Below are 112911 nucleotides of genomic sequence, written 5' to 3'. Positions count from 1 at the left end.
TGTTTCCGCCGGGGCGTCGCGCGGCCCCGAACAACTCGGTACCCCGCGCTCCGCCCCGGCGCCGGTCATGGCAGGCGCCAGTCCACCGGGGCGCCGCCCTGGCGGGCCAGGAGGTCGTTGGCCCGGCTGAAGGGGCGCGAGCCGAAGAAACCGCGGTCGGCGGACATGGGGGAGGGATGGGCGGACTCGATGGACGGGAGGTCGCCGAGGAGGGGGCGGAGGTTGCGGGCGTCGCGGCCCCAGAGGACGGAGACCAAGGGGCGTCCGCGCGCGGCCAGCGCCCGTATCGCCTGCTCGGTGACCTCCTCCCAGCCCTTGCCGCGGTGGGCCGCCGGCTTGCGCGGGGCCGTGGTGAGCGCCCTGTTCAGCAGCAGTACGCCCTGCTGCGTCCACGGAGTGAGGTCGCCGTTGGACGGCTGGGGCAGACCCAGGTCCGTGTTCAGTTCGCGGTAGATGTTGATCAGGCTGCCCGGCAGCGGCCGTACCTCCGGCGCGACCGAGAAGGACAGCCCCACCGCGTGCCCCGGCGTCGGATAGGGGTCCTGGCCGACGATGAGGACGCGGACCTCGTCGAAGGGCTGCTGGAAGGCCCGTAGGACGTTCGGTCCGGCCGGGAGGTAGGTGCGCCCGGCCGCGATCTCCGCGCGCAGGAAGTCGCCCATCTCGGCGATCCGTCCGGCCACGGGTTCCAGTGCCTTCGCCCAGCCCGGTTCGACGATTTCATGCAAGGGTCGTGGTGCCACGGCGTCACCCTACTGCCGTAGCGACAGAGAAGATCAACCGGCGGTCGGAGGGCGACCAGGGTTGACCGTCCGGTGGACGAACAGTGCGCGTTCCAGGGCGCTTTGGTGATCGGTACGGGTGCCATCCGGGCAACGTGATCCCCCTTTCTTTGTGGCCCACCCCCTCTTCACGGCGGCCCTTTCTCGCTGCGATCTCCCTGAAGGAAGGCGCTCAGCCCACCACCGCCGCGCGCACGCACAGCACGTCCGGCAGATGCGAGGCCAACTGGCGCCAGGTGTCTCCGTCGTCGGCCGACGCGTACACCTCGCCGTTGCGGTTGCCGAAGTACACCCCCGCCGGGTTGGCGTCGTCCGTGCACATCGCGTCGCGCAGCACCGTGCCGTAGTGGTCCTCGCGCGGCAGGCCCTGCGACAGCGGCTCCCAGGTGCCGCCCGCGTCCGCCGTGCGGAAGACACGGCAGCGCCGGTCGGCGGGGACCCGGTCCGAGTCCGCGGTGATCGGGAAGACGTACGCCGTGTCCCCGCGGCGCGGATGGGCGACCGCGGTGAATCCGAACGTCGAGGGCAGACCCGCGCCGATGTCCGACCAGTGCGCGCCCGCGTCGTCGCTGCGGTACACCCCCCAGTGGTTCTGCAGATACAGCCGGTCCGGCTTCTCGGCGTCCCGCGCGACCTTGTGCACGCACTGGCCGAACTCCGGGTTCGGGTCCGGCAGGAACACCGCCGAGACCCCGGAGTTCGAGGGTGTCCAGCTCTCGCCGCCGTCCCGCGTGCGGAACACCCCGGCGGCGGAGACGGCGACGGTCACCGCCCGCGCGTCCCGCCGGTCGGTGAGGACGGTGTGCAGGCCCTCCCCGCCGCCACCCGGCACCCACTGGTCGCGCGTCGGGTGCTCCCACAGCGGCCGTACCAGCTCGAAGGTCTCGCCGCGGTCCTCCGAGCGGTACAGCGCCGCCGGTTCCGTGCCCGCGAACACCACGTCCGGCTCGGCGGCCGACGGATGCAGCTGCCACACCCGCTCCAGGGAGGCGCCGGTGTCCTTGGGGAACCTGACGGCCGGGCGCGCGGGCTCGGTCCATGTGCGGCCGAGGTCGTCGGAGTGGAACACGGACGGCCCCCAGTGCGCGCTGTCGCCGCCGACCAGAAGGCGGGGCGTGTCCGCGCGGGTGTCGATGGCGACCGCGTACACGGCCTGCGCGTTGAAGTACGGACTCTCGTCGAACTCCCAGGCGCCGCCGCGCCGCCGTCCGATGAACAACCCCTTGCGCGTGCCCACGGTGAGCAGGACGTCGGCCATGCCGACCACCTCCGGACGTCTTCGTCTCAGTCGGTTGTCTCGGTCACCGGCCAGTCTGCACCCCGGCACTGACAGTTACCCTCCGAGGACGTTTCACCGCAGGTCAGAGGGGGTGTCGGGGACCCGGGGGAGAGCGGTGCGGGCGCCGGGTGAGGCGGCGGCCGGGCGAGGTGACCCACATCGCATGAGCAGCGGTGGGGCCGGGCCCGTATGGGAGAGCGGTTCGGCATGTCCCGCGTCCATGAGGAGGGTGTCCGCGATGGCGGCATTCCGTGGTCCGAAGGTGTGGCTGTGGCGATGGCGGCGCAATCCGCTGCGGCGGCGCAGCGACCGGCTCGAGGGGTGGGTCGTCCTCACCGTGTGGGCCCTCACCGTGTTCGGCGGGGTGGTCGCGGGACTGCTGTCGGCGGACTCCGTCGAGGCCGGTCTCGCCCGGCAGCGCGCCGAGTGGCGTCCGGTCACCGCGACCCTCACCCAGGACGCGCCGCAGCCGGCCGACGCGAACGGGGCCGACCGGGTGTGGTCCAAGGTCCGCTGGTCGGCGCCGGACGGCTCCGCGCGCGACGGGCAGGCCCGGGTCGAGCCCGCCAGCGCCGAGGGCACCTCGGTCACCGTCTGGACGGACACCGAGGGCCGCCTCGTGACCCAGCCCGCCTCGGCGTCCCAGGCCCGGCTGCGCGCCACCCTCGTCGGCATCCTGGCGGGAGTGTGCGTGGCGGCCGTGCCGTACGTGGGCGGCAGGGTCGTACGCGGACGGCTGGAGCGGCGGCGGCTGGACGAGTGGGACGAGGCCTGGGAGCGCGTCGGCCCGCTGTGGGAGCGCAAGGCCTGGTGAACGCGCCACTCGTACGGGCGAACGCCTCCTCGCGCGGGTGGTAGCCCACTTCCGTGCGGCGAGCACCCTCCCCGCGCCGACGGCCGTGGCGACGCCCGCGCGGATGGCCGACGGCCGGACGAGGTCTGCGACGGCCGACGGCCGGACGAGGCCCGTGGGGGAAGGCGCCGTCCGGCCGTCAGGGAAGGGACCCACCGGTCAGATGATGAGCGGTCTCACCTGTAGGTGATGTCCGAGGCGGAGTACAGGCAGTTGGTGCTGTCGGGGCCCGTACCGGCCGAGTCGTTGTTGTTGTACTTCTGGCACGGGACGACCTTGCGACCGCTGTCGTTGAGGATCGTGATCCTGCGCAGGGTCGCGACGTCGTTGCGGTTGACGTTGATGCCGACGAGCCGTGCGGTCGAACCCGTCCCGGTGACCTCGATGTTGTTGAGGTTGACCTTGCGTGTGTACTGAGTGGAGCAGTCGCCGCACGAGCGGTAGAGCGTCTTGAACTCGCTGACGGCGAAGTTGGAGATGTTCAGGGTGCCCGGCCCGTTGTGCTGGAAGACCTTGTCGGCCGCCTTCTTGGCGCCGCCGCCGGTCACCGTGTAGGTGGAGCCGCCGCGGAAGGTCGCCGCGTCCTCGCCGACGTCCTCCCACCACACGTTCTGCAGCGTGCAGTTGCCCTCGCAGTGGATGCCGTCGGCGCCGGGCGCGCCGATGATGACGTTCTTCAGTGTCGCGCCGGCCGCGAGCTCGAAGATCGGGTCCTGGCCCTCTTCCTGACCGTCGCCGGCCAGGTCGCCGCTGCCGTAGTAGCGCACCATGCCGCCGTCCCTGGTGCCGGTCACCTTGATGGTCGAGGTCACCGGCTTGCTGCTGGTCGGTGTCGGCCAGGTGGCGGCGCTAGCGGTCGAGGCCCCGCTAGTCATGATCATGCCAAACGAGAGGCTGAACGCGGCGAGCGTGCCGGTCAGCGCGCGCGTGCGGGCACGCGGACGTGTTGCAGAAGTCATGTCCCGATTCCTTCTGTTGTCCGAGCGGATGGGGGGTCTCAGAGCTTTCCGGCGCCGGCGCCCGAGGTGACCGAGGCGACGACGGACGAGGCGGGCTCGGCGCTGTAGCCGTACGGCGGGGCGGTGAAGCTGCCCGTCCGGGAGATCTCGGTGGCGGCCCCACCGAGGTCGTTGCCGCGCAGATTGGCGTAGCCGTCCACGTCACTGCTGCGGTTCGTGGTGACCGCGACTCCTGTGTTGCGGAAGACGTTGTTCTCCACGAGCATCTGGGCGCCCATGCGCGAGTGGCAGGCGGTCTCGGCGCCGTCCACGTAGTTGTTGTAGAAGTGCCCGGTGCCGAAGCGCAGGCTGGGGATGCGTGAGTAGACGTTGCTGAAGTGGTTGTGGTGGTACGTCACCCTCAGGTGCCCGGTGTCCTCGGAGGCGTTGTTGTCGCTGTGGCCGACGAGCGAGCCCTTGAAGTGCTCCTTGAAGGTGTTCCAGGACACCGTCACATGGTCCGAGCCGTGGTTGATGTCCAGCAGACCGTCGTAGTAGTCCTTGTCGTGCGTGCGGTCCGCCGAGAAGGAGTTGTGGTCGATCCACACCTTTGTGGACTCCTGGACCGTGATTCCGTCGGCGGGCGCGAGCGGCTTGCTGATGTTCAGATTGCGGACGACGACGTTGGTCTCTTCCTTGATCCGCAGGCCGCCGCCGGTGAACCCCGAGGACGAACCCACGCCCAGCACCGTCGTGTTGGAGCCGATGTCCACCTGACCGCTCAGTGAGATCAGGCCGCTGACGCGGATCACCTTGGCCGAGTCACCCGTGACGGCGCTCTTGAAGGCGGCGAGCGTGGAGACGGTGACCGCGGAGGCGCCGCCGCCCCCGGTCGTCCCGGCGCCGAAACCGATGGGGGAGGTCTCGGCGGCCGTCGCCGACTGGGGCAGGACGAGGACGGCGGTGGAGACGAGAGCGGCCGCCGCGGCCACCAGGGCTGATCTTTGCGCATGTGTACGTGGGGGGACGGTACGCATGGGGTGCGTCCCTTCAGGGAGAACGTGTGGGCCATGTGTGTGAACGGTGTTCATGAATCTGATCGCTGCGCGCGGACGGAGATGCCGAGGTGGGGTACTCGGCACTTTGGAAGGTGCGTGTTTCCGGGCCGATGGGGCTCGGGTGTGTATTGCCGTGCGGGTGCGGCGAAGGGGCGGTTCACACTGCTGAACGGAACGTAGGGAGCAAGCGCTTTCTAGTCAAGGCTTTGCGCAGAAGACATTCGGTCGCCCCAGGTGGGCGCCCCTCCCGGTCTCTCCGCCCGCTCCGGCGGGCTGTGCGGGGCGCTCCCGGCGCGTGGCGCGAGCGAATTCTTTCGACGCGTGGGAGCGCTTCCAGGGCGGCCATGTCCATGCCACGATGCTCGCCGGACGCTTCGCTTCCGAGAGGGGTGAGTCGATGGCGACTCCACGTATGCGTACGTTCATCAGCGGACTTGTCCTGGCGTTACTGGCCGTCGGCCCGACCGTGCTGTCCCCCGGCCCGGCGACCGCCGACGCCTCCCGGATCGGCTCCGCGGGCCCGCTGCCCGGCTCCTTCAGCTGGTCCTCCACCGGCCCGCTGATCTCCCCGAAGCCGGACGCCACCCACCGGATCGTCTCGCTCAAGGATCCGTCGGTGTTCCGGTACGACAACCGGTGGCACGTCTACGCCACGACCGCCGACACCTCCGGCGCGTGGAGCCTGGCCCACACCAGCTTCTCCGACTGGTCCCAGGCCGCGGCCGCGCCGCAGACGTTCCTCGACGTCAACCCGAACATCGGCAACCGGTACGCCGCCGCCCCTCAGGTGTTCCACTTCGCGCCGCAGAAGCTCTGGTACATGGTCTACCAGACCGGTCCGCCGTCGTACTCCACGACCACCGAACCCGGCGATCCGCGCAGTTGGAGCGCGCCGCGCACCTTCATGGCCACCGAGCCGCCCGTCGTCACCCAGAACAAGGGCAGCGGCGGCTGGCTCGACTTCTGGACGGTCTGCGACAGCACCGACTGCTACCTGTTCTTCTCCGACGACAACGGCCACCAGTACCGCTCCCGCACCACGCTCGGCGAGTTCCCGAACGGCTTCCGGGAGACCGCGATCGTGCTCTCCGAACCGAACCGTTTCGACCTCTTCGAGGCGAGCAACGTCTACCGGATCGGCGACAGCGGCAAGTACCTCCTGCTCGTCGAGGCGCTCGCCACCAAGTCGGACTGGCGGCGCTACTTCCGGGCCTGGACGGCCGACCGCCTCGGCGGTGCCTGGACCCCGCTCGCGGACACCGAGGCCAATGCGTTCATCCGCTCGAACAACGTGACCTTCCCGGCGGGAACACCGGCCTGGACCAAGGACTTCAGCCACGGCGACCTGATCCGTGACGGCGTCGACCAGACCCAGACGATCGACCCCTGCCGGCTGCGGTACCTGTACCAGGGCATGGACCCGGCCTCGAGCGGCGACTACTCCCAGCTGCCCTGGCGCCTGGGCCTGCTCACCCAGACCAACTCCGCCTGCTGAAGGGACAAGGACGTGCCCCGAACCCCCCACGACATGGCGCGGAGACCGCTGCGCGCGGTTCTCGTCACGCTGATCGGAGCCCTGGTGCCGTTACTCGCGGCCACGCTCCTCACCGCACCCACGGCCTCGGCCGCACCCCTGCCGAAGCCGTCGTCACTCGCCGAGGCGGCTCCGGACGCGAAGGCCGAGGCGGCGCCCCGCGCCGCGCTCACCGAGATCACCAACTTCGGTGAGAACCCCAGCAACCTCCAGATGTACCTGTACGTGCCGGAGAGCGTCACCACGAAGCCGGCCATCGTCGTGGCCGTGCACTACTGCACCGGCTCCGGCCCCGCCATGTACAACGGCACCGAGTACGCCCAGCTCGCCGACCGCTACGGCTTCATCGTCGTGTACCCGTCCGTCACCCGCAGCAGCAAGTGCTTCGACGTCTCCTCGCCCCAGGCGCTGCGCCGGGGCGGCGGCAGCGACCCCGTGGGCATCAAGTCGATGGTCGACTGGACGGTCCGCACCTACTCCGCCGACACCAGCCGTGTCTTCGCCACCGGTATCTCCTCCGGCGCGATGATGACCAACGTCCTGCTCGGCGACTACCCGGACGTGTTCGCGGCGGGCGCCGCCTTCTCGGGCGTCCCCTTCGCCTGCTTCGCCACCACCAACGGCTCCGAGTGGAACAGCGACTGCGCGAACGGCACCATCACGCGCACCCCGCAGGCCTGGGGCGACCTCGTCCGCGGCTCGTACCCCGGCTACACCGGCCCCCGGCCCCGGATGCAGGTCTGGCACGGCACCGAGGACGACGTGCTGCGCTACCCCAACTTCGGCGAGGAGATCAAGCAGTGGACCAATGTGCACGGCGTCAGCCAGACGCCGGCCGCCACCGACACGCCCCAGTCCGGCTGGACCCGCACCCGCTACGGCGGCACCGGTGACCGCGCCTCCGTCGAGGCCGTCAGCCTCCAGGGCGTCGGACACAACCTGTACGCCTGGGGCATGGGCGAGCGCGTGCTGACCTTCTTCGGCCTCAACGGCTCAGGGCCCGCGCCCCAGCCCCCGGCGGGCCCCTGCAAGGTGACCGTCACCACCAGCGCCTGGAACACCGGCCTGACCGCCTCCGTGACCATCACCAACACCGGGACGACGGCGGTCAACGGCTGGAAGCTGGGCTTCACCCTGCCCTCCGGCCAGGCCATCACCAACGGCTGGGGCGCCACATACAGCCCGGCGAGCGGTGCCGTGACCGCGACCAACGCCACGTACAACGCGGCGATCGCACCGGGCGCGAGTGTGAGCATCGGCTACCAGGCGAACCACACCGGCAACATCGCCGCACCCACCGCGTACAGCCTCAACGGCACGGCCTGCACGACTGCTTGACGGGTCGGGTCCTTCGGGACCGGCCTCTCCGGGCGCGTGCCTCGGTGCGCGCCCGGACACCTTTCGTGTTCCACTCTCCCGGCAGAAAGGCACCCCGCACGTGCAGCAGCCGAGAAGCGCCCGGTCCTCCAGCAGCCTCCAGCCATCGGGAAGGGCGCCGCTCGCCGGGCTGATCGCCACCTGCGTCCTCGTCCTGGCCCTCATCGTCACGTCCTCCGCCGTGGTGGCCCTGGTCAGGAGCCCGGAGCGGACCTCAGGAGCCGGGGCCGAGGCCGCGGCCGCCCGGCGCCACTGGGTGAACACCTGGTCGGCGATGCCGCAGCTCACGGAGCCGGGCAACATGCCACCCGCGCCGTTCACCGGTGACCGGGCGGTCCTCGTCGACACCACCCTGCGGCAGACCGTGCACGTCACCACCGGCGGGCCCCGCCTCCGGCTGCGCTTTTCCAACGCCTTCGGCGGCGCCCCACTGCCGCTGACCTCGGTGACCGTGGCCCTCCCGCGCCATGGCCAGGCAGGCGTCGGCGCGATCCAGCCCGGCACCTCCCGGACGGTGACCTTCAGCGGCCGGGAGGCCACAACGGTGCCGGTCGGCGCCCAAGTGGTCTCGGACCCACTGGAGTTCGACCTGGAACCGGGCAGCAACCTGACCGTGACGGCGTACCTCGCCACGGGCCAGCAGACCCTCGCCCTCACCTCCCACCCGGGCTCCCGCACCACCTCGTACCTCCAGAGCGGCGACCACACCCGGGACGAGGAGCTGCCCGGGGCGACCCCGGTCAACCACTGGTATCTGCTGAGCGACGTGGAGGTGCTGTCCCCGGCCCGTACGACCGCGGTCGCCGTCCTCGGCGACTCCCTGACCGACGGCCGGGGCTCGACGACCAACGGCAACAACCGCTGGCCCGACCAGCTCTTCGACCGTCTTCAGGCGAGCCCCGCCGGCCGGAACATCGCGGTGGTCAACCAGGCGGCCGGCGGCAACCGGGTCCTCAACGACGGACTCGGCCCGAACGCGCTCGCCCGCCTGGACCGCGACATCCTCGCCCACAGTGCCGTCGAGAAGCTCATCGTCTTCGAGGGCGTCAACGACCTCGGCACCGCAGAGGCGACCCCCGCCGCCCAGCGGCGCGTCACCGACGACCTGATCGCCGCGTACGAGCAGATCGTCGTCCGGGCACACGCCCAGGGCATCCGCGTCTACGGCGCGACCCTGCTGCCCTTCGACGGCAACACCTCGTACGACGACCCCGACGGGCACCGTGAGGCGGCCCGGCAGGCGGTCAACACCTGGATCCGCACGAGCGGCCGCTTCGACGCGGTCATCGACTTCGACCGCGCCGTCCGCGACCCGCAGAACCCGAGCCGCCTCCGCGCCGACCTCCACGACGGCGACTGGCTGCACCTCAACCCCGAGGGCTACCGCCTCCTGGCCGAAGCCGTACCGCCGAGCCTGCTGCGCTGACCTCGGCGCGGCTCACACCGACCGGTGGTACTGCTTCGGCACCCACACCTCGCCCCCGAGTTCGCGGGCCGTCCGGCGGGCCCAGGACGGGTCGCGCAGCAGCTCCCGGCCCAGCAGGACCGCGTCGGCCTCGCCGCCGGCAAGGATCTTCTCGGCCTGCTCGGGCTCGGTGATCTGACCGACCGCGGCGACGGCCATCGGCGTCTCGTTCCTGACCCGGGCGGCGAAGGGCACCTGGTAGCCGGGACCGGTCGGGATGCGGACGGCGGGGGCGTTGCCGCCGGTGGAGACGTCGAGGAGGTCCACACCGTGCGCGTGCAGTTCGGCGGCGAAACGGACCGTGTCGTCGGCCGTCCAGCCGTTCTCCGCCAGCCAGTCGGTGGCCGAGATCCGGAAGAACAGCGGCTTGTCGTCCGGCCACACCTCCCGTACGGCGTCCACGACTTCGAGGGCGAACCGGACCCGGTTCTCGTACGGGCCGCCGTACTCGTCCGTACGGTGATTGGAGTACGGGGAGAGGAACTCGTTGATCAGATAGCCGTGGGCGCCATGGATCTCGACGACCTCGAAGCCCGCGGCGAGGGCACGCCGGGCCGCGTCCGCGAACTGCTCGGCGACCGCGCTCATCTGTTCGACCGTCAACTCCGTCGGTACGGGATGCCCTTCGTCGAAGGGCAGCGCGCTGGGCGCGACCGGCTGCCAGCCGTACGCCTCCGGGCCGATCGGTGCCCCGCCCTGCCACGGCAGGCCGGTCGACGCCTTGCGGCCGGCGTGCGCGAGCTGGACCGCGGGCACCGAGCCCTGGTCCTTGAGGAACCGGGTGATCCGGCGGAAGGCCTCGACCTGGGTGTCGTTCCAGATGCCGAGGTCGTACGGCGTGATCCGGCCCTCGGGGGCGACGGCGGTCGCCTCGACGATGATCAGCCCCGTGCCGCCGGTGGCGCGAGCCGCGTAGTGCGCGAAGTGCCAGTCGTCGGGTGCGCCTGTCCCGGGGCCCTCGTGCGCGGCCGAGTACTGGCACATCGGGGGCATCCACACCCGGTTCGGGATGGTCAGTTCACGCAGGGTGTAGGGCTCGAAGAGCGCGCTCACGGCGGACTCCATTCGTCACGGGATCGGTCACTGCTGCTCGTACGATAGGCATCGTAGTACGGTGAATGTCAAACTACGATAGGTCTCGTACAATGGGATGCCGGTGCCGGCACATTCCCGTGACGACCGTGACGAATGGAGTCCGCCGTGACATCGCCCGCCGCAGGCAGCCGTGACCTCGCCCATCCGGAGCGCGCGGAGATCCGGCTGGAGGCCGTGCTGCACGCGCTCTCCGACCCCGTGCGGCTGCGCGTCGTGCGAGAGCTCGCCGACGCCGCCGACGAGCTCTCCTGTTCGTACTTCGACCTGCCGGTCACCAAGTCCACGACCACCCACCACTTCCGGGTGCTGCGCGAGAGCGGCGTGATCCGGCAGGTCTACCGGGGCACGGCCAAGATGAACGACCTGCGCCGGGACGACCTGGACGACCTCTTCCCGGGCCTTCTCGACGCTCTCCTCGACGCCGCCGCGCGCCAGGCCGTCCGGCTCGGCGACGGCTGAGTCGCACATCGACGCGGCACGGCCCTACGCAGGCGCCCCCTGGGCGGCGGTCATGAGTGACTCCCAGTCCGGCAGTTTCACCACGCCCCTGCCCAGCGACGCGCCCAGCTCCGCCTCCGCCCGTTCGATGGACTGCCAGCCCGACCACTGCACCGGGCTGACGCCCTGCGCCCTCAGCTCCGCCAGTGGGTCGTCCGGCACCTCACGGCGTACCAGCTCCGGCGCGTCCTCCAGCAAGGAAGTCACCGTCTCCTTCGCGCACGGCCTGTTCGTGCCGATCACACCCGTCGGGCCCCGCTTGATCCAGCCGGACACGTACTCGCCCGTGGCTGCCGCGCCGTCCCGCAGGACGCGGCCGGCCAGATGCGGGACGGTGCCGTGGGCCGAGTCGAAGGGGAGGTCGTCCAGGGGGACCCCGCGGTAGCCGACCGAGCGGAGGACCAACTGGGCCTCGATCTCCTCGTAGCGGCCGGTGCCGGTGACTCCGCCGTGGCCGTCCGGTGTCGTGCGCTCCAGGCGGACCCCGCACACGCGGTCGCCGTCGGCGAGGATTTCGACGGGGCGGAGGTAGAAACGCAGGCGGATGCGGTGGCGGCCCTCGGTGGGCGGTGCGGTGGCCCAGCCGCGCAGGACCTCCACGTTGCGGCGCTGGGGCGCGGGCAGGGCCGAGGGGTCGACGTAGGCCGGGTCGAGTTCCAGCTCCGCCGGGTTGACGGTGACCCGGGTGTCCGGGAGGGTGCCCAGTTCACGCAGCTCCTTGGTGGTGAAGCGGCCCTGGGACGGGCCCCGGCGGCCCACCATGTGGACCTGGGCGACCTCGCTGGCGGCGAGCGAGGTGAGCGCGCCCTGCGGCATGTCGGTGGGGCTCAGCTCGGCCGGGCCCCGTGCGAGCATCCGGGTCACATCCACCGCGACGTTCCCGACGCCGATCACCACGGCCGCCCGCGCGCCGAGCACGAAACCCTCCGCGACGGCGTCCGGATGCGCGCTGTACCAGGACACGAACTCGGTCGCGGACCAGCTGCCGAGCAGCTCCTCACCCGGGATGCCGAGCTTGCGGTCCGTCGCGGCGCCCACGCAGTACACGACCGCGTGGTAGAGCTCGCGGAGCCGGGCCACCGGCACGCCCTCCGGCCCCACCCGCACCCTGCCGAGGAAGCGCACCCGGTCGTGCTCCAGGACCGTGCGCAGGTTGTTCTGCAGCGACTTGATCTTCTCGTGGTCCGGCGCCACGCCGTACCGCACCAGGCCGTACGGGCAGGGCAGCCGGTCCAGGACGTCGACGCGTACAGAGGGGTCCTGCTGGACGAGGCTCTGGGCGGTGTAGCACCCGCTCGGCCCCGAGCCGACGACGGCGACACGCAGCACCACGGCGGAACTCCTTACCCGAGTCACCCGAGGAGATCGCTGATGCCTCCAGCATCGCACCACCACCGCTGCGCTGACAGGGTGCCGTGGGCGGCGGTGGATGCGTGCCCGGTGATGCCGAATGTGATCGCCAGGTTACGTTACGTGTGCGCTGGAAGCGTTATTTCCGAGGCGCGCGGGGTCGCGTCGGCGACCGGGAACGCGGATCCTGCGTCTGGTGGCCCAGAGGGAGGGCTGCGACCCGGCGCTCGCGGTGATGTGCGTCACACTCGTCGCTCGACGCGCCTACCGCATGTCGCGCATCCGGTCGATCTCGGCGGTCTGCTGGGCGATCACGTCGTCCGCCATCTCCTCGATCTGGATGTTGTTGCCCTGCCCCTTCACCTCCGTGGCCATCGTGATCGCCCCGTCGTGATGCGTGATCATCAGCTTGAGGAAGAGCTTGTCGAACGCCTTGCCCTTCAACTCGCCCAGCCGCTTCAGCTGTTCCTCGGTCGCCATGCCGGGCATCGCCTCGTGCTTGTGCGAAGTGCCCTTCTTGTCGGCGTCGTTGTTCTTCAGCCAACTCTCCATGGAGGCGATCTCCGGCTTCTGCGCGGCCGTGATGCGCTCGGCGAGCCGTTTCACCCGGTCCGATCCGGCGTGTTCCGGGGCGAGTTCGGTCATCTCCAGGGCCTGGGTGTGATGCTCGATCATCATGCGGGCGTACGAGAAGTCCGCGGAGTTCGGCGAGTCGTCCTCGGCGCGTTGCTTTTCGGCCTCCTCCGGCGAGAGCGTTCTCGCCGCCTCGCCGGGCTTCCCGGGGGCAATCACCGAGGGCCCGGTCGCCGTGGCCGAGTCGCCGTCCGCGTCGGAGTCCGACCCGGAGTCGCAGCCCGCGAGCACGAGTACGGCGGCCGTGAGCATGGCCCCGACCAGCGGTGCGCGAAACGTACGGCGAACGGGCACAGTGACCTCCTGGGGCACGACGACGGGCGTCCACCTTGTGGGTGTTGACGACCGTTCCTAGCATGCTTTCCGGCCTGCATGATCAAAAGGTTCGTTACAAACACATTGCCCACCTATTGATCTGTGCATGATGAAGACGATACTGCGGAGAACCGTGAACCGTTCAAGTGCGAACGGCTACAAGGGAGGACGCAGTGATCCTGTTAGACAGCCTTCGAACGCGGCGCAGACGCATGGGAGCCGGCGCGGTGGCCGCCGGACTCCTGGCCGCGCTGCTCACGGCCGGTCCCGCGGCCGCGACCCCCGACCCTGGGGACGCGCCCGCAGGACGGGAGAAGGTCTCCAAGAGTGACGCCGCCGCGGCGCGGGCCGCGATCGCGGCCGGTGAGATCCCGGGCCAGGACGAGATCGTGCACTCCGCCAACATCGAGCACCTCGTCAACATCCCGAAGGACACCCTGGCGGGCACCAACTCGGACCTCGCCTTCCAGGGCAGGTACGCCTTCGCGGGCAACTACGACGGCTTCCGCATCTTCGACATCAGCAACCCCAGAGCCCCGAAGACGGTCGCCCAGGTGCTGTGCCCGGGCGGACAGAACGACATCTCCGTCTCCGGCGACCTGCTCTTCCTCTCCACCGACTCCTCGCGCAGCGACAACTCGTGCAACAGCACGACGCAGCCCGCGACCGAGAAGTCGTCGTGGGAGGGCATGAAGATCTTCGACATCAGCGACAAGAAGAACCCGAAGTACGTCGCCGCCGTCGAGACCGCCTGCGGCTCGCACACCCACACGCTGGTGCCCGAGCGCAGGAACGTCTACGTCTACGTCGCCTCGTACTCGCCCAACGCCGCGTTCCCCGACTGCCAGCCGCCCCACGACGGCATCTCCGTCATCAAGGTGCCGCGCAGGGCCCCCGAAGAGGCGGCCGTGGTGAACTTCCCGGTGCTGTTCCCCGGTGAGGGCCCCGACGGCGGCGGCAACCCGGGCTCGCCGACCAACCCGGGCGTCAGCAAGACCACCGGCTGCCACGACATCACGGTGCTGCCGTCGAAGGACCTGGCCGCCGGTGCCTGCATGGGCGACGGCATCCTGTTCTCCATCAAGGACCCGGAGAACCCGGAGGTCATCGACCGCATCCAGGACAACGTGAACTTCGCGTTCTGGCACTCGGCGACCTTCAACGAGAAGGCGAACAAGGTCGTCTTCACCGACGAACTGGGCGGTGGCGTCGGCGCCACCTGCAACGAGGCGATCGGCCCGAACCGCGGCGCCGACGGCGTCTACGACATCGTCGGCAAGGGCGACCAGCGCAAGCTCGTCTTCAAGAGCTACTTCAAGATCGCGCGCCACCAGGCGGACACCGAGAACTGCGTCGCCCACAACGGCTCGCTGATCCCGGTCAAGGGCAAGGACATCATGGTCCAGGCCTGGTACCAGGGCGGCGTCTCCGTCTGGGACTTCACCGACTCCACCAAGCCCAAGGAGATCGCCTACTTCGAGCGCGGCCCGCTGAGCACCGGCTCGCTGCAGGTCGGCGGCTCCTGGTCGGCGTACTACTACAACGGCTACATCTACTCGAACGACATCGTGAAGGGCTTGGACGTCCTGAAGCTCGACGACCGGCGCACGGACCCGGCCAAGTGGGTCCACCTGCGCGAACTCAACGTGCAGACACAGCCGGACTACTTCGGCTTCCACTGGTAGCACTCCCGGCACGACCTGTGCCTGGCAACGATGTCGCGCGGCGGTCGTTCCCCGGACCGGCCGCCGCGCCTCCTTCATTGACCGAGGGGCCGCGCGGGGACATCCTGTAACTCCCGCGTTGACTGGCCGCCAGTCAACTAAACTCAGCGCTTCCGGGTGGCGACCCTGTGTGGTCCAGCCCGGAGCCGCTGTCCGTTTCGGGCCAAACGGGGGATGGCCCGGAACGGACCCCGGCGGATGCCAGGGCCTGTCGTTCGGATCACGCCGGCTCCGGGCCGGTGCGCCATGTGCGTGCCACTCCCCACGACCCGGGCGTGATCCGAACGACAGGCCCCAGGCCCGGACGCGGGCCGTCAGCCGATCAGATCCAGCACCGGCCGCAGCCCGTCGGGGCGTCGGTCCACGGGCAGATGGTCCACGAAGTGCACCCCACAGCCCAGAGCCGCCGCACCGCCGTCGGCGCGCCGGTCGTCACCGACCATCAGCGTGTCCCGCGCGTCGACTCCGAGCGCCTCACAGGCAAGGGCGAACAACCGCCGGTCCGGCTTCTGGAGGCTGTGCTCGTACGACAGCACATACGCGCCCACATACGGGTCGAGGTCGTGGACGCGGAACACCGGCCGCAGATCCCAGCCGATGTTGCTCACCACACCGACGGCCACCCCGCGTTCCCGCAGGCCGGCGAGCACCTCGGCCGCGTCGGGGTACGGGCTCCAGGCTCGCGGGGCCATGTGGCGGTCGTACAGCGCGTCGTGGAGGGCCGGGTCGGGGAGACGCACCTGACGGGAGAGGCCCGTGTACGCGGCCCGGTGCCGCTCGGCGCTGTGGTCCCGGACCGCCCACAGGTCGCCCAGCTCACCCGCCGGCGCCTCGGCCGGGAGTGCCCCGCCCGCCTGTGCGCCCGCCCGCTCCAGCGCTTCGGCCGCCAGCGTCAACTTCGGCTCCGACAGGGCGACACCGGCCTCGGTGAGCACCGCGCGCAGCCAGGACTCCGTCGGCTCGATACGGAAGAGCGTCCCGGAGAAGTCGAACAGCACGGCTTTGATCGTCATGCCGCGATCCTTCGGCCGACGCCCCTCGCCGGTCAAGTACGCCCTGAGTCACGCCCAGTACGCCCCGGGGCGCGCTCAGTACCGGCCTGGGCCGCGCTCAGTACGGCCTGGGCCGCGCTCAGTACCGGCCTGGGCCGCGCTCAGTACGGCCTGGGGCACGTTCAGTACGCGCCGGGGCGCGCTCAGTACGCCCTGGGGAGCGTGGGGAGCGTGAAGTCCGCTCCGAGCCGCGTGGAGTCCGCTGCGAGCCACGTGAAGTCCTCTCCGAGCCACGTGAAGTCCTCTCCGAGCCAAGTGAAGTCCGTTCCGAGCCACGTGAAGTCCTCTCCGTGGCAGGGCGGATCCGCGCGGGGCCGTTCCATCGCTCGTACGCCAGCACCGCCAGCGCGACCGTCAGCATCCCCAGCAGCCAGCCGCCCACCACGTCCGAGGTCCAGTGCACACCGAGCCAGATCCGGGTCAGACCGACCCCGAGGACCGAGACCACGGACACCGCGAGCGCGGCACGCATGACGGTCCGGCCGGCGCCGTACACATGCAGGAGCCAGAGCAGCAGGCCGCACACCACCGTCGCCGTCATGGCGTGGCCCGAGGGAAACGCCGCGTAATGGGCGGAGTCGACGGGGTCGGGCCACGAAGGCCGCTCCCGGCCCACCGCGGCCTTCAGGCCCTGCTGCACGGCCGTACCCACCGCGCAGGTGACGACCAGCCAGGCGGCGAGCAGCCAGGCCGCGTGGCGCCACACCAGCCAGATCGCGGCGGCCGCAGCCAGCAGTCGCATCGTCACCGGGTCCCAGACCCAGTCCGTCAGGATGCGGAACGCGTGCGTGGTCCCCGGGTCGTCGAGCGCCCATCTGTGCGTGGTGTCCGCGATGCCCTCGTCCAGCGACATGAGCGGCCCCCAGGAGAGCGCGACCAGGACGAGGAGGACGACGGAGGGCACCGCGAACGCCACGGCGGCGCGGGCGCTGCGGTCGGCCGACGGGCGGTGGGGCGGCGAGTCGACGGTGGGGGAGTGCATACAGGGATCCTCGCCGACCCCCGGGGTCCCAGGCCAACGCCGGGGCGTGAGATCACTGTCACGCGCCGCGACCGGAGCACAGGCCGCCCCTCGACCGTTGTACTTGGCCTGCCCTTTGCCCGCCCTTGGTCTCCCCGTTGCCCGGCGGGCCCGGCGCGAGTCCCTACCCGAGCGCCCGCAGCCCCGGCATGAACGTCACCAGCACCGGGACCACCGGCACCAGGGCCGCGCACGCGGTCAGCCGCAGTCGCCGTACCGCCGGGAGCCGCTCCGGGGGCGTGAGCAGGCGGTTCACGCGCTGAGGCACATGTGCCTCCGGGGTCGGGCAGGGCCCGAACACGCCCCGGTCCTCGTTCAGCCCGACGAGCGCGAGGGCGATGGTGAGACGGCCGTAGCGGCGGGAGGCCGTGTCGTCGGCGGCGAGTTCGACAAGGCGGTGCATCTCGTCGCGGAACGCCGCGAACACCGGCACCCGGGGGAAGCCTCCCGCCAGCGCCGCCGAGCAGTGCAGCAGCCAGTGGTGGCGGGCCCGGGCATGCCCCTGCTCATGGGCCAGCACCGCGTCCACCTGCCGCCCCTTCAGCCGCCGCAACGCGGCCGTGGTGATGACCAACCGGGGTGCCGACCCCGAGAGCCACCAGGCGTCCGGCTGCTCGCCCTCGAGGACGACGAGACGCCCGGGGTCCGGCTCCTCGCCGGGCAACAGCGGCGCGCGCGACAGCACTTCGGCCTCGCGAAGCCGATGCCGCCGCCGGGCCCGTACGACCTCACGGACCAGCATCGTCCCGGTCCACAGGCCACCGCACGCGAGCGTCACGGCGGTGGCCGCCGCCCACGAGTCGCCCGTACCCCACGCGTACGCCTCCACCACGGGGCGCGGCGCCGACGCGAACACCTGCCCGCGCACGGCCGTCCAGGCGTCGGCCGCGCTCAGCGTCATCGACAGCGCGCAGCACAGCAGAACCGCCGCCACGACGCACTGCCACACCCACAGGGCGACCACCGGTTCACGGTCCGGCCAGTCGGCCCGGGCCAGCAGCCTCGGGGCGACGACGGCGAGCAGAGCGCCGAGCAGCAACAGTGCCGCGGGGACCATCATGGGCCGAAGCCTATGAGCGGGGCGGGGCGCGGCGACATGGGCCGGGGCGGCAAGTGACGCAGACCACGGTTCTGTAAAACCCGCTGTCGGACCGGCGATTCGGGCCGCTCAGACCGTCAGCAGCATTGCCAGCATCCCGATGCCCATGGACAGCCGGCACGCCTGTGACAACTCCGGCCGGTCGCCCCAGCCGAGGGGCCGTGAGCCCGCCGCGACGGTTCGTGGTGCGGACGCGACGGTTCGTGGTACGGACGCGAGGTTTCGCGGTTCGGACGCGATGATTGGCGGGCTCACGGCAACGGCGGCCGGGACGGGTATCAGCCGTGCGCCGGACCACAGCACATAGCCCGCGAAGTACAGCAGAAGGGTGCCGGTGACGAGCGGCAGGCCCGCGCCGCCGTGTCCGCCGCCGGGGGAGGCGGCCATCACCGCGGCCATGTAGACCATCGCGACCGCCCCCACCAGGTGGTGCAGATGGTGTCGGCCGGTCGTCCGGGCCGACCACAGCGCGTGCAAGGCGGCCGTCCCGAACACGGCCGTGTACGCCAGCCAGGCCCAGCGCGGCGGCGCGACGACGGCCGCGGGCACGGCCATCGCGGCCATGCCGAAGCCCATGAGTGCCTCGCCGCCCGCGGCCCGGCGCTGCTCCTCGACGGCGCTGCGCATCCGCAGCAGGCAGTAGGTCCCGGTCAGGCCGCACAACGCGACCAGCAGCCAGCCGGGCGAAGCAGGTCCGTGCACCGCGCACCTCCCCGCTCGACGGTGTCGGACAGTCGGTCAGGGCATGCCCGTACGAAGTGGGGCGCATACGAGCGCAAGGGTGTACTCGGGGAGCGTGCGGGGCGCAATCTATTTCACGGATAAAACACCTGCTAAGGTTATTCCATGAAGAGCCTCAGATCCCCGCGTGTCCGTCGGCTCCCGCTCTCCGGGGTGCTCCGCGCCGGACGGCCCTCGGAGATCTGGTTCAAGCCCGCGCTGAGCGTGATCGCGGCGACGGCCCCGCCGAACCTGGCGCTGCTCGCGCTCGACCGCCTCGACCTGGCGATGTACGCGATGGCGGGGTCGCTCTGCGCGCTCTACGCCCACAACCGCCCCTACGCCGCCCGTGCCCGTGCCCTGGCCGGGGTGGTCCTCGGCATGGTCGGCGGCCTCGCGGTGGCGCTCGTCGTCGCGTCGCTCACCGCCGACGCGGTGGTCCTGGTCACCGTGGGCGCGCTGCTGGCCGCCGTGCAGAAGGTGCTCTGCGACGCGACCAGGATCGGGCCGCCCGCCCATGTCATCTTCACCTTCGTCACCTCGGCGGCCCTGTTCGCGCCGCAGACCCTCGGTCAGGTGCCCGGCCATCTCGCCCTGGCCGCCGCCACGGGCGCCTGGGCATGGCTGGTGTGCATGGCCCCCGGCCTCGTACGCCCGTACGGGCCCGAGCGCCGCGCCACCGCCCAGGCCCTGAACGCGGCGGCGCTCCACGTCGAAGCGGTCGCCAGGGTGGCCGTCGGGGCGGCCCGGGGCGGGACCTCGCAGGCCGAGGGACCGAGGACCAGGGGCGCTGCCGCAGCCGCCGTGCACAACGCTTGGCAGATCCTCCGCTCCACCGGACGGCGAACCGAACCCCGGCGCGCCCTCGCACAGCTCCTCACCCGAGCCGAGGTCGCGCTCGCCGCGCCCGGCGACACCGACGCCGGACAACTGCGCTCCTGGGCGCGGGAGTTGCTCAGCGGTCGACCCGTACCGAATGTGGAAGGACACGGCGAGCCGACCGAACTCCCCACGACCTCAACCGCGTTGTGGCGCACCCTCGGCCCCCTCGCCCTGCGCACCGGCCTCGGTTGCGCCCTCGCCGGATACGCCTCCCTCGCGCTCGGCGTCGGCAGGCCCTACTGGGCGCTGGTCACCGCCGCCTCGCTGTACCAGGCGAACGTCACCCTCACCTGGAGCCGGGGCGTGCAGCGCGTCGCTGGCAACCTCGTCGGCGTACTGCTCTTCGCCGTCATCGTCCCGCTCGCCCACCTCCACGCGGCGGCGCTCGTCCTGTGCTGCCTTGCCCTCAATTTCGGCGCCGAGGCGCTGATCAGCCGCAACTACTGGCTCGGCACGATCTGCGTGACCCCGCTGGCGCTGCTCGTCACCGAGTTCGCGCACCTGGAGAACCCCGGCGAGCTGATCACCGACCGGCTCGCGGACACCGTCGTGGGCGCCCTCGTCGGCCTCGCCGCGGCGATCGCCGTCACCAACCGGCGCGCCGGCGAACGCGTCGAGCAGGCCCTCACCGCTGTGGAGCGCGCCCGGGAGCACACGGCCCGCACCGCCACCGACACACGGTCCGCCCCCGGGGCGCTGGACTCCGCCCGGCGCGCCCTCGCCGCCGCGCTGGTCGAACTGCGCGTCACCACCGAGGCCGCCGCCGGCGAATGGTGGCAACGCGACCTGCCGACGGACCGGGTGACGCATGCCGAGGCGGCCGCACACCGTACGCTCGCGGCGACGGTACGACGGCACGGCTGGGATGTTGCGGAGGGTGCACGGGCATGACGGCAGGCAGCGGGCGGACGGCTACGGGGAACGGCGCGGTTCTCGGGGACACGGTCTCCAAGGTGGTGCGTCAGTGGCAGTCGGTGCATCCCGGTCTCGACACCGCGCCGATGGAGATCATCGGCCGCGTCAACCGCTGCGCCGCCCTCCTCCAGCAGGCCGAGGACGCCCCGCTGCGCCGCGCCGGGCTCACCCGCCCCGAGTTCGACGTCCTCGGCACCCTGCGCCGCACGGGCCATGAGCTGACCCCCAGCGAGATCGCCCGGGAGACCTTCGCCTCCGGGGCCGCCGTCACCAAACGCCTGAAGGTCCTGACCGAGCGGGGCCTGGTCGAACGGCGCGGCGACACCCGTGACCGCCGCGTCGCCCACGTCCGCCTCACCGACACCGGACGCGACCTGGTCGACGCCGTACTCCCGGAGCAACTGGCGTACGAGACGGCCGTACTGTCGGGAGTCGACGCCGACAGACAACGGGAACTCGCGCGTCTGCTGGGGGAGTTGCTGCTCCAACTGGAGGGCAGACTCGGCCTGCCGCGCGCTTAGGGCCCTAGCCGCTCCCTCGCAGCGGGCCGGAGTTCAGCCCTCCTGGCCCGCCGAGTACACCCCGAACACCGCGCCTTGGGGGTCCCGTAGCACCGCGATGCGGGGCCCCTCCGGCACCGTCGTCGGCTCCATGAGGATCGCGCCGCCCGCCTCGGCCGCGACGCGGGCCGTGTCGTCGACGTCCTCGACGGCGAAGTACGGCAGCCAGTGCGCGGGCACCTCCGGCGGGAACTTCTCGTCCATCGTGACCATGCCGCCGAACTCGGCACCGCCGATGCCCCACCGCGTGTACCGCTCGGAGGCGTTGACGCTCCAGCCGAACACCTCGGGGTAGAAGAGCTTGGCGCGCTCGGGCGCGCGGGTCAGCAGTTCCACCCAGCCGAGCGCGCCCGGCGCGTTGAGCAGCCCTGCCCCGGCGAAACCACGGTCCTGCCAGAGCTGGAACGGCGCGCCGTCGGGATCCGAGGCAGCCGCGAAGCGCCCCATGTCCGGGACGTCCCCGGCCTCCATCACCACCGAGCCGCCCGCCGCCCCGACCTTCGCCACGGCAGCGTCCACGTCCGCCACGGCGAACGTCACGTACCAGGCGACCGGCGCCGTCTCCTCGCCCAGCGGCACGAGGCCGGCGACCGGGGCGTCCCCGAGATGCGCGATCGTGTAGCCGCCCATCTCCTCACGCTGATCCATCTGGGGACGCCACCCGAACAGCTCGGTGTAGAACCGCTCGGTCCCCGGCAGATCACGGGTCCCGAGCTCGGTCCAGCAGGGCCCGCCGGTCACCGGCTTCTCGAACCTCATGGCGTTCCTCCCGGAAGGAAAACCTCCTCCAGCACGCTATGCCCGCGCCCCGACCCCGGCCACCGGACGCGGGGGCGGGCTCAGAGCCCCGGCCGGTACCGCAGCGGATGGTCCGCCGGGATCTCCACCAGCACGATCTCCGTGCCGTCCGGGTCGGCGATCCACATCTCGATCAGCCCCCACGGCTCCTTCACCGGCGCCCGCCGCACCTCCACCCCCACGGCCGACAGCTCCTTGTACGCCGCCGTCACGTCCACCACCTGGAGCCACAGCTTCAGCGCGGGCGAAGGCGGGGTCTCCGAGCGGCCCGCGACCTCCAGGAAGCCGCCGCCGAGGAAATAGACGACGCCGCGATGGTCACCCGTACCGAACTCGCGGTAGACGGGAAGGCCCAGCTGCTCACCGTAGAAGCCGTGGGAGCGCTCGGGATCGGTGGGGCGGAGAAGGATGCGGCTGCTCAGCACATGGACCATGCACCGAAGCCTAGGGCCTGTCCGGCGGATCACGCCTGGGCCGCGGGGTCTGCCACGCACATCTGCCGCGTTGTCGTCGGTCGCCGCTTCCCGAAGCCCCGGCATGATCCGCCGGACAGGCCTTAGGGAGCCGGGCGTTACGCTCGTGCGTGCCCGAGTCGCGCAGAGATCCGTCAGGAGCGTTCATGGACACCACCGCCACCGGCCTGACCTTCCGTGATGCCACCGGCGACGACGTGGACACCCTCGTCGCGCTGATCGAGTCGGCGTACCGGGGGGACGCGAGCCGGGCGGGCTGGACCACGGAGGCGGACATCCTGCACGGGCAGCGCACCGACCCCGAGGGCGTGATCGCGGTGATCAAGTCGCCCGACAGCCGTCTGGTGACCGTCGAGCGGGACGGCACGGTCGTCGCCTGCTGCCAGCTCGAACACCGCGGGGACCACGCCTACTTCGGGATGTTCGCGGTGAGTCCCGCGCTCCAGGGCGGCGGCCTCGGCAAGGTGATCATCGCGGAGGCGGAGCGGCAGGCCCGCAGGACCTGGGGTGTCACGGAGATGCACATGACGGTGATCTCCGTACGGAACGACCTCATCGCCTGGTACGAGCGGCGCGGCTACCGCCGTACGGGACGGATGACCCCGTTCCCGTACGGCGACGAGCGCTTCGGCGTTCCGCAGCGCGACGACCTGCAGTTCGAGCTGCTGGTCAAGGGACTCGTCTGAGCCCCTGCAAGGGTCCTACGCCGTGAAGCGGCCCGTCCGTTTGATGTCCGGGTAGTCGGTCGTCGCGCCGTCCAGTTGCAGCGCGCGCACCAGCCGCAGATGGTCCTGGGTGTTCACCACCCAGCCGATGATTCTCAGGTTCTCCTTGCGGGCGCGCTCGACGACCTCCAGGGTGAGGCGCCGGATGTTCAGTACGAGGGTGGTGGCGCCCACGGCGACGGCGCGGTCCACGACGTCGGTGCCGTAGCGGCTGGCGACCAGCGCGGTGCGCACGCCCGGGACGAGGTGGGCGATCTCGGCGACCGCCTCGTCGTGGAACGACAACACCTCGACCCGGCCCACCAGATCGCGCCGGTGCATGACCTCGGCGAGCGCACGCGCCGCCGCCACATCCTTGATCTCGGCCTGGAGCGGTGCCCGTACCGCGTCCAGGACCTCCTCGAAGGTGGGGATCCGCTCACCCCGGCCCGCGTCCAGGGCGCGCAGCTCCGCGAGGGTCTTCTCGGCGATCGGGCCCGCGCCGTCCGTCGTACGGTCCACGTCCGCGTCGTGCATGACGACGAGCGCGCCGTCCTTGCTCAGATGCAGATCGAGTTCGATGACGTCGAGGCCCGCCCTGTCGGCGGCGACGAAGGAGCGGAGGGTGTTCTCGGGTTCGACACCCATGACTCCGCGGTGACCGATGGTGAGGAAGTTCAAGGTGGACTCGCTTCCGTCGACGGCGGCTCGGCCCGCGTGACCGGGAAGGGGGCGGCACGCGGCAAGGCCGCAGCGTAGTCCCCCGGACCGTCGATGCATCCGCACGTGCACGGGGCCTTCGGGCGGTGTCACCCGGTATCCCGCCGGAGAACAGGACCGTTTCGCCACCTTTCGGTCTGCGCCGGGTCATCCATGAGTGGGCGAGTCCGGTGCGGGTTGACCCCGCCGGCCGTGACCGGTTGCCGGAGCGTGATCTTGGCCGGTCTTGCGGTACCGCGCTCGGCCTACATACGGTGTCCTTACGAAAAGTTCTCCCGTGGAGGATGGGTCATGACGGAAATTCTTGTGCAGGTGGGTGCGGAGGAGCAGGTTCCTCCTGGAGGCAGGGTGGTGGATCACCCGGCCTGGCCCGTGCTCAAGGATGCCGTGGAGCGGATCCGGCCATGGCAGTCCAAGGACGGTTCGATCGACTTCGACGCCGAGCGCGCCCCGGACCAGTCGGACGTCGAACTGGCCGTGCAGTGCGTCATCGACGCCGTCCAGAACCTTTCCCCGCTGCTGCCGCACGACGCCGCGTACCACCAGGCGCTCGGCAAGGACCTGCGGCGCTGGGCCGACGACGGTTTCAAGGTGCCCGACTTCCTCGACTCGCTGCTGGCCTTCCAGCCCGCCGCGAACCGCGCGGACGGCCTGACGCACCTGGTCGTCTTCCCGATGTACACGCAGAACGGCAACCCCGACCGCAACCTCGAAGCGGTGGTGCTGCGCATGGTCTGGCCCGACTGGCTGGCCGAGCTGGAGCGCACCCGCTACGACAACCCGCTGTTCTGCGGCATCACCTTCGAGGACTTCACGTCCGGGTACGACACCAACTCGGCCGTCCTCTTCCCGGAGACCATCGCCGTAAGAGAGGCCCCCGCGCGCTTCTCCTGGGGCGGCATCTTCTGCGACCGCGAGGCCGCCCGCTTCCGCCGGGTCACCGCGGCGGCCGTCGACATCCTCGGCCTCGAACTGCCCGAGGACATCAGCGAGATGGTCGCCGACCAGAAGCGCTGCGAGGAGGCCTTCGTCCTGTGGGACATGGTCCACGACCGCACCCACAGCCATGGCGACCTGCCCTTCGACCCCTTCATGATCAAGCAGCGCCAGCCGTTCTGGATGTACGGCCTCGAAGAGCTGCGCTGCGACCTCACCGCCTTCAAGGAGGCCGTGAAGCTGGAGGCCGACGGCGTCCCGCAGGCCCGTGACGTGCAGTACGCCGTGCTCTTCGACCGCATGTTCCGCTTCCCGGTGACCGGCGAGCGCGTCCGCAACTACGACGGCCTCGGCGGCCAGCTCCTCTTCGCCTATCTGCACAAGCACGACGTCGTCCGCTGGACCGACAACAAGCTGTACATCGACTGGCAGCGCGCGCCGCAGGTCACCAACGAGCTGTGCGCCGACATCGAGAAGCTCTACCGGGACGGCATCGACCGCCCGAAGCTCGTCCACTGGTTCGCCGGATACGAGCTGGTCTCCACGTATCTCGCCCCGCACCCGGGCTCCCGCTGGGCCAAGGGCCCGGACGCCCTGGACCTGACCCAGCAGCCGCGCAAACTCGTCGACGACGTGCTTCCGGACGAGTTTCCGCTCAGCATGTTCTATGAGGCGCTCGCCAAGAAGCTGAAGAACGTGATCGCCTCCACCAAGGGCATCACCGCGGCGAACGCCGAGCGAGCCGCCGCGTGACCACCCGTACGGCAGACGCTGCTCAGGAGGCGAGGATGATGGTGGGGAACGGGACCGGGGTACTGAGCGGTGCGGTTGTCGCGGTGGCCGGCGCGGGTGGACCCGCGGGTCGGGCGACACTGCTGCGGCTCGCCGACGCGGGCGCGATCGTCGTCGGCTCCGACAACGACCCGGAGCGCCTGGCCGAGGCCGTGGACGCGGCCCGCTACGCCCACGGCGGCGCCACCGTCGTCGGCGACACGGTCGATCTGCTCGACCTGCAGTCGACCCACGACTGGGCCACCCGTGTCGAGAAGGACTTCGGCCGGGTCGACGGCCTGATCCACCTCGTCGGCGGCTGGCGCGGCAGCGAGACCTTCACCAAGACCAGCCTCGACGACTGGGACTTTCTGGAGCTGCTGCTCATCCGCACCGTCCAGCACACCTCCCTCGCCTTCCACGAGGCACTCCAGCGCAGCGAACGCGGCCGGTACCTCCTGATCAGCGCGGCCGGCGCCAGCAGACCGACCGCCGGCAACGCCTCCTACGCCGCCGCCAAGGCCGCCGCCGAGGCCTGGACGCTGGCCCTCGCGGACTTCTTCCGCAAGGCCGGGGGCGCCCACGGGCCCACCTCCGCGGCTGCGATCCTGGTGGTGAAGGCACTGGTGCACGACGCGATGCGCGCCGAGCGTCCCAACGCGAAGTTCGCGGGCTTCACCGACGTGGGCGAGCTGGCCGAGGCCATCGTCGGCGTCTGGGAGCGGCCCGCCGCCGAAGTGAACGGAAACCGTCTGTGGCTGACCGAGCAGCCGTGAACCCACCGAAGACCGACGCCCGCCGTCATCACGACCCGGAGGTCCGAGGCTTCGCCAGTGACAACTACGCGGGGGCCCACCCCGAGGTGCTCGCCGCCCTGGCCCTGGCCAACGGCGGGCACCAGGTCGCGTACGGCGAGGACGACTACACCGAGAACCTCCAGCGGATCGTGCGCAGCCACTTCGGCGCCACGGCGGAGGCGTTCCCCGTCTTCAACGGCACCGGCGCGAACGTCGTCGCGCTCCAGGCGGTCACCGACCGCTGGGGCGCGGTGATCTGTGCCGAGAGCGCGCACATCCACGTCGACGAGGGCGGCGCGCCCGAACGCATGGGCGGGCTGAAGCTCCTCACCGTCCCCACGCCCGACGGCAAGCTCACCCCCGAGCTGATCGACAGGCAGGCGTACGGCTGGGAGGACGAGCACCGCGCGATGCCGCAGGTCGTCTCGATCACCCAGAGCACGGAACTGGGCACCCTCTACACGCCCGACGAGATTCGCGCGATCTGCGACCACGCCCACGCCCACGGCATGAAGGTCCACCTGGACGGCTCCCGGATAGCCAACGCGGCCGCCGCCCTGAACGTGCCGATGCGTACGTTCACCAACGCGGTCGGCGTCGACATCCTCTCGCTCGGCGGGACGAAGAACGGCGCCCTGTTCGGCGAGGCCGTCGTCGTCATCAACCAGGACGCCGTCAGCCATATGAAGCATCTGCGCAAGCTGTCCATGCAGCTCGCCTCCAAGATGCGTTTCGTGTCCGTGCAGTTGGAGGCCCTGCTCGCCAAGGACCTGTGGCTGCGCAACGCCCGCCACGCCAATGAGATGGCCCAGCGTCTCGCCGAGGGCGTCCGTGCCGTGCACGGCGTGGAGATCCTCTACCCGGTGCAGGCCAACGGCGTCTTCGCCCGGCTTCCGCACGATGTGAGCGAGCGTCTGCAGAAGCGGTTCCGGTTCTACTTCTGGGACGAGTCGGCCGGTGTCGTGCGCTGGATGTGCGCGTTCGACACGACCGAGGACGACGTGGACGCGTTTCTCGCGGCCCTCAAGGAGGAGATGGCCCGCTGATCCAGGCCAGGTCGTGCATAGATATGCGATCAGCGGAAAAGTTATTGACTCCTGGGTGATCGTTTTCCTATGCTCTGCGGACATGGAGCCGATCCAGCAAGACCCCGACCTGTCCGCATACCTGGCCGCCGACGAGGCCATCGACCACGACCACCCCCTGGTGCGGAAGACGGCTGCCCGTCTCGCCATGGGGGTGGTCGACTCGTATGACTATGCGCGAGCGGCGTTCGAATACGTCCGCGACACCGTTCCGCACTCACAGGACGCCGACGACCCGCGCGTCACCTGGCGCGCCTCCGACGTCCTGGAGCAGCGCACCGGCATCTGCTACGCCAAGGCCCACGCCCTGGCCGCACTGCTGCGCGCCGAGGACATCCCGACGGCGCTCTGCTATCAGCGGCTGACGTACGACGGCGGTGCGGGGCACTGCGTACACGGCCTGGTCGCCGTACGCTTCAACGGCGCCTGGCACCGCCAGGACCCGCGCGGCAACAAACCGGGCGTGGACGCGCACTTCTCACTGGACGGGGAGCGCCTGGCCTTCGTGCCGGACGCCGCGGCGGGGGAGCGGGACTACCCGACGCTGTACGCGACACCGCACCCCGCCGTGTTGGACGCGCTCAGGGCCGCCCCTGACCGGCCGCACCTCTGGAGGACGCTCCCCGCCGCCCTCTGAGGGCGCGTCAGCGGGCCTCGGCCTCGCGGACCTGCTCCGGCGTCGGGGCCGTGCCGCCCAGGTGTGCGGGCATCCACCAGGTGTCGTCCGGCCCCTTGGGGCGGACCGGGTAGGCGCGCTGCGCGGCTTCGAGCAGCTCCTGCACCCGCTCACGCAGCTGCCGGGTGATGGCGCCGGCGTACTTGTCCTTGGAGGCCTCGAGGGCCTCGCCGACCCGGATCGTGATCGGGATGTGGCTGCGCTTGAAGTTGCGCGGGTGGCCCTTGGTCCACAGCCGCTGCGTGCCCCACACGGCCATCGGGATCAGCGGGACGCCCGCCTCCTGGGCCAGCCGGGCGGCGCCCGACTTGAAGCTCTTCAGGGTGAACGACTGCGAGATCGTGGCCTCGGGGAAGACCCCGATGATCTCGCCGGAGCGCAGCGAGTCCAGCGCGTGAGCGTAGGCCGCCTCACCCTGCTTGCGGTCCACCGGGATGTGCCGCATGTTCCGCATCAGCGGGCCGGAGATCTTGTGCCGGAACACCGACTCCTTGGCCATGAACCGCACCAGACGCTTCTGCGGGAGCGCCGCCAGGCCGTCGAAGATGAAGTCCAGATAGCTGATGTGGTTGCTCACCAGGACCGCACCGCCCGAGCGCGGGATGTTCTCCGAACCCTTGCAGTCGATCTTCAGGTCCCAGGCCTTGAACAACGTCTGGGCGAGACCGATGGCGGGACGGTAGGCGAGCTCAGCCATGGACGGGGTGGACCCTTCTCTCTGCTCTGCCTGGGAAGGGATTCCCGGCGGGAAGTTACGCAGCCGTAGGTTTACGGCATCTCGCAGATCGTGCCCCAAGAACGCACGAGTAGCCAGTCCTCGCGCCCGCGAACGGCGAGATTCTTGTCACGTCGCCTCCCCGAGCCGCCATCCGTGTTCGCCCCACCGGTCCTTACCTCGCCCTTACTTCACCCTCACCTCGTCCTTACTGGACGCGTACGGCGACACGGCGCGCGAGCAGATAGACCTCGCACCCGAGGCAGTACCCGAACACCGCGTTCAGGAAGGCTGCCGCGAGCGCCGCCCCGGTCGCCGCCAACCCCAGCCACTCGGGGCCGAGCGTGTAACCGATCAAACCGGTTACCGCGAAGACCAGCCCCACGGCCTGGGCGAAGCGCGGCGGCTGGGGAGCCTCGAACTCCGCCGGCGCCCCGATCCGCGGTCGGACCGCCGTGCGGAACACCCAGCCGTACGGTGAACGCCCCACCCCGCCCGCCGCGCCCAGCGCGAACGCCAGCGTCTGCCAGGCCAACAGCCAGGCGCTGCCGGTGATCAGCACGAGTGCCAGCACCACGGTCGTCACAGCCGCCCCGAAGCGCGGCCCCCTCACATCGATGTCCATGACGCAAGCATTCCGCAGGCCAATCTTTTCGGGGAGCCGGGAATCTTTGCAGTCTCGTGAACGCTGCACCACGCTGTGACCGGACTTGTGGTGTGTGCTGTGGTGCTCGCGGCGGCGAGCGCCTACGGAGTGCTGCATCAGCGGCGGAGCGGGAGAGTCAGGGTGCGCGGGCGGGACGGCGAGAAACGGCTCGGCGCGGCGGAGTTGGGAGAGGGGCTCGGTGAACGGGCCACGCTCGTCCAGTTCTCCAGCGCCTTCTGCGCGCCTTGCCGGGCGACCAGGAGGGTCCTCGCAGAGGTGGCCGGAGTGGTCCCCGGGGTCGCCCATGTGGAGATCGACGCCGAGGAGCATCTCGACCTCGTCCGCCGGCTCGACATCCTCAAGACGCCGACCGTGCTCGTGCTCGACGCGGACGGCCGGATCGTACGGCGGGCCACGGGGCAGCCCCGCAAGGCGGACGTCATCGCCGCGCTCGGCGAGGCCGTGTGAACACTCCGTGCGGCCGAGCGGAGCCGAACGACGGTTCAGGGGGTGACTTGTGACGCATCTTCCGGATTCCGGAACACGCTTGACTGTACGCCTCACCTATCGTCAACCTGACCGTATGCCCCAGGAACTCCTTCTCTTCGAGCGCGTCCATGTGGACCTGGTCCGCACGGCGAGTTCGCGCTGTCCGGGCTCTTGAGCAGCCACGGACCTCGTCGACTCCAGCAGAAGGACAACTCCATGACGACCATCTCCGGCCTCGGTTCGCCCCGGCTCGCCTCCCCCGAACTCCTGCGCTCCGTCTTCCGGCAGCACGCGGCCGGTGTGGCGGTGATCACGGCGCGGGGCGCCACCGGTCCTGTCGGTTTCACCGCCACCTCGCTCACCTCGGTCTCCGCCGAGCCCCCGATGCTGTCGTTCGGCATCGGCACCGGCGCCTCGAGCTGGCCGGTGATCTCCGAGGCCGACCACGTCGGCGTGCACATACTCGGCGAGCATCAGCAGGAGCTGGCCGCCACCTTCGCCCGCAGCGGCGCCGACCGCTTCGGCGCGCCCACCGGATGGCGCAGTGGGCCCGAGGGAGTTCCCGTCCTCGATGACGTGCTCGCGTGGCTGGTCTGCCGGGTCGTGGCGCGCGTCCCCGCGGGCGACCACCGCATCGTCCTTGCCGAGGTCGTCCTCGGCGATCCGTCGGGTCCCGGGCGTCCACTGCTGTATCACCAGGGGCGGTTCAGCGGTCTGCGCGACTGAAACCGACGATTGGTTACACAGGGTTGCCTACCTCACAGTTCAAAGCGCTTGCTTAGCGGGCACGAAGTGCGGGAGCGTAGACGTCGTACTGGCGAGTAATATTCGTTCGGAGCGCAGGTCGCCCCGATCGGGATCGGCCGCTTCAGGCGCCTATGCTGCCTGCAAGAAGGCAGCCCGGAAATGACGATGCAGTAGGAGAGCCGGCGTGAGCTTGAGGATCGTTGTCACTGTGAAGTACGTGCCCGACGCCACCGGCGACCGGCACTTCGCCGATGACCTGACCGTCGACCGTGACGACGTGGACGGTCTGCTCTCCGAGTTGGACGAGTACGCGGTCGAGCAGGCGCTGCAGATCGCCGACGAGGCCGACGATGCCGAGATCACCGTGCTGACCGTGGGTCCCGAGGACGCCAAGGACGCGCTGCGCAAGGCGCTGTCGATGGGCGCCGACAAGGCGATCCACGTGGAGGACGACGACCTGCACGGCACGGACGCGATCGGTACGTCGCTGGTGCTGGCCAAGGCGATCGAGAAGGCCGGCTACGACCTGGTGATCTCCGGCATGGCGTCCACCGACGGTACCGGCGGTATCGTCCCGGCGCTGGTCGCCGAGCGTCTGGGTGTCCCCCAGGTGACCCTGCTGTCCGAGGTCTCCGTCGAGGACGGCGTGGTCAAGGGCCGTCGGGACGGTGACGCGGCGTCGGAGCGGCTGGAGGCGTCCCTGCCGGCGGTCGTGTCGGTCACCGACCAGTCGGGCGAGGCGCGTTACCCCTCCTTCAAGGGCATCATGGCGGCGAAGAAGAAGCCGGTGGCATCCTGGGACCTGTCCGACCTCGACATCGAGGCCGAGGAAGTCGGTCTGGAGGGCGCCTGGACGGCCGTCGACTCCGCGGCCGAGCGCCCGGCGCGTACCGCCGGGACGATCGTCAAGGACGAGGGCGAGGGCGGCAAGCAGCTCGCCGAGTTCCTCGCGAGCCAGAAGTTCATCTAAGGGTCGGCGGGCCCCGGGCATCGCGCCTGCCGGGCCCCGACCCCTTCACCGCCCCTCAGGCTTCTCAGACTTCGCAATCCGCAGGAGAGCATTCCCATGGCTGAAGTTCTCGTCTACGTCGACCACGTGGACGGTGCCGTCCGCAAGCCCACCCTGGAGCTGCTGACCCTGGCCCGCCGCATCGGCGAGCCCGTCGCCGTCGCGCTCGGCAACGGCGCCGCCGACACCGCCGCCGCGCTCGCCGAGCACGGCGCGACCCGCGTCCTGACCCACGACGCCGCCGAGTACGCCGACTACCTCGTCGTCCCCAAGGTCGACGCCCTCCAGGCCGCCGTCGAGGCCGTCTCCCCGGCCGCCGTCCTCGTCCCCTCCTCCGCCGAGGGCAAGGAGATCGCCGCCCGCCTCGCCCTGCGCATCGGCTCCGGCATCATCACCGACGCCGTCGACCTCGAAGCCGGCGACTCCGGCCCCGTGGCCACCCAGTCGGTGTTCGCCGCCTCCTTCACCACCAAGACCCGTGTCTCCAAGGGCACCCCGGTCATCACGGTCAAGCCCAACTCCGCCGCCGTCGAGGCCGCCCCGGCCGCCGGCGCGGTCGAGGCGCTGGAGGTGACCTTCGGGGCGCTGGCCACCGGCACCAAGGTCACCGCCCGCACCCCGCGCGAGTCCACCGGACGCCCGGAGCTGACCGAGGCCGCGATCGTCGTCTCCGGCGGCCGCGGCGTCAACGGCACCGAGAACTTCGCGATCATCGAGGCACTCGCCGACTCCCTCGGCGCGGCCGTCGGCGCCTCGCGCGCCGCGGTGGACGCCGGCTGGTACCCGCACACCAACCAGGTCGGCCAGACCGGCAAGTCCGTCTCCCCGCAGCTGTACATCGCCAACGGCATCTCCGGCGCCATCCAGCACCGCGCCGGCATGCAGACCTCCAAGACCATCGTCGCCGTCAACAAGGACGCCGAAGCCCCCATCTTCGACCTCGTCGACTACGGCGTCGTCGGCGACCTCTTCGACGTCGTCCCCCAGCTCACCGAAGAGATCAACACCCGCAAGGGCTGACCCTCCACCGAGCGCCCGAGGCCCCCACGACCGCACGAACGGTCGTGGGGGCCTCGGCTCATCCCAGGGTCAGCGAGGCCTGTACCGGCAGATGGTCGCTCGGATACATCCCGTCCAGCGAGAACGTGTTCATCGCCGCCCAATGGGCCTTCACCCCGGGCGTGGTGAGGATCCAGTCGATGCGTCTGCCGTCCGGCTTCAGCGGCTTGTAGCCGTGGTACGTCCCGTACGCCGGGCTGCGCGAGCCCGCCTCGTCCCACGCGTCCACCAGACCGGCGTCCAGCATCAGGTCGTAGACCGGGTTGTCGTGGGCGGCCGCGTTGAAGTCGCCGGTGACGATCACCGGTAGCGCCCGGTCGAACCCGGCGATCGTCTCGCCGATGAGCTCCGCGGCGCGCTCACGGGCGTACTGGCTGACGCTGTCCAGATGGGTGTTGAGGACATAGAACTCCCGCTCCCCGTCGGCGAGATCGGCGAACCGCACCCAGGTCACCATGCGCAGCCAGTCCGCGCCCCAGGTGTTGGAGGCGATCGTGTACGGGGTGTCGGACAGCCAGAAGTGGTCGTACTCGATCGGGGCCAGCCGCCGGGTGTCGTAGAAGATCGCCATGAACTCGTCCTTGCTGCCGCCCCCGCGACCGGTGCCGATCCAGTCGTAGTGCCCGCCGAGATCCTGCTCGATCATGCGCAGCTGCTGGTAGAGCCCCTCCTGGGTGCCGATGATGTGCGGTCGCTGCCGACGCAGCAGTTCCCGCATCACCGGGCGGCGTACCGCCCAGGTCGGTGTGCTGTCGACGGTGGTCGCGAAGCGCAGATTGAACGTCATGACGCTCAGGGCCCCCGTGTACTCACCGGCGGCGGCCGGTAGTGACGACCCCGCCGTGGTCAGCAGTGGCCCGGCGATGGCGGCGGCAGCGGCGCTCTTGAGCCCCTGCCGTCGCGACAGTCTCGCGGCGTTCGGCACGCGGTCTCCTCCCCTTGGGAGTCAGGATGAAGGGTGCGTAGTGAATACGGAAGAAGGAGGTGAGTCAGCAGTGACCTGGGGGGAAGCATGGGGAATCCCACTTCGAGACGGTGTTGACCGCCGGGAAGATCGACGCTTAGCTTCGGTATACGGATTATTGATTCCGTAGTACGGAAAAAGCGTGAAGTATTGTTCGGGAAGCGGAGGGTGTGGAATGGGGCAGGGTCGTCAGGAGAACGTGGTGACGAGTCTCGCGGGCGCCGTGAGCGAGGAGATCAGCGCGTCCCTCGTCCCCGTCGACGCCGAGCTGGAGCGCCGCTACCCGGGAGACCCCGGCACCCGCCAGCCCGTCCACACCGTCTACGTCCCCGGTGACGACTTCACCGCCGACACCCTGCGCACCTGGGGCGACCGTGCGCTCACCGCCCTCGACGAGCACGCCCCCGACGCCGCCTCCTTCGCCGCCGTCCTCGGTCTGAGCGACGGTCTCGCCGAGCCGGTGTACTCCCGCGTCCGCGCGAAGCTGGAGCGCGAGCCCATCGAGGACCTGCGCGTCGACTTCGAGGACGGATACGGCCCGCGCCCCGACGCCGAGGAGGACGAGACGGCCGCCCGCGCGGCCCGGCTGATCGCGGAGGCGTACGCGAAGGGCACGGCCGCCCCGTACATGGGCATCCGCATGAAGTGCATGGAGGCGCCGGTCCGGGACCGGGGCATCCGTACGCTCGACATCTTCCTGACCGGCCTGATGGAGGCGGGCGGACTGCCCGACGGGCTGGTCCTTACCCTGCCCAAGGTGACGTACGCCGAGCAGGTCACGGCGATGGTCCGGTTGCTGGAGGCCTTCGAGAAGGCGTGGGGCCTCACGCCGGGCCGGATCGGCTTCGAGATCCAGATCGAGACCAGCCAGTCCATCCTCGCCGCCGACGGCACCGCCACCGTCGCCCGCATGATCGACGCCGCCGAGGGCCGCGCCACCGGACTGCACTACGGCACCTTCGACTACAGCGCCTGCCTCGGCGTCTCCGCCGCCTACCAGGCCAGCGACCACCCGGCCGCCGACCACGCCAAGGCGATCATGCAGGTCGCGGCGGCGGGCACGGGCGTACGCGTCTCGGACGGCTCGACCAACGTTCTCCCCGTCGGTACGACGGAGAAGGTCCACGACGCCTGGCGACTGCACTACGGCCTGACGCGACGGGCGCTGGCCCGCGCCTACTACCAGGGCTGGGACATGCACCCCGGCCACATCCCCACCCGCTACGCCGCCGTCTTCGCCTTCTACCGCGAGGGCTACGAACAGGCCGCCGCCCGCCTCGCCCGCTACGCCAGCCGCGCCGGTGGCGACGTCATGGACGAGCCCGCCACCGCCAAGGCCCTCAGCGGCTACCTTCTGCGTGGCCTCGACTGCGGCGCCCTCGACATCGACGAGGTGACCAGGGCGACGACCGGCCTGACCCGCACCGAACTGGAAGGCTTCGCGGCGCCCCGCAGGGCGGATCTGACGATCTCCGGGCAGTGAGGGGAGCGGGGTAAGTAGCGGTCCTGTGACAGCAGTTGTCGCCGGTCCGGCGCGTCCCGCCGGGCATCGTAGGCTGTACGCCCACCCATCGGTGTGTCACAGGAACGGGGCGTAGGTGTCTTCGGGGGCGAACGAACAGGCGGACGGTGTCGGGCGGTTGCTCGCCGGGCGGTACCGGGTCGTGGAGCAGCTCGGACGCGGCGGGATGGGGGTCGTCTGGCGGGCCGTGGACGAGGTGCTCCACCGAGAGGTCGCCGTCAAGGAACTGCGCACCTACACGGACGCGGCCGGGCCCGAACTGGCCGACCTGGGGCTGCGGATGCAGCGTGAGGCCAGGGCCGCCGCCCGCGTCCGGCACCCCGGGGTCGTCGCCGTGCACGACGTGGCCGAGATCGACGGCCGCCCGCTGATCGTCATGGAGCTGGTCGACGGCCCGTCCCTCGACGACGTCCTGCGCGACCGCGGCCTGCTCGACCCGCGCGAGGCCGCCGCCATCGGCGCCAAGGTCATGGAAGCCCTTGCCGCCGCCCACCGGGTCGGCGTACTCCACCGCGACGTCAAGCCCGGCAACATCCTCCTCGACAGCTCCGGCCGCGTCGTCCTCACCGACTTCGGTATCGCCACGATGGAGAACCCCGGCGACGGCTCGGCCACCCATCTGACCCGCAGCGGTGAACTCGTCGGGTCCCTCGACTACTTGGCCCCCGAGCGCGCTCAGGGCCACGACCCCGGCCCCGCCTCCGACGTCTGGGCCCTCGGCGCCACCCTGTACGCGGCCGTCGAGGGAGCGTCCCCGTTCCGGCGCACGTCGACCTGGTCGACGCTGACCGCGATCGTGGCCGAGCCGTTGCCGGAGCCGCAGCGGTCGGGCCCGCTGGGACCCGTACTGCGGCAGCTGTTGGACAAGAGGCCGGAGGGCCGCCCCGACGCCGTCCGGGCACGCGAGCTGCTGGAGGCCGTGGCGGCCGGGGCAGCTGCCGACCCGGACACTCCGTCGCCGGAGGCGGGCGTTGCCCCGATCCCGCCGAGGGAGGAGACCGAGCGGAGCGTTCCGTCGGTGCCACCGGGGTTCGGACCGGCCGGGCCGAGTACCGGGGGTGCGCACTTCGGACCCGCGCCGGTCGTCGGCGGAGCCGGGGCGTCTCAGCCTGCGGCTCCCGCCTCAGGCGCCGTCACCACCGTGTCCGCCCCGGACACGCCCCGCCGCAAGGGCCGTGCCCTGCTCGCCGGCGTGGCCGTCACCGTCGTCCTCGCGGCCGTCGGCGTGACCGTCGCGCTGCTCGACAACGGCGACGGCGCCAGGACGGGTGCCGGGTCCTCAACCGACGACAGCGCCGCCCCCTCCAAGGGCCCCAGCCGAGGCTCGGTCGATCTCTCCGACGACTCCGACACCACGGACAAGGGCGACAAGAAGTCCCCGAGCCCCAGCGAGAAGGCCGACAAGGACGACGGGACGGACACCGACGCGACCGACTCCCCGTCGAAGGGCGCCGACGGCGATACCACGGGCGGCGGTTCGGGCGGCTCGGACGACGACTCGGGCGGTTCCTCCGGGGGATCGAGCAGCGGAGGTTCGACCGGCGGCGGCGAGTCCACCCCCGAACCCTCCTGCTTCTCCATCGGCGGAGCCAAATACAACTGCACGGTCTGGACCACGGCCAAGTCGTACACCGCCTCCGGCACCGAGGTCGGCGTCCTCAACGCGGGCACCAACTACTTCTACTGCCAGCAGAACCTGGGCCGCCGAGAAACCTCCGGCAAGTGGACCAACGTCTGGTGGGCCAAGACCGACGACGACAGCGGCAACACCGATGTGTTCGTCAGCGTCGTCTACATCAAGGGCGGCGGCAACGACGAGCCGGTGCCCGGACTCCCCGTCTGCTGAGACCGTACGTAGGGTTCGAGCCCGGATGCCGTCGTCCACTTGTGCTCGCCGAACAGGCGCGTTCCACGGGCGCATCGTTCACGGTCGCCGCGTGCCCGGGCGCAGAAGTCGTCGGGGGTGACGCCGAAGAGTTCCCTCAACTCCGGTGAACCGGTGAGGAGTTCGGTGAGCAGCGCCCGCTCGCCGGGGTGCGGGCGCGGTGTCGCGTCGCCGTTGTGCAGGACGCCTCGCCGGTTGACGTAGACGCACACGTCGCCGTCGAGGACCTCGCCCGGCCCCAGCTCGACGCGGAACTCGGCGGCGGGCAGCACGGCACGGTCGAACGGACCCGTAGGTGAGTCGATCCCCTCGCTGGCGTCGACGACGGCGAGCTGGGCCGCGTCCAGCCATGTGACGAAGAGATCGCGGGTGACACCGGGGGCGTGGAAGGGCGAGGCGGAGACGTATCCCACGACGCTCACGTGGGCGGAGACGCCGATCTCGATGCCGGTGACCCGGGCCCTGACCATGGGGATCCGGCACGCCACGCCGTGCTCCGCCATCTTGTGCACGAGCTGCGCGGGGCAGGCGTTGGAGCCGACGGCGAGGACGGGGACGCGGTCCTCGAACACGAGCCGGTCCAGCGGCAGGAGCCGGTTGCCGTCCAGCAGCGCGGACTCCTCGGGCCAGGCGCCCGGATAGCTCAGTGGGTCGTCGCGGGGCGCCAGGGCGAGGCCGAGCGCTTCGAGCGTACGGGGATCGGTGGCCGCCAACGATCAGTCCGCAGGCGGGAGTTCGCCCGAGCCACGGGCGATCAGCCGGGTCGGGAGCTCGATGCGCTCAGGGGTGTCGAGGGTGCCGTCCAACTGCCCGAAGAGGCGCTCGGCCGCCTTGCGGCCCAGCTGGGCGGCGTCCTGCGCGACGACCGTGACGCCCGGCCGGAGCAGATCGGCCAGCTCGAAGTCGTCGAAGCCGACGAGGGCGACCCGGCGGGTGTGCTCCGCCAGTACCCGTACGACCGTGACCGTCACGCGGTTGTTGGCCGCGAAGACCGCCGTGACGGGCGTGGGGCCGGAGAGCATCGCCTCGGCCGCCCGGCGGACCCGCTCGGGGTCGGTGACGCCCAGCGACATCCACGCGTCCTCGACCGGGATGCCGGCGTCCTCCATCGCCGCCCGGTAGCCGCGCAGCCGCTCGGCCGCGGTGTGGATGCGTGGCATGTCGCCGATGAAGCCGATGCGGCGATGGCCGTGGGCGATGAGGTGCGCGACGCCGTCGCGGGCCCCGCCGAAGTTGTCCGACAGCACGACGTCGGCGTCGATCCGCCCCGCCGGGCGGTCCAGGAACACCGTGGCGACACCCGCCCTGATCTCGGGCTCCAGATAGCGGTGGTCGTCACCGGCCGGGATGATCAGCAGCCCGTCCACCCGGCGCGCGCACAGCGCCAGCGCCAACTCCTGCTCCCGGTCCGGGTCCTCGGCGCTGGACCCGTTGATCAGCAGCGAGCCGTGGGCACGGGACACCTCCTCCACCGCCCGGCTGAGCGGACCGTAGAACGGATCGGCGAGGTCCTCCAGGACCAGGCCGATGCTGGCTGTGCGGCCCTTGCGCAGCACCCGCGCGCTGTCGTTGCGCCGGAAGCCGAGCGCGTCTATCGCCTCTTGGACCCGGCGCTCGGTGTCCGGGGTGACACCCGGCTCGCCGTTCACCACCCGGGAGACCGTCTTCAGGCCTACTCCGGCCCGGGCCGCCACGTCCTTCATCGTGGGACGGTTGCCGTAACGGTTCCGGTCCTGGCGGGCGATGCGATGGGCGGTCTCTGGCACGATGCGCTGTCCTGTCCTGTGGGCCACGGGGCGTTGTCGCTGATGCCGCGTGGGGCGGCGGGTGTGCCGCCGCGGCGGGCGGTGCCATGGGGGGTGCCGGGCGATGCCGGTGGCGGTGTGTCGGTTTCGTACGGCTGTGGAGGATGTGGCGTCGAGCATAGAGCCTGGACAACGTTGTCACAGTGGGGAGAGACTGTCCATCGCATTCTCCGGCCTGCACCCCCACCAGGCGAGCGTCACGCTGCCGTTTTCTGGACCAGGCCTGCGTCATGCCGCCCGTCGCCCGGTCGGGGATCCGGGCACCTGCCTCCGGGCCCGGTAGGACACTCGTAGCGGGAGAACCGAAACTGATGCAGACCGACCTCGTGGCCGCGCTCGACATCGGCGGCACCAAGATCGCCGGGGCGCTGGTGGACGGCCACGGCCGGATCCTGGTGCGCGCGCAGCGCCCCACGCCCGCTCGGGAGGACGGCGACACCGTGATGCGGGCCGTCGAGGAGGTGCTCGCCGAGCTGACGGCCACCCCGCAGTGGAGCGCGGTGACGGTGATCGGCATCGGCAGCGCGGGTCCGGTGGACGCCTCCACGGGCACGGTGAGCCCGGTGAATGTGCCCGGCTGGCGTGCGTTCCCCCTGGTAGAGCGGGTCCGGGCGGTCACCGGCGGACTGCCCGTCGAGCTGATCGGCGACGGCGTGGCCATCACGGCCGCCGAGCACTGGCAGGGCGCGGCCCGGGGCCACGACAACGCGCTGTGCATGGTGGTGTCGACGGGCGTCGGGGGCGGTCTGGTCCTCGGTGGACGGCTCCACGCGGGCCCCACCGGCAACGCCGGTCACATCGGTCACATCTGTGTGGACCTCGACGGCGACCCCTGCCCCTGCGGTTCCCGGGGCTGTGTGGAGGGCATCGCGAGCGGCCCCAACATCGCTCGCCGGGCCCTGGCGGGCGGCTGGCGGCCCGGCCCCGACGGCGACACCTCGGCCGCGGCGGTGGCCGCCGCCGCGCGTGCCGGTGACCCGGTCGCCGTGGCCTCCTTCGAGCGCGCCGCGCAGGCCCTCGCCGCCGGTATCGCCGCGACCGCGACCCTCGTCGAGATCGACATCGCGGTCGTCGGCGGGGGAGTCGGCAAGGCGGGCGAGGTCCTCTTCGCCCCGCTGCGCACCGCGCTGAAGAGCTACGCCACGCTGTCGTTCGTACGCGGGCTGACCGTGGTGCCCGCCGAGATGGGCACGGACGCGGGGCTGGTGGGCGCGGCAGCGGCGGCGCTGGCACGCCGGGGGAGCGCGTCGGGGGCGGGGGTGGGGTAGGGCGCGGCCCGGTGGGGGCTTGTCGCGCAGTTCCCCGCGTCCCTTCGGGCACCAGGAACTGCGCGAGAAGCTGATCGAACCCGCGCCCGCCAACGAACCCCGTCCACCCGAGCGGATCGGGAATCGGCCGTGACCCCTTGCCCCGTCGGGCAGTTGAGGGGGGCATGAAGAAGCGCAGCATGCTTGCCATCGCCTCCCTCGCCACCGGTTTCGTCGTCGCGGCCATCACGCCGTCGCACGGTCTCGAAGCCGACGACACGCTCGGCAAGACCGACGCCCTGAGCAAACTGGACGTCGAGGGCACCCTCGGGACCCTCGACACGACGGTCGCCGGCGACAGCCTCGCCGGCGCCGACGACGTTCTGGGTGGCAAGGACGACAAGGGTGCCAAGGGTGCCAAGGCCGGTCAGGACGGCAAGAAGGGCCAGGAGGGCCGGGAGGGCTAGGTCGGCCGCGAAGGCCGAGGGCCACGGACACAGCACGGCGGGTTCCCCACCGGTCTTCCGACCGGAAGGGGAACCCGCCGTCGCGTATGTGTCTCTATCAGGTGTGATGCGTCCGCTCGTCAGCGGCTGGTTTCCGTGGCAGGGTGCGGGGCAAGCCTCTGGGGGTCAACAGAAGAGGGGGAACCGTGATCGTCTGGATCAACGGTGCGTTCGGTGCGGGGAAGTCCACCACCGCACGGGAACTGATCGACCTGATCCCGAACAGCACGCTCTTCGACCCCGAGGTCATCGGCGGCGCACTGACACACATGCTGCCGGCCAAACGCCTCGCAGAGGTCGGCGACTTCCAGGACCTGCCGAGCTGGCGACGGCTCGTGATCGACACCGCGGCCGCGCTGCTCGCCGAGATGGGCGGCACCCTCGTGGTCCCCATGACCCTGCTCCGGCAGGACTACCGCGACGAGATCTTCGGCGGCCTCGCCGCACGCCGCATACCCGTACGGCATCTGCTCCTCGCCCCGGCCGAAACGATACTGCGTGAGCGAATAGCCGGGCGGGACGTCCCGCCCGACCTCCCCGACGGCGAGATGCGCGTGCGGCAATGGGCGTACGACCACATCGCTCCCTACCGCGCCGCGCTCGGCGGATGGCTCACCGCCGACGCCCACCTCGTCGACACCAGCACCCTCACCCCGTACGAGACGGCGTGCCGTATCGCAGACGCCGTACGCACCGACTCCGTGCCCGTCTGCGACATCGTGCAGACGCCCGAACCCACCTCCGAGACCCTCGCCGCCGGGGTCCTGCTCTTCGACGAGCGGGACCGGGTGCTGCTCGTCGATCCGACGTACAAGGCCGGCTGGGAGTTCCCCGGCGGAGTCGTGGAGTCGGGCGAGGCGCCCGCGCGGGCCGGCATGCGCGAGGTGATGGAGGAGACCGGCATACGGCTCGACGCCGTACCCCGGCTCCTCGTCGTCGACTGGGAACCGCCCGCACCACCCGGCTACGGCGGCCTCCGCCTCCTCTACGACGGCGGGCACCTCGACACCGCCGGGGAGCAACGCCCGGTGCTGCCCGGCCCCGAACTGCGCGACTGGCGGTTCGTCACCGAGGAGGAGGCAGCCGACCTGCTGCCGCCCGTGCGCTACGAGCGGCTCAGGTGGGCGCTCAGGGCCCGGGAGCGGGGTGCCGCGCTGTACCTGGAGGCCGGGATACCGGTCTAGGGCTGGTCCAGGGCCTGTCTCACCCTTCCCGTCGTCGCCCGGAGGGCGGCCTCGCGCCCGCCGGGCGCAGACCCTGGTACTGGCTGTATGAGGGTCTGCGCCCGGTGCGGCGCGTGGGGGCATCTCCCGCGCACTTGAGGCAGTGGGGAGCGTGCACGGCGTCGCGGGGCGGACGGGAACGGTGAGGCACGCCCTGGCCCCCCGTCACACGTACGTCAGCTCGCCGCGTAGTTGCGCAGGAACAGGGCCTCCGTCACCGACAGCCGCTCCAACTCCTCCGGTGACACGCTTTCGTTGACCGCGTGGATCTGGGCCTCGGGCTCGCTCAGGCCGATGAGGAGGATCTCCGCGTCCGGGTACAGGGACGCGAGGGTGTTGCACAGCGGGATGGAGCCGCCCTGGCCCGCGTACTGCATCTCCTGGCCCGGGTACGCGACGGCCATGGCCGCGGCCATGGCACCGTACGCCGGGCTGGAGGTGTCGGCGCGGAAAGCCTGGCCCTGGCCGATCTGCTCGCAGGCCACCTGGGCGCCCCACGGCACATGGGCCTCCAGGTGGGCCTGGAGCAGCTTGTTCGCCTCGCCCGCGTCCACGCCCGGCGGCACCCGCAGGCTGACCAGGGCGCGGGCGCTCGCCTGCACCGACGGGGTCGCGCCGATCACCGGCGGGCAGTCGATGCCGAGGACGGTGACCGCCGGGCGCGCCCAGATACGGTCCGCGACCGTGCCCGAACCGATCAGCTCCACACCGTCGAGGACCTTGGCGTCCTGGCGGAACTGCTCGTCGGCGTACTGCAGGCCGTCCCACGCGGTGTCGCCCGCGAGGCCGTCGACCGTCGTCGAACCGTCCTCGGCGCGCAGCGAGTCCAGTACGCGGATCAGCGCGGCCAGGGCGTCGGGGGCCGCGCCGCCGAACTGGCCCGAGTGCAGGTTGCCCGCGAGGGTGTCGACCTTGACGCGCAGGAGGGTCATACCGCGCAGGGTCGAGGTGACCGTCGGCAGGCCGACCCGGAAGTTGCCCGCGTCGCCGATCACGATCGTGTCGGCGGCCAGCAGTTCGGGGTGCTGCTCGGCGTAACGCTCCAGGCCGCCCGTGCCCATCTCCTCCGAGCCCTCGGCGATCACCTTGACGTGGACCGGGACCCCGCCGTTCGCCTTGAGCGCCCGCAGCGCGAGCAGGTGCATGATCACCCCGCCCTTGCAGTCGGCCGCGCCGCGCCCGTACCAGCGGCCGTTGCGCTCGGTCAGCTCGAACGGCGGCGAGACCCAGGCGGCCTCGTCCAGCGGGGGCTGCACGTCGTAGTGCGCGTACAGCAGGACCGTCTTCGCGCCCTCGGGGCCGGGCAGGTAGCCGTACACGGACTGGGTGCCGTCGGGGGTGTCGAGCAGGGACACGTCCTCGAAGCCCTCGGCGGTGAGCGCGTCGGCGACCCAGCGGGCGGCACCCTCGCTCTCGCTCCTCGGGAACTGGTCGAAGTCCGCCACCGACCTGAACGCCACCAGTTCGGTGAGTTCCCGCTTCGCCCTGGGCATCAGCGAGGCGACGGTCTCGGCGACCGGATTCGACGACATGGGCACGCTCCTCGTGGGTGCGACATTGTCCTTCTGGGACGTACTCGGGTAAGTGGTCGCACACGCCTCTACCCGTGTTCGGTGTAGGACGCATACGCTGCTGATCCTCCCACAGCGGTCCGCGGCGACACCCGCCGTAGGATGCGGGGGACAGGTGCGGCAGGCGGCTGGATCGGGAGCAGTAGACCATCGTGAGCAGCGAGAACTCTTCGGCGGACGACGTGCAGCGGGTGTGGGACGTCGTCGTGGTGGGCGCGGGACCCGCGGGAGCTTCGGCGGCCTACGCGGCCGCGGTCGCGGGACGCAGTGTCCTGTTGCTGGAGAAGGCGGAGCTGCCGCGCTACAAGACATGCGGCGGCGGCATCATCGGCCCTTCCCGCGACGCGCTGCCACCAGGCTTCGAGCTGCCGTTCAGAGACCGCATCCACGCGATCACCTTCTCGCTCGACGGCCGGTACGCGCGCACGCGCAAGTCCAAGCAGATGCTGTTCGGGCTGATCAACCGCGCCGAGTTCGACCACCAGCTCGTCGAGCACGCCCAGAAGGCGGGCGCCGAACTCCGTACGGGAGTCACGGTCTCGCGCGTCGAGCAGCACGGCTCCGCGGTGCCGGACCGGCGCACGGTCGCCGTCGTCCTGCAGGGCGGCGAGACGCTGCTCGCGCGGGCCGTCGTCGGCGCGGACGGCAGCGCCAGCCGCATAGGAGCGCATGTCGGGGTGAAGCTCGACCAGGTCGACCTCGGTCTGGAGGCGGAGATCCCCGTGCCGGAGACCGTCGCCGAGGACTGGAAGGGACGCGTCCTCATCGACTGGGGGCCGATGCCCGGCAGTTACGGGTGGGTCTTCCCCAAGGGGGACACGTTGACCGTCGGCGTGATCTCCGCCCGTGGCGAAGGCGCCGCCACCAAGCGGTACCTGGAGGACTACATCGGGCGCCTCGGCCTCGCCGGGTTCGAGCCGAGCATCTCCTCCGGGCACTTGACGCGCTGCCGGGCCGACGACTCGCCGCTGTCGCGGGGGCGGGTGCTGGTGTGCGGTGACGCGGCGGGGCTGCTGGAACCGTGGACCCGTGAGGGCATTTCGTTCGCGCTGCGCTCGGGGCGGCTGGCGGGGGAGTGGGCCGTCCGGATCGCCGAGGCGCACGACGCGGTGGACACCCGCCGCCAGGCCCTGAACTACGCGTTCGCGGTCAAGGCGGGGCTCGGCGTCGAGATGAGTGTCGGCAAGAAGCTGCTGGTCGCGTTCGAGCGGCGGCCCGGTCTGTTCCACGCGGCACTGACCGGGTTCCGGCCCGCGTGGCGGGCCTTCATGGACATCACGCGCGGCTCCACGTCACTGGGCGAGATCGTCCGCACGCATCCGATGGCGGCGCGTGCGTTGACGGCGATCGACCGGTAGGCGTCCCGGACCATCCCAGACCATCCCAGACCATCCCTGACCGGTCCGGACCGTTGTCGCCAGGGGCTGAGCCCGGGCATGAGCCTGGGCCGGGCCCCTACTGGACGGTGATCCGGAAGACCGGGTGCTTGTGCGCGGCGGCGAGCAGCTCCTCGTCGCTGGAGTCGGCCGTGACGTCACCGAAGAAGCGGCCCACCTCCCAGCCCCACTTCTTGAGGTACGTACGCAGGATGACGGGCTTCTCGGCGTCGGGCAGTTCGACCGCCGTGAACTCCTGGACCCGGCGGCCCAGCTTGAGCTGTCCGCCGCCGGCCGCCCGCATGTTCCGCACCCACTCGGAGTGGCCGCGCGCCGAGACGAGGTAGGGGCCGCCCTCGTAGGGGAGCGGGTTGACGGGCAGCCGGCGCCATTCGCCGCTCTTGCGGCCGCGCACGGAGAGCTCGGCCGTGCCGAGGAGGCTCACGCCTCGGCGGGCGAGCCAGCCGATGAAGTTGTTCAGGGCGCGGTCGAAGGGGTTGGACTTGATGTAGTGGGTCGACGACATGGGGGTCCTCCCAAAGTTCTGGTCAGGGCAGCTGTGGGCCGGGTTTGAGAGAGCGGTGCTCGCTTTTGTGAGCACCGCTCTCGCTTGAGAGCAGTGTGCACGGGATCGGTGCCACAAAGCAAGAGCAGTGCTCTCGTTTTGGATTGCTGCTCTCGTTTGTGTGCGGTGCTCTCTGTCTGTGGCACACTCTGTGGCATGAGCACCGCACGAGGAGCCCGCGCCCGCGCCCGGATCGAGGTCACCGCAGCCATCAAGGACGAGGCGCGCAAGCAGCTGGCGGCCGAGGGCGCGGCCAAGCTGTCGCTGCGCGCGGTCGCGCGTGAGCTGGGCATGGTCTCCTCCGCGCTGTACCGGTACTTCCCCAACCGTGACGAGCTGCTGACCGCTCTGATCATCGACGCCTTCGACTCGGTGGGCGAGGCCGCCGAGGCGGCGTACGCCGACGCGGCTGGTGAGAGCCCTGCGCGGCAGTGGCTCGCGGTGTGCGAGGCCGTGCGGGAGTGGGCGCTCGCGCGGCCGCACGAATACGCGCTGATCTACGGCTCGCCCGTGCCCGGATACACCGCGCCCGACACGACCGTCCCGGCCGCGTCCCGGGTCGGGCTGCTGTTCATCGCGATCGTGCGCGACGCCTACCGGGACAAGGGCGTGGCCCAGTGGAAGCTGCCCGCCGAACTCCGGCCCGAGGCGCGGCGGATGGCCGAGGACCTCGCGCCCGATCTGCCGCCGGAGGTGATGGTCGTGCTCGTCGGGGCGTGGGCGCAGCTGTACGGGCTGATCAACTTCGAGGTGTTCGGGCAGTTCAACCGGGTGGTCGAGGACCGGGGGACGTTCTTCCGGCACGCGGCCGGCCAACTAGCCCACCACGTCGGCCTGGTGTATCCGCAGTCCGATGCGAAGGCGCGGACAGCGGGGTCGTGACCGGTACGGCGTACTTCGCGGGGAGTACGTGTGATCACCTCGCTCGGGTGACGCCGTGGCCGGTGCGCGGCGTCTAGCGTGGCCGTCATGGCAGAGCAGGGCGCGGACGAGGGTGCCTCCCCGGAGCGGGGCCGTTCCCGGGCATGGTGGCGGTCGTCCCCGGTGCGAGGCGGTCCCTCATGGCGAGGGTGGCACGGCGGGCCGCCGTGGTGGAACCGGCCCGACGGGGAGGAGCCGCGCTGGCCCTGGCGCTCGACGCTGGTTCTCACCGTGGTCGTCATGGTGGGCTCGAACGCCGCGGCAGGCCTCCAGGAAGGCGAACGGGCCTCGCTCGAACCCTTCGCCCGCCTTCTCCTGCTTCTCGGTGCCGTGCTGCTGCTGTGGCGCCGGAAGTACCCGGTGCAGGTCGCCTTCGGTACGGCCGCGACCGCCATGGTGTATCTGGGCGCCGGGTATCCCTACGGGCCGGTGTTCCTCACCGTCGCCCTCGGCGTATTCAGCGCGGTCGTCGCCGGGCACCGCGGGGCCGCGTGGACGGCGATGGGCGCGTTCTGGGCCGGGCACGTGCTCGTGGCGCACTGGCTGTACCGGTGGCTGCCGCCTGCCGGGGACGACGCGGCCGACTGGGGGCAGGAGGTCGTCGTGGTCACCTGGGTCGTGGCGATCGTCGCTTTCTCGGAGCTGGCCCGCGCCCGGCGCGAGCAGTGGGCCCGGGACCGTGCCGAGCGCGCCCAGGCGGCCCGGCGGCGTGCCGATGAGGAAAGGCTGCGGATCGCCCGTGAACTGCACGACGTGCTCGCCCACAGCATCTCGGTGATCAACGTCCAGGCGGGCGTCGGCCTCGCCCTCCTCGACTCCGACCCCGAACAGGCGCGCACCGCGCTCACCACCATCAAGGCGGCCAGCAAGGAGGCCCTGGGCGAGGTCCGCCAGGTCCTCGACACCCTGCGCACACCCGGTGACGCGCCGCGCGCGCCGGCCCCCGGACTCGCCCGCCTTCCCGAGCTGGTGGAGCAGGCGGCGGGCGCGGGCCTCACGGTGGAGGTCGAGGGCACCGCCGCCGCACTTCCGCCCGGTACCGACCTCGCCGCCTTCCGTATCGTCCAGGAGGCCCTCACCAACGTCGTACGCCACTCGGGATCACGGCACGCGCGCGTGCGGCTCGAACGCGGCGAGGGTGAGGGGGGTGGCGAGCTGCGGCTGCGGATCGACGACGACGGGCCCGCGACCGGCGCCGACGCGGGCGGCAGCGGCAATGGTCTGGCCGGAATGCGGGAGCGGGTGGCCGCTCTCGGTGGCACGATCGAGGCGGGGCCGCGTGCCGACGGCGGGTTCCGGGTGCTGGCCGTACTGCCGGTACGGGCGTCCCGCGAGGCCGAGGAGGACCGGTGATCCGCGTACTGCTCGCCGACGACCAGTCACTGGTGAGGGCGGGGTTCAAGGCGCTGCTCGACGCGCAGCCCGACATCGAGGTGGCCGGCGAGGCCGCCGACGGCGAGGAGGCGCTGCGCAGGGTGCGCGAACTGCGCCCGGACGTCGTCCTCATGGACATCCGCATGCCCCACCTCGACGGCCTGGCCGCGACCCGGCGCATCACCGGCGACAAGAACCTCGAAGGCGTCAGGGTCGTCATGCTGACGACCTTCGAGCTCGACGAGTACGTCTTCGAGGCGATCCGCTCCGGCGCGTCGGGCTTCCTGGTCAAGGACACCGAGCCGGAGGAACTCGTGCGCGCGGTACGGGCGGTGGTGGAGGGCGACGCGCTGCTCTCGCCGGGGGTGACCCGGCGGCTGATCTCGGAGTTCGCGGCCCGCTCCAAGGAGCCCGAGGCCGCCGTGTCGCTCACCGAACTCACCGAGCGGGAACGGGAGGTGATGGCCCTCGTCGGCATCGGTCTGTCCAACGACGAGATCGCCCGCCGACTCGTCGTCAGCCCGCTGACCGCCAAGACCCACGTCAGCCGCACGATGGTGAAGCTCGGCGCCCGCGACCGCGCCCAACTCGTCGTGCTGGCCTACGAGTCGGGGTTGGTCCGGCCGGGCTGGCTGGGCTGAGCGGACTTCGCGAAACGGATCATCACGGCCACGAAGCGGACGACGAACAGCACGGCCGCCGCGTAGCCCCCGAGGTGGACGAGCAGCCGTTCGGCGAGGCCGGGCAGTGCGAAGAGCAGCGCAGGCCCGGCCAGGACGCCGAACAGCAGGGCCGCCGCGAACGCCGCGCTGAAGAACGCGTAACCGATCTCCACGGTCATCGCGTCCTGATCGGCTTTGGTGCGCCGGTTTCTGCCGCCCGAGACGTGCGGTGTTCCCCCGTTGTTGGTCATGTACCGAGTCAAACAGTCGTGCGCCCGGCGGGCAAGGCAGCCCGCCGAGTGCATGCGTAGGGGCGTTCCCTGACACCCCCACGCGGCCCTTGGCCTCCTCTGCGCACTCTGGCATGGATCAATCGGAATCGCGCCAGAAGTCCCCTTCTGCTCAGTACAGTCGTGGAGGGCTGAGGGGGATCATGGAGCAGAACGCAACCGGCTTCCGACGTGGGATGCGGGTCATCGGGGACGAGGCGGAGCAGGCCCGCGTGGAGGGGGACGCGCAGCGGACGTTGGACGCTCTGGTCCGGGGTGTGGACCGTGCCAGGAACGAGTTGGCGGCAGGTGACGGCGAGGCCTTCGTCTTGTATGCCTACTTCGCGTTCCGGGCGTGTGAGGTGTACGAAAGCCTCGGGCGGAGCGAGCCGGTGGCCGACGTGGCTGGGGAGTTGTGGCGTCGCAGCAGGGCGCACGAGTCCCCTCTGGTGCAACTCGGCGCGGCGCAAATTCTGGCCCGGGTCCATGCCTTGCACGGCCGGCTCGACGCCGCCGTTCAGCACGCGGTCTCCGTCCCGGCGCTTCTGGAGGCCGTGGAGGAGGCCGTGGCACGCCCGGAACACGGGCTGTTCGAGGGGTTCGTCGAGCGTGGTCGAATCGCGAAACTCCTGCTTCTTCTCGTGCATCACATCTACTACATCGAGAAGAACCACCCCGCCTGCGTCGACGTGTGCCGAGCGCTCCTGCGCATCGCCCCGGACGACGCCGAGGCGGCTGCGATTCTCGCCTTCTCCACGACCTTTACCGGCGACTCCACAGCGGCTGTGGGCGCCTACCGGCGCGCTCTCGAACTCGATCCGCTGAGAGGAGGCCTCACCACAGGCCTGGCCACGGCGTTGGCGGAAGTCGGCCGCCTCGACGAGGCGCTCGACGTGCAGTCCCTGGCGATCGAGCAGAAGCCGGACGAGCTGATATATCGCGTGAACCGAGCGCAACTGCATCGAATGCTCGGGAACGAAGCGGCGGCCATCGTCGACTACGACCACGTCCTCGAGGCCCTGAACGGAGCCGCGGTCGTAGCCGGACCAGATCCCACGGACGGCGCTGCACCGGAGCCCTACGTGTGGCGCATGTCGCCCCAGGAGGTGGCGGTGCATGCGGCGGTCTCCCGGTTGGGTTGCCTCGCGGAAATCAGCCCGCCGGAACTGGTGGCAGAAGAGGCCCTGAGCCTCCTGGAGGGTGCTGACGAGTCAACCCGACGCGACGTCAATCGAATTCTGGGCGATGCGCTGCGGCGGGCGGGGCGGACGAAGGAGGCGTGCGACGCCTACGCACAGGTCCTCGCCGCCGGGGACGAAAGCAGTGAGACACGGATCACTCTGTGCGAGTGGCTGGCTGAGTGCGGGCAGATCGACGACGCGGTGCGAGAGCTGGCCGTTCTGGCCGATGCCGCTGAGCCGTTCCCGGAACCCGAGGCCGCCCGGAAGATCCTGGCCGATCTCGTCGGCCGATTTCCCTCCCACATGGGCGCTCTCCGAGCCCGGGGGCAGGCCGAGTACGCAACCACACGCCCCGCCCAGGCCGTCGCGACTCTTTCTCAGGTCCTGGAGCGGTGTCCGGACGATGGCTGGGCGCTGCTCTGGCGGGGACTTGCCTGGGTGTCGCACAGCAATGAGCCCGAACCAGCCGAGCAGGGCTGGAACGACGGCTTCTCCCTCACAAGGGTCCGACACGCCCTCATGGACCTCGCACGGGCGGCACAAGTGGACGGGGATCACCGGCAGCGCGCCCGGCACGCCTGCGGCTGGCTGTTGGAACGTGCCATGTGGAGCCCACGACTGCGCGACATGCTGATGATCGACCTCTCCGTGACGGAACACCTCACGGCCGCTCTGCCGGGGCTGGACATACCTTTCGAGGCCCTGCACAAGGCCCATACCGAGGACAATCCAGAGCGGCGTTGGTACGAGGCGTCGTCGGAACTGGACGTCGCCCGTGCCGGAATGGAGGCACTGGGACTTCCCCTGCTCGCCGCTTTGGCAGATACGATGCGAGCGGACTCTCTCATTCAGCTTCATCGGATGCAGGAGGCCATCGACGCACTCGAGCGGGCCGAGAAGGCGGTGCCGCTCATGGCGCTCGACCCCGATCATCTCGTGGGTGACGAACTGGGCCTGTTGACCCGTAGCGCCCACAGCGAGGGAAGCGAATACTTCGTGTTTCCCTACGAAACCCTCGAGCTGGCAACGCATCTGATCGCCGAGATGGTGGACTACCTCAACCAACTACGCGTCGAGGCCACGGTGAGGCTGGGCAACGCCGAGGAGGCTCTGGGCACGGCGGACAAATTCATCCTGGAGCGCGGTCGGCCACAACGAGCGCGCCTAGTGTTTCAAAAAGCAGTCGTGTTGCGTGACTCCGGCCGCTACGACGAGGCACTGAGTTTGTTGGATTCGCTCACCGATGACTCGCTGACCTTGGACGAGGAGCTCTGGCGTGAGAATCTCCGAGTGACGATCCTCATGAACTGCGAGAGGCTCGACGACGCACACACTCTCGCGCGTCAGGTTCTTGACCGGATCCCCGCGGATCTCGCCTATGAGCGAACGGTGCTGCAGGCCAATCTGTCCGGCGCGCTGGTCATGCTGAACCGGCCCGAAGAAGCCTTGAGGGTCCTGGACGGCATGGAATTCGTCCCGGAGATCACACGGCAGCAGCAGAAGATGTGGCACTACATGCGAGCGTCGGCGCTCGCGCAGCTCGGCGAGTACGCTCGGGCACTGGTGGACTTCCGCGCGGCACTGTCGATCGCAGAAGAACTCCGCCAGACACTGAAGGGAGTGGACGCGCGAATCTCCTGGCAGGCGGAGCACGTCTCCCTGCATCAGGAGGCCATGAACTGCGCACTGCGCGCCGGAGACGTGAACACGCTCTTCGAATTGCTCGAACGCTCCAAGGCGCAGGCCTTCCTCGACCAATTGGATGCGGACGGGACAGTACTCGACGACAGGACCGAAGAGCTGCGGACCCACTTGATGGGTGCTCGTGTGCGCCGAGCGGTACTACGAGAACTGGCAAGCGCCCCCGACCCCGCGGCCGAACTCGAATTGCTGCACGCGTACGCGCGCCACGGCGGCCGCTGGTCGGTGAATCGTGGCGGCACCGAGACAGCCGACGTACCCGTCACCCCGGTCCTGGTCGAGGTCCGGCTCGAAGAAGAACAACTGACGGTACGCCGACTGGAATCCCTCTACGACTCGGCCCTGGTGGTGGGGCACATGGCCACGGCCGACCGCGTCATGGGCGCGGAGGAAATCGGAGACCAGTTGCGACTGATGGGGGAGGGGAGCGCCCTGCTCGTCGAATACCTCATCATGGATGAATGCGTCCTCGTCTTCTTTCTGCGAGCCGGGGATTCGGTGCCGCGAATGGAGCGGATCGACCTGCCGGAGTCCGAACTGGTCAGCCTGGTCACCGAATTGTTGCCGCCCCGTACCGGCGGGACATCGCGTCCCATCTCGGCGACGGTACTCGAACGATTCGCTCCCCTCGTCGAGCCCCTGTTGCGGCACAGCCGTCCCGGCGACGTCCTGTGGGTCGTACCGCACCGGGTGCTCCACCAGGTGCCGCTGCACGCCGTGCCGGTGGACGGTGTCCCGCTCCTGCGTACGCGTGCCGTCTGCTACACACCGAGCGCCGCCGTGCTCAGCCGCTGTCAGAAGGCCCGTGCCGCGCGTCTCGTCGACCGGAAGGCCGCCGGCCTCGGTGACCGCTGGACTTCCGCGTCGGTGTTCGGCGACTCACGGTCCGACCTGCCGCACTCACGCTTCGAGGCGCGAGAGGTGGCCGCCCTGTTCGGCACCCGGGCCCTCCTGGGCAGTGAGGCCAAAGCCTCCACGCTGCTCGAACGCGTGGCGCGACCCGACTGTCCCGATGTGCTGCACCTGGCCTGTCACGGACGGTTCAGTGCGGCGCGTTCCCTCGAATCGGGGGTGCTGCTCGCGCCTGAAACGGGGGCTGTACAGGGCGGAGCGGCGCTCACCGCGGAGGACATCATGCGGCTGTCCTTGAGCACCGACCTGGTGGTGCTGAGCGCCTGTGACAGCGGGCGCAGCGAAGCACGTGCCGGTGATGAGCTCATCGGGCTCGCCCGCGCGCTGCTGCAGGCCAAGGCGCCGAGCGTGCTGGTCAGTCTCTGGCCCGTCTCCGACTTGTCCACCTGCCTGCTGATGGAGAGCTTCTACCGCCGGGCGAAGGGGACACGGTCCACGACCCTGGCCGACGCCCTGCGGTGGGCGCAACTCACCGTCGCGGACCTGACCGCCGAGAAGGTGATCGAGTACTGCGATCGACGCATCGGTGAGGCCGAAGGCGTGGAGCGCACGCTGCTGCAGCTCGACCGGGCGGACATCCAAATCCTGGCCGGCGACTTCTCGTCAGTGGTCGCCCTCTATCGCGAACTCGCCGAGAATTCGGCGACACCGGCATCGGATGCCGTGCGGCGCATCAAGGCGGGAGCCTTGCGAAAGCTGCCTCTGCTGGAACTGCGCGCGATGACCGACGAAGAAGTCGACTACTCGGTCAAACCCTTCTCGGATCCCTACTACTGGGCGTCCTTCGTTCTTGTTGGAGATTGGCGGTAACACGGCATGGCCGACGTGACCATTTCAAGCATTCTGGAGAGATGCGTCGACGTGGTGTCGGGACACGGCGATGCGGAGATCCAGCTGGCCCTGAAACCGTCCGACTGCCGCTTTGCCCTGGTACACGGTCAGGAAGCCGGGCACGGTGTCGAGATCAGGGGAATCGTCGGTCGGAGTCCGGACGGAACGCTCTCCCGCCTCGGGCCGGTAGTGACCATTGATGCCGAGCCCGACGTCCTGGAGCCGGACACTCTCCTGGAGTTGGCGCTGGCAGTGACGCACAGCGGTGCTGTCGGCGCCCTCGTACTGAGCGACTCCGGCCCAGTCGGAGTCGTCGCCCGCGACGCACTGATCCAGGCCATTCCGCTGGAACTCCTCACGGCGAACAGGGAGCGCCAGGGAACCCCCGACATTCCGTCATTGCGCTACCAGTGCACCCAGTGCGATCCGCCGACCATCCGCCTGCTGCGGGCCGTTCAACCCGATGACCAGCCACCCCGCTGTGTCGGTAACTTCTTCCACGGGCCGATGGAACGGGCGGCTCCCTGATGTTCACCACGATACTCAAAGAAGTGGGCGGCTTTTTCGACCGCAGGGCCCTCACCACGGTCTTCTTCCCCAGCCTCGTGTTCTGGACGGGTGCCGCCCTCACCGTCGGCCTGGTTGAGCACAAGGTCGACCGGGCCGTGCGCTCGTGGTCGCATCAGCCCGGTCTCGTCCAGGTGGGCATCGTGGTCGGTTGGACCGCTTTCGTCGTCTTCTGGTCGCTGTTGTGGCAGGCCGCCGGAGATGCTCAGGACAGGTTCTTCCAGGGCTACTGGCCGCAGGACGGGCCCCTGTCCTTCCTGACGCGCCGCGGCAGCCGCCGACACAGCCGTGTCCGGCAGAGGCTGATCGAACGGGACCGGGAACTGGAGCGGAAGGAAATCGCGGCGGCAGCCGAACGTGCTGCCTTCCCGGACCCGCAGGCCCTCTCCGCACCCACGGTGGTCCGGCCCCCGGAGGACATCGACAACGAACTCGATGCCCTGGAGGCGTGCCTCGGATCGAGGACCTCGCCCGATCCGCTGCCCGGTTGGGGCACCCGCTGCCGTGACCTCGCCGAACAGCTCGCCCCGTACTCGGGAAGCACCCAGGACCCGAGCTGGAAGAGCCGCCTCAGCCGCTTCGCGGCCGCGGCCGACCAACTCGGCCACGCGCTCGACGAGGCCGAACTCGCCCTGCGCGAGAAGCGCTCGACGCTCCACCAACAACTGTTCCTGAGCTATCCCCAGCCCCCGGTCCAGCCCCTTCCGACGCGTCTGGGAAACGTCATCCGGGCCGCGGAACAACACCCGCGCATCCGCTACGGACTCGACCCCGTGGTGATCTGGTCCCGCCTGCAACCCGTACTGCCCGCCGACTACACCGACGGCGTGCGCAGGGCGAAGGCCGGTCTGGACCTGCTGTGCACGCTGGCCGCCTACATCACGCTGTTCGGTGTGCCCCTCGCCGCGTGGGCGGCGGTCCGGGTCGACGATCCGGACCGCCCCGCACTGCTGTGGGTCGCCCTGGTGAGTGCGAGCCTGTGCGCCGTGGGGGTCTCCGTGACCGCCCACCGGACGAAGCTGTGGCTTCTGGCACTGGCGCTGCTCGGAGTCTCCAGTGTGCCGCTCGTCGTGACACTGGTGAATCCCTCGACTCATCTCCTGGACATCCCCACCGTCGGGCTGCGACTCGGCTTGGCGGCCCTGTTCTGCACGGAAATCCTGACGTTGTCGCTCATCGCCTACCGCGGGGCCGTACAAGCCGGCATCGCCTTCGCCGAGAAGGTGCGCACGGCCTTCGACCTCCACCGCTCACGCGTGCTCGACCAGATGCGACTGCGCATCCCGGACGATCTGGCCCAGGAGCGTCGGACCTGGACCGCGCTGTGCGCCTTTCTGTACAGGGGTGCCCCACCCGATGCGGGCACGCTCACGTACGCGGATCCCTTGCCCGCCACAGCCACATTCACGGCGAACATCCAGGTCCCCGCCGATCAGCCGAGCCAGGCTGGGTAAGTACTCGACAGCGGTCAGACGATGCCGGATCTCTCCCGCCACAGATCGGCGAGCGCCCGGTCGCCGCTCACCTGCGGCAAGGGGGCGCGGTTCCACAGCGACAGATACAGCCGCTCCGCCGTGCCGGTGAACTCGCAGTCCGCGTCGGCCGTTTCGCCCCGTTCGCTCACGGGAGGCTCGGCCGACAGCCGTACGGTCCAGACGGTGTCCGTGTCCGTCGCTCGGACCCTCAGTACGCGGGGTGTCTCCGTGCGGACCCGGCTCTTCTCGCGGGCCTGGAAGCCGAGGAGCAGTTCGTCGATGCCGTCCACCGCGAAGGCGGCCGGGATCGGGCCCGGGGTGGTGCCGCGTGCGGACTCCGCGTCGATACGGTGCACGGCGGTCTCGTGGGCCTGGCGGCGGGCCCAGAAGGCCACCGGCGAGGGGGCGGGCAGGAAGGCCCAGCAGTCCGTGTCGGCGGGGGCGGCGCGCAGGGTGTCCACGAGCCGCCGGTGGCCCTTCTCGAACCAGGCGAGGAGTGCGGCTCCGTCCAGGTCCGGCTCCTGTTCCATCCGCCGGGGCGCGGTGTACCCCTCGGCGACGAACGCCGTGGCCCACCGGTGCACCGTTCCCGTGTGCCGCACCAGGTCACGGACCCGCCACCCCGGGCAGGTCGGCACCTCGGCGTCGGTACCGGTCTCGTCGACGGCCGAGACCAGCGCCCGACCCTCCTCCTCCAGCGTTCGAATGTGCTCGGTGGTCTCCATGCTTCGAGTGTGCGCGATGGAGTGTGCTCGAAGCGGGCTGTGGTCGCCCGTCCGGTTCCGCTACGGTGTCGCCCTTGTCCGGCCGTGGTGGTGCACCTCAGCCTCCGGTTCCCGGTGGGCGAGCCAGTCGGCGACGCTGCGGGCGATCGGCTGGCCGGTGTCGACCTCGACGAAACCGAACTGTCCGGACTGGTTGCACTCCAGGAACCACCAGATGCCGTCGGCGTCCTCCGCGAAGTCGAAGGCTCCGTAGGCGAGTTCGGCCTCCCGCAGATAGGTGCGTACGGCTGTGGCGGTGCGCTCCGGGACCTCGACGGGCCGCCACGGAGAGGTGGACTTGGCGAAGCGGACGTCGACCTCGTCCGGGTCGGCGTCCGGGGGGACCGCCTTGCGGGCGGCAAGCATGCGGTCGCCCACGACGGTGAGGCGGATGTCGGCGCGCTTGGCGATCCGCCGTTGCAGCAGGGTCGGGCCGAAGGCGACGGCGCCGAAGTCCGCATCGGGCGCGATACGGCTGGTCGGCACCGTCGTCGGCGGCTCCTGCGGATGCGTGCCGGACACCGGCTTGACCACCAGGTCGGGGAAGCGCTCGGCGAAGTCCCGGGCGGCCTGCGGGAACGTGGTGATCAGCGTCGCCGGTACGGGCAGCCCGCAGCGCTGGGCGAGCCGTAGCTGCCAGGGCTTGTTCCGGGCCCGGCGGGCCGCGTCCGGGTGGTTCATCCAACGGGCGTCCGTGCCACGCAGCATGCCGTACAGGGCCTGCGAGGACTCCTCCGTCAGCCAGGCCGACGGCTCGACGGCACGGGCGGCCGCGAGCCCCGGCCTGCGCAGCCAGACGGAGCGCAGGCCGTCCATGCTCACCAGCCGCCCCCCGGCGGACAGATGACCGCGGAAGTGGCCGTTCACGTACTCGCCGGAGAGCGCGACCCCGCCGGGCAGATCGGCGGGGTCGAGCCGGACCACGGGCACGCCCGTCCTGTTGAGCTGGTCCACGACCAGGTCCGCCGTCACGTCCTGTTCGCTTGTAAGGATCAGCACGGTCATCGTCGCCGGTCCGTGTTCAGTCGTCGAAGTGGGTCTTGGACCCCGCCGTGGACGTGGTCGCCCCCAGCTCCCGCATCAGATCGTGGTCGCGGGCCGCCACACGGCCGTCGGGGAGTATGTTCAACTGCAGTCCGGAGTCGTAGGTGTACGGAGCGCTGAACTCCAACTGCTCAGCGGCGCGAGCGTAGTTGAGCGCGAACAGTCGCATCGTCTCTCCTTGTTCGAGACCATCCGCCCCCGCGGATGGTGACGGTCCGGCGGCACGTCGGTCGGCCGGATCGCTGTGCCTCCAGGGAGTTATACGAATCGAACGACTGAATGGTTGCCTCATGTTTTACGAGGCTCTCGGATGGGCACCCCAGTGTGACTCACGGGTCACGGAATGCCGCTGGTGTCACGGAGTGTCGTCGCCGATGTCACGGCGTGTCGTCAGTCCGCCCTCAGTCCGCCCTCAGTCCGCCCTCGGTCCCGCCTCGTTGGCACGGGCGGAGGTGAGCGCGACCGGGCCGTACCTGGCTCGGACGATCGCGCCGGCAGGCTAGCTGAGCCACGCCGCGGCGTAGGGGGCATAGAAGGCATAGAGGGCGTAGAGAGAGGCGGTGCGCGACCGCTTCTTCGCCGCTCTGGTCGACGAAACCCGGGGCCTGCTCGCGGCCTCAACGCCAGTCGGGGACGCCTGAGACGGGCGGCAGGCGAGTTTCGATCTTCGCTCGTATCTCCCGCATCACGGAGACGATCCGGACCTCGTGTTCCGGGGTCAGCCGGGCCACCGGGACCGAGCAGCTGATGGCGTCGGTGGCCGGTGCGTCGTATCTCAGGGCGAAGCCGAAGCCGGCGATGCCGGTCACCGTCTCCTCGCGGTCGACGGAGTAGCCGCGCTCGCGCACCTGGGCCAGGTCGGCGAGCAGTGCGGCGCGGTCGGTGTGGGTGTTCTCCGTGAGGGCGGTCAGCGGTCCGTCGGGGATCGGCAGTTCGTCGTCGGCGCGCTCGGCGAGCAGCGCTTTGCCGAGCGCGCCGGCATGGGCGGGGATGCGACGGCCGACCCGGCTGAGGGTGCGCAGGTACTCGTGGGACTCGCGGGTGGCGAGATAGACGACGTCCGGGCCGTCGAGCCGTGCCAGGTGGATCGTCTCGCCGAGCGCGTCCGACGCCTCGTCGAGGCACGGGCGGACCGCGCGGATGCGCCGGTCGCCGTCGAGGTAGCTGGTGCCGGTGAGCAGCGCGCGGATCCCGATGCCGTAGAGGGAGCCGGTGACGTCGGTGCGGACCCAGCCGCAGTCGACGAGGGTCTGGAGCAGCTGGTACATGCTGCTGCGCGGCACGCCCAGGTCCTCCGCGAGCTGGTCCAGGCGCGAGGGCTGCTCGCCCCGCGCGGCGAGCAGTTCCAGCAGCGCGACGGTCCGGGCCGCCGACTTCACACCGCGGACACCTCTCGCCTCTGACATGGGCCCATCGTAGATCCGCGCCGATCGATGTCTGCGCACCCATTGACCCATCCCGTTCACGGACCTAACCTCCATCTGCATACGTGGACGGCATCTGCATATAGGGATGAGAGTTATGGCAAGCATCAGCGCGGAGGTCGCAGGGGTCGCCCAGCGGCTCCGTGACGGAATGGCGAACGGGGTGCTGTCCTTCCCCCTCACGAGCTTCCGGGACGACGGCGGCCTCGACCTGGACGCGTACCGGGCGTACCTGGCCGACCGGTTGGCCACAGCACCCGGCGCGGTGTTCCCGGCCTGCGGGACCGGTGAGTTCTTCTCGCTGGACGAGGACGAGTACCGGGCGGTCGTGCGGGCGACGGTCGAGGTCGCCGACGGGCGGTTGCCGGTGGTCGCGGGCATCGGCTACGGCTGGGCGCAGGCGCTGCGGTTCGCCCGGATCGCGGAGGAAGCCGGCGCGGACGCCGCGCTGGTACTGCCCCACTACCTGGTCGGGGCCCCGCAGGACGGTCTGGTGGAGCAGCTGCGCCGCATCGCCGCCGGCACCCGGCTGCCGCTGATCGCGTACCAGCGCGGCCAGGTCTCCTTCACCGTCGACGGCCTGCGCCGGATCGCCCGGATCCCCACCGTCATGGGTCTGAAGGACGGACACAGCGACCTCGACCGGCTCCAGCGCCTCACCCTCGCCGCACCCGAAGGCTTCCTCTTCTTCAACGGCGCCGCCACCGCCGAGATCCAGGCCCGCGCCTACGCCACCGTCGGCGTCCCCGCCTACTCGTCGGCCGTCCACGCCTTCGCGCCCGAGATCGCGAACGCCTTCTTCGTCGCTCTGCGGGACGGTGACGACGCGGGTGTGACCAGGTTCCTGCGCGAGTTCTACGTTCCGCTGGTCGAGTTGCGCGACCGGGTGCCGGGCTACGCCGTCTCCCTGGTCAAGGCCGCCGCCCGGCTGCGCGGCCTCCCGGTCGGCCCGGTGCGCGCCCCGCTCACCGACCCCGGCCCGACCGACCTCGCCGACCTGGAGAAGGTACTGGACCACGGCCTGAGCCTGGTCGGCGCCGTACGGCGAACCGTTTGACGAACCGGGGCACGCCTTGTGCCCGTACGGCGGATCCGCTCGCGCCCGTCGCGCCCGTCGCGCCCGTCGCGCCCGTCGCGCCCGTCGCGCCCGCCGGACGACCCGCGGCCCGGACCGGCCCCGGGCCCGGAGCGGCCGTAGGCCGCCGTCCACCCGTGTCTCCTCGCTCCCTCATGGGCCGGCAACGCTCCTCCGCGTTGTCACGCGTCAGCGCCCTCCCGCTCCTCCGGGGCGTGCGGCCGATCGGGCCGTCCGCAGAGCCGACCGGAGCCTCCGACCGCCAACAGTTCAAAGGAGAACTGTCATGCCCCTGCTCGTAGTGGGGATCAGTGTCCTGATCCTGCTGCTGCTCATGACCAGGCTCAAACTCAACGGCTTCGCGGCCCTCCTGCTCGTTGCGGTCGGCGTCGCACTGGTCCGGGGAATTCCGGTGGCGACCATCCCGGACGTCCTCTCCGAAGGCATCGGGGGCCAGATCGGCGACACCATGCTCACCATCGGACTCGGCGCCATGGTCGGCCGCGTCATGGGAGACTCCGGCGCCGCACAGCGGATAGCCGGCAAGCTCCTCGACGCCTTCGGCCCGCGCTGGGTCCAGGTGGCCATGGTGGTCACGTCCATGCTGATCGGCGTGACCATGTTCTACGAGGTCGCCTTCATCATCATCGTGCCCATCGCGTTCACCCTGGTCAGGGTCACCGGGGCGAAGCTGCTGTGGGTCGGCCTGCCGATGTCCATCGCGCTGTCCACCATGCACAGCTTCCTGCCGCCGCACCCCGGCCCCACCGCCGTCGCCGCGACCTTCCACGCCTCCGTCGGACTGACGCTGTTCTACGGCTTGTTCATCGCCGTTCCCGCCGGTGCGCTCATCGCTCTGACCTGGCCCCGCCTTCCCTTCGTCAGGGCGATGGACCCGGCCATTCCCAAGGGCCTGGTCAGCGAGCGCGAGTTCACCGACGAGGACATGCCCGGCCTCGGCTGGGCGCTGTTCGTCGCGCTCTTCCCCGTGGTGCTGATCGTGGCCGCCGCCGTGACCGACATGGCCACCTCCACCGAGAGCCCGTTCCTGAACTTCGTCGCCTTCGTCGGCTCGGCACCGATCGCGCTGCTGCTGACCCTGTGCCTGGCGATCTGGGCGTTCGGGCCGCGGATCGGCCGGAGCCTGGAGGAGGTCGGCGCCTCATGCACCTCGGCGGCTAAGGCGATGGCGATGATCCTTCTGGTGATCGGCGCCGGCGGGGCCTTCAAGAACGTCCTCGTCGAAGGGGGGATCTCCGACTACATCAAGGACGCCACGGACAGCTGGTCCATCTCGCCGATCGTCCTCGCCTGGCTCGTCGCCGTCATCCTCCGCATCGCGCTCGGCTCGGCGACGGTCGCCGTCGTCACGGCCTCCGGCGTGGTGCTGCCGCTGCTGGCGGGCAGCGGGGTCCACCCGGAGATGATGGTGCTCGCCGTCGCCTGCGGTTCCATCGCCTGCTCCCACGTCAACGACCCGGGATTCTGGCTGTTCAAGGAGTACTTCAACCTCTCGGTCATCGAAGCGATCAAGGTCCGTACCACCTATACGACGGTGCTCGCCGTCCTCGGCCTGTGCGGCGTCCTGGTCGCCGAGTGGGCCCTCGACATCCTCAACCTCTGAACTCGCGACATTCCCGATCGCCCCGCACCACCTCACCGCAGAAGGGCACCCGATGAGCATCGGACAGCCGACCGTCACGGCGTTCTCCGTCTACCCGGTCGCCGGGCGGGACAGCATGGAGCTGAACCTGTCCGGCGCGCACGGCCCCTACTTCACCCGCAACGTCGTAGTCCTCACCGACTCCGAGGGACGCACCGGGCTGGGGGAGGTGCCCGGCGGCGAGAAGATCACACAGACCCTCCGTGACGCCGAACCCCTCGTCCTCGGGGCGAAGGTGGGCGACTACAAGCGCGTCCTGCGCAAGATCGGCGACCGGTTCGCCGACCGCGACACCGGCGGACGGGGCGCCCAGACCTTCGACCTGCGGACCACCGTCCACACGGTCACCGCCGTCGAGTCGGCGCTGCTCGACCTCCTCGGGCAACACCTCGACGTGCCCGTCGCGGCGCTCCTGGGCGACGGCCAACAGCGGGACTCGGTTCGGGTGCTGGGCTATCTCTTCTATGTCGGCGACCCGGACCGGACCGACCTGGAGTACGTCCGTGAACCCGGCTCCCCGGTGGAGTGGTACCGGATCCGGCACGAGGAGGCCCTGACCCCGGAGGCGATCGTCCGCCAGGCAGAGGCGGTCTACGACCTCTACGGCTTCCGGGACTTCAAGCTCAAGGGGGGTGTCCTGGAGGGCGCCGAGGAGGTCAGGGCCGTACACGCCCTCAAGGACCGCTTCCCCGCGGCCCGGATCACCCTCGACCCGAACGGCGCGTGGTCACTGCGCGAGGCGATCGAGCTGTGCCGGCCCTTGGTGGGCACGCTCGCCTACGCCGAGGACCCCTGCGGAGCCGAAGGCGGCTACTCCGGACGGGAGGTCCTCGCCGAGTTCCGCCGCGCCACCGGCCTTCCCACCGCGACCAACATGATCGCCACCGACTGGCGCCAAATGGCCCACGCCCTGACCCTTCAGTCGGTCTCCATCCCGTTGGCCGACCCGCACTTCTGGACCATGCAGGGTTCGGTGCGCGTGGCGCAGCTGTGCAACGCGATGGGACTGACCTGGGGCTGCCACTCCAACAACCACTTCGACATCTCCCTGGCCATGGTGACCCACTGCGGTGCCGCGGCTCCGGGCGAGTACAACGCCCTGGACACCCACTGGATCTGGCAGGAAGGGCTGGAACGGCTCACCGTCACGCCACCGCGCATCGTCGGCGGCGAGATCGCCGTCCCGAACGCCCCGGGCCTCGGCGTCCACCTCGACATGGACCGGCTCCTCGCGGCCCACGACCTCTACCGGGAGAAGACGTTGGGGGCACGCGACGATGCCGTCACCATGCAATACCTCCTCCCTGGCTGGGAGTTCGACGGCAAGCGTCCCTGTCTGGTGCGGTAGGCGACTGTTCGCGGACCCGCCTTCTTCCTCGCCGGCAGCCGCGCGGCTCGCACTGAGCAGTCCGCGCGGATCGACGGGTGGTCGGTTCTTCCTGGTGCTCCCCGGTGTAGCCGTCGGGCGGCCAGGGCGGTGCTTCTCGGCGTGCCGCTTCGAGGGAGCGCGTGGTCCGGCCGTTCCCCACGCCCAGGAACGCCAGGTCCGGCGGAAGGCATGCGCACGTCGCGTGGCGCACGGTCGGGTCAGGCGTCAGGGCGCTGCGGGCCGCCGCTCACATGGTGGTTCGTGTCCCGGTGAGTTCGCGTCCGGTGACCATCTCGGAGGTGATCCGCACGAAGACTTCGTCCCGCATCGGCATCCAGGAGGTGGGGCCGCTGCGGGACAGGCGTTCGTGCTCGGCCGAGTCGGTCACCACGGCGGCCCGCCCGGTGACGACGACGCTCCAGCCGGACCGGGTGACCGGATCCAACTCGTCCCCCTCGAATGCGACCACGACGCCGTCGATCGCGCGCGCGAGCTCGGAGGCCGCCGACGTGCACAGCAGGACGGAGGCATCGGTGTCGAGGACGAAGTTGACCGGGAGCACCGCGGGCAGCGCCTGCCGGGTGTACACCACGCGGCCGACCGGCACCTTGGCCAACAGGCGCAGGCACTCCTGCCGGTCGAGAGCGCGAAAAGCATCGTTCTGAACCATCAGTCCATCGTCAGCGCGGCATTCGAGCACGGGTAGGGCCGGTCGGCCCCACTCGTACGGGCCGCGTGGTGAGGGCGCCGCGCGGAGAGGACCGACCGGTGCGACAGTGCCGCCGCGGGTCCCGGCGGTCATGCGGGACGGACACCCTCGGTTCCGTCTGTCGGCGCTTGTGCCGGCTCACCGGGGCGTGTGAGGTCGAACGCCACGTCCACGACCCCTTCGACCGCGCGGACCAGGCGTGCCGCCACCGGCACCAGTGAGGTGTCGCGGACGTGGCCCACGAGCTTCACGACGCCGTCCCGCACCTCCACACGCACGGACGAGGTAGGTGCGGGGAAGAGGTAGGACACGATCTCGCGGCGGACCTCCTCGGTGATCTCCTCGTCGGTGCGGAGGAAGACCTTGAGCAGGTCGGCGCGGCTGACGATGCCTTCGAGCATCCCCACGGCATCGACCACCGGGAGCCGCTTGACCTTGGCCCGGGCCATGGTGCGGGCGGCCTGGGCGAGCGTGGTGTCCGGGCGCACGGTGAGGGCGGGGGAGGTCATGAGTTCCTCGGCGGTCACCCCGCCCGCCTTCGCCAGGTCGGACAGGCGGCGCAGCTGGGTGTACCGGTCGGGGTCGCTGTCGCGGAACTCCTCCTTGGGCAGGAGGTCCGCCTCGGAGACGACGCCGACGACACGGCCCTCACCCTCGACGACGGGCAGGGCACTGATCTTCCAGTCCCGCATGAGCTGAACGATCTCCTTGAAGGTCGCTCCGCGGCCGACCGCGGCGACCGTGTGGGTCATGACATCGCTGACGATGTGCGGGGTGCCGTGCATGGCCACTCCTTCGTGCGCGTTCCGGGCGGGGTCAGATGACGCTGCCGGCGCCGTACGGGGCGTACAGGTTGAGCAGACGTGTCCGGGCCGAGCGCAGACGGTGGGCCAGCACCTGGCCCACCCACAGGCCGACGTCATTGCCCAGGGCCGGGTCGTCCTGGCACATGGACCGGACGGCGACGGCGTCGAACTCGTAGGCCCGTATCGGAGTGGTCGCCTCGGCTCCCATCTGCCAGGCGTGCGGTGGGAAGAGCCAGGACCAGCCGACCAGCTCATTGTGCCCGAGACTCTCGATGACCGCCGCCCGTCGGCCCGGCACCCGCATGTCGAGTTCGATCGTGCCGGTGCGGATGATCCAGAAGCGGTCGGCGCGGCCGCCCTCCTCGAACAGACGCGTTCCCACGGGGATGGACACATCCCTGGCCAGGCGCATGAGCCGCTGACGGTGCTCGGCAGAGAGCGTGCGCAGCATGCTGGGGGTGGGGGGAGCGTTCATGACGTGCCTCCACTGCCGGGTGTACGGGCTTCCACCACCAGGGTGTTCCGGGGCGTCGGCGGGGGCCATGGGCCACCCGGTCCATCGCACGGGCCGTTCGGCACCGGAGGCGGGACTCCGGGACATCGGCTCGTGGGGTGGGGCCGAGGAGTCGGGGCTGAGCGGGCCTCTCGGTCCGGGACCTTCGGGGCCTGTGCGGGCCGTGCGGCCGCCGCCTCGGCTCTGGCGCTGAGCAGGACGTCGGTCGCGGATCGGCATCTCCGCCAGAGACTCGTTCAAGAAGCACGGCCAGGCCCAGATCCGCTCCCGGGGGTCAGCGGGAAGCGCCCTGCGGGGAGCGGGGCGTACCCGCCTACTGACGGTCGAGCCACGCGCGGTACGCGGTCACGGCCGTGGGGAGGGTCGGGAAGATTCGGTCTTCGCCGACCGAGTCCGCGAGGCCGTACGCCTCCAGGTCGTCCAGCAGATCCTGCTTCACGCGGGCGAGGGCGAACTCGATGCCCCGGCGGGCCAGTGTGTGCCGCAGTTCGTCGACCGCGTCGAGGGCGGTGATGTCCACCTCGACGTTGGCCTCGGCGTTGAGGACGAACCAACGGACGGGGTCAAGCTGTTCGTCGACGGCGGCCAGGGCGCGGCGCCGGAAGTTCTCCGCGTTGGCGAAGAAGAGCGGGGAGTCGTAGCGGTAGACGAGGAGCCCGGGGATCGTGCGGGCCTCGGGGTAGTCGTCGACGTCGTGCATGCCGGCCACACCGGGGACCAGCCCCTCCACCGCGTCGTGCGGGCGGGCGACCCGGGTCAGCAGCTCGGCCACCGACAGCCCGACGGCCACGATCACCCCGTACAGGATGTCCAGGGCGAGTACTCCGGCCAGGCAGCCCAGGGCCAGGAGCAGTTCGCGGCGGCGGAATGACGCCAGTCGGCGGAAGCCGGCGAGGTCGATCATGCGGACCGCCGCGTAGACCACGAGCGCGCCGAGCACGGCCGAAGGGGTGTGCGTCAGGAGCGGGCTGAGCAGGAGCAGCACGGCGAGTACCGCGGCCCCGGCGACCAGCGCGTACGCCTGGCTGCGGGCACCCGCGGAGGCCGCGAGCGCGGTGCGGCTGGCGCTGCTGCTCACCGGGAAGCCGTGCAGGACCCCGGCGCCGAGGTTGGCCGTGCCCAGGGCCAGGAACTCCTGGTCGGCGTCGAGCCCGGGGCCTTCCTCGTCGCGGTCGTCGAACGCGCGGGCGGTGAGGATGAAGTCGGTGTAGGCGACGAGGAGTACGCCGAGTGCGGGCAGCACGAGGTGCGGCAGCTCGCCCAGGTCCGGGACGGCGAAGCCGGGCAGGCCGGACGGGACCTCACCGATCACCTTGATCCCGTACCGGTCGTCGAGGTCGAAGACCGCCACGGCGGCGGTGCCGAGGACGACGGCCAGCAGCGGGCCGGGCACAGCTCGGACGTAACGGGCCGTCACGAAGAGGAACGCGAGTACGGTGGCGGAGAAGACGACGGTGGCCAGGTGTGTGTCCGCCAAGTGGCTTAGGAAGAACCACAGTTGGGGGAAGAACTCCGTGCCGGACTTCCGTACGCCGGTGAGTTTGGGGAGCTGGTCCACCATCATGATGAGCGCGACGCCCGCGAGATAGCCGACCAGGACGGGACGGGACAGCAGGTCCGCCAGGAAGCCCAACCGCACCGCCCGGGCCACCAGGCACAGCAGGCCGACCGTGACCGCGAGGGCCGCCGCCAATGACGCGTAGCGCCCGGAGTCCCCGGCGGCGAGCGGTGCGACCACCGTGGCCGTCATCAGGGCGGTCGTGGACTCGGGGCCGACCGACAGCAGCCGCGAGGAACCGAACAGGGCGTAGCACGCGAGAGCCGGGAGGATCGCCCACAGCCCGGCGACCGGCGGCAGCCCGGCCACGCCCGCGTACGCCATGACCTGCGGCACCAGATACGCGGCCACGGTGGCGCCGGCGAGCAGATCACCCGCCAGCCACGCACGCCGGTAGCCGAGAAGGGCCACGACCCCGGGCGCCCACCGACGCCACCTCGATCCGTTCCCGCCCGCCTTCAGGGCCATGTGCCACCTTTCGCCGGTCCAAGGATCCATCGTCCGCGGCAACTCGCGGGACACGGGTACGACAGCATGCCCGGGCAGTGGATGGCACCGGGCCCAACCGGCCTGGCAGACAGGGCCGTTCGGCCCCATGGCCACAGACCTTCGGCATCCGGCGCCGCCCGGGCGCACGGCACCAGAGTGAGGTGCGTCAGGCAAAGACCCGACCGCCCCTCGAAGGGAACCATGACCATGGCCGTGCACGAGCACCCGAACCGGAGCTCCGGCTTCCGCCTGCCGTCGTTCCGCAGGCATCGGGCAGCCTCCGCAGCCGAGCCGGCCGCCTCGGCCGCCTCGGCTCCTCGGCCGTGTCGGCACGCACCGCCACGCACCGCCACGCACACCGCGCCGGCCTACGCGCTCGCCTCCCTACGCCTGCTCACCGGGTTCGTCCTGGCCGCTGCCGCTGCCGCTGCCGCTGCCGCCGCCGGCGACACCCTGGGCCTCGGCAGTCGCTGGGCCGAGCTCCCGCTCGTCCGCCGCAGCCGCCGGCTGCGCTGACCCGCGGGAGGCACGGCGGGCCCGAGCCGCGCCCGAGCCGTGCGGAGGCCACTCGGCCCCGATTCGGGACCAGTGGCCCCTGCCCGAGGAACCCCCTGAACACGACCCTGGAATCGAACTCCTCGCCCTGGAGGTGGAGAGCATGCTCCGCACCATCACCGTAGGCCTCGACGGCTCGTCCGAGAGCCGGGCCGCCGCCGAGTGGGCCGCTCGCGAGGCGCAGGTCCGCGACCTCGCACTGAAGATCGTCCACATCTGGGAGCCCGTACCGGAGCCCATCGCCCAGGCGCCGCTCCTGGTCCGCGAGACCCACCGGCACTGGACCGAGCGCATCCCCCGCGAGGCCGCCGACGGCATCAGGCTGCGCCACCCCGGCGTCGAGGTGACCAGCGAGCACGTCGCAGGCCGCCCGAGCGAGATCCTGATCGAGGAGGCGAAGAACGCCGAACTGCTCGTCCTGGGCTCCCGGGGCCTCAGCGGGATCGGCGGGTTCATGGTCGGCTCCGTGGGCCTCGCCGTCGTCGCCCACGCGGAGCGCCCCGTGGTGCTGGTCCGTGCCCTGGAGCAGGCCGCGGACGAGCACGAGATGGACCCGGCCGGCATCCCGTCTGCAGCGAGCCCGTTCCGGCCCGTCGTCCTCGGCCTCGACATCGAAAACCCGGACGAGACGCTGATCGAGTTCGCCCTCGACGCCGCCCTGCGCCGCGCCACCTCCCTGCGGGTCGTCCACGGCTGGAACGCGCCGCCGTACTACGCCTACGGGCTCTCCGCGGACCTGGAACTCCACGAGGCCCTGGCCCGGCGCGAGACCACCGCCCTGACCGAGGTCCTGGGCCCGTGGCGGAAGAAGTTCCCGGACGTCGAGGTCACCGAGGAGTCCCACTACGGCACCCCCGGCCACCACCTCGTCGACGCGTCCCGCGAGGCCTCGCTGGTCGTCGTGGGCCGCCGCATCCGCCGCAGCCCCTTCGGCGCCCACATCGGCCCCGTCGCCCACGCCGTCCTGCACCACTCGACCGCCCCCGTCGCTGTCGTGCCCCACCACTGACCCACCCCGAGGAGCAGCAACCATGAAGGCAGCGGTCGTACGAGCATTCGGTGCACCCCTGGTCATCGAGGAACGCCCCGACCCCGAGCCCGGCCCCGGCCAGGTCCGCGTCCGCGTCGAGGCGTCCGGGCTGTGCCACACCGACATCCACGCCGCCCACGGCGACTGGCCCGTCAAACCGAACCCACCGTTCGTCCCCGGTCATGAGGGCGTCGGCCTCGTCGAGAAGCTCGGCGACGGCGTCACCCACCTGAGCGTCGGACAGCGGGTCGCCGTGCCCTGGCTCGGCAGGGCCTGCGGACGCTGCGAGCACTGCCTGTCCGGCTGGGAGACGCTGTGCGAGCAGCAGATCAACACCGGCTACGGCTGTGACGGCGGGTACGCCGAGAAGATGCTCGCCTGGGCCGACTTCGCACAGCCGGTGCCCGAGGGCGTCACCGCCGTCGACGCCGCCCCACTGACCTGCGCCGGCGTGACCACGTACAAGGCGCTCAAAATCGCCGAGGTGCGGCCCGCGCAGCTGGTCGCGATCTCCGGGATCGGCGGCCTCGGCCACCTCGCCTTGCAGTACGCCAAGATCGCCGGCGCCACGGTGGCCGCGATCGACGTCACCGACGAGAAGCTCGAACTCGCCGCCGAACTCGGTGCCGACATCGTCATCGACGCCCGCAAGGAGAACATCGGCGAGGTCCTCAAGCGGCACGGCGGCGCCCACGCGGCCATCGCGCTCGCGGTGAACGACGCGGCCTTCGCGGCCGTCAACGCGGGTCTGCGGCGCGGAGGCAAGCTCGTCATGGTCGCCCTGCCCGCCCACGGCACCGTCCAGGTCCCGATCTTCGACACGGTCCTGAACGGTACGAGCGTGATCGGTTCGATCGTGGGCACCCGGCAGGACCTCGCCGAGGTCTTCCGGCTGCACGCGGCCGGCCGGACCAGGGTGATCTGCGAGACCCGCCCGCTGGCCTCGGTCAACGACTCCATCGACGACGTGCTGCGCGGCCAGGTCACGGCCCGGATCGTCTTCGACCTCGGCGCGGGACGGTGAGGGAGATGGCGATGGACCTGCCGATCGTCGTCGGCGTCGACGGCTCCGAGCCCGGCCTGCGGGCAGTGGACTGGGCGGCCGACGAGGCCGCCCTGCGCGGGGTGCCGCTGCGCCTGGTGTACGCCTCGCTGTGGGAGCGCTACGAGGGCGCCCACCTCGCCGAGGAACTGGGCAAGCCGTCCGAGCGGGTACGGGCCGAGGACATCGTGGAGAGCGCCGCCCGGCGAGCCCGCCTCCGCCGACCCGAGGTGAAGACCACCACCGATGTAGTGCCCGAGGAACCCGAGTACGCGCTGCTGAGGGAGAGCCGGAACGCCTCTCTACTGGTGACGGGCACCCGGGGCCGCGGTGCCCTCACCGAGGCGCTGCTCGGCTCGGTCAGCCTGACCGTGGCCGCCCATGCGCACTGCCCGATGATCGTCATCCGTGGCAACCACGACAACCATGCCCTGCCCGCCACCCACGGTCGTATCGTCCTCGGCGTGGGGGAGAAGCCGACGTCCTCGGCGGCGGTGCGCTTCGCCTTCGAGGAGGCACGGCGACGCGGGGCGCGCGTCGAAGCCGTACGGGCCTGGCGGTGCCCCGCGCACGAGACCACCGATCACCCTCTGCTGGCAGGAGAGCCCGCGCGCCTGCACGAGCAGCGGGCCGCGGAGGCCCTGGAGGCGGCGCTGCATGACGCTCCCGCCGATGTCCGGCTGCACCGCCGTACGGTCGAGGGCCACGCCCGGAACGTGCTGGTCGACGCCTCGCGCGGCGCCGACCTGCTGGTCGTCGGAGCCAAGCGCCGGCAGCGGAGCTTCGGACTGCAGCTCGGCCGGGTGACCCACGGGGTACTGCATCACTCCACCTGCCCGGTCGTGGTCGTGCCCGAGCAGGAGTGAGCACGGTGACGGGCTGCTCAGAGACCCGCAGCGTGATCAGGGACGTACGTCTGCAGATCACGCGGCGGGCGCTCGTAGCCGGTCGACGGCGGGCGCACGGGCAGGTCCAGCACCGAGGGCGGGACCTCGTGGTAGGGCACGGAGTCCAGCAGGTGGGCGATCATGTTCAGCCGGGCCCGGCGCTTGTCGTCGCTCTCGACCACGTACCAGGGCGCCTCGGAGATGTCGGTGTGCACCAGCATCGCGTCCTTGGCCCGGGAGTACGCCTCCCAGCGGGTGATCGACTCCAGGTCCATCGGCGACAGTTTCCAGCGCCGCAGCGGGTCCTCCAGCCGCTTGCGGAACCGCTCCTGCTGCTCGGTGTCGCTCACCGAGAACCAGTACTTGCGCAGCAGGATGCCGTCCTCGACCAGCATCCGCTCGAAAATCGGGCATTGCCGCAGGAAGAGCTGGTACTCCTCCTTCGTGCAGAAGCCCATCACATGCTCGACGCCGGCCCGGTTGTACCAGGACCGGTCGAACAGCACGATCTCCCCGGCGGCCGGCAGATGCTCGACGTACCGCTGGAAGTACCACTGGGTGCGCTCGCGCTCCGTCGGCTTGGGGAGCGCCGCGATCCGGGCGACGCGCGGGTTGAGGTGCTCGGCGACCCGCTTGATCGTGCCGCCCTTGCCCGCCGCGTCCCGCCCCTCGAAGATCACGACCAGCCGGGCGCCCTCCGTCCGCACCCACTCCTGGAGTTTCACCAACTCCATCTGCAGACGTAGCAGTTCCTTCTCGTACGCCGCGCGGGACACCTTCGCCGCCTGCTTGTCGGCCATTCCGCCTCCACCACCCGATGACCCCCGTCGATGAGTTGCGGAGTCACCCATGACCAAGGTCGAACACCAGAACGTCACCGTACTTTCCGACGACGAACTGCGCACCCTGGACGCCCACTGGCGGGCCGCCAACTACCTGGCCGCGGGCCAGATCTACCTGATGGCGAACCCCCTGCTGACCGAGCCCCTGAAACCGGAACACATCAAGCCCCGGCTGCTCGGCCACTGGGGCACCTCACCCGGCCTCAACCTCGTGTACACCCATCTCAACCGGGTGATCAAGGCGCGCGGGCTCGACGCTCTGTGCGTGTGGGGTCCGGGGCACGGCGGCCCGTCGGTGCTCGCCAACTCGTGGCTGGAGGGCTCCTACAGCGAGACGTACCCCGACGTGTCGCGCGACGCGGAGGGCATGGCGCGGCTCTTCCGGCAGTTCTCCTTCCCCGGCGGGGTGCCCAGCCATGTCGCTCCGGAGACGCCCGGCTCCATCCACGAGGGCGGCGAACTCGGCTACTCGCTGGCGCACGCGTACGGCGCCGCGCTCGACAATCCCGGCCTGCTCGTGGCCTGTGTGATCGGGGACGGCGAGGCGGAGACCGGGCCGCTGGCCGCCGCCTGGCACTCCAACAAGTTCCTCGACCCGGTGCACGACGGAGCGGTCCTGCCGATCCTGCACCTCAACGGCTACAAGATCGCCAATCCGACGGTGCTGTCCCGCCTCCCGGAGGCCGAGCTGGACGCGCTGTTGCGGGGATACGGCCATGTGCCGATCCATGTGACCGGCGACGACCCGACGCAGGTACACCGCGCGATGGCCAGGGCTGTCGACGAGGCGCTGGACCGCATCGCGTCGACGCAGCGGGCCGCCCGCGAGGACGGAGTCGCCGAGCGTGCGCACTGGCCGGTGATCGTGCTGCGCACGCCGAAGGGCTGGACCGGCCCCGCCGAGGTCGACGGGGAGCCCGTCGAGGGCACCTGGCGCGCCCACCAGGTCCCGCTCGCCGGGGTGCGTGAAAACCCGGAGCACCTGCGGCAGCTGGAGACCTGGCTGCGTTCGTACCGGCCCCAGGAGCTCTTCGGCCCGGACGGCCGGCCCGCCGCGGACGTCCTCGCCTGCCTCCCCGAAGGCGCCGAGCGGCTCGGCTCCACCGCGCACGCCAACGGCGGACTCCTCGTCCGCGACCTGCCCATCCGGTCCCTCGACGACTTCGCCGTGCCGGTCGAGAAGCCGGGCACGACACTGCACGAGCCCACCCGGGTACTGGGCGACCTCCTGGCACAGGTCATGAAGGACACCCGCTCCCGCCGGGACTTCCGGGTGGTCGGCCCGGACGAGACCGCCTCCAACCGGCTCCAGGCCGTCTTCGACGCCAGCGGCAAGGCCTGGCAGGCCGGGACGCTGCCGGTCGACGAACACCTGGACCCGCACGGCCGGGTGATGGAGATCCTCTCCGAACACACCTGCCAAGGCTGGCTGGAGGGCTATCTCCTCACCGGCCGGCACGGACTGTTCTCCTGCTACGAGGCGTTCGTGCACATCGTCGACTCCATGGTCAACCAGCACATCAAGTGGCTGAAGACCTCACGGGACCTGGCCTGGCGCGCCCCCATCGCCTCCCTCAACTACCTGCTCACTTCGCACGTGTGGCGCCAGGACCACAACGGCTTCTCCCACCAGGACCCCGGCTTCGTCGACCACATCCTCAACAAGAGCCCCGAGGTCGTACGGGTCTATCTGCCCCCGGACACCAACACCCTGCTCTCGGTCGCGGACCACGCCCTGCGCAGCCGTGACTACGTCAACGTGATCGTGGCCGGCAAACAGCCCTGCTTCGACTGGCTGTCCATCGAGCAGGCCCGCGCCCACTGCGCGCGGGGCGCCGGGATCTGGGACTGGGCCGGCACGGAGGACGGCGGCGAACCGGATGCCGTCCTCGCCTGCGCCGGGGACGTGCCCACCCAGGAGGTGCTGGCCGCCGCCCAGCTGCTGCGCCGTCATCTGCCGCAGCTCGCCGTCCGCGTGGTCAACGTCGTCGACATGACCCGGCTGCTCCCGCGCGAGGAACACCCGCACGGGATGAGCGACTTCGAGTACGACGGGCTGTTCACCACCGACAAGCCGGTGATCTTCGCCTACCACGGCTACCCCTGGCTGATCCACCGCCTCGCCTACCGCCGCACCGGCCACCCGCACCTGCACGTCCGCGGGTACAAGGAGTCCGGCACCACGACAACCCCGTTCGACATGGTCGTCCGCAACGACCTCGACCGCTACCGCCTGGTCATGGACGTCATCGACCGCGTCCCCGGCCTCGCCGTCCGCGCCGCCGCCGTACGCCAGCAGATGGTCGACGCCCGCACTCGCCACCACGCCTGGATCCGCGAGCACGGAACCGACCTGGCGGAGGTCGCCGACTGGACCTGGAGCGCCTGAAAACCCCTGCTCTGCAAAGGAGTTCACCACGGCGACCTGCCTGGGGATACCATCGCTGTCGCTGTCGCTGTCGCTGTCGCTGTCGCTGTCGCTGTCGCTGTCGCCGGAGCCGGACCCATCGGCCTCGCGGCGATCGGCACGGCACGCCTGTGTTCGTACCCGAGTGGATCGTCGCCGTCGACCTGGCCGCGCCCCGGCTGACTGAGAGCCTTCAGGCAGGCGAACGGAGCGGCACCGCGGGGGATCGGTGCCGCTCCTGTTTTCCAGTGTCCCTCGGATCGCCCGCGTCCCAAAGGGCCGCTGGTTCCGACCTGGGGGCCTGTTTCAGCGGCTGTCGCTGCCCGACGTCGCGGGCAGGGCTGCCCGGCCGGCCTCCAGCCGTGCCACCGGGACGCGGAAGGGCGAGCAGGAGACGTAGTCCAGTCCCGCGGCGTGGAAGAAGTGCACGGACTCGGGGTCGCCGCCGTGCTCGCCGCAGACGCCGATCTTCAGCCCCGGGCGCGCGGCGCGCCCCTCGTCGACCGCGATGCGGACCAGTCGGCCCACGCCGTCACGGTCGATCGTCTCGAAGGGCGAGGTGGCGAAGACGCCCTTGTCGAGGTAGGCGGAGAAGAACGCCGCCTCGACGTCGTCACGGGAGAAGCCCCACGTGGTCTGGGTGAGGTCGTTCGTGCCGAACGAGAAGAACTCGGCCTGTTCGGCGATCTGTCCGGCGGTGAGCGCGGCTCGCGGCAGCTCGATCATCGTGCCGATGGGGCAGTGGACCTCGACGCCCGTCTCCGTGGCGACCTCGGCCAGTACCCGCTCCACCTCCGCACGGGCGAGCCGGAGTTCCTCGACCGCGCCGACCAGCGGCACCATGATCTCCGCCTCGGGGGAACCACTGGCGGAGAGCCGTTCGACGACCGCCTCTGCGATCGCCCGGACCTGCATGGCGACCAGGCCGGGCACCACCAGGCCCAGCCGCACGCCCCGCAGGCCGAGCATCGGGTTCTCCTCGTGCATGCGGTTCACCGCGTCGAGCAACTCGACGTCGTGGGCGTCCGGTTGTCCACCGCGTGCCTCGGCAGCGGCGATACGGACCGCGAGTTCCGTCCGGTCCGGCAGGAACTCGTGCAGCGGCGGGTCGAGAAGACGGATGGTGACCGGCAGCCCGTCCATCGCCTCCAGGATGCCCACGAAGTCCTGCCGCTGGAGGGGCAGAAGCGCGGCCAGCGCCTCGTCGCGTCGGCTGTCCTCGCGGGCCAGGATCATGCTCTCGACCAGTCGACGACGCTCCCCGAGGAACATGTGCTCGGTCCGGCACAGCCCCACACCCTGAGCCCCGAACCGACGGGCCCGGGCCGCGTCCTCGGGGGTGTCGGCGTTCGCCCGTACCTCCAACGTCCTTACGGAGTCGGCCTGTTCGAGTGCGCGGGCCACAGCGGCGACCACGCCCCCGGACAGCTCGCCGCTCTCCAGGAAGCGCATCGCCTCGGAGGCGACCAGCGGAACCGCCCCCGGGTACACGGCACCGGCCGAGCCGTCCACCGAGAGGACGGTGCCCTCCTCGACGACGCTCCCGTCACGCGTGGTGAAGCGCCGGGACTCGACGTTCACGCTCAGTTCCTCCGCGCCGCAGACACACACCTTGCCCATGCCCCGGGCGACGACGGCCGCGTGGCTCGTCTTGCCGCCCCGGCTGGTCAGCACGGCCTGTGCCGCGACCATGCCGGGCAGGTCGTCGGGTGTCGTCTCCTGCCGTACGAGCACGACCTGCTCGCCGGCGTCGGCACGCCGTACGGCCTCGGCGGAGTCGAAGACCGCCGCACCGACCGCGGCGCCGGGCGAGGCCGGGATGCCGTGGGCGAGTGCCTCGCCGGTGGCGGTGGTGTCGAACCGGGGGAACATCAGCCGGGCCAGGCCCTCCCCGCCGACCCGGGCCAATGCCTCCTCCGGCGTGATCAGGCCCTCCTCGACGAGTTCGGCGGCGATGGCGAACGCGGCCTCGGCGGTGCGCTTGCCGACTCGGGTCTGGAGCATCCACAGTGTGCCGCGCTCGATGGTGAACTCGATGTCGCACAGATCGCGGTAGTGCCGTTCCAGGGTTCCCATGTGGTCCCGCAGCCGACGGTAGGACTCCGGGTCCAGCCGTCCCAGTTCCGTCAGGGGGACGGTGTTCCGGATACCGGCGACGACGTCCTCACCCTGGGCATTGGACAGGTAGTCGCCGTAGAGGCCGGGCCGCCCGGTGGCCGGGTCGCGGGTGAAGGCGACTCCGCTGCCGGAGTCGGGGCCCAGGTTGCCGTACACCATGCGCTGCACCGTGACGGCCGTGCCCAGGTCGTCGGGGATGTGTTCCCGTCGGCGATAGAGCCTGGCGCGCTCACCGTTCCAGGAGCGGAAGACCGCGAGGACCGCCAGGCGCAGCTGCTCGGCGGAGGACTGCGGGAATTCGGCCCCGGTCTCGTCGATGATCAGCCGTTTGTACGTCTCGACGAGCCGGGCGAGGTCGCTCGCGTCCAGGTGGAGGTCGTCGGGCGCTTCACGGGCTGCCTTGAGCAGGGTCATGGCCTCGTCGAACTGGGCCGGGTCGACCCCCATGACCGTACTGCCGAACATCTGTATGAGACGGCGGTACGAGTCCCAGGCGAAGCGCTCACTGCCGGACGTATTGGCCAGGCCGAGCACGGAGTCGTCGTTGAGGCCGATGTCCAGGACCGTCTCCATCATGCCGGGCATGGAGAAGCGTGCTCCGGAGCGGACGGACAGCAGCAGCGGGTCGTCCCGTTGCCCCAGTGTCCGTCCGGCGGAGGCCTCCAGCGCGGCGAGATGCCGGCCGACCTCCTCCGCCATGTCGTCCGGCTGGGCTCCGGTGGTGAGGAAGGCGCGGCAGGCCTCGGTGGTGACGGTGAAACCCGGCGGGACCGGTAGACCCAGCCGGGTCATCTCGGCCAGGTTCGCGCCCTTGCCGCCGAGCAGGTCGGCCATGTCACGGCTGCCGTCGGCGAAGTCGTACACGTAACGGACCATGCCGCTCTCCTCCATCTTGCCGAGGGCCGGGGGCCCCGCCGGGAGCGCCACCGGGCGTCGCGGGGCCCGAAAGCGGAAGAGCACATGGCAAGGCCCGGTACTGAAAATCCTGGCCCTGACCGGGCAGCCGGGCGACTCGGCCGGATCCGCTACCACCCCTGGCTGCCGACGGCTAACTTGGCACATGACCGGACCGGTGGGGGTCCGTCGGATCAGGGGATCTGGAGGAACAGCAGGTGGGAAGCCCAGAGGAGGCCCGCGTACGGCTGCCGCAGCTGAGGCTGGACGAGCTGCTGGACGAGCTGCAGGGCCGCCTGGACGCGGCCCGAGGCACCCGCGACCGGGTGCACAGCCTGTTGGAGGCGGTGCTCTCGGTCGGCCGGGAACTGGACCTGGAGCAGGCCCTGCGCAGCATCGTTGAGGCCGCGGCCGTGCTGGTCGACGCGGAGTACGCGGCGCTCGGCGTGATCGGCCCCGACGGCAAGCGTCTCTCCGCCTTCCACACGGTCGGCGTGTCCGACGAGCAGATCGCCCGGATCGGCCCGTATCCGGAGGGCCACGGCATCTTGGGGGAGCTGATCCACCACCCGGAGCCGTTGCGCCTGGCGAAGATCTCCGAGCACCCGGAGTCCTACGGCTTCCCGCCCCACCATCCGCCGATGAACACCTTCCTGGGCGTCCCGATCCGCGTGCGTCACCAGGTCTTCGGCAACCTGTACCTGACCGAGAAACGGGGCGGTGCCCAGTTCGACGAGGAGGACGTCTCCGTCACGCTCACGCTGGCCGTGGCAGCCGGGGTGGCGATCGACAACGCTCGGCTGTACGCGGAGTCGCGGCTGCGGGAGCGGTGGCTGCGGGCGAACGCCGAGATCGTCCACCGGCTGATGGCGGGTGGGGAGCGTGCCGAGGTCCTGGGGCTGATCGCCGAACAGGCCCGGGAGATCACCGGTGCGGCCCTGGCCGTGGTGGCGATGCCGATGGAGGAGACGGATTCGCTCTCCGTGGAGCTTGCCCTGGGCCACGGAGCGGACGCGCTCCAGGGCGTGGTTCTGCCGGTGGACGGCACCCTGATCGGCGAGGCCTTCTCCGGCGCGACCGCCGTCACCAGCGCGGACGTCCTCCACGATGAGCGCGTCTCGACGGGTCTGTCGAGGTTCACCGGCCTCGGCCCGGCCGTGGCCGTCCCCGTCGGAACGGGCGAGAGCGGCGTACGAGGTGTGCTCCTCCTGGTGAGGGAAGCGGGGCAGATCGCGTTCTCGGAGAAGGAGATCGACCTTCTGAGGGGCTTCGCCGCGCAGGCGGCGATCGCGATGGAGCTGGCGGAACGTCGCCTGGAGGCCGAAGAGGTCGCGGTGCTCAAGGACCGCGACCGGATCGCCCGCGATCTGCACGACCTGGCGATCCAGCGGCTGTTCGCCACCGGCATGACCCTGCAGAGCGCGGGCCGTTTCATCGAGCACGCGGAGGCGTCCGAACGCGTGTCACGGGCGGTGGACGACCTCGACGAGACCATCAAGATCATCAGATCGACGATCTTCGGCCTGCGCACGCGTGAGGGAACCCAGGGGAGCGGCTTGCGGGCCCGGGTCGTGCGGGTGGTCGGAGAAGCGGCACCGGTGGTGTGCTTCGCCCCCAGCGTGCGGATGGAGGGCCTCCTGGACACCGATGTGCCGAAGGAGATCGCGGACAACGTGGTGGCAGTGCTTTCCGAGGCCCTGACCAACATCGCCCGGCACGCCCGAGCCGACCGCGCGGAGGTCGTGCTCGCGACCGACGGGCGGGAGGTCCGGTTGTCGGTCACGGACAACGGCGTCGGCATTCCGCCCGCCGGCCGTCGCAGCGGCCTGCGCAACATGGCGGAGAGGGCCGAGCACCTGGGCGGACGGCTCGAACTGACGGAACCCGCCGACGGCGGTACTTCGCTGGTGTGGCGCGTGCCGCTGAAGAAGGGCTGATCGGCGAGCGAACGTGAACCGTCGGGCCCGTGCCGGAACGCCGGTGACGGTGGGCTCTCTCGTACAGGAACGCCGGTGACGGTGGACTCCCTCGTGCCGGAACGCCGGTGACGGTGGACTCCCTCGTGCCGGAAGGACGGCGACGGTGGACTCTGAGGATGTCGTGTCGTACGACGGCATCCGAGCACCTGGAGACGCCATGGCCGACACGCCCTGCCTGGTGAACGATGTGATGACCCGTGCTTTGGTCGCGTTGCGCGCGGGGGCCGGGTTCAAGGACATTGTGAGGACCATGTGCCGCTGGAACATCAGCGCGCTGCCGGTGCTGGAGGCGAACGCCATGCCTGCGGCGCGGTCTCCGAGGCCGATCTGCCGGCCAAGGAGACGTCCCTCGACGCGGGTCCCGACGAGGACGAGTGCCCGCGCTGTGACGCCGGCCCCGGCAAGGCCCACGCAGTGGTCGCCACATGGCGTGACCGTGGTGACTGCCCGCCGACAAGGGGAGTGATCATGACCGCTGGGCCCCGTGACGTGCTCACACCCGCGCTGCGTGGCATCAGCGCGGTCGTGTTCGACACCGACGGGGTGATCACCGACTCGGCGCGCGTACACGCGGCAGCCTGGAAGACCGCCTTCGACGCCCTCCTCGCCGAGCATCCACCCGAGGATCCCGCACAGCGGCGCCCCTTCGACACCGGCGACGACTACCTGCGCTACGTCGACGGGAGGTCCCGGTTCGACGGCGCCGCCGCCTTCCTGGCATCGCGCGGCCTCGCCCCGACGGCGGCGACCGTGCGCGCCGTGGCGGCACACAAGGAGCTCCTGTTCACCGAGCGGCTCCGCGAACACGGCGTCGACGCGTATCCGGGGACGGTACGGCTGGCGCGGGTCCTGCGTGACTTCGGGCTGCCCCTCGCCGCGGCCTCCGCGTCACGCCACGCCGGCGAACTGCTGGCCGGCGCGGGCGCGCGGGACCTCTTCGACGTCCTGGTCGACGGCGGCGAGGCCGCCCGCCTGGGGCTCGCGGGCAAGCCGCAGCCCGACCTGTTCCTGGAGGCGGCCCGCAGGCTCGGCGTCCCCCCGGCCCGCTCCGCGGTCGTGGAAGACGCGTTGGCGGGCGTCGAAGCGGGCCGACGCGGCGGGTTCGCCCTCGTCGTCGGCGTGGACCGCACAGCCGGCCCCGACACCCGGCAAAGACTCCTTCGGTACGGCGCCGACATCGTCGTGACCGACCTCGGAGAGCTGCTCGAAGAGGGAGTACGGCGTTGACCGGCCGGCCCCGGAAGTACGAAGCCTACGACACGGCGGACGAGCGCCTTCGGGAGTCGCTGTGCACGCTGGTTACGGCTGCTTCGCCACCCGCGGGGCGCCGCCGGAGTGTGCCGCCGACGACGCGCACTACCCGGGCACCTGCGCGGCCGGCTGCTACGACCGGCGCACCTCGGACATCGCGGGGCACCGGGTGGAGAACGAGGACATGGTCGACCTCCCGAACCGGCTGCCGCTCCGTTTCCGCCTCCCGGGGAGCAGTGGCTGACCCCTGACACCGCGCAGGTCCTGGACCACTGACAGGTGCTGCACCTGGCCTCCGGACTTGACGCCAGGCGCCAGCCGTGCCGCCCGACGCCTGGCGCGGCTGGAGACAGGCGGGATTCGGCGGGGCGAGTGGCGTGGACAGGGGCCCGCCGGGTACTCGGGACCCGTGCGACGGATGGTGCACTGGCCGTCCGTCTGGTGAGGAAGAAGAAGCAGATGCAGTTCCGTGACCGCGGACAGGCGGGGCGGGAACTGGCGGAGCGGCTGCGGATCCTCCAGGAGAAGGGGGCACTTCCGCATCCCGTGGTCCTCGCCCTGCCCCGTGGCGGGATCGCGGTCGCCCGCGAGGTCGCGTTGCGGCTGCAGGCCCCGCTCGACGTGCTCGTCGTGCGCAAGATCGGGGCGCCCTTCCACCGTGAACTCGGCGTCGGTGCGATCGCCGGTGACGACCCTCCCTTCTTCGACGAACGGATCCTGGACCATCTGGGACTGAGCGAGACCGCGGTCGCGGACGTGGTGGAGCGGGAGCGGAGGGAACTCCGTCGCCGCGAAGAGCGATACCGGCAGGGCCGACCGCCGCCGGAGCTGCGCGGTCGCACCGTGATCGTCGTCGACGACGGTCTGGCGACCGGTGTGACCGCGCGTGCCGCGCTGCGCGCCGTACGACGCCAGGCACCCGAGCGCGTGCTCCTGGCCGTACCCGTCGGCTCACCGGCAACAGTCGACCTGATGCGGGCGGAGGCCGACGACGTGGTCTGCCTCCTCCGGCCCGTGGAGTTCGCGGCCGTCGGCGAGTGGTACGAGGACTTCACGCAGCTGACGGACGAGGACGTGCTTGAGGCGTTGGCGGGTGATGAGTAATTGGGTGATGGGTGAGGCGGGTGATGGCTGATGGGTGAGTGTGGTGTGCGGCGGTGCGCGTGGTGCGGGCGCGCGAGTCGGCGACTCGGCCCTGACATCGGCAAAGGGCGGCCACTCGCCCACCCTGGCTGCGGACCGGCGTCGATCCCGGGGGCGGCGCGGGCGGTCACGAAGGCATTCACCATCTCCGCCTCCTCGCGAACCGATCGGTCGGACAGGCCCAGGCGGAGTGAGCGTTGGTCGCCAAGCCGACTCACGTGCCGGATCCCTCGCACGAGCCGCGGTGAGCGTGAGCGTGAAGCGTGCCGTTCGGCTCCCGAGTGATGTGGACGCCGTCGCTGATGCGGTCGAGGGCGGGGGGACCGTGGGCCCGGTTGGAGGCAGAGGGCCTCGCGGAGCGTCCACGCTCGTTGCGCGCTCTGCACGGGGGACCCAGCCACGCGTCGAGGCCGTCGTCGGTCTTGTCCGCCGCCACGTCGACGGCCACTCGGCAGTGCACCTCCAGGCGGAAGGTGATGTCCTCCAGCAGCGCCGTCGGCACAGGCGGAAGCGTGCCACGGCGGTGGGGCGCTGAGGTCGGCCGAGCACTCCCTCGTCCCCAGCGCCGCCTCCGCCACACAGCGTCACCGGCTCGCCCCCCACGCCTCGACGCGCACATCGGCCGTGTGCGGCACCGTCCGGTGGCCGCTTCGCCGTCGCGCCGTAGATGGATCGGGTCCGACAGGGGGAACATGGACATATCGGTCACGCAAATGTATGGCCCGCGGAAGAAGGCGACGGCGATGATCTCCCAGTCGGTCTTGGTACCCGTCGGGGACGAGGTGCTCGCGGCTGATGTCGAGGTGCCCGTGTCGGCCCGGTCGGTGGTGTTGTTCGCTCATGGCAGTGGCAGCTCCCGGCGCAGCCCCCGCAACCGGATGGTCGCCGGGCATCTGCGTGTCGCAGGACTCGCCACCGTGTTGATGGACCTCCTCACCGAGCGCGAGGAGCGAGAGGACGAGTGGTCGCCCGAATACCGCTTCGACATCCCGCTCCTCGGAGACCGTCTGGTGGCCGTGATCGACTGGCTGGAGGATCACCCCGGTACAAGAGGCTTTCCCGTGGCTCTGTTCGGTGCCAGCACCGGAGCGGCGGCGGCTCTGGTGGCCGCCGCGCAGCGGCCCGACCGTGTCATCGCCGTGGTGTCGCGCGGCGGTCGGCCCGATCTGGCGGGCGAGGCCCTGGAGCGCGTACGGGCTCCGGTGCTGCTCGTCGTCGGCGGCCGGGACCGGGAGGTGCTGCGGTTGAACGAGGAGGCGGCCCGGCGGCTGAGGGTCCCGCACATGTTGCGCGTGGTGCCGGGCGCAACCCATCTGTTCGAGGAGCCCGGCGCGCTGGAGCAGGTCGCCGCCGCGGCCGGGGCGTGGTGCGAGCAACGCCTCACGGCCCTGGCCACGCCCGGGACGGACGCCTGACTCGCCCGCCGGGCGCGCGCCAAACTGCCTCGGACCGGAGAGGCACCGCGGTGCACCCGGCGCCTCGGTGCGCCCGAGGGGCCCTGCCGTAAACCGCCGAGAGCCTGTGCGTTCGCCGGACCGTGGGTGGGCGGTGGGTACGCCGTGGATGGGCCGGTCGGCCGGTCCCGAACCCCTGCCGGTCCCGAACCCCTGCCGGTCCCGAACCCCCGTCTGTACACGCGGCCGCCTACACCGGCCAGTTCCTGTGGCCGGTCCCGTGTAGCCGCCCATTCCCGAGCCGCGCCACCCGTCCCGCTCGGCGATGCTGCGGGACTATCCCGACGCGATGTGATGCGCACATGCCGGCCCGCGTTCAGCCGCGCCCCGCCTTCCCCGCCTTCGTTCAGTCGCGCCCCGCCTTCCCCTCCATCACCTGCACCAGCAGCCCCAGCGCGTCGAGCACCCGCTGCCGGTCCTCCCCGAGGCCCGCCAGCAGTTCGACCTCGGTGGCGAGCTGGCGGGGGAACAGTTCGTCGATGGCGCGGGCGCCGGCCGGGGTGATGGTGATCAGCGCGGCGCGCCGGTCGGCGGGGTTGGGGGTGCGGGCAATGAAGCCGCGCCGCTCCAGCTTGGCGAGGGTCTTGCTGACGCCGGCGCGGGAGAGGCCGAGGCGTTCGGCGAGCCTGCGGGCGATGAACGGGTCGGTCGCGTGGCGGAGCGGGATCAGCATGTCGACCTCCGGCGCGGTGAGTGGCGCGCCCTCGTAGAGCGGCTCGACGGCCCGGCTGAGCAGGGCGGTGGCGCGCTTCAGCAGGCCGATCACCTCCATCGAGGAGGTGTCGAGGCCCGGGTTGTGCTCGGTCCACTGGGCGCGGACGTCGTTGAGGGAGGAGGGCATGCGGCTCGCCTTCTCGCTTTCGGGACGGTCCCCGAAGTTGTACCGTAAAGCTATTGGTTAGCTAGTGAACTATTGGTTACTGTTATGCCCATGGTGACGCCGACTCCCTCCCCTCCCGCTGCCGCGCCCGCCGCTGCCCACGATCCCGCCGCAACTCCGTCTGCTCAGTCCGCTCCGGCCGAGGGCGGCGTCGTCGCCCTCGTCGCCGTTCTCGGCGCGCTGACCGCCGTCGCCCCGCTCGCCACCGACATGTACGTCCCCGGCTTCCCGGCCATGGGCGAAGCGCTCGGCGTGAGCAGTTCGGCCGTTCAGCTGACCATGACCGCGTTCCTGGCCGGACTGGTCGTCGGCCAGTTGCTGTTCGGCCCGCTCAGCGACGGGCTCGGGCGGCGTCGGCTGCTCATGGGCGGGATCGCGGGCTTCATCCTCTTCTCCCTGGTCTGCGCCGCCGCCCCGAACATCGGCGTCCTGACCGCCGCCCGCTTCCTCCAGGGCATGGCAGGCGCGGCGGGCACGGTCCTGGCCCGGGCCGTCCTCACCGACCGCTTCCAGGGCGCCGACCTGCCCCGCTACGTCGCCGTCCTCTCCCAGATCATGGGCGTGGCCCCGATCGCCGCCCCCGTACTGGGCGGCGCGGTCCTCACCGTCTCCACCTGGCGCGCGGTGTTCGCCGTACTGGCCGTCACGGGCGGACTGCTGCTGCTCGCCGTCCTGCGCAAGGTCCCCGAGTCGCTGCCGCCCGAGCGACGCCACGGCGGCGGGATGACGAGCACGTTCCGCGCGATGGGGGCACTGTTCGCCCGTCGGGCGTTCATGGGGTACGTCCTCGTCCTCGCGCTCGCCGCGGCGGCCCTGTTCGCCTACATCAGCGGCTCCTCGTTCGTGTTCGAGAACCTGCACGACGTGTCCTCGACGACGTACTCCCTGATCTTCGCGACCAACGCCGCCGGCATGCTGGTCGCCGGTGCCGTCTTCTCCCGTCTGGTCGCGCGCGGCGTACGGCTGAACACCCTGCTCTCCACGGGCGTCGGCGTCGCGGTGCTCGGTGCGCTCGCCCAGGTCCTGCTGGTCCTCACGGTCGGTGAGACCCTCGCGGGTACCTGGGCCGCCCTGTTCGTGACCGTCGGCGGCATCGGCATGGTCTTCCCGGCGGCGATGAGCATCGGCCAGGCCCTCGGCCGCGCCACGCCGGGCGCGGCCTCCGCGCTCCTCGGCGGCACCCAGTTCCTGTTCGGCGCCCTCGCCTCGCCCCTGGTCGGAGTGTTCGGCGAGGACAGCTCCCTCCCACTGGCGCTGATCATGCTGAGCGCGGCCGGGGCCGCCGCCCTCGCGCTCGTCGGACTCGCCCGGCCCTGGCGGGCGGAGGGAGAGCCGGGCGCCCCGACCTCACGGAAGTAGCCGCCCGCGGCCCCCGCCGGAGGGAGGGTGTTATTTTCCGACGGGTTGACTTGGTACCCCCCAGGGGTATGGTGAGCTGCGTGGGAACGGCACATCGACCGAGAAGGCAGCCATGCACACCGCAGTGAGGATCACCACGTTCGCCGCCGCGCTGGCCGCGACGTTCGGCGCCGCCTACGGCGTGGGCCAGGGCATCGAGCCCCTCGTCGCGGACACGGCGGAGAGCACGCCCGCGCGCCACGACAGCCACAGCGAGGCGTCACCGGCACCCGAGAAGGGCGGAGGGCGCGAGGCCGGAGGACTGCAGATCTCCGAAGGCGGCTACACACTCGACCTGAGGACCACGAGCGTCGAGGCCGGACGCCGCACCGACCTGCGTTTCGTGATCCGCGACGACGACGGCCGAGCCGTCACCGCCTACCAGCGCGAGCACGACAAGGAACTCCACCTCATAGTGGCCTCGCGCGACCTCGTCACCTACCGCCATCTGCACCCCACCCGCGCCGCCGACGGCACCTGGAGCACCCCCGTCGACCTGCCCGAGGCAGGCGGCTACCGCGTCTTCGCCGACTTCACCCCGGCGAAGAAGGACGCCCCGAATCTCACCCTCGGCGCCGACCTGGCCGCCGCCGGCAGCTACGAGTCGCGGCACCTGCCCGCGCCGGACACCACCACCGAGGTCGACGGCTACGAAGTCGAACTGATCGGCGACCTCCGCCCGGGCAAGGCGGCCGAGCTGAAGCTGAACGTCTTCCGCGACGGCGCCCCCGTCACCGACCTCCAGCCGTACCTCGCCGCCTACGGCCATCTGGTCGCCCTGCGCTCCGGCGACCTCGCCTATCTGCACGTCCACCCGAACGGCGAACCGGGCGACGGCGAGACCGAGCCCGGCCCCGAGATCTCGTTCACGGCCACCGCGCCCAGCGGCGGCACCTACCGCCTCTTCCTCGACTTCCAGCACGAGGGAAAGGTCCATACGGCAGCGTTCACGGTCCGGACCGCAGGGGCGGCGGCCCCGGACGTGCCCGGGGAGACCTCGGCCGACCACGAGCACTGAGATCGCTCCCTCGACAGTGGGCCCCACGACCGGCGGCCCCCGCACCCACCCGCGTCGCCCGCTCGAAGGCGCACCCGGCGTGCAGCACCGACCGGTAAGCAGGCCGACGTCGAAGGGCGCGACGTGACCGGAGGCAACAGCATGTCCGTGGCCGTCTCACTCGGCCTCACCACACTGAAGGGCGGCGGCGTTCTCGCCCCCGGCTGGGGACCGATCCGCGACTCGACATCCACCCGGCAGGCGCGCGCCCCCCATCCGGGCCGTGCCCTTCCGCGCCCCCAGCGCGCCTCAGTGCGCTCGCACGCGCCCCCTCGCGCTCTCAGACGGCCACGACCCCGACCCCGGCCTCCTCGAACCGCCGCACCGCCTCCGGGTCCACCGCACTGTCCGTGACCAGCGTGTCCACCGACTCGGCGGCACAGATCCACGCGAACGCCCGCCGCCCCAACTTGCTGGAGTCGGCCGCGACGACGACCCGCTCGGCGCGCTCGCACAACAGCCGGTTGACGGCGGCCTCCGCCTCGTCGTGCGCCGCGGCGCCGTGTGTGACGTCGAACGCGACCACACCGAGCACGGCCACGTCCACGGTGATCTGCCCGAGCACCCCGTCCGCGAGCGGCCCGACCAGCTCGTACGACTGGGCGCGAGCCACCCCGCCCGTCACCACGATCTTGAACTGCGGCCGCACCGCCAGCTCGCTCGCGATGTTGAGCGCGTTGGTGACGACGGTCAGCGCGGACGAACCGGAGGCGAGATCGCCGCGCACGGCCAGGGCCCGCGCGACCTCCGTGGTGGTCGTGCCGCCGGTCAGGCCCACCGCCTCGCCGGGCGCCACCAGATCGGCGACCGCCTTCGCGATGCGCTGCTTCTCGGAGGCGTGACGAGCCGTCTTGTAGCGCAGCGGCAGCTCGTACGAGACGCCGTGCGCGACCGCCCCGCCCCGTGTGCGCAGCAGCATCTGCTGCTCGGCGAGCTGGTCGAAGTCACGCCGGATCGTCGCGGCGGACACGGACAGCTCGGCCGCCGCCTCCTCGACATCCAGCCGACCCCGGTCGGCCAGCAGTTCGAGCAGCACCTGCCAGCGGGCGTCACGAGACATCCGCACCCTCCGTCCAAGCGTGATCTCGCCAGCGACCTTAGTGCACCAGACCTCGCCGAATGCTTGAAGATGCTCGAAAACTCACTGTACGGTGCAGAAACAAGCACGGCTCTGCTGTCGAGCCAGGAGGTACGGCATGACCCACGTCGAGGACGAGCTGATCAGCCAACCCGAGTGGTGGACCCGCGCCGCCTCCGAGGCACCGGCGCACGCGGGCGCGCTGCCGCTGCCGGGGGAGCGGGTCGCGCTCGTCGGCTGCGGGACCTCCTACTTCATGGCCCAGGCCGCCGCCGCACTGCGCGAGGGTGCCGGACAGGGCGAGACGGACGCCTTCGCGGCCTCAGAGTTCCCGCACGGCCGCCCCTACGACCGGGTCGTCGCCCTCACCCGCTCCGGCACCACCACCGAGGTCCTGGAACTCCTGGACGCCCTGAAGGGGCGTGCGCGGAGGACGGCGATCACCGCGGACCCGCGCACACCCGTGGCGACCGCCGCGGACGACCTCGTCGTGCTGGACTTCGCCGACGAGCGATCGGTCGTCCAGACCCGCTTCGCGACCACGGCCCTCACCCTGCTCCGCGCCCACCTCGGCCTGCACACCGACCGGGCCGTCACCGACGCGCGCACGGCACTGGCGACCCCGCTGCCCGAAGAGCTCCTCGACTGCGCCCAGTTCACGTTCCTGGGCCGGGGCTGGACCGTGGGGCTCGCCCACGAGGCCGCGCTGAAGATGCGCGAGGCCGCGCTCGCGTGGAGCGAGGCGTACCCGGCGATGGAGTACCGCCACGGCCCGATCAGCGTCACCACCCGGGGCACGGCGACCTGGATGCTGGGCGAGGCACCCGTGGGCCTCGCCGAACAAGTGCGGGAGACAGAGGCCCGATGGGTGTCGGGCGACCTCGACCCGCTCGCCGAACTCGTCCGCGCCCAGCGCCTCGCCGTCGCCGTGGCCGCCGCCCGCGGTCTCGACCCGGACCGGCCGCGCCACCTCACCCGCTCGGTGATCCTCGGCTCGACCACCCCGTAGGAGAGGAGGAGTCGTGCCACTCACCACCACCGGCGAACTGATCACCGAGGCCGCCGCCGCCCGTACCGCGGTCGCCGCCTTCAACATCATCACCCTGGAGCACATCGAGGCCGTCGTCGCGGGCGCCGAGTCCGCCGGCGCGCCCGTCGTCCTCCAGGTCAGCGAGAACGCGGTCCGGTTCCGCGAGGGACGCCTCCTCCCCCTCGCCCGCGCCGCGACCGCCGCCGCCGAGCACGCGACCGTGCCCGTCGCCCTCCACCTCGACCACATCCAGAGCGACGCCCTGCTGCGCAGGGCGCCCGACGCCGGCTTCGGCTCCGTCATGTACGACGCGTCACGGCTGCCGTACGCGGAGAACCTCGCCGCGACCCGCGCGGCCGTGGACTGGGCCCACGCCCAAGGTCTCTGGATCGAGGCCGAGTTGGGGCAGGTGGGCGGGAAGAACGGGATGCCGCCGCTGGACGCCCACGCGCCGGGCGCCCGCACCGACCCCGACGAGGCGCGCGCGTTCGTGGCGGACTCCGGTGTCGACGCCTTGGCCGTGGCGATCGGCAGCTCGCACGCGATGACGACCCGCACCGCCGCCCTCGATCACACGCTGCTCGAACGGCTCGGCACCGCCCTGGCCGTCCCCCTCGTTCTCCACGGCTCCTCCGGCGTCCCCGACGACGAACTGCGCCTGGCGGTCTCCGGCGGCATCACCAAGGTCAACATCGGCACGGCCCTCAACATCGCGATGACCGGCGCGATCCGGGAGCACCTCGCCGAGCACCCGGATGCGGTGGACCCGCGCAAGTACCTCGCCGTCGGCCGGGAGGCGATGGCGCAGGCCGTGGCCCGGCTCATCGGCGTACTGAGCGCGGAACCAGCCCGGACGCCGGCCGAACACGGAGCGTGAGGACGGTCGCTGATAGTTTTCCGTCATGCGGGAGACGGAGATCCACCTCGGCGCGCCGCCCGTCGTCGCGGCCATCGGCGTGGGTGTGCACGGCGTCGCCGGGCGCTCGGACGTCTTCCGGCTGCCGGAGCTGTGGCAGCTGCACCTCTACCAGTACGAGGCCGAGCTGACCGTCGACGGCACGCCGCACACCATCCGCCCCGGCCGGGTCAGCCTCGTACCGCCCGGCACCACGGTCCGCTACCGCTACCGGGGCCGATCGGAACATCTCTTCGCGCACCTGCGCATCACCCCGGAAGGGCCGCCCCGCACGGTCCCCGTCATCCAGGACACCGGCCCCGAACTACCCGCCCTCACCGGCCTGTTGCTCCAGGCGGTGGCCGCCGCCCCGAGCGAGCCCGACCGCACCCGGGCCGAGATCTGGACCGCACTGTGGCGCGTCGCCCACCTCACCCCGCCCGCCGCGGCGGACCCGGGCCCGCACCCGGCGGTCACCGCCGCCATCGCCCATATCGAGGCGCACCTCGCCGCCCCCCTCACCATCCCCGAGGTGGCACGCGCGGCCGGCGTCTCCCACAACCACCTGACCAGGCTCTTCCGCGCCGAGACCGGCAGCACGGTCGTCGGCTGGATCCGCCGCCGCAGACTGGAACGCGCCCACCACCTGCTGCGCGCCACGACCCTCTCCATCCCGGCCGTCGCCGCCTCCGTGGGCATCCCCGACCTCCAGGCCTTCAACAAGGCCTGTCACCGGGAACTGGGCGCCTCACCGCGCGCACTGCGCGGCACGCCCCCTGAGACCTCCCCGCCTACCTCTTGACGGCCTTGAGGACCACGAACTTGGCGTCGCTGGCGACGAGTTCGCTGTTGCCGAAGAGCCGCCGCAGCTTCACGTGGTAGCCGAGGTGCCGGTTGCCGACCACCCACAGCTCGCCACCGGGCCGCAGCGCCTGCCGCGCACCCGTGAACATCCGCCGGGCCGTGGCGTCGGTCGTCGCCTGGTGCGAATGGAACGGCGGATTGTTCAGCACCAGATCGGCACTCCCGGCCGCGAACCCCTCCAGCCCGTCTCCGACCAGGAACTCGGCCTTCCCGTCGGCGTTCGCGCGATACGTCTCCCGCGCCGAGGCCACCGCCTGGTACGACTCGTCGACGAACACCACCTCGGCGGCCGGATCGGCCACCGCGACCGCCGTACCGACCACCCCGTTGCCGCACCCGAGATCCACGACCCGCCCGCCGTGCCCCGCCCGCGGCAGATGCCGGAGAAAGAACCGCGTCCCGATGTCGAGCCGCTCGGCACAGAACACACCGGCGTGATTGACGACGGTACGCCCGGCCAACACGCCGATGTCACCGGGCAGTCGATAGCTGTACGGCCACGGATCCGTGCCCCGGGACCGCGCGGTCGCCGCGTCCGGCGCGCAGAAGATCAGCCGGGCCTTCTGCTCGGCGAGGGAGGTGCGGGTCGGGCCGAGGATCCGCTCGAAGAGCCTCAGCGTCGAGGTGTGGATCTCCTTGACCATCCCGGTGCCGACGACGACCGTGCCCTCGTGGACGGCGGGCGCCAGCCGGTGCAACTGGTCCTCCAGGAGCGCGAGGCTCTTGGGGACACGCACGAGGAGCACGTCGATACGGTCCGGGGGAGTGTCCTGGGTCGTGAGCAGCCGTACGGCGTCGGGATCGACCCCGTTGCGGGCGAGGTTCGCCCGGGTCGCCTCCCGGCCCAGGAACGAGTCGCCGATCTGGGTCGGACGGTGCCCGGCGAGCGCCGTGACCAGCGCGCCCCAGCGGTCGCCGACGACCACGACCGTCCCGTCCAGCGGTGTCCCGCTCGCCGCGAGATGGCGCAGCAGATACGTGTCGGACGCGTCCCAGGCGCGCAGCCGGTCGCGGGGGTCCTCGGGGAAGCGGGCCAGGGCGTACTCGCCCCAGGGCGTGGTCATCCGGTCGTTCATCGTGCGCCCAGGCTAGCCGAGCCGCAGCTCACGCCCGATCGCCGAGCGGGGTGGGCGATGATGGAGGTCATGGACGCCGAGTTGTTCCCGCGCGGCCGCACGGAGATCGCGCCCGGTGCGGTGCACGTGCCGGACTGGCTGGACGCGGCACGGCAGCGGCGACTCCTGGACGCCTGCCGTACATGGGCCCGCCCACCCGCCGGCCTCCGCACGGTCCGCACCCCCGGCGGCGGCACGATGACCGCCCGCCAGGTCTGCCTCGGCCGGCACTGGTACCCGTACGGCTACGCCCGCACGGCCGTCGACGGCGACGGGGCACCCGTGAAGCCGTTCCCGGACTGGCTGGGCGAGCTGGGCCGGAGCGCGGTCACCGACGCGCTGGGCCCGGCGGAGGCCACCGAGCCCTACGACATCGCTTTGATCAACTTCTACGACGCCGACGCCCGCATGGGCATGCACCGTGACAGCGACGAGAAGTCGGACGCGCCGGTGGTGTCGCTGAGCCTCGGCGACACCTGCGTCTTCCGCTTCGGCAACACGGGGTCGCGGGCGCGGCCGTACACCGACGTGGAGCTGCGCAGCGGTGATCTGTTCGTGTTCGGCGGGGCGTCCCGGCAGGCCTACCACGGCGTGCCGAGGGTGCACGCGGGGACGGCGCCGCCCGAGTTGGGCCTGACCGGACGGCTGAACGTCACCCTCCGGGTGAGCGGCTTCGGCACCGGCTGACACCGACCCGGCGGGGTCCGGCTCCGAGCGGATCATGGGAGACTCGCCCTCATGGACGGGAAGGCGGCCCCCAAGGCGGCGGGCGAAGGGACGACACGGACGCGGCTGGACCGGGGGCGGGGGGCGCTCGGGCCCGCACTGGAACTCGTACACACCGGGCGGGCGCCCACCCGGGCCGTGCTCACCGCCGAGCTGGGTGTCACCCGCGCCACCGCGGGCGCCGTGGCCGCCGAGCTGGAGGCACTGGGCCTGATCAGGGTCGACGCGCACCCGGGCGCCGCCGCCGGCTCCCAGGGCCGCCCCTCGCACCGCCTCGAAGTCGCGGAGGAGGGACCGGTCGCCCTCGCCGCCCAGGTCCACGCCGACGGATGGCGGGCGGCCCTCGTCGGCCTCGGCGGACGGATCGTCGCCACCGCGCCCGGCTGCGAGACCGTCGACGCCGACCCGGCGAAGGTCCTCGGCTCGGTCGTCGACGCCGCCGCCGAGCTGCTGCGCGAGACGGGCCGCCGCTGCGTGGGCGCGGGCCTCGCCGTCCCGTCGGCGGTCGCCGAACCGGAGGGCCTGGCACTGAACCCCCTCCACTTGGCCTGGCCCGCAGGCGCCCCTGTCCGAGAGATCTTCGCCGAACGCGTACGAGCGGCAGGCATCGAAGGCCCGGCGTTCGCCGCCAACGACGTCAACCTGGCCGCCCTCGCCGAGCACCGGCACGGCGCCGGCCGGGGCGCCCGTCACCTGCTCTGCGTGGCCACCGGACACCGGGGCGTCGGCGGTGCGCTGGTCCTCGACGGCCGTCTGCACAGCGGTAGTTCAGGCCTGGCACTGGAGGTCGGACACCTCACGGTCAATCCCGAGGGCCGCCCCTGCCACTGCGGCAGCCGCGGCTGCCTGGACGTCGAGGCGGACCCCCTGGCCTTCCTCACGGCGGTCGGCCCGGCCCCCGGCCCCGAGGTGTCGCTGCTCCAGCAGTCCAACGACCTCATCCGCACCCGGTACACCGACCCGGCCGTCCGCACCGCCACCGAAACCCTCATCGACCGCCTGGGCCTGGGCCTCGCGGGCCTGGTCAACATCCTCAACCCCGACCGCATCATCCTCGGCGGCCTCCACCGCACCCTCCTCGACGCCGACCCCGACCGCCTGCGCGCCGTAGTGGCCGACCGCAGCCTCTGGGGCCGCAGCGGCGTCGTCCCGATCTTCGCCTGCACGTTGGACCACAACAGCCTGGTGGGCGCGGCGGAACTGGCTTGGCAGCCGGTACTGGACGACCCGTTGGGGGCGTTGGCGTGACGACCGTTGTTTGGCTGCGGGTGGGTGGGGGCTGGTCGCGCAGTTCCCCGCGCCCCTAAAAGCAAAAGCAGCGGCCCGGCGGCCTTGAAAGCGACGGCTCTGCGGGCCTGAAAAGACGAGGGCACAGCCCGGTCTTTTCAGGGGCGCGGGGAACTGCGCGACCAGCTACAACGAACCCGCACCCGCCAACGCACCCCCCCGAGCTCTCAGGCGGAGCCACCCGCAAGACTCCACAACGCAGCCACCAACGGCCGCCGCAAATCGACCCGCCGCACACACAACCCGATCGGAAACGGCTCAGGAGGCACATCCACGGGCACCACAGCCACCCGCTCCCGCACCGCGCTGTGATCCAGCACCAGCCGCGGCACCACCCCCGTCCCACACCCCAACGCCACCAACGTCAACAACCCTTCATGCCCATCGGGCTCCGCAGCGACCACAGGCCGAACTCCCCGCCTCCGAAACCAGCGATCGGCCGCCTCCCGCACCAGCCCCCGATGCGGCAACACGAACGGCCCGTCCAGCCCGCCATCCCCCCGTTCCCGCGCCGTCACGAACACCAGATCCGTCACCGCCACGGTCCGACTGACCAGCGGCTCCGGCAGCCGCTGCGGCACCCCCGCCACCGCCACATCCACCTCCCCCTCGTCGAGCCGGGCCAACGCGGCCGCCGCGTCCCCGGTCCGCAGATCGAGCCGAACTTGAGGGTGCGCCGCACGAAACGGCGCCAACAGGTCGGGCAACAGCACCTGACACGCGGTCACCGTCGCGAACACGGCCAGCCGCCCGGTGAGTTCGGCCGGATCCGGATGCTCCTCGCGGTAGGCCCGCCACAACTCCAGCGCCTGGCCGGCGTACGCACGGAACCGATGCCCTTCCGCCGTCAGCGACACCCCACGCGGCCCCCGGTCGAACAGCCGATGCCCGAGATCGGCCTCCAGTCGCTGCACGGTCCGCGTCAGCGTCGCCGCGCTGACATGGCAGTCGAGACTGGTCCGCCCGAAGTTCAGCGTCTGCGCCAGATGCAGGAAAAGCCGCAGCTCCCGATGATCGTCGCGCATACCGTGACCTCGCTCTTTCACTTCCCGCAACACCGCGCTGCACAAGTTGCGCTTGCCGCAACACTGGGCGGGAGCCTACAACTCGACCATGACCTCGACGACCACGACCACGACCTCGTCCACGTACGACTCCCGTGTCTTCTCCCTCGAAACGATGACCGTCCCCGACGGCACCGAGACCATCCTCCGCGGCGGCCGCCATCTCTTCCCACTGCTGCCCCAGGCCTTCGCCGGCGTGCGCCGCATCGGCGTCATCGGCTGGGGTCCGCAAGGCCGCGCCCAGGCCCGCAACCTGCGCGACTCCCTCACCGGCACCGACATCACCGTCACCGTCGGCCTGCGCCCCGGCTCCGCCTCGGCCGCCGACGCCCGCGCCCACGGCTTCACCGAGGCGGACGGCACCCTCGGCGACTGGCTCGCCGTCACGGCGGACAGCGACCTCGTCATCCTCCTCATCGCGGACGCCGCGCTCGCCGCCCACCACCAGGAGATCTTCGCCGCGCTGAAGCCCGGCGCCACGATCGGCCTCTCCCACGGCTTCCTGCTCGGCCACCTCCGCGAAACCGGCGGCGACTTCCCGCCCGGGCACGGCGTGATCGCCGTCTGCCCCAAGGGCATGGGCGACTCGGTGCGCCGCCTCTACGAACAGGGCGCGGAGATCAACGGCGCCGGGATCAACAGCAGCTACGCCGTCCACGCCGACCCCGACGGCCACGCCACCGACCGCGCCCTCGCCTGGTCGGTCGCGCTCGGCTCGCCGTACACCTTCCGCACCACGCTGGAGAGCGAGTACCTCTCCGACATCGTCGGCGAGCGCGCGATCCTGCTCGGCGCCGTCCACGGCATCGTCGAGAGCCTGTACAGCCGCTACCGCCTCGCCGGGGACGACGAGACGACGGCGTACGAGCGCTCCTGTGAGAACGTCACCGGCCCGATCGCCCGCACCATCTCCCGCGCCGGTATCCGGGCGGTGCGCGAGAACCTGGACCCGGCCGGCCGGGACGTCTTCGACCGCGTGTACACGGCGACGTACACACCCGCCCGCGAGATCGTCGCCGAGATCTACGACGAGGTCGCCGACGGCACCGAACTGCGCAGCGTGATCCTGGCCGAAAGACGGCTCGGCGCCCGTCCGATGAGCGAGATCGGAGGTTCGCCGATGTGGTCCGCGGGCGACCGGGTGCGCGCCCGGCGTGGAGAGCGCGAACTGCCCGTCGACCCGTTCACCGCCGGGGTGTTCGTCGCCACGATGACGGCCCAGATCGACGAGTTCGCCGAGCGGGGCCACCCCTGGTCAGAGATCGTCAACGAGTCCGTCATCGAGGCGGTCGACTCCCTGCTGCCGTACATGCACGCCCGGGACGTCGCCCACATGGTCGACAACTGCTCCCGTACGGCCCGCCTCGGCGCCCGCCGCTGGGGCCCGCGCTTCCAGGCCGCATACGCGCAGATCGCCTACCCGGCCGCCGAACACCCGGCGGACCAGGCCCTGTTGACGGCCTTCGACACCCACCCCGCCCACGAGGCCCTGGCCGCGGCGGCCAAGCTCCGCCCGTCCGTGGACATCTCCGTGACGGCCCAGCCGAAGTGACTCCTCAGCCCGATCGACCCCTCAGCCGAGGCTACGAGGCGGCAGCGCGGCGCGGTCTCGCAACCAGCTCCCCACCGCAGTTGGGACATACATCCCGCATGGCCTCGCCGCACGGCACACAGAAGGTGCACTCGTAGGAGCAGATACGGGCGGGCCCGTCGGCCGGCAGTGCCGCCGTCTCGCACCGCTCGCAGCGGTCACGCATCTCCAGTGCCATGTCGTCCTCGCCTTTCCTCGTGTCCGGGTGCCGTGGCCTGTCCCTTCCCATCCTCGGCACGCCCGGCATGGCGGAAAGCCGTCGGCGGGTCAAAGATCAACAGGATCGGGCCACAGGGGGCGAGGCGCGGGCCGTCACCAGTGGCGGCCCCGCGGCAGCAGCTCGCGTTCGGGCTTGTTCATGTACAGCACCTGGAAGACCTCGCCCTCGGCCTTGGGCTCGTCGTGGTCCCACACCGAGAAGTGGACGATCTCCCAACGGCTCGTGTCCACGGCGGCCGCCGCGAGCACCGCCCCGTCCAGTGAGGCCAGCCGCGCGGTCTCGCGCACCGCCTCCTCGACGACCTCGGCGGGCCGTACCCCGCCCGGCACCCGGCGCCGTCCCCGCACGGCCGTCCGCGCGGAAGTGCCGCCGCCCTCCTCATGGGCCACCCCCGTCCACTGACGGACCGACGGTCGCCCGAAATCGTCGACGATCCCCTGGAAACCGCCGCCCCAGAGGAAGGAGTTCATGCCCGCGACCGTGTTCCACAGATAGAACGGCGCGTATTGGTTCACCGGCGATCCGTCCACGCCCCGCTCACGGATCAGATACGCTTTGAGGCCGAGGCCCTCCCAGCCGTCGAGCAGATGCCCGCGCCCGGCCACCCGGTCCCGGACGACCCGCATGTCGTAGTCGGCGGGCAAAGTGATCTCGTACTGCATCGCGTGCACGAAGTGCCTCCAGTGGCCTAACGGGCGGGACGGAGAAGGGCCAGCAGACCCCGGACGGCGGCGTCGAAGGCAGCGGGTGAGCCGGACGCGCGGGCCAGGACGTATCCGCCCTGCACGGTTGCCACGATCGTGGCGGCGGTCTCCTCTCCATCCAGCGACAGCGGGAACTCGCCCTGCTCCCGGCCTTCTTCGACGATCCCGGCCAGCCGCTCCCGCAGCCAGTCGAGGGTTTCGTCGACGGGTGCGCGCAGGTCGTCGCTCGCGATGACCTCCGGGTCCATAGTGAGCCGCCCGATCGGGCACCCGCGCAGCACATCGCGCTCACGCCGCAGATACGCCTCGACGCGTTCGTACGGCGTGCCGGGCCCACCGAGGATGCCTTCGGCACTGGCCCGCATCTCCTCGGCGGTGCGGCGGATCGCGGCCAGGGCCAGGTCCTGCTTCCCCTTGAAGTGGTGGTACATGCTGCCCTGCCCGGCACCCGAGCGTTCCAGGACGGCCTTGGGGCTGGTGCCCACGTAACCGCGCTCCCACAGCAGCTCACGGGTGGACTCGATCAGACGCTCAGGCGTGCTCATGCGCGCCACTGTACATACCAGTAGGTATAGAGGTCGAGCGTACTCCCGGCGAGGTACGCCCACCACCGCTCGCCGTACGACGACGAACCCCCCTCCCGGCGAGAGCCTCGAACCATCACCAAGACGGAGAACACCACCTAGGGAGATGAGTTCGACATGCAGACCCTCGCGAACTGGGACGGCGGCCCCGGCCCCTGGATCCTCTTCTTCCCACTGATCTGGGCGGCGATCGTCATCGGCGTCGTCACCCTGCTGCGCCGCACCGTCTGGCGCGGCCGACGCGGACCGTGGCGCACCACGACCGACACCGGTCCGTCCGGCGACTCACCGATCGCCATGCTGGGCCGCCGCTTCGCCTCCGGAGAGATCGACGAGGACGAGTACTGGCGTCGCCTGTCCGTCCTGGACGAGCAGTTCGGCCGCACGGGCAAGGGTGGTGGGGTATGACCGCCACGAAGCGCTGATCGACGTCGTCGGCCTGCGTGGCCGGCTCCACGACCGGCCTCGCTCAAGGCGACCATGGAGAGGGTCACCGCCCGGTCAGCCTGCGACGGCGGACCGGGCGGGAGCGTGTTCGGACCTGCGTCCACGCGCGGCGGGACGGTGCCCGGCGTCGACCACGGGACGATGCCCGGCGTCGACCACCGGACGGTGCCCGGTGTCCGCCGTGGGACGGTGCCCGGCGTCGCACACCTGTCCGGTGTCGTACGGCGAGATCTTCGGTACCGCGGGCGAGGAGGCCGGGAGCGTGAACCACACGACCTTCCCCGACTCCCCGTGCGGCCTTACGCCCCAGGTCTCGCTGACGGCGGCGACCATGGCCAGCCCGCGCCCGCTGGTGGCGGTCGGGTCCGCGTCCTGGACGACCGGCAGCCGCGGGTCGTTGTCGTGCACCGAGACGGTGAGCCGGCCGAGGAGCAACTCCATCTCCACGGTGCACATCTTGTCCGGCTCGGCATGCCGGTGGACGTTGGACAGCAGCTCGGTCACACCGAGCGCGGCCCGCTCTATCAAGGGATCCAGATGCCAGTAGCGCAACTGCGCAGATACGATTCTGCGGACCTGGCCGATCCGCGACGGCAGAGCCTGGAGCTCGACCGTGCATTGTCTGCTTTGCTGGCTGATCACGACTGCGACTCCCCGAATTGAGTCCGGAAGAAGCTCGAAGAACGGATCTGAACGGATCCAGCGAGGTGGCCGCGCGAGACGCCGCGCGGAAAACGCCGCCTGCTGTGGGGACGGCTGCGTACGACTGCCGCCTGCTGCGGGGCGACCGCCTGAGGCGGCCTCCTGCTCATGGGGTGGCTTCTACGACCGCCTCCCGCTGTCCTGCCCGGCGGGCTGGTTCGCAGCGTTATCGCCGGTAAACCCAGAGTGACGTGGAACCAGCGTGACCCAGGGTCCCCGGTCCCGCAACTCGCGCCGGCTCAGCCGCTGCGACCGGCGGCCCTGCGCACCGCCTCGATGAACCGACGGGCCGACGGCGGCCCCGGCTTCCCGGGCGCCGGGTCGTGCTCGCCCAGCGTCAGTGTGTAGCGGGTGCCGTTGACATCGGCCAATGCCTTGTCCTCGGGCGCGAACCAGGGCCTCGACGTCCGTACCGCCTGCACCGGAGCACTGTCGATCTCGCTGCCGTAACTGGTGAGCAGTTGCAGCCGGCCGTCCCGTATGCGGACCTGCCCCGCCCGCGTCAGTTGGCGCAGTCTTTTCCCGATCCGCACGCCCGTGGCCGTGAACTCCGGCTCCGCCATGCTGCCCCGCCCCCTTGTGCGCTTCGGCTCGCTCCGTCGTCGTGATCCCATGTGGGCCGTGATCCAGTGTGCCTCACGGTCGCGTTACCCCTGACGTGCCCGGTGAGGCGGCATCGACCCATGCGGTGCAGTCTGCACGGACCCGGCGGCGAGCACCAGTGCGCACAGTGGGGTCGGGAGCGGGTTTCCGGCGCACGCGCGGCATGCGCCCCCCTTGCGCCCCGCGCATCCCTGTCACAGGAGTGACTTTGAGGTGCTCAAAGGACTGTTTATGCAGGTGAGAAGCGTGTGGAAGGTGTCTATCATCGGGACGTCCGACGCCGCGCACGCCGTCGGCGCAACGTGTGAGGAGCCCGTCGTGAGCACCCCCCCGCCCCCCCGTCCCGGCGAGACCCTCGATGTCGACCACAGCGACCCGAAGTACCGCACCTGGCTGAAAGAGGCCGTCCGCAAGGTCCAGGCCGACGCCAACCGCTCCGCCGACACCCACCTCCTGCGCTTTCCGCTGCCCGAACAGTGGGGCATCGACCTGTATCTGAAGGACGAGTCGACGCACCCCACCGGCAGCCTCAAGCACCGCCTCGCCCGCTCCCTCTTCCTCTACGGCCTGTGCAACGGCTGGATCCGGCCCGGCCGCCCCGTCATCGAGGCGTCCAGTGGCTCCACGGCCGTCTCCGAGGCCTACTTCGCCAAGCTGATCGGCGTCCCCTTCATCGCCGTCATGCCGCGCACGACCAGCGCCGAGAAGATCCGCCTGATCGAGTTCCACAACGGACAGTGCCACTTCGTGGACGACTCCCGGAAGATGTACGAGGAGTCGGCCCGCCTCGCGGTAGAGACCGGCGGCCACTACATGGACCAGTTCACCTACGCCGAGCGGGCCACGGACTGGCGGGGCAACAACAACATCGCCGAATCCGTCTTCCGCCAGCTGGAGTTGGAGCGCTTCCCCGAGCCCGCCTGGATCGTCGCCACGGCCGGCACGGGCGGCACCTCCGCGACCATCGCGCGCTACGTCCACTACATGCAGTACGACACCCGCATCTGTGTCGCCGACCCCGAGAACTCCTGCTTCTTCGAGGGCTGGACCACCGGCGACCCGGACGTCACCTGCGACTGCGGCTCCCGTATCGAGGGCATCGGCCGCCCCCGTATGGAGCCCAGCTTCGTCCCCGGCGCCGTCGACCGCATGATGAAGGTCCCCGACGCGGCCAGCGTGGCCGCCGTGCGCGCCCTGGAGAAGGCCATAGGCCGCAAGGCGGGCGGCTCCACGGGCACGGGCCTGTGGAGCGCCCTCAAGATCGTCGCCGAGATGGTGTCGGAGGGGCGACGGGGGAGCGTGGTCGCACTTCTGTGCGACCCCGGAGACCGCTACCTGGACAAGTACTACTCGGACGCCTGGCTGGCGGAGCAGGGCCTGGACATCGGGCCGTACACGGCGGTCATCGAGTCACTGCTGATAACCGGGGTGTGGACAGCGCCCCGCTAGGGGCGCGGGAACCGCGCGACAAGCCACATCGGACCCGCAGCTGAGGACGTCCTCAATCAACCTGAGGACGTCCTCACCAACCTGAAGACGTCCTCGATCAAAATGGCGCTCAGAGCTCGGCGACGTCCTCCGAGTCCCCGGCCACCACCAGCCTCCGCAAATGCTCGGCGATCTCCGCCCGCGCCTGCGCGGCCAACCCTCCGTCCGTCACCAACGTGTCGACCTGCTCCAGTGCGGCGAACGAACTAAGCCCCACCGTCCCCCACTTGGTGTGGTCGGCGACCACGACGACCCGCCGGGCGGACTGCACGAGCCGCCGGTTCGTCTCGGCCTCGGCCAGATTAGGCGTGGAAAGGCCGGCCTCGACCGATATCCCGTGCACCCCGAGGAACAGCACGTCGAAGTGGAGCGCGGCGATCGCCTGATCGGCGACGGGCCCCACCAGGGAGTCCGAAGGGGTCCGCACCCCACCGGTGAGCACGACCGTCGCCGCACCCTGCCGGGGGCCCGACGTGCGCTGCGCGGCGTGGAACACATCGGCGACCCGCACCGAGTTGGTGACCACGGTCAGATCGGGCACCTCCACGAGCCGGTGCGCGAGCGCGTACGTCGTCGTGCCGCCGGACAGCGCGATCGCCGAACCCGGCGCCACCAACTCGGCGGCGGCCCGTGCGATGTCCTCCTTGGCGGTCAGCTCAAGCCCGGACTTGGCCTCGAAACCGGGCTCGTGCGTGCTCGCCTCGACCACCGGCACCGCACCGCCGTGCACCTTCTCGACCACGCCCTGCCGGGCGAGCGCGTCCAGGTCGCGGCGCACCGTCATGTCGGAGACACCGAGCTTGCGGGTCAGTTCGTTCACACGGACCCCGCCGCGCCGCCGCACCTCGTCGAGGATCAGGGCGCGGCGCTGCTCCGCGAGGAGGTTCTGGTTCTCACTCACGGTCGCTCCGCCCTTTGCCCCATCACGCCCGACACGCCTCCCATACCCCCTCCGACTAGGACATTCCCCTCATCCTCGGTCCCGAGGACGTCCCATATTCGCACGCCCCACCACGGATCGCGCCACTACCTGCACGGACGCGAGCACGTCACGCTCTGTCCGCGCGACCGCCACTATCACATGGATCGGGGAGATTCGGTGACCACAGGTGTAGACACCTCTCTCAGTGGCGATCATTTCTGCCTGCACATTGCTTGCACAACACATCTGCCTTGCGGCGCGTCACGGGGGAAGTGGAACAGTGGAGCGTGCGACGGAACGAACGGCATCCGGAACGACGACGGACGGCGATGGCCCCGCCCTGGAGCTTCTCGTCCACGGTGTGGGCGGCTCGACCCCGGAACGCATGCTGGACGACCCGCGCACGATCCGGATCACCGGCGACGACACGGCGGCCGTCTTCCGCCGCATCGACGACGTCGACGCGGAGTCCCGCCCCGAGGAGTACCGCGACAGACCCGTACCCGAGGCCTACGTCTGGTGCCACCTCACCTCCGGCAGCGGCTCACGCGCACTCTGGCTGTTGCTGCTGCCGTTCATGGTCGTCAACCTCGCCCACTGGATGCGCCCCACGACCCGAAACCGCCGCCGGACCGTACGTTTCTACGGCCTCCTCGTCCGTCTCACGGGCCTGACCCTGACCGTGCTGCTCGTCGCCGCCGCCTGCGAGGTCGCCCTCGACCTGACCGCCTGGCAGTGCGCGGGCGCACGCGCGTGCGCCGAGGAGCACACCTGGCTCGGCTTCCTCTCGCCGACGGTGTCCGACCACGGCTGGTGGAGCCCGCCCGGCCGCCGACTCGCCCTCGCGGCCCTGGGGCCCACCGCCCTCACCGCACTCCTCTGGTATCTGTCCCACCGCACCTGGAGCGAGTACGAGTCCCAGCGGCCGATGGACCGCGGCGCCCGGTTCGTCGAGGACACCGAGCGCGTCGCCCTCGGCCGCCCCGGCTTCTGGTACGGGCGCCGGCTGGTGGCCCGGCTGCGTGCCGCGCACGCGGCGGCGGCCTTCCTCACGGTCGCGGCGGCCGTCGCCACCCCCGCCGCCCGTCACGACCGGCAGCCCGGCGGCCCGCCACTTCTGGATCTCCTGGGCTGGCTGTTGAACAGCGCGCTCATGGCCCTCGCGGCCGTGGTGCTGTGGGTGGTGTGCCGCCGAGGCCGCACGGAAAACCGCCTCGACAAGGAACTCGACGAGCATCTGGTACGCCGACTGCCCACCGGTTCGGTCGCCCTCCTGCTCCTCGCCCTGGTGTACGCCGGGTGGTCGCGCCCCGGCTGGAAGTCGGCGGGCCGACTGCCGGGCGAGCTGACCTTCGGTGGCATCGCCCTGGCCCAGGTCGTGCTCGTCGTCGCCCTCGGCGTGGTGGCCCACGTCCTGTACCGCTCCCACCCCGACTCCGACCCCGAGTCGCGCACCGCGATGCGGGGCCTCGCCGGGCCTGCCGTCGCGATGCTCGCCTGCGCGCTCGGCGGAGTGATGTCCGCGGGCGTCGCCCAGCGCGTCGCCGACTGGCTCGGCGGCACCGGCGACCCGCTGCCCGGCCCACCCGTACTGCTCACCTGGCAGGCCTCGGTCATCCCCCCGATGCTGCTGGTCCTCCTCTTCCTCATCGGCTGGCTGGCCAAGCGCACCTGGACCGTGCGCGGCGACGAGATGGGGCTGGTCGAGCACGAGTATCGGCTGGCGGGCGGCCCGGACACCTCGGGAAGGCTTTCCGGTGAGCGGCGAGGCAAAGCCCACAGTGATCGGCGAGGCAAGCCCCACGGCGAGCCCGAACCCCGCGATGCCGCCCGCACCCGCCGTATCGCGAGCGCCCGCGCCATGGCCGCCCTCACCGACCGGGCACCCCGCGTGATCGGTGTCATCTCCGCCGTGACCCTCCTCCTCGGCGCCACGGCCCTGATCGGCGCCCTGGCGACCAAGAAGACCCCCGCGGAGGCGGCCGAAGGCACGTACGCCTTCGTCGCGGGGGCCGCCGACACCTCCCAGGCCCTCGGCTCCTGGCTCATCGGCGTCGGCTTCCTGCTCTTCGTCACCTGGGGGCGCCGGGCCTACAAGGACGCCTCCGCGCGCCGCACGATCGGCATCCTCTGGGACGTCGGCACGTTCTGGCCGCGCGCGGCCCATCCCTTCGCCCCGCCCTGCTACGCCGAGCGCGCCGTCCCCGACCTGACCTGGCGCATGGCCACCTGGACGGGCGAGACGGGCGGGCGGCTCGTCCTCTCCGGGCACTCGCAGGGCAGCGTCCTCGCGGCGGCCGCCGCCTGGCAGCTGACACCGTCGGTCCGGGGCCGCGTCGCCCTGCTCACCTACGGCTCACCGCTGGAGCGGCTGTACGGCCGCTGGTTCCCCGCCCACTTCGGCCCGGCGGCGCTCGCCTCCCTGCACGGTGAGGTCGCCTGCTGGCGCAACCTGTACCGCCGCACCGACCCCATAGGAGGCCCCGTTCGGCTCTCCCGCGCCGACGGGCCGAAGGTCGACGCCGATCCCTTCCAGGACCCCCTCGCCTACGGCCGCACCGCCGAGCACCCGCTCCCCGCCCCGATCCTCGGCCACTCCGACTACCAGGCCGACCCGGCTTTCGCCCGCGAACGCGAACAACTGCTCGCCAGGCTGGGCCCGGAGGTGCCGGGCCCTCGCCGGTCCGGGCCGGCGGCGGAGTCGGCACCCTGAGCGCCCCCGTTCACGGTCGGCCCGGGCAGGAAAGATCCCGCCCGGGCCGCTCACCCGTGACGAGGAATGTGGTCACCACCCGGTCGCCACAGGCGTTGCCCGTCCCCAGATAGACGCCGTGCCCGCCCCGCTCCACCGTGACGAGCCGCGCCCGGTCGCCGAGCGCCGCACGCATCTTCAGGGCACCGGAGTAAGGAGTGGAGGGGTCCCGCCGATTCTGGATCATGAGGATGTTGGACGGCCCCTCGTCGGTGATCCGCGTCGGCTTCTCGACCGCCGCACCCTTCCAGAAGGCACACGGCGTGATGTTCACCGGCATCCCGGCCGTGAGTGGATACCGCCCCCGGTCCACGGCCACGGCCCGCTCGTACGCGGCCACGGACGCGGGCCAGCGCACGTCGTTGCAGACCACCGCCATGGTCACCGCCGCGTCCTCGTCCGGCATCGGCCCGGCCACGTCAGGTGTCAGCACCGGTGTCGCCTCCGGGTCCATGACCTGCCGTATCAGGCGGGCCAGCTGCGGAAACGAGGCGTCGTTGTAGAGGACGGTCTGCATCGCCTGCCGCAGCCGGTTCCCGGTGAGCGGCACACCCGCGGTCGTCGTCTCCCTCGGCGCCCGGTCCAGCTCGGCGGCCAGGGACAGGAACAACGGCCGTACGTCCTCCGGCCGCTCGGCGAGCCGCAGCCCCATGCTGTCCCGGGCCGGGTCGGCGGCCCACGTCGCGAAGTCCGGGAAGCGGTCCTCCGCGCCCCGCGCCATGTTTGCCAGCCAGCCCCGGGCGACCCGTCGCGGATCGGGATCCCCACTGCTGTCCAGCACCCAGCGGTCGGTCCGCTGCGGGTACTTCTGCGCGTACACCGCTCCCACATACGTCCCGTACGACACCCCGAACGCCGACAGCCGCTCCTCACCCAGCGCCTGCCGGAAACGGTCGATGTCCCGCACCTCGTTGGCCGTGGTGAGACTGCGCAGCACCGCCCCGCCGTTGCGGACGCAGGCCTCGGCGGTGCGCCGGGACCGGGCGACGTTCGCGGCGATGCCCCCGTCGGACGCGGGCCAGGACCGCAGCGTCACCAGCTGCCGGTCCTCCGCCGGGATTCCGCAAGCCGCCCGCGTACTGCCACCCACCCCACGAGGATCGAAGCTGACGATGTCGTACGCGCCCCCGAGTTCCCGGCGCAGCGAGTCCCCCTGTTGGGTCAGCCGCCGGATACCGGAGCCGCCCGGTCCGCCCGGGATCACCAGCAGCGTGCCCCGCCGCGCCTGTGGCCGCTCACTGGCCAACCGGGAGACAGCGAGGGTGAGTCGAGGGCCGTTCGGGTCGCGGTAGTCGAGCGGTACGGGCAGTTCGGCGCACTCCTGCCCGGCGGGACCGCCGGGTTGGGCGCAGGGGCGCCAGGCCAGTAAGGGCGAAGGAGAGGCCGCCGCAGGGCCGGTGACGGCGGTCAGTGCGGTGGCGGTGGCCGAGACGGTGAGGGCCAGGGCGAGAACGCGTCGCGTACGGGATGTCATGGCGACCATGCTGTCCACCGGACCACTTCCGGCCCATCCGGCAGACAGCACACATGGGGTGGGGTTTTCCCCCGAGAGCCGCCCCGGCCCCTCCCGCTACGGCAGGTCCGGCAGGTCCTCCGCGTACAGCAGCGTGAGGTCGTCCGTGCTGGGCTCGGCGACCTGGGCGACCCGGCTCGCGTGGCGCTCGACCATCGCCTCGAAGGTCTGCCGCGCCGTACGGCCGTTGCCGAACGCGGGACCCTTCGGGATCGCCGTGAAGTACTTCAGCAGCGACTCGCCCGTGCCCGCCGCCAGCCGGTACTCGTGCTCCTCGGCCTGCTGCCCGACGATGCGCAGCAACTCCTCGGGGACGTAGTCGCTGAAGGTGATGGTCCGTGAGAAACGGGACGCCACACCGGGGTTGACGGTCAGGAACCGCTCCATCTCCGCCGTGTACCCCGCGACGATCACGACCACCGCGTCCCGATGGTCCTCCATCAGCTTGACCAGAGTGTCGATGGCCTCCTTGCCGAAGTCCCGGCCCGAGTCCTCCGGCGACAGCGCGTACGCCTCGTCGATGAACAGCACACCGCCCCGGGCCCGCTCGAACGCCTCCTGGGTACGGATCGCCGTGGAGCCGATGTGCTCGCCGACCAGGTCCACCCGGGACACCTCGACGAGATGCCCCTTCTCCAGGACTCCGAGCGAGGCCAGGATCTCGCCGTACAGCCGGGCGACCGTGGTCTTGCCGGTGCCGGGGGAGCCCGTGAACACCAGATGCCGTTTGACGGAAGCCGCCTTGAGCCCCGCCTGCTGACGGCGGCGCCCCACCTCGATCATGTCCGTGAGCGCCCGTACCTCGCGCTTGACGCTGTCCAGGCCCACCAGCATGTCGAGTTCACCGAGCACGGCCTTCGACGTCCGCGACGGCTTGTCCGGCTCTCCGGCGGGCGCCTGCTCGGCGGCGGCCCGCTGGTCCGGGACCGGGCTCAGCAGCCCGGGGGATTGGGTCGTGGTCTGCAGGACGGTCTCCCGCGCAGCCGGGGCCCGCACGCCGGCGCTCTCGTCGCTGGTGCAGTCCTCGACCACCGGCCCGCCGCCCGCCCCGCTCGGGCCGCCGTCGGCGAACTCGTAACCACCGCGCGCGCAGCGCTCCGTACGGCACTTGCGCAGGGTCGCCCGGCAGCCGTCGATCACATGGAAGCCGTAGCCGCCGCTGCCCGTCACCCGGCAGTTGAGGAAGCTGCCGCGGCCCCCGGCCGAGACATAGAAGCCCGCTTCGGCGGGCGAGGTGACCGTGCAGCGCTCGATGGTGGGGTCCGCGCCCTTGGTGACGATCACGCCGGTCTGGGTGCCGTCCACCGTGCAGCCGCTCAGCGTGCCGCCGCTGCCGTGGTCGCGGAACCAGGCGCCCGTCGCCGCGTCCCGGATCCGGCAGTCGTCGAGCTGCGCGGTCGCGCCGTCGCTCACCGACACCGCCGTGTTCCGCACCTGCGACAGATCACTGTCGACGACGTCCGCGCGCGACCCCCGGTCGAGGACGAACAGGGCGTCCGGCACGTCGTGCACCCGGCACGACTCCAGCACGGCGGTCGCCCCGTCACTGACCCAGACCGCGGGATAGTCGCCCGTGCTGTCGAAGATCTCGCACTGGTTGGCGTCCACGCGCGTGCCCGGATCCCACACCGACAGACCGTTGCGCCCGAACTGCCGCACGGTCGTGCGGGTCAGAGTGAGGACGGAGCGCGAGCGCAGGTCCACCGCGTTCTCCGGGATGTCGTGGATACGGCAGTCCGCGAGCGTGAGCACCGCGTCCGTGTCCAGCGTGACCCCGTCCGCGGTCGTACGGTGCACATCGCAGTCGGTGAGATGCGCCGTGGCCCGCCCGGTGATCTGGACGCCGCTGCCGCGCACCTCGTAGACCTCGCAACCGACCGCTTCCAGCGAGGAGTTCTCCCCGGTCGCGGTCAGACCCGAGCCCGAGGTGTGGTGCACCCGGCAGCGCTCCAGACGCGGATGGCCGCCCCCGCGCACCGCGACACCGGCCTGACCGGCCGCGACGACCTCGCACTCCTCGAACACACCGCCGCCGCCGTCGACCACGGCGATACCGATCCCGGCGGGGTTGTCGACCGTGCAGCGCCGGACCGTCGGGCGGGCGCCGCCGCGCACCTCGATGCCGGCCGCGGAACGCGTGACGATCCGCAGGTCCAGCAGCTCGGGCGTGCCGTCCTCGACGAGCAGCGCGGGCGCCGCCGCGTCCTGGCCCTCCACATGCAGGTCCTGCACCACGGCCGAGGCGGACACCGTCAGCGGCACCCCGTCCACGGGCGCGATCCGCACCGAGCCGGGCGATCCCTCCGGGCCGCGCAGTGTGACCCCCCGCTGCACGACGAGGTTCTCCCGGTACGTACCGGGGGCGACGATGAGCACGTCGCCGTCGCTCGCGGCCTCCAGGGCCGCGGCGAGCGATGCGTACTCACCCGTGCGGCGCCGCCACCGCGATGTACCGGTGTGCGTCACCTGGACCGTGCCCTGTGCCATGGCGTTGCTGTGCCCCCACCTCGTGGAACGCGGGTCGATGCCGAACAGTTCGGCTGGTCGGTCCACCGTAGCGTGCGCGGGCACAGGGAGTTGACCGGAGTGGGAAGGCCGTTCAGCTGCCCGTGCCCGTCCTGCCCCAGTCCGGCCCCGCCTTGTCCCATGCCTGGTCCCAACGGGCGTAGCGGCGGCGGATCATGCGCCACACGATCAGCCTTCTGCCGCCCTCCATGAGCCCCGCGGCGAGCACGGCGGCGCCGAAACCGGCCAGCACGGCGTGGGTCGCCGCGGTGGCGGTGTCCAGGGGGCGGCCGACTATTCGGCCCTGGTCGTCCGTCCACACCGTGAAGTGGTCGCCGGGGTGCGGGGCCTTGAGGCCGGCCATGACCGTGCCGTGCCGGGGGGTGCCGTCCGGGGCGGTCCAGTCGGCGACCACGCGGCTGTGCCGGTCACGGGTCGTGGAGGTCTCGGGGTCGGGGTCCATCGGGATGCCGGCGGCCTTCTTCACGACGGTGGCCGTCACCAGATGCCGGGCCTGACGCTGGTCCCGTACGGACTGCTGAAGGGCGTCCTGCGCGGAGCCGCCGACGGCGAAGCCGATCAGGGGTGCGACGACGAGGATCAGCACGAGGACGACGAGCGCCAGCCAGGCCTCGGCCAGATCGGTCGCGCGCCGCAGCGGATTGCGCCGCCAACGCCACAGCCCGCCGAATACCCGCAGTCCACCGATTGTCCGCACCGCTCCGCACCCCCTTCCGCGTCCGTGATAACCCCACGCGGAGCAGTCCACGCGCGGTTCCCGGGGAAGAGAGAGCGAAATCACCTTCCCGCAGGCCCGTTCATGGGTCTTCTCATGAACTTCTCACAAAGACTCAACGGCCGGGCCCGTGGCCTGTGTTCCCCGGACATGAACCGATTGCGGAGATCTTGATCCCGAAGATCTTGACTCCGGAGATCCTGATCGAGATCGAACGGCGGGCCGATGTACTGGCGTTCGCATGGTCTTCGGGCGAGTGGCCTATTCGAGGATCCGCACCGGATCGCCGGTGCGAACCGTGCCCACGGATTCCGGGACGAGGTTCTGGCCGAACACCAGCTGGTCGCCGAACCGGCGGTGGCGGGCGAGCGTGCGCAGCGGCTCCCGGCCGCGCGCGCTGGTCTCCTGGTCGGTGGTGGTCACGACGCACCGCCCGCACATCTTGGCGACCCGGAACGTGACCTCGCCTATCGCCACGCGCCGCCAGCCGTCCTCGGCCCAGGCGTCCGTCCCGGCCACCACGACGTTCGGCCGGAAGCGGTTCATGGGCAGCGGGCCCTCCTGCGGGTGGTCGCCCTGGGCGATGAGGGAGTTGAGCGCGTCGAGCGAGGCAACGGTGGTGAGCAGCAGCGGATAGCCGTCGGCGAAGCTCACGGTCTCGCCGGGCCGGGCGAACTCGGGGTCGACGGGGCGGCGCGTGGCCGGGTCGTCGAGGTGGACGAGACGGGCGCCCACGCCCAGGTAGTCGCTGAACCAGGCGTGCGCCGCGGAGTCCGCGAGCACCCCCTCCACCTTGTCCCGCCAGATCTCCACCGTCGTCGTCCCGGACGGCTCGGGCACGGGGACGGCGAGCGGCTCACGGCCGGGCCCGGACAGCACAAGACCGCCGTCGGGCCGGAGCCCGACGGCGGCCAACGCCATGCGCGGATGCGGGCGTTGCGTGATGACCTTGCCCAAGTCGTCGATCAGCACCCAGCGGCGGTCGCCCGCCAGCCCCCAGGGCTCCACGACGGCCTCGTCGAGGGCGAAGCCCCGGGCCGCCTTCAGCGGGTGGACGTGGATCGAGTGCAGCGACGGATTCCCCATGGGTTCATCCTGCCAGGAGGAACCGACAAACCCAGACGAAATATCAGTACCCGCGGTACTGCTGTCCGTTGTACGGCTCCTGGTACGGGGTGGGGGCGGGGCGTGGAGCCGCGGGGCGCATGGCCTCGTAGCCCGTGCCGGCCGCCATCGGACGCTGCTGTTGTGGTTGGGCGCCCGGGTATCCGCGCGGGCCGCCGGCCTGTTGCGGGATGTACGCGTTCGGGGCCTGCTGCAGCGGCGAGGGCTGCTGGGCCTGCGGATAGCCGTACGCGGGCGACGGCTGGGAGGGGCCCGCCGGCAGCGCGGGGAGCGCCGACGGGAGCGCGGGCAGATTGCTGCCCGGCATGTCGTACGCGGCGGGGACCCGGATCGGCGCGATCTGAGGCGTTCCCCGCTCGGCGACGAGAGAGTCGTAGATCGGGGTGTCCGCGAAGGACGAGGCGGAGTAGTAACCGCCGCCGTAGGTGGAGCGGGGGGAGGTCATGGCACATAAGTTAAGCCCACGATGTGCTGGTTGGGGAGACCGATAAGAGGGTTGTTTTCCGTGTCGGCAGTGACGCTGGATCCCTAATCCGAGCGAACTCGGCGAAAAAGGGCATCGAGTCGTGTTGTGATCAGGTAAAGGCCGAGTTCCGGGCGGGTTACCCGCGGGTTGGCCCCTGTCTTTCGGTACAGCCCGTGGGGGTTCGCCGACAAGGGGAATAGGTTTGTCGCGAACGACCGGGCCATACGGATCAGGCGTACGGGTCGGGCACGGCCTGTTGATGACCTTCTGATGGGGGCGGACATGTCAATGCCGAAAGGGTCGAACGTCGCGGTGCCGACCACCGGGCTGCGTGTCGAATTGGGGTGGCGCTCAGGGCCGGGCGTACCCGACGCGGACGCGTCGGCGCTGCTGCTGGTGGCCGGAAAGGTGCGCTCCGACGCGGACTTCGTCTTCTACAACCAGCCCGCGCACGCCTCCGGCGCGGTCCGGCACGAGGGCAAGCGGGACACCGGCGGTCAGGTCACCGACACGCTGATCGTCGACCTCGCGCGCGTGGAGCCCGCCATCGAGACCGTCGTGCTCGCCGCCTCCGCCGACGGCGGCACCTTCGGACAGGTGCCCGGGCTGTACATCCGCGTCGTCGACGAACGGTCGGGGACCGAGGTCGCGCGCTTCGACAGCGCGGACGCCGGCGTCGAGACCGCCTTCGTGCTCGGGGAGCTGTACCGCCGCCAGGGCGCCTGGAAGTTCCGGGCCGTCGGTCAGGGCTACAGCAGCGGTCTCGAAGGCCTGGCCACCGACTACGGCATCACCGTGGACGAACCGCAGCACATGGAACCGACGACCTCCCTGGCTTCACCGGTCACTGCTTCCGCTCCGGTGACGACGCCCCCACCGGCAGCGCCCACCGCCCCGCCGGCCCCGGTCCGCCTCACCAAGGTCACGCTCACCAAGGAGGCCCCGGCGGTCTCGCTGACCAAGCAGGGCGGCACCTCCGGCGCCATGCGGGTGAACCTCAACTGGGAGGTGCACAAGCAGTTCACCGGCTGGGGCAGCAAGCTCGGCCGGGCCGTCGCGAACCACGCCGACCTCGACCTGGACCTGTGCGCCCTGTTCGAGCTGTCCGACGGCAGCAAGGGGGTCGTCCAGGCTCTCGGCAACGCCTTCGGCTCGCTGCACCGGCCGCCGTTCATCCATCTCGACGGAGACGACCGCACCGGCGCGGTGACCAGCGGCGAGAACCTCAGCATCAATCTCGACCACCAGCAGGCCTTCCGGCGCATCCTCATCTTCGTGACCATCTACGAGGGCGCCCGCTCCTTCGCCGACCTGCACGCGACCGTCACCCTTCAGCCGCAGCACGGCGCGCCCGTCGAGTTCTCCCTCGACGAATGCACGGTCCCCTCCACCGTCTGCGCGCTCGCCCTCATCACCAACCAGGGCGGCGACCTCACCGTCCGGCGCGAGGCCCGCTACCTGGTCCCCGAGCGGGGCGTGAGCCCGCAGCGCACGGTCGACTACGCCTATGGGTGGGGGATGAACTGGACTCCCGGCCGGAAGTGACCACCCCTGCCGGGTGAGGACGCCTCCCTCGGACAGGCCCTAGCTCTCGTCCGGGACGGCGTCCGGGCGCGCATAGGTGCGGCCCTTCCAGGCCGCACCCCGTCCCCTGTAGTGCTGCACCGCGGAATCGACCGTCATGAGGAGGTACAGGAACGCGGTGAACGGCAGCAGAGGGGCGAGCCACAGCGGCTGACCGTAGTAACGCAGCATCGGCACGTACGTCGCCGTCATCACCAGCCAGGCGAGTCCGCCGACCAGCGCTCCCGCCGGGTCCCCGGTGGCGAGGCCCACGAGGAGCGCGATGGGCGGGACCAGATAGACGAGCGCCAGGCCGAGGACCGTACCGGCGAGCAGCAGCGGGTTGTGCCGCAGCTGGGCGTAGGCGCTGCGCGAGACCATGCGCCACAGGTCGTGCAGTTGTGAATAGGGCCGCACACTGTCCACCCGCTCGGCCAGCCCCAGCCAGATGTGTCCGCCGCTGCCCTTGACCGCCCGGGCGAGCGCCACGTCGTCGATGACGGCCTGCCGGATGGCCTCCGGGATCCGGGCCCGCTCGGCGGCAGCCGCCCGCAGCAGGACGCAACCGCCCGCGGCGGCCGCCGTACGCGACCCCCGTACGGCGATCCGGCGGAACGGATACAGCTGGGCGAAGAAGTAGACGAAGGCCGGCACGACCAGCCGCTCCCACACGCTCTCGGCCCGCAGTCGCGCCATCTGCGAGACAAGGTCGTAGCCGCCGGTCTGCGCGGCCGCGACCAACTGGTGGAGGCTGTCCGGCCGGTGCGCGATGTCCGCGTCCGTCAGGAGCAGGAAATCGGGCACACGCGCGCGTGCCAGTCCGATCCCGTGCCGTACGGCCCAGAGCTTCCCGGTCCAGCCCGCAGGCGGCTCCCCGGGCGAGGAGACCGTGAGGGGCAGCCCGCCGTGGCGTTCGGCCAGTTCGCGGGCGAGGTCACCGGTGCCGTCCGTGCTGCCGTCGTCGATCAGGAAGACCTCAGCGCGGCCGGGGTAGTTCTGACCGAGCAGCGACGGCAGGCTCAGCGGCAGTACGGCCGCCTCGTCGCGCGCGGGGACGACGACACACACGTCCGGCCAGGAGGCAGGATCCCGGCGGGGTGGCAGGCGGACGTCAGTGCGCCAGAAGAAGCCCTGGCAGAGCAGCAGCCACAGCCAGGCGGCGAGTGATCCGGCGGCGGTCCACACGATGGCGCTCACCCTCGCAGTCTGCCCCACCCCAACGGCCGTACCGAGCCCATCGTCTATCG

The 112911-nt window shown here is 71.2% G+C and carries 101 protein-coding genes and 2 pseudogenes; 54 read left to right on the top strand and 49 right to left on the bottom strand.

All coding sequences use genetic code 11. The features are described from left to right. Positions 1-65: 65 nt before the first annotated feature. Positions 66-743 (bottom strand): uracil-DNA glycosylase, encoded by a 678-nt coding sequence (locus SGFS_RS07445; RefSeq protein ID WP_286248685.1) that lies wholly within the window; start codon positions 741-743, stop codon positions 66-68. 211 nt (positions 744-954) lie between these two features. Beyond that, a complete protein-coding gene (locus tag SGFS_RS07440; RefSeq protein WP_434026461.1) occupies positions 955-2109 on the bottom strand; it encodes a WD40/YVTN/BNR-like repeat-containing protein in 1155 nt (384 codons plus the stop codon). Between the two features lie 190 nt (positions 2110-2299). Here SGFS_RS07440 and SGFS_RS07435 point away from each other — a divergent pair, with 190 nt between their 5' ends. After that, positions 2300-2875, top strand: coding sequence for an Rv1733c family protein (locus SGFS_RS07435; RefSeq protein ID WP_286248680.1), 576 nt, complete (start codon positions 2300-2302; stop codon positions 2873-2875). Positions 2876-3090: 215 nt separating this feature from the next. Here the strand turns inward: SGFS_RS07435 and SGFS_RS07430 are convergent, their stop codons facing one another. Beyond that, the gene (locus SGFS_RS07430; protein ID WP_286248678.1) at positions 3091-3873 is read right to left on the bottom strand and encodes a pectate lyase; all 783 of its coding nucleotides are present in this window, start codon (positions 3871-3873) and stop codon (positions 3091-3093) included. Between the two features lie 38 nt (positions 3874-3911). After that, positions 3912-4889, bottom strand: a complete 978-nt coding sequence (locus tag SGFS_RS07425; RefSeq protein WP_286248676.1) for a pectate lyase family protein — start codon at positions 4887-4889, stop codon at positions 3912-3914. A 418-nt stretch (positions 4890-5307) separates the two neighbouring features. Between SGFS_RS07425 and SGFS_RS07420 the strand changes: the two genes are divergently transcribed. The 3 genes from SGFS_RS07420 to SGFS_RS07410 all read left to right on the top strand — a co-directional run bounded on the left by SGFS_RS07420 (position 5308) and on the right by SGFS_RS07410 (position 9247). Beyond that, a complete protein-coding gene (locus tag SGFS_RS07420) occupies positions 5308-6405 on the top strand; it encodes a non-reducing end alpha-L-arabinofuranosidase family hydrolase (protein ID WP_286248675.1) in 1098 nt (365 codons plus the stop codon). A gap of 33 nt (positions 6406-6438) precedes the next feature. After that, on the top strand, positions 6439-7782 hold the full coding sequence (locus SGFS_RS07415; protein WP_286259837.1) for an extracellular catalytic domain type 1 short-chain-length polyhydroxyalkanoate depolymerase: 1344 nt from the start codon (positions 6439-6441) through the stop codon (positions 7780-7782). A 169-nt stretch (positions 7783-7951) separates the two neighbouring features. After that, positions 7952-9247: an SGNH/GDSL hydrolase family protein gene (locus SGFS_RS07410; protein WP_286259836.1), complete on the top strand. Its 1296-nt coding sequence runs from the start codon at positions 7952-7954 to the stop codon at positions 9245-9247. Between the two features lie 12 nt (positions 9248-9259). On the opposite strand, the gene SGFS_RS07405 is transcribed toward SGFS_RS07410, so the two are convergent. Then, positions 9260-10339 carry an NADH:flavin oxidoreductase/NADH oxidase gene (locus tag SGFS_RS07405; RefSeq protein WP_286248674.1) on the bottom strand — a complete coding sequence of 360 codons (1080 nt, stop codon included), beginning with the start codon at positions 10337-10339 and terminating at the stop codon, positions 9260-9262. A gap of 147 nt (positions 10340-10486) precedes the next feature. On the opposite strand from SGFS_RS07405, the gene SGFS_RS07400 reads away from it, so the two are divergent. After that, positions 10487-10840 carry an ArsR/SmtB family transcription factor gene (locus SGFS_RS07400; protein ID WP_286248671.1) on the top strand — a complete coding sequence of 118 codons (354 nt, stop codon included), beginning with the start codon at positions 10487-10489 and terminating at the stop codon, positions 10838-10840. A gap of 24 nt (positions 10841-10864) precedes the next feature. Here SGFS_RS07400 and SGFS_RS07395 read toward each other — a convergent pair whose 3' ends face one another. Continuing rightward, positions 10865-12208 carry an FAD-dependent oxidoreductase gene (locus SGFS_RS07395; RefSeq protein ID WP_286259834.1) on the bottom strand — a complete coding sequence of 448 codons (1344 nt, stop codon included), beginning with the start codon at positions 12206-12208 and terminating at the stop codon, positions 10865-10867. 285 nt (positions 12209-12493) lie between these two features. Beyond that, a complete protein-coding gene (locus SGFS_RS07390; RefSeq protein ID WP_434028186.1) occupies positions 12494-13114 on the bottom strand; it encodes a DUF305 domain-containing protein in 621 nt (206 codons plus the stop codon). A 236-nt stretch (positions 13115-13350) separates the two neighbouring features. Between SGFS_RS07390 and SGFS_RS07385 the strand changes: the two genes are divergently transcribed. After that, positions 13351-14862, top strand: coding sequence for an LVIVD repeat-containing protein (locus tag SGFS_RS07385; RefSeq protein ID WP_286248667.1), 1512 nt, complete (start codon positions 13351-13353; stop codon positions 14860-14862). Between the two features lie 353 nt (positions 14863-15215). On the opposite strand, the gene SGFS_RS07380 is transcribed toward SGFS_RS07385, so the two are convergent. The 4 genes and pseudogenes from SGFS_RS07380 to SGFS_RS07365 all read right to left on the bottom strand — a co-directional run bounded on the left by SGFS_RS07380 (position 15216) and on the right by SGFS_RS07365 (position 18775). Further along, positions 15216-15914, bottom strand: a complete 699-nt coding sequence (locus SGFS_RS07380; protein ID WP_286248665.1) for an HAD family hydrolase — start codon at positions 15912-15914, stop codon at positions 15216-15218. Positions 15915-16263: 349 nt separating this feature from the next. After that, positions 16264-16935, bottom strand: a pseudogene (locus tag SGFS_RS07375) (phosphatase PAP2 family protein); the annotation flags it as partial. Positions 16936-17098: 163 nt separating this feature from the next. Then, complete coding sequence (locus SGFS_RS07370; RefSeq protein ID WP_286248664.1) at positions 17099-18034, bottom strand: M56 family metallopeptidase; 936 nt, start codon at positions 18032-18034, stop codon at positions 17099-17101. A gap of 108 nt (positions 18035-18142) precedes the next feature. Next, on the bottom strand, positions 18143-18775 hold the full coding sequence (locus SGFS_RS07365; RefSeq protein ID WP_286248662.1) for a DUF5134 domain-containing protein: 633 nt from the start codon (positions 18773-18775) through the stop codon (positions 18143-18145). A 144-nt stretch (positions 18776-18919) separates the two neighbouring features. On the opposite strand from SGFS_RS07365, the gene SGFS_RS07360 reads away from it, so the two are divergent. Further along, positions 18920-20566 carry an FUSC family protein gene (locus SGFS_RS07360; RefSeq protein WP_286248659.1) on the top strand — a complete coding sequence of 549 codons (1647 nt, stop codon included), beginning with the start codon at positions 18920-18922 and terminating at the stop codon, positions 20564-20566. Next, positions 20563-21111, top strand: coding sequence for a MarR family winged helix-turn-helix transcriptional regulator (locus tag SGFS_RS07355; protein WP_286248657.1), 549 nt, complete (start codon positions 20563-20565; stop codon positions 21109-21111). Before SGFS_RS07360 ends, SGFS_RS07355 begins: the two co-directional genes overlap by 4 nt. A gap of 33 nt (positions 21112-21144) precedes the next feature. On the opposite strand, the gene SGFS_RS07350 is transcribed toward SGFS_RS07355, so the two are convergent. Together SGFS_RS07350 and SGFS_RS07345 are read right to left on the bottom strand one after the other, a co-directional pair. Continuing rightward, positions 21145-21909, bottom strand: coding sequence for a VOC family protein (locus tag SGFS_RS07350; protein ID WP_286248655.1), 765 nt, complete (start codon positions 21907-21909; stop codon positions 21145-21147). 80 nt (positions 21910-21989) lie between these two features. Further along, positions 21990-22382, bottom strand: coding sequence for a VOC family protein (locus tag SGFS_RS07345; RefSeq protein ID WP_286248653.1), 393 nt, complete (start codon positions 22380-22382; stop codon positions 21990-21992). A 185-nt stretch (positions 22383-22567) separates the two neighbouring features. Here SGFS_RS07345 and SGFS_RS07340 point away from each other — a divergent pair, with 185 nt between their 5' ends. Continuing rightward, positions 22568-23107 (top strand): GNAT family N-acetyltransferase, encoded by a 540-nt coding sequence (locus SGFS_RS07340; RefSeq protein WP_286248649.1) that lies wholly within the window; start codon positions 22568-22570, stop codon positions 23105-23107. 15 nt (positions 23108-23122) lie between these two features. Here the strand turns inward: SGFS_RS07340 and SGFS_RS07335 are convergent, their stop codons facing one another. Then, positions 23123-23806, bottom strand: a complete 684-nt coding sequence (locus SGFS_RS07335) for a glycerophosphodiester phosphodiesterase (RefSeq protein ID WP_286248648.1) — start codon at positions 23804-23806, stop codon at positions 23123-23125. A 330-nt stretch (positions 23807-24136) separates the two neighbouring features. Between SGFS_RS07335 and SGFS_RS07330 the strand changes: the two genes are divergently transcribed. The 4 genes from SGFS_RS07330 (at position 24137) to SGFS_RS07315 (ending at position 28071) form a co-directional block, all read left to right on the top strand. Next, the gene (locus SGFS_RS07330) at positions 24137-25534 is read left to right on the top strand and encodes a DUF6421 family protein (protein WP_286248646.1); all 1398 of its coding nucleotides are present in this window, start codon (positions 24137-24139) and stop codon (positions 25532-25534) included. A 35-nt stretch (positions 25535-25569) separates the two neighbouring features. After that, complete coding sequence (locus SGFS_RS07325; protein ID WP_286248644.1) at positions 25570-26328, top strand: SDR family oxidoreductase; 759 nt, start codon at positions 25570-25572, stop codon at positions 26326-26328. After that, a complete protein-coding gene (locus SGFS_RS07320) occupies positions 26325-27395 on the top strand; it encodes a threonine aldolase family protein (RefSeq protein WP_286248643.1) in 1071 nt (356 codons plus the stop codon). Before SGFS_RS07325 ends, SGFS_RS07320 begins: the two co-directional genes overlap by 4 nt. A gap of 82 nt (positions 27396-27477) precedes the next feature. Further along, entirely contained in the window at positions 27478-28071 is a 594-nt protein-coding gene (locus SGFS_RS07315; RefSeq protein ID WP_286248641.1) for a transglutaminase domain-containing protein, read from the top strand. Positions 28072-28078: 7 nt separating this feature from the next. Here SGFS_RS07315 and SGFS_RS07310 read toward each other — a convergent pair whose 3' ends face one another. Both SGFS_RS07310 and SGFS_RS07305 read right to left on the bottom strand, forming a co-directional pair. Further along, positions 28079-28807 carry a lysophospholipid acyltransferase family protein gene (locus SGFS_RS07310; protein ID WP_286248639.1) on the bottom strand — a complete coding sequence of 243 codons (729 nt, stop codon included), beginning with the start codon at positions 28805-28807 and terminating at the stop codon, positions 28079-28081. 226 nt (positions 28808-29033) lie between these two features. Then, positions 29034-29450 (bottom strand): DUF4395 domain-containing protein, encoded by a 417-nt coding sequence (locus tag SGFS_RS07305; RefSeq protein WP_286248638.1) that lies wholly within the window; start codon positions 29448-29450, stop codon positions 29034-29036. Positions 29451-29525: 75 nt separating this feature from the next. On the opposite strand from SGFS_RS07305, the gene SGFS_RS07300 reads away from it, so the two are divergent. The 4 genes from SGFS_RS07300 to SGFS_RS07285 all read left to right on the top strand — a co-directional run bounded on the left by SGFS_RS07300 (position 29526) and on the right by SGFS_RS07285 (position 32736). Further along, positions 29526-29939: a thioredoxin family protein gene (locus SGFS_RS07300; protein WP_286248636.1), complete on the top strand. Its 414-nt coding sequence runs from the start codon at positions 29526-29528 to the stop codon at positions 29937-29939. Between the two features lie 237 nt (positions 29940-30176). Then, positions 30177-30686 carry a flavin reductase family protein gene (locus tag SGFS_RS07295; RefSeq protein WP_286248635.1) on the top strand — a complete coding sequence of 170 codons (510 nt, stop codon included), beginning with the start codon at positions 30177-30179 and terminating at the stop codon, positions 30684-30686. A gap of 205 nt (positions 30687-30891) precedes the next feature. Beyond that, on the top strand, positions 30892-31677 hold the full coding sequence (locus tag SGFS_RS07290; RefSeq protein ID WP_286248634.1) for an electron transfer flavoprotein subunit beta/FixA family protein: 786 nt from the start codon (positions 30892-30894) through the stop codon (positions 31675-31677). Positions 31678-31773: 96 nt separating this feature from the next. After that, positions 31774-32736 carry an electron transfer flavoprotein subunit alpha/FixB family protein gene (locus tag SGFS_RS07285; RefSeq protein WP_286248632.1) on the top strand — a complete coding sequence of 321 codons (963 nt, stop codon included), beginning with the start codon at positions 31774-31776 and terminating at the stop codon, positions 32734-32736. 58 nt (positions 32737-32794) lie between these two features. Here the strand turns inward: SGFS_RS07285 and SGFS_RS07280 are convergent, their stop codons facing one another. Further along, complete coding sequence (locus SGFS_RS07280) at positions 32795-33700, bottom strand: endonuclease/exonuclease/phosphatase family protein (protein WP_286248629.1); 906 nt, start codon at positions 33698-33700, stop codon at positions 32795-32797. A gap of 214 nt (positions 33701-33914) precedes the next feature. Between SGFS_RS07280 and SGFS_RS07275 the strand changes: the two genes are divergently transcribed. Then, the gene (locus SGFS_RS07275) at positions 33915-35222 is read left to right on the top strand and encodes a DUF6986 family protein (protein WP_286248627.1); all 1308 of its coding nucleotides are present in this window, start codon (positions 33915-33917) and stop codon (positions 35220-35222) included. Positions 35223-35337: 115 nt separating this feature from the next. Further along, a complete protein-coding gene (locus SGFS_RS07270; protein ID WP_286248626.1) occupies positions 35338-37107 on the top strand; it encodes a serine/threonine-protein kinase in 1770 nt (589 codons plus the stop codon). Here SGFS_RS07270 and SGFS_RS07265 read toward each other — a convergent pair. Together SGFS_RS07265 and SGFS_RS07260 are read right to left on the bottom strand one after the other, a co-directional pair. Continuing rightward, positions 37053-37859, bottom strand: coding sequence for a hypothetical protein (locus SGFS_RS07265; protein ID WP_286248624.1), 807 nt, complete (start codon positions 37857-37859; stop codon positions 37053-37055). The genes SGFS_RS07270 and SGFS_RS07265 overlap by 55 nt on opposite strands. Positions 37860-37862: 3 nt before the next feature. Continuing rightward, positions 37863-38912, bottom strand: coding sequence for a LacI family DNA-binding transcriptional regulator (locus tag SGFS_RS07260; RefSeq protein ID WP_286248623.1), 1050 nt, complete (start codon positions 38910-38912; stop codon positions 37863-37865). Between the two features lie 350 nt (positions 38913-39262). On the opposite strand from SGFS_RS07260, the gene SGFS_RS07255 reads away from it, so the two are divergent. The 3 genes from SGFS_RS07255 to SGFS_RS07245 all read left to right on the top strand — a co-directional run bounded on the left by SGFS_RS07255 (position 39263) and on the right by SGFS_RS07245 (position 41888). Then, a complete protein-coding gene (locus tag SGFS_RS07255) occupies positions 39263-40219 on the top strand; it encodes an ROK family protein (RefSeq protein ID WP_286248621.1) in 957 nt (318 codons plus the stop codon). A 164-nt stretch (positions 40220-40383) separates the two neighbouring features. Beyond that, positions 40384-40665: a hypothetical protein gene (locus SGFS_RS07250; RefSeq protein ID WP_286248619.1), complete on the top strand. Its 282-nt coding sequence runs from the start codon at positions 40384-40386 to the stop codon at positions 40663-40665. A gap of 185 nt (positions 40666-40850) precedes the next feature. Further along, positions 40851-41888, top strand: a complete 1038-nt coding sequence (locus SGFS_RS07245; protein ID WP_286248617.1) for an NUDIX hydrolase — start codon at positions 40851-40853, stop codon at positions 41886-41888. 215 nt (positions 41889-42103) lie between these two features. On the opposite strand, the gene SGFS_RS07240 is transcribed toward SGFS_RS07245, so the two are convergent. Beyond that, positions 42104-43459, bottom strand: a complete 1356-nt coding sequence (locus SGFS_RS07240) for a dipeptidase (protein WP_286248616.1) — start codon at positions 43457-43459, stop codon at positions 42104-42106. Between the two features lie 191 nt (positions 43460-43650). Between SGFS_RS07240 and SGFS_RS07235 the strand changes: the two genes are divergently transcribed. Further along, a complete protein-coding gene (locus SGFS_RS07235; protein ID WP_286248613.1) occupies positions 43651-44856 on the top strand; it encodes a geranylgeranyl reductase family protein in 1206 nt (401 codons plus the stop codon). Between the two features lie 97 nt (positions 44857-44953). Here the strand turns inward: SGFS_RS07235 and SGFS_RS07230 are convergent, their stop codons facing one another. Next, positions 44954-45400, bottom strand: a complete 447-nt coding sequence (locus SGFS_RS07230) for a nitroreductase family deazaflavin-dependent oxidoreductase (RefSeq protein ID WP_286248611.1) — start codon at positions 45398-45400, stop codon at positions 44954-44956. A 195-nt stretch (positions 45401-45595) separates the two neighbouring features. On the opposite strand from SGFS_RS07230, the gene SGFS_RS07225 reads away from it, so the two are divergent. The 3 genes from SGFS_RS07225 (at position 45596) to SGFS_RS07215 (ending at position 48375) form a co-directional block, all read left to right on the top strand. Continuing rightward, positions 45596-46321, top strand: a complete 726-nt coding sequence (locus SGFS_RS07225) for a TetR/AcrR family transcriptional regulator (RefSeq protein ID WP_286248609.1) — start codon at positions 45596-45598, stop codon at positions 46319-46321. 87 nt (positions 46322-46408) lie between these two features. Further along, positions 46409-47713, top strand: coding sequence for a sensor histidine kinase (locus tag SGFS_RS07220; RefSeq protein ID WP_286248607.1), 1305 nt, complete (start codon positions 46409-46411; stop codon positions 47711-47713). After that, a complete protein-coding gene (locus SGFS_RS07215) occupies positions 47710-48375 on the top strand; it encodes a response regulator (protein WP_286248605.1) in 666 nt (221 codons plus the stop codon). Before SGFS_RS07220 ends, SGFS_RS07215 begins: the two co-directional genes overlap by 4 nt. Here SGFS_RS07215 and SGFS_RS07210 read toward each other — a convergent pair. Next, positions 48336-48647, bottom strand: a complete 312-nt coding sequence (locus SGFS_RS07210; RefSeq protein ID WP_286248604.1) for a DUF6332 family protein — start codon at positions 48645-48647, stop codon at positions 48336-48338. The two genes, SGFS_RS07215 and SGFS_RS07210, sit on opposite strands and share 40 nt — an antisense overlap. Before the next feature lie 182 nt (positions 48648-48829). Here SGFS_RS07210 and SGFS_RS07205 point away from each other — a divergent pair, with 182 nt between their 5' ends. The 3 genes from SGFS_RS07205 to SGFS_RS07195 are packed head-to-tail and all read left to right on the top strand — an operon-like array spanning position 48830 to position 55311. After that, positions 48830-53269 (top strand): tetratricopeptide repeat protein, encoded by a 4440-nt coding sequence (locus SGFS_RS07205; protein ID WP_286248602.1) that lies wholly within the window; start codon positions 48830-48832, stop codon positions 53267-53269. 6 nt (positions 53270-53275) lie between these two features. Then, on the top strand, positions 53276-53818 hold the full coding sequence (locus tag SGFS_RS07200; protein WP_286248600.1) for a hypothetical protein: 543 nt from the start codon (positions 53276-53278) through the stop codon (positions 53816-53818). Further along, positions 53818-55311 carry a hypothetical protein gene (locus tag SGFS_RS07195; protein ID WP_286248598.1) on the top strand — a complete coding sequence of 498 codons (1494 nt, stop codon included), beginning with the start codon at positions 53818-53820 and terminating at the stop codon, positions 55309-55311. The genes SGFS_RS07200 and SGFS_RS07195 overlap by 1 nt, the downstream gene beginning before the upstream one ends. Positions 55312-55325: 14 nt before the next feature. Here the strand turns inward: SGFS_RS07195 and SGFS_RS07190 are convergent, their stop codons facing one another. The 4 genes from SGFS_RS07190 to SGFS_RS07175 form a co-directional block, all read right to left on the bottom strand. Next, positions 55326-56057 (bottom strand): maleylpyruvate isomerase family mycothiol-dependent enzyme, encoded by a 732-nt coding sequence (locus SGFS_RS07190; protein ID WP_286248597.1) that lies wholly within the window; start codon positions 56055-56057, stop codon positions 55326-55328. Positions 56058-56117: 60 nt separating this feature from the next. Further along, entirely contained in the window at positions 56118-57101 is a 984-nt protein-coding gene (gene tgmB / locus SGFS_RS07185; RefSeq protein ID WP_286248596.1) for an ATP-grasp ribosomal peptide maturase, read from the bottom strand. A 16-nt stretch (positions 57102-57117) separates the two neighbouring features. Next, entirely contained in the window at positions 57118-57309 is a 192-nt protein-coding gene (tgmA, locus tag SGFS_RS07180; RefSeq protein ID WP_286248595.1) for a putative ATP-grasp-modified RiPP, read from the bottom strand. 448 nt (positions 57310-57757) lie between these two features. Continuing rightward, positions 57758-58546, bottom strand: coding sequence for an IclR family transcriptional regulator (locus SGFS_RS07175; RefSeq protein ID WP_286248591.1), 789 nt, complete (start codon positions 58544-58546; stop codon positions 57758-57760). Positions 58547-58661: 115 nt separating this feature from the next. Between SGFS_RS07175 and SGFS_RS07170 the strand changes: the two genes are divergently transcribed. The 3 genes from SGFS_RS07170 (at position 58662) to SGFS_RS07160 (ending at position 62650) form a co-directional block, all read left to right on the top strand. Beyond that, entirely contained in the window at positions 58662-59621 is a 960-nt protein-coding gene (locus tag SGFS_RS07170) for a 5-dehydro-4-deoxyglucarate dehydratase (protein ID WP_286248589.1), read from the top strand. A 304-nt stretch (positions 59622-59925) separates the two neighbouring features. Further along, the gene (locus SGFS_RS07165; protein WP_286248587.1) at positions 59926-61263 is read left to right on the top strand and encodes a gluconate:H+ symporter; all 1338 of its coding nucleotides are present in this window, start codon (positions 59926-59928) and stop codon (positions 61261-61263) included. A 58-nt stretch (positions 61264-61321) separates the two neighbouring features. After that, entirely contained in the window at positions 61322-62650 is a 1329-nt protein-coding gene (locus SGFS_RS07160; protein ID WP_286259831.1) for an enolase C-terminal domain-like protein, read from the top strand. Positions 62651-62918: 268 nt separating this feature from the next. On the opposite strand, the gene SGFS_RS07155 is transcribed toward SGFS_RS07160, so the two are convergent. The 4 genes from SGFS_RS07155 to SGFS_RS07140 form a co-directional block, all read right to left on the bottom strand. Further along, positions 62919-63341 carry a pyridoxamine 5'-phosphate oxidase family protein gene (locus SGFS_RS07155; protein WP_286248585.1) on the bottom strand — a complete coding sequence of 141 codons (423 nt, stop codon included), beginning with the start codon at positions 63339-63341 and terminating at the stop codon, positions 62919-62921. A 128-nt stretch (positions 63342-63469) separates the two neighbouring features. Next, on the bottom strand, positions 63470-64165 hold the full coding sequence (locus tag SGFS_RS07150; RefSeq protein WP_286248583.1) for a CBS domain-containing protein: 696 nt from the start codon (positions 64163-64165) through the stop codon (positions 63470-63472). Positions 64166-64196: 31 nt separating this feature from the next. Beyond that, positions 64197-64661: a Crp/Fnr family transcriptional regulator gene (locus SGFS_RS07145; RefSeq protein ID WP_286248582.1), complete on the bottom strand. Its 465-nt coding sequence runs from the start codon at positions 64659-64661 to the stop codon at positions 64197-64199. Positions 64662-65013: 352 nt separating this feature from the next. Continuing rightward, positions 65014-66726, bottom strand: coding sequence for a SulP family inorganic anion transporter (locus tag SGFS_RS07140; RefSeq protein ID WP_286248580.1), 1713 nt, complete (start codon positions 66724-66726; stop codon positions 65014-65016). Positions 66727-66948: 222 nt separating this feature from the next. Here SGFS_RS07140 and SGFS_RS51770 point away from each other — a divergent pair, with 222 nt between their 5' ends. The 4 genes from SGFS_RS51770 to SGFS_RS07120 all read left to right on the top strand — a co-directional run bounded on the left by SGFS_RS51770 (position 66949) and on the right by SGFS_RS07120 (position 70240). Then, positions 66949-67263, top strand: coding sequence for a hypothetical protein (locus SGFS_RS51770; protein WP_434026433.1), 315 nt, complete (start codon positions 66949-66951; stop codon positions 67261-67263). A 142-nt stretch (positions 67264-67405) separates the two neighbouring features. Then, positions 67406-68311 (top strand): universal stress protein, encoded by a 906-nt coding sequence (locus SGFS_RS07130; protein ID WP_286248578.1) that lies wholly within the window; start codon positions 67406-67408, stop codon positions 68309-68311. A 22-nt stretch (positions 68312-68333) separates the two neighbouring features. Continuing rightward, positions 68334-69356: a zinc-dependent alcohol dehydrogenase gene (locus SGFS_RS07125; RefSeq protein WP_286248576.1), complete on the top strand. Its 1023-nt coding sequence runs from the start codon at positions 68334-68336 to the stop codon at positions 69354-69356. 5 nt (positions 69357-69361) lie between these two features. Further along, positions 69362-70240, top strand: a complete 879-nt coding sequence (locus SGFS_RS07120; RefSeq protein WP_286248575.1) for a universal stress protein — start codon at positions 69362-69364, stop codon at positions 70238-70240. A gap of 17 nt (positions 70241-70257) precedes the next feature. Here SGFS_RS07120 and ppk2 read toward each other — a convergent pair whose 3' ends face one another. Then, positions 70258-71061 (bottom strand): polyphosphate kinase 2, encoded by an 804-nt coding sequence (ppk2, locus tag SGFS_RS07115; protein WP_286248573.1) that lies wholly within the window; start codon positions 71059-71061, stop codon positions 70258-70260. Positions 71062-71110: 49 nt separating this feature from the next. Here ppk2 and SGFS_RS07110 point away from each other — a divergent pair, with 49 nt between their 5' ends. Next, positions 71111-73492 (top strand): phosphoketolase family protein, encoded by a 2382-nt coding sequence (locus SGFS_RS07110; protein ID WP_286248569.1) that lies wholly within the window; start codon positions 71111-71113, stop codon positions 73490-73492. 324 nt (positions 73493-73816) lie between these two features. Here SGFS_RS07110 and ppdK read toward each other — a convergent pair whose 3' ends face one another. After that, on the bottom strand, positions 73817-76504 hold the full coding sequence (gene ppdK / locus SGFS_RS07105) for a pyruvate, phosphate dikinase (RefSeq protein ID WP_286248568.1): 2688 nt from the start codon (positions 76502-76504) through the stop codon (positions 73817-73819). 236 nt (positions 76505-76740) lie between these two features. Here ppdK and SGFS_RS07100 point away from each other — a divergent pair, with 236 nt between their 5' ends. The 4 genes and pseudogenes from SGFS_RS07100 (at position 76741) to SGFS_RS07085 (ending at position 80856) form a co-directional block, all read left to right on the top strand. Then, positions 76741-78459 carry a sensor histidine kinase gene (locus SGFS_RS07100; protein WP_286248567.1) on the top strand — a complete coding sequence of 573 codons (1719 nt, stop codon included), beginning with the start codon at positions 76741-76743 and terminating at the stop codon, positions 78457-78459. A gap of 510 nt (positions 78460-78969) precedes the next feature. Beyond that, a complete protein-coding gene (locus tag SGFS_RS07095) occupies positions 78970-79728 on the top strand; it encodes an HAD family hydrolase (RefSeq protein WP_286248566.1) in 759 nt (252 codons plus the stop codon). Beyond that, positions 79725-80025, top strand: a pseudogene (locus SGFS_RS07090) (glycoside hydrolase family 65 protein); the annotation flags it as partial. The gene SGFS_RS07095 and the pseudogene SGFS_RS07090, both read left to right, overlap by 4 nt. Positions 80026-80211: 186 nt before the next feature. Continuing rightward, entirely contained in the window at positions 80212-80856 is a 645-nt protein-coding gene (locus tag SGFS_RS07085) for a phosphoribosyltransferase (protein ID WP_286248564.1), read from the top strand. Between the two features lie 253 nt (positions 80857-81109). Here the strand turns inward: SGFS_RS07085 and SGFS_RS07080 are convergent, their stop codons facing one another. Continuing rightward, on the bottom strand, positions 81110-81397 hold the full coding sequence (locus SGFS_RS07080) for a hypothetical protein (RefSeq protein WP_286248562.1): 288 nt from the start codon (positions 81395-81397) through the stop codon (positions 81110-81112). A gap of 241 nt (positions 81398-81638) precedes the next feature. On the opposite strand from SGFS_RS07080, the gene SGFS_RS07075 reads away from it, so the two are divergent. Next, entirely contained in the window at positions 81639-82310 is a 672-nt protein-coding gene (locus SGFS_RS07075; protein ID WP_286248561.1) for a dienelactone hydrolase family protein, read from the top strand. A 385-nt stretch (positions 82311-82695) separates the two neighbouring features. Here the strand turns inward: SGFS_RS07075 and SGFS_RS07070 are convergent, their stop codons facing one another. Beyond that, positions 82696-83190 (bottom strand): MarR family winged helix-turn-helix transcriptional regulator, encoded by a 495-nt coding sequence (locus SGFS_RS07070; RefSeq protein WP_286248560.1) that lies wholly within the window; start codon positions 83188-83190, stop codon positions 82696-82698. Between the two features lie 90 nt (positions 83191-83280). On the opposite strand from SGFS_RS07070, the gene SGFS_RS07065 reads away from it, so the two are divergent. Together SGFS_RS07065 and SGFS_RS07060 are read left to right on the top strand one after the other, a co-directional pair. Further along, a complete protein-coding gene (locus SGFS_RS07065; RefSeq protein ID WP_286248558.1) occupies positions 83281-84588 on the top strand; it encodes a multidrug effflux MFS transporter in 1308 nt (435 codons plus the stop codon). Between the two features lie 112 nt (positions 84589-84700). Beyond that, positions 84701-85645 carry a hypothetical protein gene (locus SGFS_RS07060; RefSeq protein ID WP_286248556.1) on the top strand — a complete coding sequence of 315 codons (945 nt, stop codon included), beginning with the start codon at positions 84701-84703 and terminating at the stop codon, positions 85643-85645. A 319-nt stretch (positions 85646-85964) separates the two neighbouring features. On the opposite strand, the gene SGFS_RS07055 is transcribed toward SGFS_RS07060, so the two are convergent. Then, the gene (locus SGFS_RS07055; RefSeq protein ID WP_286248555.1) at positions 85965-86744 is read right to left on the bottom strand and encodes a DeoR/GlpR family DNA-binding transcription regulator; all 780 of its coding nucleotides are present in this window, start codon (positions 86742-86744) and stop codon (positions 85965-85967) included. Between the two features lie 136 nt (positions 86745-86880). Between SGFS_RS07055 and SGFS_RS07050 the strand changes: the two genes are divergently transcribed. From SGFS_RS07050 to SGFS_RS07040, 3 genes are read left to right on the top strand one after another with little or no spacing between them, the layout of a single operon-like run. Continuing rightward, positions 86881-87771 (top strand): SIS domain-containing protein, encoded by an 891-nt coding sequence (locus SGFS_RS07050; RefSeq protein ID WP_286248554.1) that lies wholly within the window; start codon positions 86881-86883, stop codon positions 87769-87771. A 13-nt stretch (positions 87772-87784) separates the two neighbouring features. Beyond that, positions 87785-88669 (top strand): class II fructose-bisphosphate aldolase, encoded by an 885-nt coding sequence (locus SGFS_RS07045; protein WP_286248553.1) that lies wholly within the window; start codon positions 87785-87787, stop codon positions 88667-88669. 25 nt (positions 88670-88694) lie between these two features. Then, on the top strand, positions 88695-89489 hold the full coding sequence (locus SGFS_RS07040; RefSeq protein WP_286248552.1) for an AraC family transcriptional regulator: 795 nt from the start codon (positions 88695-88697) through the stop codon (positions 89487-89489). Here SGFS_RS07040 and SGFS_RS07035 read toward each other — a convergent pair. Continuing rightward, complete coding sequence (locus SGFS_RS07035; protein ID WP_286248550.1) at positions 89479-90627, bottom strand: methyltransferase; 1149 nt, start codon at positions 90625-90627, stop codon at positions 89479-89481. The genes SGFS_RS07040 and SGFS_RS07035 overlap by 11 nt on opposite strands. 69 nt (positions 90628-90696) lie before the next feature. Between SGFS_RS07035 and SGFS_RS07030 the strand changes: the two genes are divergently transcribed. Further along, positions 90697-91353, top strand: coding sequence for an alpha-ketoglutarate-dependent dioxygenase AlkB family protein (locus SGFS_RS07030; protein WP_286248549.1), 657 nt, complete (start codon positions 90697-90699; stop codon positions 91351-91353). A gap of 51 nt (positions 91354-91404) precedes the next feature. Continuing rightward, a complete protein-coding gene (locus tag SGFS_RS07025) occupies positions 91405-92640 on the top strand; it encodes an ROK family protein (protein WP_286248548.1) in 1236 nt (411 codons plus the stop codon). 206 nt (positions 92641-92846) lie between these two features. Here SGFS_RS07025 and ilvY read toward each other — a convergent pair whose 3' ends face one another. Continuing rightward, on the bottom strand, positions 92847-93704 hold the full coding sequence (gene ilvY, locus SGFS_RS07020) for an HTH-type transcriptional activator IlvY (protein ID WP_286248547.1): 858 nt from the start codon (positions 93702-93704) through the stop codon (positions 92847-92849). 88 nt (positions 93705-93792) lie between these two features. On the opposite strand from ilvY, the gene SGFS_RS07015 reads away from it, so the two are divergent. After that, the gene (locus SGFS_RS07015; RefSeq protein ID WP_286248546.1) at positions 93793-95295 is read left to right on the top strand and encodes a ketol-acid reductoisomerase; all 1503 of its coding nucleotides are present in this window, start codon (positions 93793-93795) and stop codon (positions 95293-95295) included. A 31-nt stretch (positions 95296-95326) separates the two neighbouring features. Here the strand turns inward: SGFS_RS07015 and SGFS_RS07010 are convergent, their stop codons facing one another. From SGFS_RS07010 to SGFS_RS07000, 3 genes are all read right to left on the bottom strand, one after another. Beyond that, positions 95327-95512 (bottom strand): DUF1272 domain-containing protein, encoded by a 186-nt coding sequence (locus SGFS_RS07010; protein WP_286248544.1) that lies wholly within the window; start codon positions 95510-95512, stop codon positions 95327-95329. 134 nt (positions 95513-95646) lie between these two features. Further along, complete coding sequence (locus SGFS_RS07005; RefSeq protein ID WP_286248542.1) at positions 95647-96225, bottom strand: DUF4865 family protein; 579 nt, start codon at positions 96223-96225, stop codon at positions 95647-95649. Between the two features lie 17 nt (positions 96226-96242). Next, positions 96243-96803 carry a TetR/AcrR family transcriptional regulator gene (locus tag SGFS_RS07000; RefSeq protein ID WP_286248540.1) on the bottom strand — a complete coding sequence of 187 codons (561 nt, stop codon included), beginning with the start codon at positions 96801-96803 and terminating at the stop codon, positions 96243-96245. A 156-nt stretch (positions 96804-96959) separates the two neighbouring features. On the opposite strand from SGFS_RS07000, the gene SGFS_RS06995 reads away from it, so the two are divergent. Then, positions 96960-97250, top strand: a complete 291-nt coding sequence (locus SGFS_RS06995) for an SHOCT domain-containing protein (protein ID WP_286248536.1) — start codon at positions 96960-96962, stop codon at positions 97248-97250. A gap of 93 nt (positions 97251-97343) precedes the next feature. Here SGFS_RS06995 and SGFS_RS06990 read toward each other — a convergent pair whose 3' ends face one another. Further along, on the bottom strand, positions 97344-97931 hold the full coding sequence (locus tag SGFS_RS06990; RefSeq protein WP_286248534.1) for an ATP-binding protein: 588 nt from the start codon (positions 97929-97931) through the stop codon (positions 97344-97346). Positions 97932-98230: 299 nt separating this feature from the next. Next, complete coding sequence (locus tag SGFS_RS06985) at positions 98231-98554, bottom strand: hypothetical protein (RefSeq protein WP_286248533.1); 324 nt, start codon at positions 98552-98554, stop codon at positions 98231-98233. A gap of 358 nt (positions 98555-98912) precedes the next feature. Between SGFS_RS06985 and cds1 the strand changes: the two genes are divergently transcribed. Next, on the top strand, positions 98913-100043 hold the full coding sequence (cds1, locus tag SGFS_RS06980; RefSeq protein WP_286248531.1) for an L-cysteine desulfhydrase Cds1: 1131 nt from the start codon (positions 98913-98915) through the stop codon (positions 100041-100043). A 109-nt stretch (positions 100044-100152) separates the two neighbouring features. On the opposite strand, the gene SGFS_RS06975 is transcribed toward cds1, so the two are convergent. Continuing rightward, on the bottom strand, positions 100153-100983 hold the full coding sequence (locus SGFS_RS06975; protein WP_286248529.1) for a DeoR/GlpR family DNA-binding transcription regulator: 831 nt from the start codon (positions 100981-100983) through the stop codon (positions 100153-100155). A gap of 301 nt (positions 100984-101284) precedes the next feature. On the opposite strand from SGFS_RS06975, the gene SGFS_RS06970 reads away from it, so the two are divergent. Beyond that, on the top strand, positions 101285-103717 hold the full coding sequence (locus SGFS_RS06970) for a hypothetical protein (RefSeq protein ID WP_286248528.1): 2433 nt from the start codon (positions 101285-101287) through the stop codon (positions 103715-103717). A gap of 10 nt (positions 103718-103727) precedes the next feature. On the opposite strand, the gene SGFS_RS06965 is transcribed toward SGFS_RS06970, so the two are convergent. From SGFS_RS06965 to SGFS_RS06945, 5 genes are all read right to left on the bottom strand, one after another. After that, positions 103728-105230 carry an alpha/beta hydrolase gene (locus tag SGFS_RS06965; RefSeq protein WP_286248527.1) on the bottom strand — a complete coding sequence of 501 codons (1503 nt, stop codon included), beginning with the start codon at positions 105228-105230 and terminating at the stop codon, positions 103728-103730. 96 nt (positions 105231-105326) lie between these two features. Continuing rightward, positions 105327-107756: a right-handed parallel beta-helix repeat-containing protein gene (locus tag SGFS_RS06960; RefSeq protein WP_286259829.1), complete on the bottom strand. Its 2430-nt coding sequence runs from the start codon at positions 107754-107756 to the stop codon at positions 105327-105329. 112 nt (positions 107757-107868) lie between these two features. Then, entirely contained in the window at positions 107869-108492 is a 624-nt protein-coding gene (locus tag SGFS_RS06955; protein ID WP_286248526.1) for an Rv1733c family protein, read from the bottom strand. 279 nt (positions 108493-108771) lie between these two features. Next, entirely contained in the window at positions 108772-109596 is an 825-nt protein-coding gene (locus tag SGFS_RS06950; RefSeq protein ID WP_286248524.1) for an MOSC domain-containing protein, read from the bottom strand. A 43-nt stretch (positions 109597-109639) separates the two neighbouring features. Then, complete coding sequence (locus tag SGFS_RS06945) at positions 109640-110080, bottom strand: DUF6643 family protein (protein ID WP_286248522.1); 441 nt, start codon at positions 110078-110080, stop codon at positions 109640-109642. A 303-nt stretch (positions 110081-110383) separates the two neighbouring features. Between SGFS_RS06945 and SGFS_RS06940 the strand changes: the two genes are divergently transcribed. Then, positions 110384-111646, top strand: a complete 1263-nt coding sequence (locus SGFS_RS06940; protein ID WP_286248520.1) for a TerD family protein — start codon at positions 110384-110386, stop codon at positions 111644-111646. A 39-nt stretch (positions 111647-111685) separates the two neighbouring features. Here the strand turns inward: SGFS_RS06940 and SGFS_RS06935 are convergent, their stop codons facing one another. Further along, the gene (locus SGFS_RS06935; protein WP_286248518.1) at positions 111686-112861 is read right to left on the bottom strand and encodes a glycosyltransferase; all 1176 of its coding nucleotides are present in this window, start codon (positions 112859-112861) and stop codon (positions 111686-111688) included. Positions 112862-112911: the final 50 nt, after the last annotated feature.

Source organism: Streptomyces graminofaciens (assembly GCF_030294945.1).
In the GTDB taxonomy this organism is placed as follows: domain Bacteria; phylum Actinomycetota; class Actinomycetes; order Streptomycetales; family Streptomycetaceae; genus Streptomyces; species Streptomyces graminofaciens.
This window is presented reverse-complemented; position numbering and strand designations above follow the sequence as displayed.

Excerpts from the sequence above, each read along its gene's own strand:
- SGFS_RS07435 (WP_286248680.1), top strand. The coding sequence starts at position 2,300 with ATGGCGGCATTCCGTGGTCCGAAGGTGTGGCTGTGGCGATGGCGGCGC.
- SGFS_RS07430 (WP_286248678.1), bottom strand. The coding sequence starts at position 3,873 with ATGACTTCTGCAACACGTCCGCGTGCCCGCACGCGCGCGCTGACCGGC.
- SGFS_RS07425 (WP_286248676.1), bottom strand. The coding sequence starts at position 4,889 with ATGCGTACCGTCCCCCCACGTACACATGCGCAAAGATCAGCCCTGGTG.
- SGFS_RS07420 (WP_286248675.1), top strand. The coding sequence starts at position 5,308 with ATGGCGACTCCACGTATGCGTACGTTCATCAGCGGACTTGTCCTGGCG.
- SGFS_RS07415 (WP_286259837.1), top strand. The coding sequence starts at position 6,439 with ATGGCGCGGAGACCGCTGCGCGCGGTTCTCGTCACGCTGATCGGAGCC.
- SGFS_RS07390 (WP_434028186.1), bottom strand. The coding sequence starts at position 13,114 with ATGCTCACGGCCGCCGTACTCGTGCTCGCGGGCTGCGACTCCGGGTCG.
- SGFS_RS07380 (WP_286248665.1), bottom strand. The coding sequence starts at position 15,914 with ATGACGATCAAAGCCGTGCTGTTCGACTTCTCCGGGACGCTCTTCCGT.
- SGFS_RS07370 (WP_286248664.1), bottom strand. The coding sequence starts at position 18,034 with ATGATGGTCCCCGCGGCACTGTTGCTGCTCGGCGCTCTGCTCGCCGTC.
- SGFS_RS07360 (WP_286248659.1), top strand. The coding sequence starts at position 18,920 with ATGAAGAGCCTCAGATCCCCGCGTGTCCGTCGGCTCCCGCTCTCCGGG.
- SGFS_RS07355 (WP_286248657.1), top strand. The coding sequence starts at position 20,563 with ATGACGGCAGGCAGCGGGCGGACGGCTACGGGGAACGGCGCGGTTCTC.
- SGFS_RS07350 (WP_286248655.1), bottom strand. The coding sequence starts at position 21,909 with ATGAGGTTCGAGAAGCCGGTGACCGGCGGGCCCTGCTGGACCGAGCTC.
- SGFS_RS07345 (WP_286248653.1), bottom strand. The coding sequence starts at position 22,382 with ATGGTCCATGTGCTGAGCAGCCGCATCCTTCTCCGCCCCACCGATCCC.
- SGFS_RS07340 (WP_286248649.1), top strand. The coding sequence starts at position 22,568 with ATGGACACCACCGCCACCGGCCTGACCTTCCGTGATGCCACCGGCGAC.
- SGFS_RS07330 (WP_286248646.1), top strand. The coding sequence starts at position 24,137 with ATGACGGAAATTCTTGTGCAGGTGGGTGCGGAGGAGCAGGTTCCTCCT.
- SGFS_RS07325 (WP_286248644.1), top strand. The coding sequence starts at position 25,570 with ATGATGGTGGGGAACGGGACCGGGGTACTGAGCGGTGCGGTTGTCGCG.
- SGFS_RS07315 (WP_286248641.1), top strand. The coding sequence starts at position 27,478 with ATGGAGCCGATCCAGCAAGACCCCGACCTGTCCGCATACCTGGCCGCC.
- SGFS_RS07310 (WP_286248639.1), bottom strand. The coding sequence starts at position 28,807 with ATGGCTGAGCTCGCCTACCGTCCCGCCATCGGTCTCGCCCAGACGTTG.
- SGFS_RS07305 (WP_286248638.1), bottom strand. The coding sequence starts at position 29,450 with ATGGACATCGATGTGAGGGGGCCGCGCTTCGGGGCGGCTGTGACGACC.
- SGFS_RS07295 (WP_286248635.1), top strand. The coding sequence starts at position 30,177 with ATGACGACCATCTCCGGCCTCGGTTCGCCCCGGCTCGCCTCCCCCGAA.
- SGFS_RS07285 (WP_286248632.1), top strand. The coding sequence starts at position 31,774 with ATGGCTGAAGTTCTCGTCTACGTCGACCACGTGGACGGTGCCGTCCGC.
- SGFS_RS07275 (WP_286248627.1), top strand. The coding sequence starts at position 33,915 with ATGGGGCAGGGTCGTCAGGAGAACGTGGTGACGAGTCTCGCGGGCGCC.
- SGFS_RS07255 (WP_286248621.1), top strand. The coding sequence starts at position 39,263 with ATGCAGACCGACCTCGTGGCCGCGCTCGACATCGGCGGCACCAAGATC.
- SGFS_RS07250 (WP_286248619.1), top strand. The coding sequence starts at position 40,384 with ATGAAGAAGCGCAGCATGCTTGCCATCGCCTCCCTCGCCACCGGTTTC.
- SGFS_RS07240 (WP_286248616.1), bottom strand. The coding sequence starts at position 43,459 with ATGTCGTCGAATCCGGTCGCCGAGACCGTCGCCTCGCTGATGCCCAGG.
- SGFS_RS07230 (WP_286248611.1), bottom strand. The coding sequence starts at position 45,400 with ATGTCGTCGACCCACTACATCAAGTCCAACCCCTTCGACCGCGCCCTG.
- SGFS_RS07225 (WP_286248609.1), top strand. The coding sequence starts at position 45,596 with ATGAGCACCGCACGAGGAGCCCGCGCCCGCGCCCGGATCGAGGTCACC.
- SGFS_RS07220 (WP_286248607.1), top strand. The coding sequence starts at position 46,409 with ATGGCAGAGCAGGGCGCGGACGAGGGTGCCTCCCCGGAGCGGGGCCGT.
- SGFS_RS07210 (WP_286248604.1), bottom strand. The coding sequence starts at position 48,647 with ATGACCAACAACGGGGGAACACCGCACGTCTCGGGCGGCAGAAACCGG.
- SGFS_RS07205 (WP_286248602.1), top strand. The coding sequence starts at position 48,830 with ATGGAGCAGAACGCAACCGGCTTCCGACGTGGGATGCGGGTCATCGGG.
- SGFS_RS07200 (WP_286248600.1), top strand. The coding sequence starts at position 53,276 with ATGGCCGACGTGACCATTTCAAGCATTCTGGAGAGATGCGTCGACGTG.
- SGFS_RS07195 (WP_286248598.1), top strand. The coding sequence starts at position 53,818 with ATGTTCACCACGATACTCAAAGAAGTGGGCGGCTTTTTCGACCGCAGG.
- SGFS_RS07190 (WP_286248597.1), bottom strand. The coding sequence starts at position 56,057 with ATGGAGACCACCGAGCACATTCGAACGCTGGAGGAGGAGGGTCGGGCG.
- tgmB (WP_286248596.1), bottom strand. The coding sequence starts at position 57,101 with ATGACCGTGCTGATCCTTACAAGCGAACAGGACGTGACGGCGGACCTG.
- tgmA (WP_286248595.1), bottom strand. The coding sequence starts at position 57,309 with ATGCGACTGTTCGCGCTCAACTACGCTCGCGCCGCTGAGCAGTTGGAG.
- SGFS_RS07175 (WP_286248591.1), bottom strand. The coding sequence starts at position 58,546 with ATGTCAGAGGCGAGAGGTGTCCGCGGTGTGAAGTCGGCGGCCCGGACC.
- SGFS_RS07170 (WP_286248589.1), top strand. The coding sequence starts at position 58,662 with ATGGCAAGCATCAGCGCGGAGGTCGCAGGGGTCGCCCAGCGGCTCCGT.
- SGFS_RS07165 (WP_286248587.1), top strand. The coding sequence starts at position 59,926 with ATGCCCCTGCTCGTAGTGGGGATCAGTGTCCTGATCCTGCTGCTGCTC.
- SGFS_RS07155 (WP_286248585.1), bottom strand. The coding sequence starts at position 63,341 with ATGGTTCAGAACGATGCTTTTCGCGCTCTCGACCGGCAGGAGTGCCTG.
- SGFS_RS07150 (WP_286248583.1), bottom strand. The coding sequence starts at position 64,165 with ATGCACGGCACCCCGCACATCGTCAGCGATGTCATGACCCACACGGTC.
- SGFS_RS07145 (WP_286248582.1), bottom strand. The coding sequence starts at position 64,661 with ATGAACGCTCCCCCCACCCCCAGCATGCTGCGCACGCTCTCTGCCGAG.
- SGFS_RS07140 (WP_286248580.1), bottom strand. The coding sequence starts at position 66,726 with ATGGCCCTGAAGGCGGGCGGGAACGGATCGAGGTGGCGTCGGTGGGCG.
- SGFS_RS51770 (WP_434026433.1), top strand. The coding sequence starts at position 66,949 with ATGACCATGGCCGTGCACGAGCACCCGAACCGGAGCTCCGGCTTCCGC.
- SGFS_RS07130 (WP_286248578.1), top strand. The coding sequence starts at position 67,406 with ATGCTCCGCACCATCACCGTAGGCCTCGACGGCTCGTCCGAGAGCCGG.
- SGFS_RS07125 (WP_286248576.1), top strand. The coding sequence starts at position 68,334 with ATGAAGGCAGCGGTCGTACGAGCATTCGGTGCACCCCTGGTCATCGAG.
- SGFS_RS07120 (WP_286248575.1), top strand. The coding sequence starts at position 69,362 with ATGGCGATGGACCTGCCGATCGTCGTCGGCGTCGACGGCTCCGAGCCC.
- ppk2 (WP_286248573.1), bottom strand. The coding sequence starts at position 71,061 with ATGGCCGACAAGCAGGCGGCGAAGGTGTCCCGCGCGGCGTACGAGAAG.
- SGFS_RS07110 (WP_286248569.1), top strand. The coding sequence starts at position 71,111 with ATGACCAAGGTCGAACACCAGAACGTCACCGTACTTTCCGACGACGAA.
- ppdK (WP_286248568.1), bottom strand. The coding sequence starts at position 76,504 with ATGGTCCGTTACGTGTACGACTTCGCCGACGGCAGCCGTGACATGGCC.
- SGFS_RS07095 (WP_286248566.1), top strand. The coding sequence starts at position 78,970 with ATGACCGCTGGGCCCCGTGACGTGCTCACACCCGCGCTGCGTGGCATC.
- SGFS_RS07085 (WP_286248564.1), top strand. The coding sequence starts at position 80,212 with ATGCAGTTCCGTGACCGCGGACAGGCGGGGCGGGAACTGGCGGAGCGG.
- SGFS_RS07075 (WP_286248561.1), top strand. The coding sequence starts at position 81,639 with ATGATCTCCCAGTCGGTCTTGGTACCCGTCGGGGACGAGGTGCTCGCG.
- SGFS_RS07070 (WP_286248560.1), bottom strand. The coding sequence starts at position 83,190 with ATGCCCTCCTCCCTCAACGACGTCCGCGCCCAGTGGACCGAGCACAAC.
- SGFS_RS07065 (WP_286248558.1), top strand. The coding sequence starts at position 83,281 with ATGGTGACGCCGACTCCCTCCCCTCCCGCTGCCGCGCCCGCCGCTGCC.
- SGFS_RS07060 (WP_286248556.1), top strand. The coding sequence starts at position 84,701 with ATGCACACCGCAGTGAGGATCACCACGTTCGCCGCCGCGCTGGCCGCG.
- SGFS_RS07055 (WP_286248555.1), bottom strand. The coding sequence starts at position 86,744 with ATGTCTCGTGACGCCCGCTGGCAGGTGCTGCTCGAACTGCTGGCCGAC.
- SGFS_RS07050 (WP_286248554.1), top strand. The coding sequence starts at position 86,881 with ATGACCCACGTCGAGGACGAGCTGATCAGCCAACCCGAGTGGTGGACC.
- SGFS_RS07040 (WP_286248552.1), top strand. The coding sequence starts at position 88,695 with ATGCGGGAGACGGAGATCCACCTCGGCGCGCCGCCCGTCGTCGCGGCC.
- SGFS_RS07035 (WP_286248550.1), bottom strand. The coding sequence starts at position 90,627 with ATGAACGACCGGATGACCACGCCCTGGGGCGAGTACGCCCTGGCCCGC.
- SGFS_RS07030 (WP_286248549.1), top strand. The coding sequence starts at position 90,697 with ATGGACGCCGAGTTGTTCCCGCGCGGCCGCACGGAGATCGCGCCCGGT.
- SGFS_RS07025 (WP_286248548.1), top strand. The coding sequence starts at position 91,405 with ATGGACGGGAAGGCGGCCCCCAAGGCGGCGGGCGAAGGGACGACACGG.
- ilvY (WP_286248547.1), bottom strand. The coding sequence starts at position 93,704 with ATGCGCGACGATCATCGGGAGCTGCGGCTTTTCCTGCATCTGGCGCAG.
- SGFS_RS07015 (WP_286248546.1), top strand. The coding sequence starts at position 93,793 with ATGACCTCGACGACCACGACCACGACCTCGTCCACGTACGACTCCCGT.
- SGFS_RS07010 (WP_286248544.1), bottom strand. The coding sequence starts at position 95,512 with ATGGCACTGGAGATGCGTGACCGCTGCGAGCGGTGCGAGACGGCGGCA.
- SGFS_RS07000 (WP_286248540.1), bottom strand. The coding sequence starts at position 96,803 with ATGAGCACGCCTGAGCGTCTGATCGAGTCCACCCGTGAGCTGCTGTGG.
- SGFS_RS06995 (WP_286248536.1), top strand. The coding sequence starts at position 96,960 with ATGCAGACCCTCGCGAACTGGGACGGCGGCCCCGGCCCCTGGATCCTC.
- SGFS_RS06985 (WP_286248533.1), bottom strand. The coding sequence starts at position 98,554 with ATGGCGGAGCCGGAGTTCACGGCCACGGGCGTGCGGATCGGGAAAAGA.
- SGFS_RS06965 (WP_286248527.1), bottom strand. The coding sequence starts at position 105,230 with ATGACATCCCGTACGCGACGCGTTCTCGCCCTGGCCCTCACCGTCTCG.
- SGFS_RS06960 (WP_286259829.1), bottom strand. The coding sequence starts at position 107,756 with ATGGCACAGGGCACGGTCCAGGTGACGCACACCGGTACATCGCGGTGG.
- SGFS_RS06950 (WP_286248524.1), bottom strand. The coding sequence starts at position 109,596 with ATGGGGAATCCGTCGCTGCACTCGATCCACGTCCACCCGCTGAAGGCG.
- SGFS_RS06945 (WP_286248522.1), bottom strand. The coding sequence starts at position 110,080 with ATGACCTCCCCCCGCTCCACCTACGGCGGCGGTTACTACTCCGCCTCG.
- SGFS_RS06940 (WP_286248520.1), top strand. The coding sequence starts at position 110,384 with ATGTCAATGCCGAAAGGGTCGAACGTCGCGGTGCCGACCACCGGGCTG.